The organism is Synechococcus sp. MIT S9509 (genome assembly GCF_047303035.1).
In the GTDB taxonomy this organism is placed as follows: Bacteria; Cyanobacteriota; Cyanobacteriia; order PCC-6307; family Cyanobiaceae; genus Synechococcus_C.
Genome location: NZ_CP138940.1, coordinates 1,166,303 through 1,269,502, shown reverse-complemented (window position 1 = coordinate 1,269,502; position 103,200 = coordinate 1,166,303). Strand labels below are relative to the sequence as shown.

143 protein-coding genes and 1 pseudogene (2 of these 144 only partly in view) are annotated in these 103,200 nt (G+C 57.7%); 76 read left to right on the top strand and 68 right to left on the bottom strand.

All coding sequences use genetic code 11. From position 1 onward, the window contains the following. From SIB73_RS07375 to SIB73_RS07340, 8 genes are all read left to right on the top strand, one after another. Nucleotides 1–1,045, top strand: partial view of a translocation/assembly module TamB domain-containing protein gene (locus SIB73_RS07375; protein ID WP_413401672.1) — the 3' end only. It extends 3,347 nt beyond the left edge of the window; the window shows 1,045 of its 4,392 coding nt (coding positions 3,348–4,392); its start codon lies off the left edge, out of view; its stop codon occupies nt 1,043–1,045. Between the two features lie 3 nt (nt 1,046–1,048). Beyond that, nucleotides 1,049–1,963 carry an ROK family protein gene (locus SIB73_RS07370; protein ID WP_413401675.1) on the top strand — a complete coding sequence of 305 codons (915 nt, stop codon included), beginning with the start codon at nt 1,049–1,051 and terminating at the stop codon, nt 1,961–1,963. Nucleotides 1,964–1,988: 25 nt separating this feature from the next. Beyond that, on the top strand, nt 1,989–3,296 hold the full coding sequence (locus SIB73_RS07365; RefSeq protein ID WP_413406357.1) for a glutamate-5-semialdehyde dehydrogenase: 1,308 nt from the start codon (nt 1,989–1,991) through the stop codon (nt 3,294–3,296). Then, nucleotides 3,293–3,676 carry a dihydroneopterin aldolase gene (locus tag SIB73_RS07360; RefSeq protein ID WP_413401677.1) on the top strand — a complete coding sequence of 128 codons (384 nt, stop codon included), beginning with the start codon at nt 3,293–3,295 and terminating at the stop codon, nt 3,674–3,676. Before SIB73_RS07365 ends, SIB73_RS07360 begins: the two co-directional genes overlap by 4 nt. Before the next feature lies 1 nt (nt 3,677). Next, on the top strand, nt 3,678–4,292 hold the full coding sequence (locus SIB73_RS07355; RefSeq protein WP_413401679.1) for an esterase/lipase family protein: 615 nt from the start codon (nt 3,678–3,680) through the stop codon (nt 4,290–4,292). A gap of 70 nt (nt 4,293–4,362) precedes the next feature. Further along, nucleotides 4,363–5,058: a DUF6629 family protein gene (locus SIB73_RS07350; protein WP_413406359.1), complete on the top strand. Its 696-nt coding sequence runs from the start codon at nt 4,363–4,365 to the stop codon at nt 5,056–5,058. A 5-nt stretch (nt 5,059–5,063) separates the two neighbouring features. After that, nucleotides 5,064–5,615: a hypothetical protein gene (locus SIB73_RS07345; RefSeq protein WP_413401681.1), complete on the top strand. Its 552-nt coding sequence runs from the start codon at nt 5,064–5,066 to the stop codon at nt 5,613–5,615. Next, nucleotides 5,612–6,739, top strand: a complete 1,128-nt coding sequence (locus tag SIB73_RS07340; RefSeq protein ID WP_413401682.1) for an alpha/beta hydrolase — start codon at nt 5,612–5,614, stop codon at nt 6,737–6,739. The genes SIB73_RS07345 and SIB73_RS07340 overlap by 4 nt, the downstream gene beginning before the upstream one ends. On the opposite strand, the gene SIB73_RS07335 is transcribed toward SIB73_RS07340, so the two are convergent. The 7 genes from SIB73_RS07335 to thrS form a co-directional block, all read right to left on the bottom strand. Beyond that, the gene (locus SIB73_RS07335; RefSeq protein WP_413401684.1) at nt 6,711–8,180 is read right to left on the bottom strand and encodes an ArgR family transcriptional regulator; all 1,470 of its coding nucleotides are present in this window, start codon (nt 8,178–8,180) and stop codon (nt 6,711–6,713) included. The two genes, SIB73_RS07340 and SIB73_RS07335, sit on opposite strands and share 29 nt — an antisense overlap. 19 nt (nt 8,181–8,199) lie before the next feature. After that, nucleotides 8,200–10,317, bottom strand: coding sequence for a M3 family metallopeptidase (locus SIB73_RS07330; RefSeq protein WP_413401686.1), 2,118 nt, complete (start codon nt 10,315–10,317; stop codon nt 8,200–8,202). Between the two features lie 6 nt (nt 10,318–10,323). After that, nucleotides 10,324–11,895, bottom strand: a complete 1,572-nt coding sequence (locus SIB73_RS07325; RefSeq protein ID WP_413401687.1) for an NAD(P)H-quinone oxidoreductase subunit 4 — start codon at nt 11,893–11,895, stop codon at nt 10,324–10,326. A gap of 72 nt (nt 11,896–11,967) precedes the next feature. Further along, entirely contained in the window at nt 11,968–12,915 is a 948-nt protein-coding gene (thrB, locus tag SIB73_RS07320; RefSeq protein WP_413401688.1) for a homoserine kinase, read from the bottom strand. Nucleotides 12,916–12,929: 14 nt separating this feature from the next. After that, complete coding sequence (locus SIB73_RS07315; RefSeq protein WP_413401689.1) at nt 12,930–14,006, bottom strand: glucokinase; 1,077 nt, start codon at nt 14,004–14,006, stop codon at nt 12,930–12,932. Between the two features lie 91 nt (nt 14,007–14,097). Beyond that, the gene (locus SIB73_RS07310) at nt 14,098–14,484 is read right to left on the bottom strand and encodes a DUF1824 family protein (RefSeq protein ID WP_413401691.1); all 387 of its coding nucleotides are present in this window, start codon (nt 14,482–14,484) and stop codon (nt 14,098–14,100) included. After that, nucleotides 14,481–16,418: a threonine--tRNA ligase gene (gene thrS / locus SIB73_RS07305; protein ID WP_413401693.1), complete on the bottom strand. Its 1,938-nt coding sequence runs from the start codon at nt 16,416–16,418 to the stop codon at nt 14,481–14,483. Before thrS ends, SIB73_RS07310 begins: the two co-directional genes overlap by 4 nt. A gap of 107 nt (nt 16,419–16,525) precedes the next feature. Here thrS and SIB73_RS07300 point away from each other — a divergent pair, with 107 nt between their 5' ends. Continuing rightward, the gene (locus SIB73_RS07300; protein WP_413401694.1) at nt 16,526–16,837 is read left to right on the top strand and encodes a DUF2605 domain-containing protein; all 312 of its coding nucleotides are present in this window, start codon (nt 16,526–16,528) and stop codon (nt 16,835–16,837) included. Between the two features lie 68 nt (nt 16,838–16,905). On the opposite strand, the gene SIB73_RS07295 is transcribed toward SIB73_RS07300, so the two are convergent. The 3 genes from SIB73_RS07295 to SIB73_RS07285 all read right to left on the bottom strand — a co-directional run bounded on the left by SIB73_RS07295 (nt 16,906) and on the right by SIB73_RS07285 (nt 19,413). Beyond that, complete coding sequence (locus SIB73_RS07295) at nt 16,906–17,541, bottom strand: endolysin (RefSeq protein WP_413401696.1); 636 nt, start codon at nt 17,539–17,541, stop codon at nt 16,906–16,908. A gap of 327 nt (nt 17,542–17,868) precedes the next feature. Continuing rightward, entirely contained in the window at nt 17,869–18,882 is a 1,014-nt protein-coding gene (gene trpS, locus SIB73_RS07290) for a tryptophan--tRNA ligase (protein WP_413401697.1), read from the bottom strand. A gap of 3 nt (nt 18,883–18,885) precedes the next feature. After that, nucleotides 18,886–19,413 carry a hypothetical protein gene (locus SIB73_RS07285; RefSeq protein ID WP_413401698.1) on the bottom strand — a complete coding sequence of 176 codons (528 nt, stop codon included), beginning with the start codon at nt 19,411–19,413 and terminating at the stop codon, nt 18,886–18,888. Between SIB73_RS07285 and SIB73_RS07280 the strand changes: the two genes are divergently transcribed. The 3 genes from SIB73_RS07280 to psbA all read left to right on the top strand — a co-directional run bounded on the left by SIB73_RS07280 (nt 19,412) and on the right by psbA (nt 22,285). Then, complete coding sequence (locus SIB73_RS07280) at nt 19,412–19,567, top strand: hypothetical protein (RefSeq protein ID WP_413401700.1); 156 nt, start codon at nt 19,412–19,414, stop codon at nt 19,565–19,567. The genes SIB73_RS07285 and SIB73_RS07280 overlap by 2 nt on opposite strands. 82 nt (nt 19,568–19,649) lie before the next feature. After that, on the top strand, nt 19,650–21,011 hold the full coding sequence (locus SIB73_RS07275) for a YcjF family protein (RefSeq protein WP_413439776.1): 1,362 nt from the start codon (nt 19,650–19,652) through the stop codon (nt 21,009–21,011). Between the two features lie 197 nt (nt 21,012–21,208). Next, nucleotides 21,209–22,285: a photosystem II q(b) protein gene (psbA, locus tag SIB73_RS07270; RefSeq protein WP_413401704.1), complete on the top strand. Its 1,077-nt coding sequence runs from the start codon at nt 21,209–21,211 to the stop codon at nt 22,283–22,285. A 529-nt stretch (nt 22,286–22,814) separates the two neighbouring features. Here the strand turns inward: psbA and SIB73_RS07265 are convergent. Beyond that, the gene (locus tag SIB73_RS07265) at nt 22,815–23,225 is read right to left on the bottom strand and encodes a Nif11-like leader peptide family natural product precursor (protein ID WP_413401706.1); all 411 of its coding nucleotides are present in this window, start codon (nt 23,223–23,225) and stop codon (nt 22,815–22,817) included. 530 nt (nt 23,226–23,755) lie between these two features. On the opposite strand from SIB73_RS07265, the gene SIB73_RS07260 reads away from it, so the two are divergent. Further along, entirely contained in the window at nt 23,756–24,985 is a 1,230-nt protein-coding gene (locus SIB73_RS07260; protein WP_413401708.1) for a HEAT repeat domain-containing protein, read from the top strand. Between the two features lie 50 nt (nt 24,986–25,035). On the opposite strand, the gene gap is transcribed toward SIB73_RS07260, so the two are convergent. Next, on the bottom strand, nt 25,036–26,043 hold the full coding sequence (gene gap / locus SIB73_RS07255) for a type I glyceraldehyde-3-phosphate dehydrogenase (protein WP_413401710.1): 1,008 nt from the start codon (nt 26,041–26,043) through the stop codon (nt 25,036–25,038). 107 nt (nt 26,044–26,150) lie between these two features. On the opposite strand from gap, the gene SIB73_RS07250 reads away from it, so the two are divergent. Next, a complete protein-coding gene (locus SIB73_RS07250; protein WP_413401712.1) occupies nt 26,151–26,624 on the top strand; it encodes an HIT family protein in 474 nt (157 codons plus the stop codon). A gap of 24 nt (nt 26,625–26,648) precedes the next feature. Here the strand turns inward: SIB73_RS07250 and SIB73_RS07245 are convergent, their stop codons facing one another. After that, on the bottom strand, nt 26,649–26,927 hold the full coding sequence (locus SIB73_RS07245) for a hypothetical protein (protein ID WP_413401714.1): 279 nt from the start codon (nt 26,925–26,927) through the stop codon (nt 26,649–26,651). 5 nt (nt 26,928–26,932) lie between these two features. Here SIB73_RS07245 and SIB73_RS07240 point away from each other — a divergent pair, with 5 nt between their 5' ends. Next, nucleotides 26,933–27,172 (top strand): hypothetical protein, encoded by a 240-nt coding sequence (locus tag SIB73_RS07240; RefSeq protein ID WP_413401716.1) that lies wholly within the window; start codon nt 26,933–26,935, stop codon nt 27,170–27,172. A 110-nt stretch (nt 27,173–27,282) separates the two neighbouring features. On the opposite strand, the gene SIB73_RS07235 is transcribed toward SIB73_RS07240, so the two are convergent. From SIB73_RS07235 to nth, 6 genes are all read right to left on the bottom strand, one after another. Further along, complete coding sequence (locus tag SIB73_RS07235) at nt 27,283–28,122, bottom strand: PfkB family carbohydrate kinase (protein ID WP_413401718.1); 840 nt, start codon at nt 28,120–28,122, stop codon at nt 27,283–27,285. Between the two features lie 4 nt (nt 28,123–28,126). Beyond that, nucleotides 28,127–28,627, bottom strand: coding sequence for a hypothetical protein (locus SIB73_RS07230; RefSeq protein WP_413439775.1), 501 nt, complete (start codon nt 28,625–28,627; stop codon nt 28,127–28,129). Between the two features lie 141 nt (nt 28,628–28,768). After that, nucleotides 28,769–29,038 carry a hypothetical protein gene (locus tag SIB73_RS07225; RefSeq protein WP_413401721.1) on the bottom strand — a complete coding sequence of 90 codons (270 nt, stop codon included), beginning with the start codon at nt 29,036–29,038 and terminating at the stop codon, nt 28,769–28,771. A 74-nt stretch (nt 29,039–29,112) separates the two neighbouring features. After that, nucleotides 29,113–29,349 carry a high light inducible protein gene (locus SIB73_RS07220; RefSeq protein ID WP_413401723.1) on the bottom strand — a complete coding sequence of 79 codons (237 nt, stop codon included), beginning with the start codon at nt 29,347–29,349 and terminating at the stop codon, nt 29,113–29,115. A 49-nt stretch (nt 29,350–29,398) separates the two neighbouring features. Next, nucleotides 29,399–30,217 (bottom strand): bifunctional hydroxymethylpyrimidine kinase/phosphomethylpyrimidine kinase, encoded by an 819-nt coding sequence (gene thiD / locus SIB73_RS07215; protein WP_413401725.1) that lies wholly within the window; start codon nt 30,215–30,217, stop codon nt 29,399–29,401. Further along, nucleotides 30,217–30,870 (bottom strand): endonuclease III, encoded by a 654-nt coding sequence (gene nth, locus SIB73_RS07210; protein ID WP_413401726.1) that lies wholly within the window; start codon nt 30,868–30,870, stop codon nt 30,217–30,219. The genes thiD and nth overlap by 1 nt, the downstream gene beginning before the upstream one ends. A 78-nt stretch (nt 30,871–30,948) precedes the next feature. Here nth and SIB73_RS07205 point away from each other — a divergent pair, with 78 nt between their 5' ends. Then, nucleotides 30,949–31,164: a hypothetical protein gene (locus tag SIB73_RS07205; protein WP_413401728.1), complete on the top strand. Its 216-nt coding sequence runs from the start codon at nt 30,949–30,951 to the stop codon at nt 31,162–31,164. A 1,357-nt stretch (nt 31,165–32,521) separates the two neighbouring features. On the opposite strand, the gene SIB73_RS07200 is transcribed toward SIB73_RS07205, so the two are convergent. Next, entirely contained in the window at nt 32,522–32,650 is a 129-nt protein-coding gene (locus SIB73_RS07200) for a hypothetical protein (protein WP_413401730.1), read from the bottom strand. 319 nt (nt 32,651–32,969) lie between these two features. Between SIB73_RS07200 and SIB73_RS07195 the strand changes: the two genes are divergently transcribed. Beyond that, nucleotides 32,970–33,305, top strand: a complete 336-nt coding sequence (locus tag SIB73_RS07195; protein WP_413401733.1) for a hypothetical protein — start codon at nt 32,970–32,972, stop codon at nt 33,303–33,305. Nucleotides 33,306–33,370: 65 nt separating this feature from the next. Here SIB73_RS07195 and SIB73_RS07190 read toward each other — a convergent pair whose 3' ends face one another. After that, nucleotides 33,371–33,985, bottom strand: coding sequence for a hypothetical protein (locus SIB73_RS07190; RefSeq protein ID WP_413401734.1), 615 nt, complete (start codon nt 33,983–33,985; stop codon nt 33,371–33,373). Between the two features lie 108 nt (nt 33,986–34,093). Then, on the bottom strand, nt 34,094–34,303 hold the full coding sequence (locus SIB73_RS07185) for a hypothetical protein (RefSeq protein ID WP_413401736.1): 210 nt from the start codon (nt 34,301–34,303) through the stop codon (nt 34,094–34,096). Nucleotides 34,304–34,443: 140 nt separating this feature from the next. Here SIB73_RS07185 and SIB73_RS07180 point away from each other — a divergent pair, with 140 nt between their 5' ends. Both SIB73_RS07180 and SIB73_RS07175 read left to right on the top strand, forming a co-directional pair. Further along, nucleotides 34,444–34,749 (top strand): hypothetical protein, encoded by a 306-nt coding sequence (locus tag SIB73_RS07180; protein ID WP_413401737.1) that lies wholly within the window; start codon nt 34,444–34,446, stop codon nt 34,747–34,749. A 38-nt stretch (nt 34,750–34,787) separates the two neighbouring features. Further along, nucleotides 34,788–35,036: a hypothetical protein gene (locus SIB73_RS07175; protein ID WP_413401739.1), complete on the top strand. Its 249-nt coding sequence runs from the start codon at nt 34,788–34,790 to the stop codon at nt 35,034–35,036. Here SIB73_RS07175 and SIB73_RS07170 read toward each other — a convergent pair. After that, nucleotides 35,021–35,557, bottom strand: coding sequence for a rhomboid family intramembrane serine protease (locus SIB73_RS07170; RefSeq protein ID WP_413401741.1), 537 nt, complete (start codon nt 35,555–35,557; stop codon nt 35,021–35,023). The two genes, SIB73_RS07175 and SIB73_RS07170, sit on opposite strands and share 16 nt — an antisense overlap. A gap of 138 nt (nt 35,558–35,695) precedes the next feature. On the opposite strand from SIB73_RS07170, the gene SIB73_RS07165 reads away from it, so the two are divergent. After that, nucleotides 35,696–37,231, top strand: coding sequence for a phytoene desaturase family protein (locus SIB73_RS07165; protein ID WP_413401743.1), 1,536 nt, complete (start codon nt 35,696–35,698; stop codon nt 37,229–37,231). A gap of 42 nt (nt 37,232–37,273) precedes the next feature. Here SIB73_RS07165 and SIB73_RS07160 read toward each other — a convergent pair whose 3' ends face one another. Beyond that, nucleotides 37,274–37,576, bottom strand: a complete 303-nt coding sequence (locus tag SIB73_RS07160) for a hypothetical protein (RefSeq protein WP_413439774.1) — start codon at nt 37,574–37,576, stop codon at nt 37,274–37,276. A 65-nt stretch (nt 37,577–37,641) separates the two neighbouring features. On the opposite strand from SIB73_RS07160, the gene SIB73_RS07155 reads away from it, so the two are divergent. Continuing rightward, nucleotides 37,642–38,352 carry a methyltransferase domain-containing protein gene (locus SIB73_RS07155; protein WP_413401746.1) on the top strand — a complete coding sequence of 237 codons (711 nt, stop codon included), beginning with the start codon at nt 37,642–37,644 and terminating at the stop codon, nt 38,350–38,352. Here SIB73_RS07155 and SIB73_RS07150 read toward each other — a convergent pair. Together SIB73_RS07150 and SIB73_RS07145 are read right to left on the bottom strand one after the other, a co-directional pair. Continuing rightward, entirely contained in the window at nt 38,338–38,565 is a 228-nt protein-coding gene (locus SIB73_RS07150) for a TIGR02450 family Trp-rich protein (protein ID WP_413401747.1), read from the bottom strand. The two genes, SIB73_RS07155 and SIB73_RS07150, sit on opposite strands and share 15 nt — an antisense overlap. Before the next feature lie 79 nt (nt 38,566–38,644). After that, entirely contained in the window at nt 38,645–39,313 is a 669-nt protein-coding gene (locus SIB73_RS07145) for an SDR family oxidoreductase (protein ID WP_413401749.1), read from the bottom strand. A 198-nt stretch (nt 39,314–39,511) separates the two neighbouring features. Here SIB73_RS07145 and SIB73_RS07140 point away from each other — a divergent pair, with 198 nt between their 5' ends. Then, nucleotides 39,512–39,712 carry a hypothetical protein gene (locus SIB73_RS07140; protein WP_413401750.1) on the top strand — a complete coding sequence of 67 codons (201 nt, stop codon included), beginning with the start codon at nt 39,512–39,514 and terminating at the stop codon, nt 39,710–39,712. A gap of 167 nt (nt 39,713–39,879) precedes the next feature. Here SIB73_RS07140 and SIB73_RS07135 read toward each other — a convergent pair whose 3' ends face one another. Beyond that, nucleotides 39,880–40,563 carry a response regulator transcription factor gene (locus tag SIB73_RS07135; RefSeq protein WP_413401751.1) on the bottom strand — a complete coding sequence of 228 codons (684 nt, stop codon included), beginning with the start codon at nt 40,561–40,563 and terminating at the stop codon, nt 39,880–39,882. Between the two features lie 240 nt (nt 40,564–40,803). Here SIB73_RS07135 and SIB73_RS07130 point away from each other — a divergent pair, with 240 nt between their 5' ends. Then, a complete protein-coding gene (locus SIB73_RS07130) occupies nt 40,804–41,928 on the top strand; it encodes an NAD(P)-binding protein (protein WP_413401753.1) in 1,125 nt (374 codons plus the stop codon). A gap of 122 nt (nt 41,929–42,050) precedes the next feature. After that, complete coding sequence (locus SIB73_RS07125) at nt 42,051–42,212, top strand: hypothetical protein (protein WP_413401755.1); 162 nt, start codon at nt 42,051–42,053, stop codon at nt 42,210–42,212. A gap of 158 nt (nt 42,213–42,370) precedes the next feature. On the opposite strand, the gene SIB73_RS07120 is transcribed toward SIB73_RS07125, so the two are convergent. Together SIB73_RS07120 and SIB73_RS07115 are read right to left on the bottom strand one after the other, a co-directional pair. Beyond that, entirely contained in the window at nt 42,371–42,601 is a 231-nt protein-coding gene (locus SIB73_RS07120) for a hypothetical protein (protein ID WP_413401756.1), read from the bottom strand. 111 nt (nt 42,602–42,712) lie between these two features. Then, nucleotides 42,713–42,856 carry a hypothetical protein gene (locus tag SIB73_RS07115; protein WP_413439773.1) on the bottom strand — a complete coding sequence of 48 codons (144 nt, stop codon included), beginning with the start codon at nt 42,854–42,856 and terminating at the stop codon, nt 42,713–42,715. Here SIB73_RS07115 and SIB73_RS07110 point away from each other — a divergent pair. After that, nucleotides 42,840–43,028: a hypothetical protein gene (locus SIB73_RS07110; RefSeq protein ID WP_413401758.1), complete on the top strand. Its 189-nt coding sequence runs from the start codon at nt 42,840–42,842 to the stop codon at nt 43,026–43,028. The two genes, SIB73_RS07115 and SIB73_RS07110, sit on opposite strands and share 17 nt — an antisense overlap. 177 nt (nt 43,029–43,205) lie before the next feature. On the opposite strand, the gene SIB73_RS07105 is transcribed toward SIB73_RS07110, so the two are convergent. After that, entirely contained in the window at nt 43,206–43,457 is a 252-nt protein-coding gene (locus SIB73_RS07105) for a hypothetical protein (RefSeq protein ID WP_413439772.1), read from the bottom strand. Between the two features lie 165 nt (nt 43,458–43,622). Further along, nucleotides 43,623–44,036 (bottom strand): DUF1499 domain-containing protein, encoded by a 414-nt coding sequence (locus SIB73_RS07100; RefSeq protein WP_413401762.1) that lies wholly within the window; start codon nt 44,034–44,036, stop codon nt 43,623–43,625. A gap of 209 nt (nt 44,037–44,245) precedes the next feature. Between SIB73_RS07100 and SIB73_RS07095 the strand changes: the two genes are divergently transcribed. Next, on the top strand, nt 44,246–44,500 hold the full coding sequence (locus SIB73_RS07095; protein WP_413401764.1) for a hypothetical protein: 255 nt from the start codon (nt 44,246–44,248) through the stop codon (nt 44,498–44,500). 29 nt (nt 44,501–44,529) lie between these two features. On the opposite strand, the gene SIB73_RS07090 is transcribed toward SIB73_RS07095, so the two are convergent. Then, the gene (locus SIB73_RS07090) at nt 44,530–45,501 is read right to left on the bottom strand and encodes a bestrophin family ion channel (RefSeq protein ID WP_413401765.1); all 972 of its coding nucleotides are present in this window, start codon (nt 45,499–45,501) and stop codon (nt 44,530–44,532) included. A gap of 92 nt (nt 45,502–45,593) precedes the next feature. On the opposite strand from SIB73_RS07090, the gene SIB73_RS07085 reads away from it, so the two are divergent. Next, nucleotides 45,594–45,863: a cupin domain-containing protein gene (locus SIB73_RS07085; RefSeq protein ID WP_413401767.1), complete on the top strand. Its 270-nt coding sequence runs from the start codon at nt 45,594–45,596 to the stop codon at nt 45,861–45,863. A 33-nt stretch (nt 45,864–45,896) separates the two neighbouring features. Here the strand turns inward: SIB73_RS07085 and SIB73_RS07080 are convergent, their stop codons facing one another. Continuing rightward, entirely contained in the window at nt 45,897–46,181 is a 285-nt protein-coding gene (locus SIB73_RS07080; RefSeq protein ID WP_413401769.1) for a DUF1651 domain-containing protein, read from the bottom strand. Nucleotides 46,182–46,386: 205 nt separating this feature from the next. Between SIB73_RS07080 and SIB73_RS07075 the strand changes: the two genes are divergently transcribed. Next, nucleotides 46,387–46,572 carry a hypothetical protein gene (locus SIB73_RS07075; RefSeq protein ID WP_413401772.1) on the top strand — a complete coding sequence of 62 codons (186 nt, stop codon included), beginning with the start codon at nt 46,387–46,389 and terminating at the stop codon, nt 46,570–46,572. 89 nt (nt 46,573–46,661) lie between these two features. On the opposite strand, the gene SIB73_RS07070 is transcribed toward SIB73_RS07075, so the two are convergent. Continuing rightward, nucleotides 46,662–46,823: a hypothetical protein gene (locus SIB73_RS07070; RefSeq protein WP_413439771.1), complete on the bottom strand. Its 162-nt coding sequence runs from the start codon at nt 46,821–46,823 to the stop codon at nt 46,662–46,664. 184 nt (nt 46,824–47,007) lie between these two features. Between SIB73_RS07070 and SIB73_RS07065 the strand changes: the two genes are divergently transcribed. Both SIB73_RS07065 and SIB73_RS07060 read left to right on the top strand, forming a co-directional pair. Then, nucleotides 47,008–47,151, top strand: coding sequence for a hypothetical protein (locus SIB73_RS07065; protein WP_413439770.1), 144 nt, complete (start codon nt 47,008–47,010; stop codon nt 47,149–47,151). Next, nucleotides 47,151–47,381 carry a hypothetical protein gene (locus SIB73_RS07060; protein WP_413439769.1) on the top strand — a complete coding sequence of 77 codons (231 nt, stop codon included), beginning with the start codon at nt 47,151–47,153 and terminating at the stop codon, nt 47,379–47,381. The genes SIB73_RS07065 and SIB73_RS07060 overlap by 1 nt, the downstream gene beginning before the upstream one ends. A 106-nt stretch (nt 47,382–47,487) precedes the next feature. Here SIB73_RS07060 and SIB73_RS07055 read toward each other — a convergent pair whose 3' ends face one another. Further along, nucleotides 47,488–47,769, bottom strand: coding sequence for a hypothetical protein (locus SIB73_RS07055; RefSeq protein ID WP_413401777.1), 282 nt, complete (start codon nt 47,767–47,769; stop codon nt 47,488–47,490). Nucleotides 47,770–47,929: 160 nt separating this feature from the next. Here SIB73_RS07055 and SIB73_RS07050 point away from each other — a divergent pair, with 160 nt between their 5' ends. Next, nucleotides 47,930–48,664, top strand: coding sequence for a peroxiredoxin-like family protein (locus SIB73_RS07050; RefSeq protein WP_413401778.1), 735 nt, complete (start codon nt 47,930–47,932; stop codon nt 48,662–48,664). Continuing rightward, a complete protein-coding gene (locus SIB73_RS07045) occupies nt 48,654–49,238 on the top strand; it encodes a pyridoxamine 5'-phosphate oxidase family protein (protein ID WP_413406361.1) in 585 nt (194 codons plus the stop codon). The genes SIB73_RS07050 and SIB73_RS07045 overlap by 11 nt, the downstream gene beginning before the upstream one ends. Here the strand turns inward: SIB73_RS07045 and SIB73_RS07040 are convergent. Continuing rightward, on the bottom strand, nt 49,228–49,692 hold the full coding sequence (locus SIB73_RS07040; protein WP_413406363.1) for a hypothetical protein: 465 nt from the start codon (nt 49,690–49,692) through the stop codon (nt 49,228–49,230). The two genes, SIB73_RS07045 and SIB73_RS07040, sit on opposite strands and share 11 nt — an antisense overlap. 30 nt (nt 49,693–49,722) lie before the next feature. On the opposite strand from SIB73_RS07040, the gene SIB73_RS07035 reads away from it, so the two are divergent. Together SIB73_RS07035 and SIB73_RS07030 are read left to right on the top strand one after the other, a co-directional pair. Further along, nucleotides 49,723–51,006, top strand: a complete 1,284-nt coding sequence (locus SIB73_RS07035) for a glutathione S-transferase (RefSeq protein ID WP_413439768.1) — start codon at nt 49,723–49,725, stop codon at nt 51,004–51,006. Between the two features lie 464 nt (nt 51,007–51,470). Then, nucleotides 51,471–51,770, top strand: a complete 300-nt coding sequence (locus SIB73_RS07030) for a DUF2811 domain-containing protein (RefSeq protein WP_413401781.1) — start codon at nt 51,471–51,473, stop codon at nt 51,768–51,770. Between the two features lie 66 nt (nt 51,771–51,836). Here the strand turns inward: SIB73_RS07030 and SIB73_RS07025 are convergent, their stop codons facing one another. Together SIB73_RS07025 and SIB73_RS07020 are read right to left on the bottom strand one after the other, a co-directional pair. Next, nucleotides 51,837–52,031, bottom strand: a complete 195-nt coding sequence (locus SIB73_RS07025) for a hypothetical protein (RefSeq protein WP_413401783.1) — start codon at nt 52,029–52,031, stop codon at nt 51,837–51,839. 91 nt (nt 52,032–52,122) lie between these two features. After that, nucleotides 52,123–52,365, bottom strand: coding sequence for a hypothetical protein (locus tag SIB73_RS07020; protein WP_413439767.1), 243 nt, complete (start codon nt 52,363–52,365; stop codon nt 52,123–52,125). 86 nt (nt 52,366–52,451) lie between these two features. Here SIB73_RS07020 and SIB73_RS07015 point away from each other — a divergent pair, with 86 nt between their 5' ends. Beyond that, a complete protein-coding gene (locus tag SIB73_RS07015; RefSeq protein ID WP_413401788.1) occupies nt 52,452–53,303 on the top strand; it encodes an NAD(P)-dependent oxidoreductase in 852 nt (283 codons plus the stop codon). 23 nt (nt 53,304–53,326) lie between these two features. Here the strand turns inward: SIB73_RS07015 and SIB73_RS07010 are convergent, their stop codons facing one another. Beyond that, nucleotides 53,327–53,542 (bottom strand): chlorophyll a/b-binding protein, encoded by a 216-nt coding sequence (locus tag SIB73_RS07010; RefSeq protein ID WP_413401789.1) that lies wholly within the window; start codon nt 53,540–53,542, stop codon nt 53,327–53,329. A gap of 83 nt (nt 53,543–53,625) precedes the next feature. Here SIB73_RS07010 and SIB73_RS07005 point away from each other — a divergent pair, with 83 nt between their 5' ends. Both SIB73_RS07005 and SIB73_RS07000 read left to right on the top strand, forming a co-directional pair. After that, nucleotides 53,626–54,045 carry a nuclear transport factor 2 family protein gene (locus tag SIB73_RS07005; protein WP_413401790.1) on the top strand — a complete coding sequence of 140 codons (420 nt, stop codon included), beginning with the start codon at nt 53,626–53,628 and terminating at the stop codon, nt 54,043–54,045. A 205-nt stretch (nt 54,046–54,250) separates the two neighbouring features. Beyond that, nucleotides 54,251–54,772, top strand: coding sequence for a DoxX family protein (locus tag SIB73_RS07000; protein WP_413401791.1), 522 nt, complete (start codon nt 54,251–54,253; stop codon nt 54,770–54,772). An 18-nt stretch (nt 54,773–54,790) separates the two neighbouring features. On the opposite strand, the gene SIB73_RS06995 is transcribed toward SIB73_RS07000, so the two are convergent. Further along, nucleotides 54,791–54,946, bottom strand: coding sequence for a hypothetical protein (locus tag SIB73_RS06995; RefSeq protein WP_413401793.1), 156 nt, complete (start codon nt 54,944–54,946; stop codon nt 54,791–54,793). A 47-nt stretch (nt 54,947–54,993) separates the two neighbouring features. Between SIB73_RS06995 and SIB73_RS06990 the strand changes: the two genes are divergently transcribed. The 4 genes from SIB73_RS06990 (at nt 54,994) to SIB73_RS06975 (ending at nt 58,242) form a co-directional block, all read left to right on the top strand. Beyond that, nucleotides 54,994–55,176, top strand: a complete 183-nt coding sequence (locus tag SIB73_RS06990; RefSeq protein ID WP_413401794.1) for a hypothetical protein — start codon at nt 54,994–54,996, stop codon at nt 55,174–55,176. Between the two features lie 15 nt (nt 55,177–55,191). Continuing rightward, the gene (locus SIB73_RS06985) at nt 55,192–55,818 is read left to right on the top strand and encodes an SOS response-associated peptidase (RefSeq protein WP_413401796.1); all 627 of its coding nucleotides are present in this window, start codon (nt 55,192–55,194) and stop codon (nt 55,816–55,818) included. 424 nt (nt 55,819–56,242) lie between these two features. Next, nucleotides 56,243–56,503 carry a hypothetical protein gene (locus SIB73_RS06980; protein WP_413401797.1) on the top strand — a complete coding sequence of 87 codons (261 nt, stop codon included), beginning with the start codon at nt 56,243–56,245 and terminating at the stop codon, nt 56,501–56,503. 707 nt (nt 56,504–57,210) lie between these two features. Then, nucleotides 57,211–58,242 (top strand): SagB family peptide dehydrogenase, encoded by a 1,032-nt coding sequence (locus SIB73_RS06975; RefSeq protein WP_413401799.1) that lies wholly within the window; start codon nt 57,211–57,213, stop codon nt 58,240–58,242. 32 nt (nt 58,243–58,274) lie between these two features. On the opposite strand, the gene SIB73_RS06970 is transcribed toward SIB73_RS06975, so the two are convergent. Both SIB73_RS06970 and SIB73_RS06965 read right to left on the bottom strand, forming a co-directional pair. Further along, a complete protein-coding gene (locus SIB73_RS06970) occupies nt 58,275–58,445 on the bottom strand; it encodes a hypothetical protein (protein WP_413401801.1) in 171 nt (56 codons plus the stop codon). Beyond that, nucleotides 58,445–58,954 carry a hypothetical protein gene (locus SIB73_RS06965; protein WP_413401803.1) on the bottom strand — a complete coding sequence of 170 codons (510 nt, stop codon included), beginning with the start codon at nt 58,952–58,954 and terminating at the stop codon, nt 58,445–58,447. Before SIB73_RS06965 ends, SIB73_RS06970 begins: the two co-directional genes overlap by 1 nt. A gap of 111 nt (nt 58,955–59,065) precedes the next feature. Here SIB73_RS06965 and SIB73_RS06960 point away from each other — a divergent pair, with 111 nt between their 5' ends. Next, nucleotides 59,066–59,872, top strand: coding sequence for a prohibitin family protein (locus SIB73_RS06960; RefSeq protein ID WP_413401805.1), 807 nt, complete (start codon nt 59,066–59,068; stop codon nt 59,870–59,872). Between the two features lie 88 nt (nt 59,873–59,960). Then, on the top strand, nt 59,961–60,137 hold the full coding sequence (locus tag SIB73_RS06955) for a hypothetical protein (RefSeq protein WP_413401806.1): 177 nt from the start codon (nt 59,961–59,963) through the stop codon (nt 60,135–60,137). Between the two features lie 58 nt (nt 60,138–60,195). On the opposite strand, the gene SIB73_RS06950 is transcribed toward SIB73_RS06955, so the two are convergent. Beyond that, entirely contained in the window at nt 60,196–60,528 is a 333-nt protein-coding gene (locus SIB73_RS06950; RefSeq protein WP_413401807.1) for a hypothetical protein, read from the bottom strand. On the opposite strand from SIB73_RS06950, the gene SIB73_RS06945 reads away from it, so the two are divergent. Continuing rightward, nucleotides 60,527–60,685 (top strand): hypothetical protein, encoded by a 159-nt coding sequence (locus SIB73_RS06945; protein ID WP_413401809.1) that lies wholly within the window; start codon nt 60,527–60,529, stop codon nt 60,683–60,685. The genes SIB73_RS06950 and SIB73_RS06945 overlap by 2 nt on opposite strands. Here the strand turns inward: SIB73_RS06945 and SIB73_RS06940 are convergent. Beyond that, nucleotides 60,676–61,053 (bottom strand): hypothetical protein, encoded by a 378-nt coding sequence (locus tag SIB73_RS06940; protein ID WP_413401811.1) that lies wholly within the window; start codon nt 61,051–61,053, stop codon nt 60,676–60,678. The genes SIB73_RS06945 and SIB73_RS06940 overlap by 10 nt on opposite strands. Nucleotides 61,054–61,192: 139 nt before the next feature. Here SIB73_RS06940 and SIB73_RS06935 point away from each other — a divergent pair, with 139 nt between their 5' ends. Together SIB73_RS06935 and SIB73_RS06930 are read left to right on the top strand one after the other, a co-directional pair. Next, nucleotides 61,193–61,495 (top strand): TIGR03894 family protein, encoded by a 303-nt coding sequence (locus SIB73_RS06935; protein ID WP_413401813.1) that lies wholly within the window; start codon nt 61,193–61,195, stop codon nt 61,493–61,495. Between the two features lie 80 nt (nt 61,496–61,575). Then, on the top strand, nt 61,576–61,938 hold the full coding sequence (locus SIB73_RS06930; RefSeq protein ID WP_413401814.1) for a hypothetical protein: 363 nt from the start codon (nt 61,576–61,578) through the stop codon (nt 61,936–61,938). A gap of 64 nt (nt 61,939–62,002) precedes the next feature. On the opposite strand, the gene SIB73_RS06925 is transcribed toward SIB73_RS06930, so the two are convergent. Beyond that, complete coding sequence (locus SIB73_RS06925; RefSeq protein ID WP_413401815.1) at nt 62,003–62,644, bottom strand: hypothetical protein; 642 nt, start codon at nt 62,642–62,644, stop codon at nt 62,003–62,005. Between the two features lie 959 nt (nt 62,645–63,603). Here SIB73_RS06925 and SIB73_RS06920 point away from each other — a divergent pair. Further along, the gene (locus tag SIB73_RS06920) at nt 63,604–64,056 is read left to right on the top strand and encodes a hypothetical protein (protein ID WP_413401817.1); all 453 of its coding nucleotides are present in this window, start codon (nt 63,604–63,606) and stop codon (nt 64,054–64,056) included. A 98-nt stretch (nt 64,057–64,154) separates the two neighbouring features. Here the strand turns inward: SIB73_RS06920 and SIB73_RS06915 are convergent. Next, nucleotides 64,155–64,346 (bottom strand): annotated as a pseudogene (locus SIB73_RS06915) (DUF1651 domain-containing protein); the annotation flags it as partial. Between the two features lie 394 nt (nt 64,347–64,740). Beyond that, entirely contained in the window at nt 64,741–66,192 is a 1,452-nt protein-coding gene (locus SIB73_RS06910; protein WP_413401819.1) for a glycosyl hydrolase family 57, read from the bottom strand. Between the two features lie 50 nt (nt 66,193–66,242). Here SIB73_RS06910 and SIB73_RS06905 point away from each other — a divergent pair, with 50 nt between their 5' ends. Further along, entirely contained in the window at nt 66,243–66,386 is a 144-nt protein-coding gene (locus SIB73_RS06905; protein ID WP_413401821.1) for a hypothetical protein, read from the top strand. 615 nt (nt 66,387–67,001) lie between these two features. Then, the gene (locus SIB73_RS06900) at nt 67,002–67,151 is read left to right on the top strand and encodes a hypothetical protein (protein WP_413401823.1); all 150 of its coding nucleotides are present in this window, start codon (nt 67,002–67,004) and stop codon (nt 67,149–67,151) included. On the opposite strand, the gene SIB73_RS06895 is transcribed toward SIB73_RS06900, so the two are convergent. Next, nucleotides 67,152–67,310, bottom strand: coding sequence for a hypothetical protein (locus tag SIB73_RS06895; RefSeq protein ID WP_413401825.1), 159 nt, complete (start codon nt 67,308–67,310; stop codon nt 67,152–67,154). A gap of 136 nt (nt 67,311–67,446) precedes the next feature. Here SIB73_RS06895 and SIB73_RS06890 point away from each other — a divergent pair, with 136 nt between their 5' ends. From SIB73_RS06890 to SIB73_RS06850, 9 genes are all read left to right on the top strand, one after another. After that, entirely contained in the window at nt 67,447–67,704 is a 258-nt protein-coding gene (locus tag SIB73_RS06890; RefSeq protein ID WP_413401827.1) for a hypothetical protein, read from the top strand. A 120-nt stretch (nt 67,705–67,824) separates the two neighbouring features. After that, nucleotides 67,825–67,971 (top strand): hypothetical protein, encoded by a 147-nt coding sequence (locus SIB73_RS06885; RefSeq protein WP_413439766.1) that lies wholly within the window; start codon nt 67,825–67,827, stop codon nt 67,969–67,971. Between the two features lie 26 nt (nt 67,972–67,997). Further along, nucleotides 67,998–68,687 carry an N-acetylmuramoyl-L-alanine amidase-like domain-containing protein gene (locus tag SIB73_RS06880; RefSeq protein ID WP_413401828.1) on the top strand — a complete coding sequence of 230 codons (690 nt, stop codon included), beginning with the start codon at nt 67,998–68,000 and terminating at the stop codon, nt 68,685–68,687. A gap of 178 nt (nt 68,688–68,865) precedes the next feature. Then, nucleotides 68,866–69,726, top strand: a complete 861-nt coding sequence (locus tag SIB73_RS06875; protein ID WP_413401830.1) for an N-acetylmuramoyl-L-alanine amidase — start codon at nt 68,866–68,868, stop codon at nt 69,724–69,726. 70 nt (nt 69,727–69,796) lie between these two features. Next, nucleotides 69,797–69,973 carry a hypothetical protein gene (locus SIB73_RS06870; RefSeq protein ID WP_413401832.1) on the top strand — a complete coding sequence of 59 codons (177 nt, stop codon included), beginning with the start codon at nt 69,797–69,799 and terminating at the stop codon, nt 69,971–69,973. A 61-nt stretch (nt 69,974–70,034) separates the two neighbouring features. After that, nucleotides 70,035–70,514 carry a nucleoside deaminase gene (locus SIB73_RS06865; RefSeq protein ID WP_413401834.1) on the top strand — a complete coding sequence of 160 codons (480 nt, stop codon included), beginning with the start codon at nt 70,035–70,037 and terminating at the stop codon, nt 70,512–70,514. Between the two features lie 5 nt (nt 70,515–70,519). Continuing rightward, a complete protein-coding gene (locus SIB73_RS06860; RefSeq protein WP_413401836.1) occupies nt 70,520–71,233 on the top strand; it encodes a hypothetical protein in 714 nt (237 codons plus the stop codon). Then, complete coding sequence (locus tag SIB73_RS06855; protein WP_413439765.1) at nt 71,230–71,385, top strand: hypothetical protein; 156 nt, start codon at nt 71,230–71,232, stop codon at nt 71,383–71,385. Before SIB73_RS06860 ends, SIB73_RS06855 begins: the two co-directional genes overlap by 4 nt. A 9-nt stretch (nt 71,386–71,394) precedes the next feature. Beyond that, a complete protein-coding gene (locus SIB73_RS06850; protein WP_413401839.1) occupies nt 71,395–72,726 on the top strand; it encodes an FAD-binding oxidoreductase in 1,332 nt (443 codons plus the stop codon). Here the strand turns inward: SIB73_RS06850 and SIB73_RS06845 are convergent. From SIB73_RS06845 to SIB73_RS06835, 3 genes are all read right to left on the bottom strand, one after another. After that, nucleotides 72,712–73,431, bottom strand: a complete 720-nt coding sequence (locus SIB73_RS06845) for an alpha/beta fold hydrolase (RefSeq protein ID WP_413401841.1) — start codon at nt 73,429–73,431, stop codon at nt 72,712–72,714. The two genes, SIB73_RS06850 and SIB73_RS06845, sit on opposite strands and share 15 nt — an antisense overlap. Before the next feature lie 88 nt (nt 73,432–73,519). Then, on the bottom strand, nt 73,520–74,335 hold the full coding sequence (locus SIB73_RS06840; protein WP_413401843.1) for a PhzF family phenazine biosynthesis protein: 816 nt from the start codon (nt 74,333–74,335) through the stop codon (nt 73,520–73,522). A gap of 7 nt (nt 74,336–74,342) precedes the next feature. After that, on the bottom strand, nt 74,343–74,549 hold the full coding sequence (locus SIB73_RS06835; RefSeq protein ID WP_413401845.1) for a hypothetical protein: 207 nt from the start codon (nt 74,547–74,549) through the stop codon (nt 74,343–74,345). A 179-nt stretch (nt 74,550–74,728) separates the two neighbouring features. Here SIB73_RS06835 and SIB73_RS06830 point away from each other — a divergent pair, with 179 nt between their 5' ends. Together SIB73_RS06830 and SIB73_RS06825 are read left to right on the top strand one after the other, a co-directional pair. After that, a complete protein-coding gene (locus SIB73_RS06830; RefSeq protein ID WP_066908436.1) occupies nt 74,729–74,866 on the top strand; it encodes a high light inducible protein in 138 nt (45 codons plus the stop codon). Beyond that, a complete protein-coding gene (locus tag SIB73_RS06825; RefSeq protein ID WP_413401846.1) occupies nt 74,863–75,024 on the top strand; it encodes a hypothetical protein in 162 nt (53 codons plus the stop codon). The genes SIB73_RS06830 and SIB73_RS06825 overlap by 4 nt, the downstream gene beginning before the upstream one ends. Nucleotides 75,025–75,104: 80 nt before the next feature. Here the strand turns inward: SIB73_RS06825 and SIB73_RS06820 are convergent, their stop codons facing one another. Beyond that, a complete protein-coding gene (locus SIB73_RS06820; protein WP_413401848.1) occupies nt 75,105–75,770 on the bottom strand; it encodes an SDR family oxidoreductase in 666 nt (221 codons plus the stop codon). 153 nt (nt 75,771–75,923) lie between these two features. On the opposite strand from SIB73_RS06820, the gene SIB73_RS06815 reads away from it, so the two are divergent. Further along, a complete protein-coding gene (locus tag SIB73_RS06815; protein WP_413401849.1) occupies nt 75,924–76,751 on the top strand; it encodes a DnaJ domain-containing protein in 828 nt (275 codons plus the stop codon). Between the two features lie 41 nt (nt 76,752–76,792). On the opposite strand, the gene SIB73_RS06810 is transcribed toward SIB73_RS06815, so the two are convergent. Beyond that, nucleotides 76,793–77,116 (bottom strand): hypothetical protein, encoded by a 324-nt coding sequence (locus SIB73_RS06810; protein WP_413401852.1) that lies wholly within the window; start codon nt 77,114–77,116, stop codon nt 76,793–76,795. Nucleotides 77,117–77,164: 48 nt separating this feature from the next. Continuing rightward, a complete protein-coding gene (locus SIB73_RS06805; RefSeq protein ID WP_413401854.1) occupies nt 77,165–77,269 on the bottom strand; it encodes a DUF4278 domain-containing protein in 105 nt (34 codons plus the stop codon). Between the two features lie 347 nt (nt 77,270–77,616). Here SIB73_RS06805 and SIB73_RS06800 point away from each other — a divergent pair, with 347 nt between their 5' ends. Continuing rightward, entirely contained in the window at nt 77,617–77,820 is a 204-nt protein-coding gene (locus SIB73_RS06800; RefSeq protein ID WP_413401856.1) for a hypothetical protein, read from the top strand. 88 nt (nt 77,821–77,908) lie between these two features. Here SIB73_RS06800 and SIB73_RS06795 read toward each other — a convergent pair whose 3' ends face one another. Further along, nucleotides 77,909–78,109 (bottom strand): chlorophyll a/b-binding protein, encoded by a 201-nt coding sequence (locus tag SIB73_RS06795; protein WP_413401858.1) that lies wholly within the window; start codon nt 78,107–78,109, stop codon nt 77,909–77,911. 205 nt (nt 78,110–78,314) lie between these two features. On the opposite strand from SIB73_RS06795, the gene SIB73_RS06790 reads away from it, so the two are divergent. Next, nucleotides 78,315–78,527 carry a hypothetical protein gene (locus SIB73_RS06790; RefSeq protein WP_413401860.1) on the top strand — a complete coding sequence of 71 codons (213 nt, stop codon included), beginning with the start codon at nt 78,315–78,317 and terminating at the stop codon, nt 78,525–78,527. A gap of 98 nt (nt 78,528–78,625) precedes the next feature. Beyond that, entirely contained in the window at nt 78,626–78,829 is a 204-nt protein-coding gene (locus tag SIB73_RS06785; RefSeq protein ID WP_413401861.1) for a hypothetical protein, read from the top strand. Between the two features lie 11 nt (nt 78,830–78,840). Here SIB73_RS06785 and SIB73_RS06780 read toward each other — a convergent pair whose 3' ends face one another. Continuing rightward, complete coding sequence (locus SIB73_RS06780; protein WP_413439764.1) at nt 78,841–79,506, bottom strand: DUF3598 family protein; 666 nt, start codon at nt 79,504–79,506, stop codon at nt 78,841–78,843. An 18-nt stretch (nt 79,507–79,524) separates the two neighbouring features. Beyond that, the gene (locus SIB73_RS06775) at nt 79,525–80,778 is read right to left on the bottom strand and encodes an alpha-hydroxy acid oxidase (protein ID WP_413439763.1); all 1,254 of its coding nucleotides are present in this window, start codon (nt 80,776–80,778) and stop codon (nt 79,525–79,527) included. Between the two features lie 612 nt (nt 80,779–81,390). On the opposite strand from SIB73_RS06775, the gene SIB73_RS06770 reads away from it, so the two are divergent. Then, a complete protein-coding gene (locus tag SIB73_RS06770) occupies nt 81,391–81,615 on the top strand; it encodes a hypothetical protein (RefSeq protein WP_413406365.1) in 225 nt (74 codons plus the stop codon). A gap of 228 nt (nt 81,616–81,843) precedes the next feature. On the opposite strand, the gene SIB73_RS06765 is transcribed toward SIB73_RS06770, so the two are convergent. Genes SIB73_RS06765 through SIB73_RS06750 form a run of 4 tightly spaced genes read right to left on the bottom strand, consistent with a single transcriptional unit; the run spans nt 81,844 to nt 85,849 of the window. Further along, nucleotides 81,844–83,109, bottom strand: coding sequence for a cytochrome P450 (locus SIB73_RS06765; RefSeq protein WP_413401865.1), 1,266 nt, complete (start codon nt 83,107–83,109; stop codon nt 81,844–81,846). Nucleotides 83,110–83,148: 39 nt separating this feature from the next. Further along, a complete protein-coding gene (locus SIB73_RS06760; RefSeq protein ID WP_413401866.1) occupies nt 83,149–84,006 on the bottom strand; it encodes a metal ABC transporter permease in 858 nt (285 codons plus the stop codon). Further along, nucleotides 83,999–84,769 carry a metal ABC transporter ATP-binding protein gene (locus tag SIB73_RS06755; RefSeq protein WP_413401867.1) on the bottom strand — a complete coding sequence of 257 codons (771 nt, stop codon included), beginning with the start codon at nt 84,767–84,769 and terminating at the stop codon, nt 83,999–84,001. The genes SIB73_RS06760 and SIB73_RS06755 overlap by 8 nt, the downstream gene beginning before the upstream one ends. A gap of 6 nt (nt 84,770–84,775) precedes the next feature. Then, nucleotides 84,776–85,849, bottom strand: a complete 1,074-nt coding sequence (locus tag SIB73_RS06750) for a metal ABC transporter solute-binding protein, Zn/Mn family (RefSeq protein WP_413401869.1) — start codon at nt 85,847–85,849, stop codon at nt 84,776–84,778. 127 nt (nt 85,850–85,976) lie between these two features. Here SIB73_RS06750 and SIB73_RS06745 point away from each other — a divergent pair, with 127 nt between their 5' ends. The 5 genes from SIB73_RS06745 (at nt 85,977) to SIB73_RS06725 (ending at nt 91,689) form a co-directional block, all read left to right on the top strand. Beyond that, nucleotides 85,977–87,314: a CobW family GTP-binding protein gene (locus SIB73_RS06745; RefSeq protein WP_413401871.1), complete on the top strand. Its 1,338-nt coding sequence runs from the start codon at nt 85,977–85,979 to the stop codon at nt 87,312–87,314. Further along, nucleotides 87,302–88,351: a WD40 repeat domain-containing protein gene (locus SIB73_RS06740; protein WP_413401873.1), complete on the top strand. Its 1,050-nt coding sequence runs from the start codon at nt 87,302–87,304 to the stop codon at nt 88,349–88,351. The genes SIB73_RS06745 and SIB73_RS06740 overlap by 13 nt, the downstream gene beginning before the upstream one ends. 405 nt (nt 88,352–88,756) lie before the next feature. Beyond that, nucleotides 88,757–89,551: an SDR family NAD(P)-dependent oxidoreductase gene (locus SIB73_RS06735; protein WP_413401875.1), complete on the top strand. Its 795-nt coding sequence runs from the start codon at nt 88,757–88,759 to the stop codon at nt 89,549–89,551. Between the two features lie 107 nt (nt 89,552–89,658). Then, nucleotides 89,659–90,372: an SDR family oxidoreductase gene (locus SIB73_RS06730; protein ID WP_413401877.1), complete on the top strand. Its 714-nt coding sequence runs from the start codon at nt 89,659–89,661 to the stop codon at nt 90,370–90,372. A 90-nt stretch (nt 90,373–90,462) separates the two neighbouring features. After that, on the top strand, nt 90,463–91,689 hold the full coding sequence (locus tag SIB73_RS06725; RefSeq protein ID WP_413439762.1) for a glycosyltransferase: 1,227 nt from the start codon (nt 90,463–90,465) through the stop codon (nt 91,687–91,689). Here SIB73_RS06725 and SIB73_RS06720 read toward each other — a convergent pair whose 3' ends face one another. Further along, nucleotides 91,690–92,454, bottom strand: coding sequence for a GAF domain-containing protein (locus tag SIB73_RS06720; protein ID WP_413401881.1), 765 nt, complete (start codon nt 92,452–92,454; stop codon nt 91,690–91,692). 182 nt (nt 92,455–92,636) lie between these two features. Then, nucleotides 92,637–93,026 (bottom strand): putative quinol monooxygenase, encoded by a 390-nt coding sequence (locus SIB73_RS06715; protein ID WP_413406367.1) that lies wholly within the window; start codon nt 93,024–93,026, stop codon nt 92,637–92,639. A gap of 95 nt (nt 93,027–93,121) precedes the next feature. On the opposite strand from SIB73_RS06715, the gene SIB73_RS06710 reads away from it, so the two are divergent. Next, nucleotides 93,122–93,613, top strand: coding sequence for a cupin domain-containing protein (locus tag SIB73_RS06710; protein ID WP_413401883.1), 492 nt, complete (start codon nt 93,122–93,124; stop codon nt 93,611–93,613). A 21-nt stretch (nt 93,614–93,634) separates the two neighbouring features. On the opposite strand, the gene SIB73_RS06705 is transcribed toward SIB73_RS06710, so the two are convergent. Beyond that, on the bottom strand, nt 93,635–94,375 hold the full coding sequence (locus SIB73_RS06705) for a class I SAM-dependent methyltransferase (RefSeq protein WP_413401885.1): 741 nt from the start codon (nt 94,373–94,375) through the stop codon (nt 93,635–93,637). 62 nt (nt 94,376–94,437) lie between these two features. Then, a complete protein-coding gene (locus SIB73_RS06700) occupies nt 94,438–94,935 on the bottom strand; it encodes a cupin domain-containing protein (RefSeq protein ID WP_413439761.1) in 498 nt (165 codons plus the stop codon). 48 nt (nt 94,936–94,983) lie between these two features. Here SIB73_RS06700 and SIB73_RS06695 point away from each other — a divergent pair, with 48 nt between their 5' ends. Further along, complete coding sequence (locus SIB73_RS06695) at nt 94,984–95,406, top strand: DoxX family protein (RefSeq protein WP_413401889.1); 423 nt, start codon at nt 94,984–94,986, stop codon at nt 95,404–95,406. 84 nt (nt 95,407–95,490) lie between these two features. Here SIB73_RS06695 and SIB73_RS06690 read toward each other — a convergent pair whose 3' ends face one another. After that, a complete protein-coding gene (locus tag SIB73_RS06690; protein WP_413401891.1) occupies nt 95,491–95,685 on the bottom strand; it encodes a hypothetical protein in 195 nt (64 codons plus the stop codon). Nucleotides 95,686–95,779: 94 nt separating this feature from the next. After that, nucleotides 95,780–95,926 (bottom strand): hypothetical protein, encoded by a 147-nt coding sequence (locus SIB73_RS06685; RefSeq protein ID WP_413401893.1) that lies wholly within the window; start codon nt 95,924–95,926, stop codon nt 95,780–95,782. Nucleotides 95,927–96,088: 162 nt separating this feature from the next. Here SIB73_RS06685 and SIB73_RS06680 point away from each other — a divergent pair, with 162 nt between their 5' ends. From SIB73_RS06680 to SIB73_RS06670, 3 genes are read left to right on the top strand one after another with little or no spacing between them, the layout of a single operon-like run. Further along, the gene (locus SIB73_RS06680; RefSeq protein ID WP_413401895.1) at nt 96,089–96,889 is read left to right on the top strand and encodes an SdiA-regulated domain-containing protein; all 801 of its coding nucleotides are present in this window, start codon (nt 96,089–96,091) and stop codon (nt 96,887–96,889) included. Then, complete coding sequence (locus tag SIB73_RS06675) at nt 96,882–97,847, top strand: SDR family NAD(P)-dependent oxidoreductase (RefSeq protein ID WP_413401897.1); 966 nt, start codon at nt 96,882–96,884, stop codon at nt 97,845–97,847. Before SIB73_RS06680 ends, SIB73_RS06675 begins: the two co-directional genes overlap by 8 nt. A gap of 57 nt (nt 97,848–97,904) precedes the next feature. After that, complete coding sequence (locus SIB73_RS06670; protein ID WP_413401898.1) at nt 97,905–99,542, top strand: FAD-dependent oxidoreductase; 1,638 nt, start codon at nt 97,905–97,907, stop codon at nt 99,540–99,542. A gap of 15 nt (nt 99,543–99,557) precedes the next feature. On the opposite strand, the gene SIB73_RS06665 is transcribed toward SIB73_RS06670, so the two are convergent. Beyond that, the gene (locus SIB73_RS06665) at nt 99,558–101,324 is read right to left on the bottom strand and encodes a gamma-glutamyltransferase family protein (RefSeq protein ID WP_413401899.1); all 1,767 of its coding nucleotides are present in this window, start codon (nt 101,322–101,324) and stop codon (nt 99,558–99,560) included. Between the two features lie 300 nt (nt 101,325–101,624). Between SIB73_RS06665 and SIB73_RS06660 the strand changes: the two genes are divergently transcribed. Next, nucleotides 101,625–103,200: the 5' portion of a mechanosensitive ion channel family protein gene (locus tag SIB73_RS06660; protein ID WP_413401901.1), read on the top strand. The gene runs 605 nt beyond the window's last position; the window shows 1,576 of its 2,181 coding nt (coding positions 1–1,576); its start codon is at nt 101,625–101,627; the stop codon falls past the right edge of the window.

Sequence of the window (103,200 nt, the reverse complement as noted above, 5' to 3'; positions counted from 1 at the left end):
GAGAAACAGGAAATCAAATAAGGATGTCTCCAAGAAGGACGTATCCGTTGATGAATTGCTTGAAGAGCAGTGGGATTTCAGGGAGCCACTGCTTCTTCGGGGTGCGGAGGTGGAAGCGGCAACCAGCCGTTCGATCAAGTCATCACTGCCAAAGCTGCCGTTCATCGGATTTCGCGACCTGCGTCTCACACTCGGCCCCAATCTGAAAGTTGAGAGGCTGCCGTTCTACAACTTCACCACGGCGGGCCTGCTCACCGTCAATGGAGCTCTTGATCCCAGTCTCGAACTGAGGGGAGTTGTGCAGTTGCTGTCAGGTCGGGTGTCTATGCCCTTCTTCACCACAACCTTCAACCTGGATCGCAACGCCGCGAATGTGGCGGTCTTCACTCCTTCCCTTGGGCTGATTCCCTACGTGGACGTTGCCATGGTCACCAGGGTCTCCGACAACGTGACTATCAATAGTGACAACGAGACTTTCAGAAGCTCTGTTTTTGATTCCAATGGTCTCGGCAATCTCGGTGCAGGAGGTCAGCTGCGGCTCATCAAAGTGATGCTTTCCGCCACTGGGCCTGCCGATCGCCTGGCCCAGAGCATCAAGTTGCGCAGCACTCCCGCCCTCCCCGAGCCACAGTTGCTTGCGCTGATTGGTGGAAACTCCCTGGCCGGTCTTTCCGGAGCAGGAGCAGGTGCTGCACTGGCAGCTGTTCTGGGGCAGTCGTTGCTGTCGCCGGTTCTGGGCACGCTGACCGATGTCTTCAATCAGAGGCTGCAGTTCGCTCTTTATCCCACCTATGTCACACCGGTTGTTCAGAATGATGAAGAGCGTGTTTCCGGCCAGGTGCCGCCTCAGCTCGCTCTGGTGACCGACATGGGCGTTTCCATCACTGATCGCTTCGATTTTTCCGTTCTGGCGGCTCCGAATCGCAACGACATTCCTTCGCAGGGAACCCTCACCTATCAGATCAATCCGAATTTCAGTCTGTCCGGTTCGGTCGATACGCAGGGCACCTGGCAGAGCCAGCTGCAGCTGTTCATGCGCTTCTGATTGATGCCTGATTCATGCGTTCTGGGGGTGGATCTCGGGGGAACCGCCATCAAGCTCGGTCTGTTCAGCCGCGACGGGGAACTGCTGGCGGACCATCAGCGCCCTACGCCTCAACCGGCCACACCGGGTTCGGTCTGCGTTGAAATCGTCGAGGCGATCGGGAGTCTCGATCCTGACGGTCTGGCATCCATGGTTGGGATTGGTTTGCCAGGCCCCATGGATGCGGATGCGCGTGTCGCGCGTGTCTGTATCAACCTGCCCGGCTGGGAAGAGGTTCCCCTGGCCGCATGGTTGGAACCACGTCTCAAGCGCAGGGTCACCCTCGCCAATGACGGCAACTGTGCCCTGGTCGGCGAAGCCTGGAAAGGTGCGGCCGTTGGCTGCAGCGATGTGGTGCTGCTCACGCTGGGAACCGGAGTTGGAGGCGGGGTGATGCTCGGAGGCACACTGTTCACAGGGCATAACGGTGCTGCCGCGGAACCGGGGCTGATCACGTTGTTCCCTGAAGGACCCGACTGCAACAGCGGCAACAGAGGCTCTCTCGAGCAATACGCCAGCATCACTGGCCTGGGTCGGCTCAGTGATGCTGAGCCCTCTTCGCTGGCGATGGCCGCATCCAGGGGAGATGAGCAGGCCAAGGCGCAGTGGGAGCGCTACGGCCAGCTTCTGGGGACGGGTATCAGTTCGCTCGTTTACATGTTCACGCCTCAGCTGGTGCTGTTGGGCGGGGGGCTTGCCGGTGCCAGTGAGCATTTCCTTCCAGCCGTGCGTCGTGAAGTCAACACCCGTGTTCAGGCGGTGAGTCGGGAGGGTCTCCAGATCAAGCCCTGTGCTCTCGGCAACGGTGCAGGTCGACTGGGTGCAGCTCGCCTGGCGATTGATCGTCTGCGCTCCAGGCCGTCGCTCCAGGCGGGATGATGGAGGCCGTTTTGTCGTGTTGCCCGTGCAGGTCGTTCCCGACCCCTCTCCGGAGCTTCTGTCTTTGGCGGCGGGCCTGCGCCGGGCTGCCACCGACCTTGGCCTGACCAGCGACAGTCAGCGCCGTGAAGCTCTGCTGGCGATGGCTGATTCGCTGCGGGCTCACTCCAGCGCAATCGTCGCCGCAAACCGGACCGATTGTGAGCAAGCCGAACGGAGCGGCCTGGCTCCCGCCCTCATGGCCCGTCTCAAGCTTGATGTGACAAAGCTTGAGGGAGCTGTCAGCGGTCTGCTTCAGCTGGCGGAGCTCCCGGATCCCCTCGGCCAGCGTCAGTTGCATCGCGAGCTCGATGACGGCCTTGTGCTCGAACGCGTCAGCGTTCCGCTCGGGGTCGTGGGTGTGATCTTCGAGGCCCGTCCGGATGCCGTGATTCAGATCGCCTCGCTCGCGATCCGATCCGGCAACGGGGCGATCCTCAAGGGAGGGCGTGAAGCTGAGTGCACCAACAAAGCGGTCATGGCAGCTCTGCAGGAGGGGCTTGTCGGCACGTCGGTCTCTCACAAGGCCCTCGCCCTGCTCACCACCCGTGAGGACAGCCTTGCACTGCTGAAACTCGAGGGTCTGGTGGATCTCATCATTCCCAGGGGCAGCAACGAACTGGTGCGCTTCATTCAGGACAACACCCGCATTCCGGTGCTCGGCCATGCCGACGGTGTCTGTCACCTGTATGTGGATGCCGAGGCGGACCCGGATCAGGCTGTGACCATTGCCCTTGACAGCAAGGTGCAGTACCCGGCTGCATGCAACGCAATGGAGACCCTGCTGGTTCATGCCGATATCGCCGGGATCTTCCTGGAGAAGGCGATCCCCGCCTTCCATGCCGAAGGTGTACGGCTGCTCGGCGATCCGTCCGCCTGTGCTCTCGGGATCAGCGAGGCCGCGGCGGCGGAGGACTGGGACACGGAATATCTGGCACTGACCCTGTCCGTTCGTGTTGTGGACGATCTCGATTCGGCTCTGGAACACATCCGCTGCCACGGCTCACGCCACACCGAGGCGATCGCAACCCGCAATGTCAGCACCGCGGAGCGATTCCTGCGTTCAGTCGACAGTGCCGGTGTTTATCACAACTGTTCCACGCGCTTTGCTGATGGTTTCCGCTACGGGTTCGGAGCGGAAGTGGGCATCAGCACCCAGACCCTTCCCCCGCGCGGGCCCGTTGGTCTGGAGGGGCTGGTGACCTATCGCTACCGGTTGCGTGGTGATGGCCACACCGCTGCCGACTATGCCTCCGGTGCGCGTCGCTTCAGCCATGTGGACCTGCTGCGATGACCAATGTCACCCATCCACTCGACATCATCAGGGTCGATAATCTTCGCCTCTGGTCCCACGTGGGAGTGCTCGATCACGAGCGTGAACACGGACAGTGGTTCCGAGTCGATCTTGAGCTGCATCTTGATCTGAGCGCATCGGCCTCTGCCGACTCATTAGCGGCAACCGCTGACTACAGCCTGGGGGTACGGGCTCTCCAGCGTCTTGCTGCAGAGATCCGCTGCCACACGCTCGAACATTTCAGTGAACGCATGTTCGAGGAGCTGGAGGCGATCTACGGGGCTTTGCCGATGCAGCTTCGGCTGAGTAAATGTCATGCTCCGATTCCAGGTTTCGCAGGTACGGTGAGCCTTGAGCGCTGGCGCCGCAAGCCGTTCTGATATGACCGCCACGGGGCCTTCTCGATCCCAGAGACCGCTGGTGCTTGTTCACGGTCTCTGGGATACGCCTCATCTTTTTCGGCGACTGGTGCGCCGTCTGGAGCAGCATGGTGTTCCGCTGCTCGTTCCCCATCTGCCGCACCGTCTCGGAGCCGTTCCTCTGAGCACCCTTGCGCAACAACTCGACGCTCACATCCGCGACGGCTGGGGCGATGCCACCGAAGTCGATCTGCTTGGGTTTTCGATGGGGGGGATCATTGGTCGTGTCTGGCTGCAGCAGCTGGGTGGAGCACGACGCACCCGCCGCTTCGTGAGTGTGGGCAGTCCGCAGCGGGGAACGTTCACCGCTCAGTGGATACCGCCGTGGTTGTTTGCAGGGCTCGCCGACATGAAACGAGGCAGCCCTCTGCTGCACTCTCTGAATAATGATGTTCAGGTCCTCAGGGAACTGGATTGCATCAGCTATTACTGCCGATGTGATCTGATGGTTGTTCCTGGCTGGCAGGCCCATCTGCCTGTGGGTCGTGTCAGCAGTCTTCCCGTGCTCACCCACCAGCAGTTGATGTCACATCCCCTTGCTCTTGATGCTCTGCTGACGGCGCTTCTGGCCGACTGATCGGTTCTCGAACACTGACATCCTTTGTACTAATGGGCACACTTTGGATGTCTTCCAAGTGGTGCCGCGCATGTGCTTTTCGGCCTCTGCAAGTTTCACGGCGTCGGCCGTGCTGGTCCCCCTCGGGCTTTATTCACATCATCTGGCGACCCGTCACGAGCGTCCTGATTACAAACCTCTGGCTCTGGTTCCCTTCTTCTTCGGGGTGCAGCAGTTCATCGAGGGACTTGAGTGGACAGCCATTGACGGTGGCAACATCGAACCTCTTGCCACCCTGGCCGGACTCGGTTTCCTGTTCTTCGCCTACTGCTTCTGGATGATCTGGATCCCATGGAGTGCCTGGTCGATCAGTCGAAGCACGGAGTCCACCGGCCTGCAACGACGGCTCAAATGGGTTGCGATCGTGGCCACGGTGCTTGGCGTTGCCTTCTACGTACCCATGCTCTTCAATCCGCCGGCGATTCAGCCAGCGGTACAAAGCAATGGACGACTGCTCTACGACATCTCCAATCTGCACAGCATCCTGCACAACTTCGTGAACACCGAGCCCGTCGGTGAACTGGTGTACTGGGGCTTCATCGTGCTTCCGCTGGTTGCACTCAGCGACAAGGCCGTGAAACTGTTCGGCGTGCTCATCTTCGTTTCGATCTTCCTCACCTGGTTGACCTACAGCGCAACCTTCAACTCGGTCTGGTGCTTCTACTGCGCTGTGCTGTCGATCATGGTGATCTGGATCGTCAATCGCCCCCATCTGCGTCAGGCCTGAAGCTGATGGCTGATCAGCTCTTGGCATCACTGGAGTCCATGGGTCAGCTGCTGCTGGCCATGGATACCGGTGTCGGTCTGATGTTCGGCGTGGGTGTATCGATGTCCGCGTCTCATCTGTTCGCCTTGCTTGCCAACCGGCTGACGCCAAGACAGATCTTTCTGCACATGATCGTGGATGCCCTCGTGCTGAGTCTGGCCTTCATGGTTGGAATCCTCTGCCACAGCCTGATGCTGATGCTGCTTGAGGGTGTCCCTCTGCAACCGATCACGTTCGCCAATCGCATGGGCGCAGCCATGTGGCCCGGTTTGTTCTACGTGCTTGTGGCAGCTCCTTATGTCAGTGATCTGATTGCGGTGACCTTGCTGTCGTGGATCCATCTCAACGTGATGCTGCTGTTGCAGGCCGTTTATGACATCCCTCTGCACACGAGCCTTGTGGTGGCGCTTCCCGGCTTTGTGCTTGCACTGTTGCTGGTGGGTCTGCTGTTCGCACAGCGCTGGCGAACCAGTTACGAGATGCTTGCCCGAGAGGTGTCAGCACTGACGTCTCCATGAACACGTCTTCCTCGTCTGAAACCTCTGCAGCAGTGCAGCATCACCGTCGGCGACTCAGGAAAGTCCGACGTTGGCTGGTTGTGGTGCTGGTCTGTGTCGCCATGCTCGGCCTTCTTGGTCTGACAGCTGTTCGCCGCGATGCGGCCTCACTTCTGCAGCCTGAGTCACTGCTGGAGTTGCTGATCTGGTTCGGGTCGGTGCTTGTGGTGTTGGTGGCTCTCGCCGGGGTGTATTCAGTGATGGTGGATTTCGTCTTCTGGGAAGGCTGGATGAACGGCCTGCCGGACCCCAGCAGACTGTTCACCGCCGATGAAGAGGCTTCCGGTCGACATCAACACTATGTCGTCTATCTCGACGGAATTCATCAGAGCGAGGAAAGCCACCCACCGCGTGTCAGCGACTTCCTCGGATGTCTGGAGGAGTCGATTGCTGAAGACACCATGCTGGTGAAAGGCATCGAGGCCTACACGATCACCAATGCCGGGCTGCGTTCAACCACGTTTGCCGGTTGGCTCTGGCAGCGACTGTTCGCTCTTCAGGAGCATCACCCCAACGGTCTTGTGCGTTTCATCTGCGCCTTCTGCGTTCAGGCGAACAACGTCATCAAGGTCGGCATCTCCTCAGATCGCCGTTACGGGCCGGTGATGAACTACGAGCTGGCCTTGAAGATCGCTCGTCGTCTTGATGCGATCGGCTTCAGGCCCCATCAGGCGTCCCGCATCATTCTTGTTGGGTACAGCGGCGGTGGTGAGATGGCGATCGGAACGGCTGAGATCCTGCAGCAGCTCTGCCGTGTGAGAGTGCAGGTGATCACGATCTGTGGTGTTTTCAGCGGCAACGGCGAACTGGAGTCCGTCAATGATGTGGCGATGGTGGTGGGCAGCCAGGATCCCGTTGCGGCTCTCGGAAGGATTGCCTACCCAGGCCGCCTGTCTTTCCTGCCGTTGTCAAACTGGAACTGCTGGCAGCGCCATCATTCCCTGCAGCGCTACATGATCGAGGGAATGAGTCATAACGGTTCGTCCGGGCCCTTCTCCACAGCGTTTCGGGGCGCCGTGGTGGAAGCCATCTGCAGAGAGCTGGAGCGTTCGTTGCTCAGCCCCCCGCAGAGAATTCCCCATTGAGTGCTCTCACCAGTGTGAAAGGGCTGTGCCGTGGCTGGCTTGTTGTCAGCCTTCGCAGAGCGCCATGACGTGACTGGCTGTTGTGGCAGAGGTCCTGGGGCAGCTGGTCCAGGGAGAGGCGGTAGCGGCTCACGCTGTCATCCGTCGCCTGCAGACCCGATTCCAGTTGTTGATGAAGCTGACGCTGCAGTCGCTGCCGCCACAGGTCTCCGAGCGTCAGGGGAAAGAGATTGGTTCGTCCGGTGATGGCCTGCTCCAGCAGGGCCGTGGAATCAATGCAGAAACCCAGTGCTCCGTATCCACCCATATGCAGGTGACTGAACCTGGCTTCACTGTTGTGAACAGCTCCCATCAGCTCGCAGAGATCGAGGGTTTCAGCCAGTTGTTCCCCTCTGAGTTCGCTGGATTGATAGGCAACCGTGCCGTTGCTTCGGTCGTTCTGCCAGGGACGATGCAGTTCGTTGAGGGCGGCCCAGCCGTTCAATCCCTCAACGCCCTGGTAGTACTGCAACAGAAGCGGGGAACTCAGGGGAGGCTGCAGTTCCAGTTCCAGGGAGGCATGGGGCATCAGCGCCTGGATCTCTTCACCTGTTTCATTGATCAGCCCGGTTCTGTAGGGCACTGCCAGCGGGATCTGCACCCACTGTTCTCCGATGCGCGTGCAGGCACCGAGGCCGAAACTGGCCACGCTCGTGCGGATGCGTGCGCAACACTGCCAACCCTGGTTGCCGAGGTGCTTCAGCAGTTCACGGCCGCTGCTGACCCCTTCGAATCGGAACGGTTCGGCTGCCGTCACTGAATGGTCCAGTCGGTTGCTCCCCAGCACGTTGAAGATCTGTGCCAGCAGACGGTTGCGCAGTCGCTCAGGTTCTGGCTGCACGTTGGGGAGTCCGCGGTTGCTCCAGGTCAGCACCCCTCCCATGGCACTGATCTTCGCCAGCGTTCCAGGCGGTTTCCGTTGAATAGCAGGCAGACTTTCGCCGGTATTCGCCGTCATTGCCCACAGTGCGTCGAGGGACTGCGGCAGTGTCAGTGTCTCTCCGGTGCTGCCGGGAATCTGTCGCTGACACCAGCGATCAAGCGCATTGAGTTCCGAGGCTTTGGAGACCGCAGGCAACATGTGCTGCAGATCATCGGCAAGGGTCGCCAACAGCAGCGGGCTGACCAGGTTGTTTTCCAGCAGGCTTCCCAGTCCGCGCAGATGCTTCGGGAGGTCTGCACTGCTCCCGCGCCATCGCCGCGGAAGCATCAACAGCAACGGCATCAGCCGTTGATGGTGCAGATCGCTCAGCAGCTCCCCGAGAAACGCTTCACGACTGATGCCTTGGCGCAAGCTGCTCTGCTCCAGAGCTTCACCAAGTTCAATCAGGGGGGCAAGTGCGGTGCCGTCTTCAGCTGACTGCCCCCATGTTGAACTGAGCCTGAGCTGATCGTCTGTCATCGCTCAGGTCTCGAGGGGGTCAGGACGTTGAGGCAGCCAGGCCGGTATGGCGGATGAGTGCCGCGCTGGTCGCATCCCTGCCGCGGAAGCGTCTGTAGATCTCTGCAGGCCGCAGACTCCCACCCAGGCTGAGGATGGTGTTGCGGAATCGTTCGCCGGTGGCAGCGACATCATCATCTTTCTCCAGGCCCACCTCTTCAAAGGCGGCGAATGCATCGGCGCTGAGCACTTCCGCCCATTTGTAGGAGTAATAGCCAGCGGCGTATCCGCCGGCAAAGATGTGGCCGAATGCGCAGAGGAAACGGTCTTCCTCCACGGGCTGGAGCACGCTTGTGGTTTCAGCGATGCGGCGACGGAACTGATCCGGGCTGATCTTCTGGTCAGGTGTCCACTGGCTGTGGAGGCGCAGGTCGGTCAGGGCGAAATGGACCTGCCGCAGCGTGCCATTGCCCTGCATGAAGGTGCGACTGCTGCACAACTTCTGATAATCGGCCTCCGGCAGAGGCTCTCCCGTCTGCCAGTGGCGGGCCATCCCCATCAGGGTGCTTCGATCCAGACACCAGTTCTCCATGAACTGACTGGGGAGTTCCACGGCGTCCCACTCCACGTTGTTGATGCCAGCGGCTTCCGGGTGCTCGACCGTGGTGAGCATGTGCTGGAGGCCATGACCGAATTCATGGAAGAGGGTCTCCACTTCCTCAAAGCTCATCAGGCTCGGCGTGTCGCCGGCGGGAGGCGTCTGATTGCAGATCAGATAAGCCACAGGCAGGGTGAGATCTCCATCGGCATTGCGCCGGCGGCTGAGGCATTCGTCCATCCAGGCACCGCCGCGCTTGCTGGCGGGACGGCTGAACGGATCCAGATAAAAGGCTGCCAGATCCTCGCCGCTGCAGTCCATCACACGGAAAAAGCGCACATCCTCATGCCAGATGGGCGCTTCGCCGTCTGCCGCCCTGATGTGAATGCTGAACAGGCGTTCGCAGAGACTGAAGAGCCCCTCGAGCACCTGGGGCAGAGGGAACCAGGGACGCAGGGCTTCCTGATCGAGGTCAAAACGTTCCCGTCTCAGCTGCTCCGCCCAGTGGCTCACATCCCAGGGAGCGAGTGAATCGGCTTCGGAAGCCCCATGGCTCAGGGCGCATTCACGCAGTTCCTGGAGTTCCTTCTGAGCCACAGGCATCGCTGAAGCCCTCAGTTCTTCCAGCAGCGATTCAACGGCTGCAACATCATCGGCCATCTTTGAGGCGAGGCTGAGTTCTGCCCAGCTGGAGTAGCCGAGCCGCGATGCCTGCTCACGCCGCAGTTGCAGGATCTCCTCGATCAGGGGTGCATTGTCGAGATCGCCGCTGCTGGCGCGGCTCACGTGCGCTTTGTAGAGCCTCTCCCGCAGTTTTCGGTCCTTGGCGTGAGTGATGACCGGGATGTAGCGCGGCATGTCCAGACCCAGACGCCAGGGGCCTTCGGCTGCGCTTGGTTCGGAACCGTCAGCTGCCTGATCACCGGCTTCCCTGGCCGCGGCAGCGAGGATCTCAAGGGCTCGCTCGGGAACGCCCCTGAGCTGAGCACGTTCATGGATCACCAGGCTCCACGTTTGCGTGGCGTCGAGCACATGGTTGCTGAAACTGGTGGAGAGGGCGGCTAATCGCTCGCTTGTTTTGTTGAAATCTGCCTGCGCATCGCCTCTCAGTCCGACGCCACGATGCTGCATCGAGAGAAGTTCAGCATCGAGGATGCGTGACTGTGTGCCGTCGAGAGTTTGCGCAGGAGCTGTTTTCAGCCTGCTCAGAGCTTCGTGCAGGACCTGGCTCTGACCGAGGCGATTGCTGAAGCGCACCACCTCTGGTTGCTGCTTCGCATGAGCTTCACGCAACTCGGGGGTGTTGCGAACTCCGCTGAGATGACTGACGACGCCCCAGCTCCAGCGGAGACGTTCCCCGAGCTGATGCAGGCTCGGCATCAGTTCGTCCCAGCTCAGGGGTGAAGGCGTGGCCAGCCGCTGCTGCAGCGATGTTTCCAGAGATTCCAGCTGTTCGTTCAGCGAGCTCAGGAGTGCGGGGATGTCCTTGTTGACCTGCTCGGGGTCAATGGCCTCGAAGCGAGGCAGGCCCTCGCCGCGAAGCAGTTCTGGAGTGCTCATGGATGATCAGCCGGTGGTGAGGAGGGCACGGGCAGCAACAACTGTGTGGCTTGCAAGATCGGAGGCCAGGGCATCGGTTGATGCCTCATAGAGATCCATGGCAATGCGTGGCCAGATCCCGATCACCAGTGTCGGAACAAGCAGCAGCAGTCCGATCACCACTTCCCTGGGTCGCATGTCCTTCACGAAGGCAAGGGCAGGAATTCGTGGTCCGAAAAACACTCTCCTGCACATGGACAGTAGATAGATGGGGGTGAGAACCAGCCCGATGGCTGCCAGAACGATGGTGGTGACCCTGAAGAAGGTGGTGAAGCTTTCCTGACTGGTGATGCCGAGGAAAACAGTGATTTCGCTGATGAAGCCGCTCATGCCCGGGAGGGCCAGTGAGGCTAGTGAGCTGGCAAGGAAAAAAGCGAATGTGATCGGCAGGGCTTTGGCCAGACCTCCCATATTCGGAATCGAGAGTGTTTTGGTGCGTTCGTAGAAACAGCCCGTGACGAAGAACATTGCTGCCGCGATCAGGCCGTGGCTGACCATCTGCAGCATGGCTCCACTCAGACCGAGAGCATCAACAGCGCCGATTCCGACCAGCACGAAGCCCATATGACTCACTGAGCTGCAGGCGATCCTGCGCTTCACGTTGTCCTGGGCGAAGGCATTCAGAGCGCCGTAAACGATGTTGACGATGCCCAGGATGATCAGGGCAGGTGCCAGCAGCAGATGGGCTTCGGGCAGCATCTGCACGTTGAAGCGCAGCAGTGCGTAACCGCCCATCTTGAGCAGCACTCCTGCCAGCAGCATCGAGACCGGAGCATTGGCTTCCCCATGGGCATCGGGCAGCCAGGTGTGCAGAGGGAAAATCGGCAGTTTCACACCGAAACCCACCAGGAAGCCCAGATAGCAGAGCAGCCCGAAGCTTCCACCCGGGGAGCGCCGGGCCATCTCCGTCATGTTGAGGCTGAAGCTGTCGCCAGAGTTGGCGATGGCCAGACCGCTGATCAGGATCAGCAGGGATGCCAGAGCTGTGTAGAGAATGAATTTGGTGGCCGCGTACTGACGGTTCTGACCACCCCAGATCGCAATCAGCAGATACACCGGAACCAGTTCCAGCTCCCAGGCCAGGAAGAACAGCAGGAAGTCCTGGGACAGGAAGACCAGGCCCTGCGCTGATGCCTGAACAAGCAGCAGCGCGAAATACAACCTGGATTTGTGGGTGATATTCCAGCTGGCGGCAACGGTCAGCAGCGTGACCAGACCACTGAGCACAACAAGCGGGGCCGACAGTCCATCCGCTCCAAGCGACCACTCCAGGCCGATTGCAGGCACCCAGCTGACGCGTTCAACCAGTTGAAGCTGACTGTCAAGCGGGTCGTAATGACGGCTGAACGCAATGATCATCAGACCCAGATCCGCAATCAGAACCGCAAGGGTGAGATTGCGTGGGATCGGTGAGGTTTTCTGATCCTCTCCGGGGAGAAGAGGCATCAAAAGCGCCGCAGCTGCGGGAAGCAGCACGATCAGCGAGAGCCAGGGGAACCCTGCGTCGGACCCAGCCGACAGCGGCAGGTTGGCGTCCATGGAACTCCCAGAATTGTGATTGAACTTATCAGCTCCAGGGCCTCTCCTGAGTACTTCTACCCAGATCAGCGCTCAGCCCGTCTCCCTTGGCTGCCAGTGACTGCCAGCGGTCTGAAGGCTCAGCAGCGGTGCACGACTGGCCACGCCCACGGACTCCCATGCCTTCACCATGGCCTGGCTCACGGCTGCACCGTGCTCCTCGCAGCAAAGGGCCAGGATGCTGGGGCCGGCACCGCTGATGGCGCATCCCCAGGCTCCGGCAGCCAGGGCGGCTTCCTTGACCTCCTGTCCACCCTTGATCAGTCGCCAGCGGTAGGGCTCATGCAATCTGTCGTGCATCCCGTCGGAGATCAGGTCTCCGTTGCCGGTGCGCAATCCCTGGAGCAACAGGGTGAGCGCGCCGAGGTTCACCACCGCATCGCCCACCGGAACGGCCTTGGGCATGGCACGCCGGGCTTCGCTCGTGCTCAGCCTGATTGCTGGAATCGCCACCACAGCCTTGACACTGTTCATCCATTCGCAGCGCACGACCCGCCAGCGCTGTGAGGCGGCCTTGGCAGTCATGCATAGTCCGCCCAGAAGCGATGGCACGACGTTGTCAGGATGACCTTCGATATCGATTGCCAGCTCCAGCAGTTTCTCCCGACTCAGAGGTTCTCCAACCAGGGCATTGGCTCCCACAAGCCCTGCCACGATGGCGGTGGCACTGCTGCCTAGCCCCCTTGCCGGAGGGACGGCCAGACGCACCCTTGCCTCCAGAGCCACGGGCTCTTCGCCGGCGGCTTTCCACACACGCTGAGCAGCTCTGTAAACGAGATTTTCAGCACCACCGCGCAGATGTGAGCCCTCCTGCCCTTCGATGATCAGCTCAAAACGCTCACCGTGGCCCTCGATGCGCCGCATCGTGAAGCGATTGTTGAGATCCAGGGCGGCGCCGAGGCAGTCAAAGCCCGGCCCGATGTTGGCGGTTGTGGCCGGTACATCCACCACAACGGTTTGACCTATGCGCGGCTGCGCCATCCCTTTTGCTCTACTCAGGCCAGTGTCCCACCCGACTCCTCGAGATCACGTGCCCGGCAGGCAGCACTAAACAATCCCGCTTCGGGATCAATGACCGCACGGATCGTCAATCCTTCGATCAGGGAACGAAACCGCCCTTTGGAACGCAACGGCTCCAGAAACTGCTCGGAGCTGAGGCCATCCAGGTTCTTGGGGGCGGTTCCCCCTCCGATCCACAGCCCTCCGATACAGAGTTCCTGCAGTGCCAGATCGCCGGCGACCGATCCATAGGCTCCGAGCCAGAGATTGAGTGCTTCACTTGCCAGAGGGTCACCGTCCGCGGCAGCTTTGCCGGTGAAGGACGGGAGATCCACGTAACCGGGTTGATCGGCTGGGATGGTGCGCCATGCATGGGCGTGATCACGCAGACCATGCGCAAGTCCCGTCTGACGGTTGAGCAACCAGTTCATGACATGTCCGAGTCCTGTGCCGCTGACAATGCGCTCGATGGACAACCGTTGCAGTCCGAGATCCTGTTTCAGCCATTGCGTCAGTTCCCATTCCGCATCGGTTCGCGGTGCGAATTCCCTGTGACCGCCTTCGCTCGGAATGGCAAGCCATCCACTGGCCACGGGCAGTCCGCGCGCCATGCCAAGGCCGGTTCCTGCACCGAGAATGGCCACCGGACCGTCCTCCACTCCAGCAGGTGCCGGTCTGGATCGGTCACGCCCTGTCTGCAGAACCACCTGCTGCTCGTCGCTGAAATGGGGAAGACCATGGATCAACACAGCGAAGTCATTGACCAGCTCAAGGTGTTGCAATCCCGTTGCTGCTGATAACGATGACTGACTCGTCCGCCAGGGCAGGTTTGTGAGCCTTGCGCTGCCCTGATGTACAGGACCTGCCACGGCGATGCAGCTGCCGGCCGGTTTCGCCAGCTCCGCAGGCGTTTGCTCAAGAAAATGGCTGAGCATCGACTCGAGGTTTGGCCAGTCCGCTGATCTGTAGCGGTGGTTGTGCTGTTTCCTCAGCTGCCCGTCGATCTCTGCGTAAACGCACAGAAGTGTTTTTGTGCCTCCAAGATCGCCTGCCAGGAAGGTCTTGGCTGCCATGGATGCTGCTCAGGGCTGCTGCTTTCAGGCTGGAGCTGGCTGCGTCACCCGGCAACCAATTGGATCTGCCGCGCGAAAGGATGACGGAAGGTCAGGCAGTGGGTTCAAACAGATCCAGTGGGAGAGGCCCCCAGGTGGCACTCGGCTCAGTGTTGTCATTGCCGTGACCACTGATCAGGATTCCTTCCCCCAAGCCGTGTTCAATGCGCAATCTGGCGCTCAAAGTCTGTTGATTGGCTTTGAGATAAACCGGACCGGAAATCTCGGTATCCGTCATCAATTGATGAGTCGGCCAGGCCAGGTGCTGCTCCAGCTGGCGCAGCGACTGAACAGCCTGATCTGCGCTGCAAGCCATGATCCCCGCGGTGAACCATCGATACAGGGTCATCTGCGCCTGAAGTTCAGAGATGATCAGATTTTTTTCGCTTGCACTGAGACATGGTGCAGTTCTCAATCGGTTCAGGTCACTCAGTCTCATGAATGCGCTGTTGCGGCGAGAGTCTCCTCAGATTTGCTGGTGTTGGCTTGATTGCAATAATCGATCAGCTCGTTGACAGGTAGTTCTCCAAGATCCCCATTCTTTCTGCTTCTGAGACTGACGGTGTTGTTTTCAACCTCTTTGGCTCCAATCACTGCCAGTACTGGGATTTTGGCTTTTTCGCCATTGCGGATCAATTTGCCGAGGCGCTCGCCTGATTCATCAACAGTGGCTGATATGCCTTGATTCAGTAGCTTTGTCTGAATGCTTTCAGAGAAGTTTCTTGCTTCATCACTCACCGGAAGGATTCTGACCTGTTCTGGAGCAAGCCAGAAGGGAAACTCACCGGCGTAATTTTCAATCAGGATCCCAATGAAGCGCTCAAAACTACCTAGAACCGCTCTGTGGAGCATCACCGGTGTATGTCTTGACCCGTCTTCCCCGATGAAACTGGCGTCGAGTCGATCTGGCATCGAAAAATCAACCTGAATGGTTCCGCACTGCCACACTCTTCCCAGGCAGTCCTCCAGAGAGAATTCAATTTTGGGACCATAGAATGCTCCTTCCCCAGGGTAGAGCTCCCACTCAAGATTTTTGTTCTCTAGAGCATCCTGAAGTGCCTTTTCAGATTTATCCCAGACTCCATCGCTGCCAACTCTTTTATCGGGACGTGTTGACAGCTTGATGGAAATTGTGTCAAAACCAAGTGTTTTGTAGACATCAAAAACAAGGTCGATGAATTTCGATACTTCTGACTGAACTTGATCTTCTGAACAGAAGATATGTCCGTCATCCTGAACAAAGTTTCTGACTCGCATCAAGCCATGAAGTGTTCCAGATGGCTCATTTCTGTGACATGAGCCAAACTCGGACAGTCTGACTGGCAAATCTTTGTAACTGCGTAGGCCCTGATTGAAGATCTGTACATGGCACGGGCAATTCATAGGCTTCACCGCGTAATCTCTGTTCTCCGATGAAGTCGTAAACATGTCCTCCTTGAATTTGTCCCAATGTCCTGATTTTTCCCAAAGTGTTCTATCAACGATCTGAGGGGTGCTGATCTCCTGGTAGCCCGATTCTCGCAGTCTTCTTCGAATATACTGTTGTAGTTTTTGATAGATAGCCCATCCCGGGGGATGCCAGAACACCATGCCAGGTGCGTTGTCCTGGATGTGAAACAGTGAGAGTTGTTTGCCGAGGCGACGGTGATCTCTTTTCTCAGCTTCTTCGAGTTGCTTCAGGTGGGATTTGAGCTCTTTCTCCGTTCCCCAGGCAGTTCCGTAGATCCTTTGAAGCATCTGGTTGTTGGAGTCGCCTCTCCAGTAGGCGCCAGACACTTTCATTAACTTGAAATGTCGTAAGTGTCTTGTGTTGGGAACGTGTGGTCCGCGACACATGTCTGTGTATTCCTCATGGTGATAAAGCTTTATGGTTTCTCCATCAGGAATCTCTTCAACGATTTCCAGCTTGTAAGGCTCTTCTCTGGATGCAAATGCTTGTTTTGCCTGATTGCGGTTTACCACCTCCACATTGACTTCATAGTCTTTGGCAATCAGCTCTTTCATTCGCTGTTCTATTGCTTCTAAGTCTTCAGGAGTGAAAGGTTTTTCATAGGCAATATCGTAATAAAACCCGTCCTTGATGACAGGACCGATTGCCATCTGGGCGTCAGGATAAAGCTGTTTCACTGCATGCCCAACCAGGTGAGCAAAAGAATGCCTGATAATGTCAATTCCTTCAGCATCTTTTGCTGTTAAAAGGCGCAGGTCAGCGTCTTTTTCGATCGGCATTGCCATGTCCAGTGATTCACCATCAACCACTCCTGCAACAGCTGCCTTGGCCAGTCCCGGGCCGATTGATGCCGCAACGTCTGCGATGGTGACAGGCCCCTCGAAACTTTTGGTGGTTCCGTTTGGAAGGGTGACGACTGGCATGGATGCGTGAGTCCTGAGATCTGATCTGATGGCCGCTGCACTAGCCGGCAAGCCTCAGTCATCTTATTAGTGGAGGTACGCTTTCAAAAGAACCAAATCCGTTCAACTTGACCTCTGATGCTGAAGCTGGTGACCTGCTGGGGTCACTCCTTGCTTCGCTGCTGACAGATTTCGACCACTGGTTCACCAGAGGACAGGTAATACTCGAGCAATGTCCTGACGATGTTCTTTCGTCGGACGATCGCGTCGCTCTGGCTGAACGTCTTGCTGATGGAAAGCGTTCGATCGCTGCAACCCGTTCTCTGTTGCAGGCATCATCCGAACCGGTTGCCATATCGATGAAGGCGATGGCTCCCTGGCATCAGCTGGTCATGGAGGTCTGGGCTCTTTCCGCCAGGGTTTCGCGCTCCACCGGATGAGCCCGCTGTTGATGGGGACTGATTGCTGTTGATGAGTCGGTTCTCAAGCCTGATCACCAGGAACGCCCTCAGGCGCCCTGGCGAAGCTCACTCAGGTTGGTGGTGTAGAAGGCCACAAGTTCGTCGTGGCTTTTCACAGGTTGTCCATAGGCGCTCCGGCCGGCATGGGTTGGGAAGGAGGCCCATTCCGGTGCAAGCCGGTTCATGGCGGCTCTGGTCAGGCCATTGCGATCAATCTCCTGCAAGGCTCCACGCTTCTTGACCAGATGCAGCGCTGCCTGGTCCTGATGCTCAGGATCGAAGCTGGGCAGCTGGAGCCTGTGGGCGACTTCCTGCCAGGTGGTTGGCAGGAACTGATAAGCCCCTGCTGCAGCGCTCGTGTAGCGCTTCACGACCACACGTTCGGGATGGCGGGAGAGGTCCTGAAACTGGCCTCCTCCATAAAGAACGCGGTAGCCGAGATCCTTGCCGTCTTTCCAGGTGCCTTCGGCGTAGCGAATGGTATTCAGAAGGGCGCGGCGTTCAGGAGTGATCGCATAATGCGCTGTTCGCTGGCCGGAGGCAGCAGCTGAGCTGATGCTTTCAGCCGTGGTGTTAGTGGAACGGTGTGGCTTCAGAGCCCGGGCAACCATCCGGTTCTGATGATTGCGTTCGCTGGAGCGTTCCGCCTGCAGGCTCTGACCCAGGGACAGCGTCAGTCCCATGCCGAGGGCGCCGAGACCAATGAGTTTTGGCGCGGCCTTCGCAATGGGGTGAATCTGTTGGGTGAATCGATGCAGCAAGCGAAAAAACTCCAAACAAAGGAGTCGCCACCCTCGTCAATGGCATGGCTTGATGGCGAGGGCCTCCGGCTCTCCCTTGACGCCTTGCAGTCGATATGCCTAAGCAGAAAAGCTCAGGCAGATCTCGGCGCTGGACTCGCGAGACCGGCCTGATGGCGCGCAACCCCTGGCCTCGGTGCTCTTTGATGCGCTGGAGGCCCTCATCGGGCTTGAAGCATTAGCGAATCTTTTCGCTTGGCCCAGGATTAATCAGCTGGCGCCGAGAAACCCCATCGCTTCCCGTGTCCGTCTCACTGTGGAATCCGCGACAGAGCTCGCGCGCTCGCGTCCCTGCTGGAGGACCATCTCCAGCTGAGCACGGTCATCCATCAGCAGGCGGTAACGCTCCTGAATCGGTTCGAGAGCGGCAATGGCGGCTTCCGCCAGCAGGGGTTTGAACTGGCCCCAGCCCATTTCGGAGCATTCGCGGGCCACAGCATCGCGACCCTTGCCGCTGAGAATGGCGTAGAGCCCGAGCAGGTTGTCGGTTTCAGGACGATCGGCATTGTCAAATTCAAGGCCGCGCTCAGGGTCTGTCTTGGCCCGTTTGATCTTCTTGGCAATCAGCTCCGGTGGATCCAGCAGGGTGATGCGGCTTCCTTCATTGGGATCGCTCTTGCTCATCTTGCTGCGGCCATCCGTGAGGCTCATCACCCTTGCACCCTCTTTGAGGATCAATGGTTTTGGAACCTTGAGCACGGAGGTTTCAGCGTTGCCGAAGCGTGCATTGATGCGCTGCTGAGCGATGTCGCGGGCCAGTTCCAGGTGTTGCTTCTGGTCTTCACCCACAGGAACCAGGTCAGCGTCATATAAAAGGATGTCGGCCGCCATCAGCACGGGGTAGTCGAGCAGGCCGACGGAAACGTTGTCTCCTTGCTTCACCGCCTTCTCCTTGAACTGGATCATGCGCTCCAGCCAGTTCAGAGGGGTGACGCAGTTCAACAGCCAGCAGAGCTCGCTGTGGGCAGCCACCTGGCTCTGAACGAAAACTGTTGAACGCTCAGGATCCAGTCCGCAGGCCAGGTACAGCGCTGCGGTGCTGAGGGTGTCCCGGGCCAGTCGATCGGGATCATGGGGAACCGTGATGGCATGCAGGTCCACGACACAGAAAAAGGTGTCGTGATCCTTCTGCAGATCAACCCAGTTCCGGATCGCTCCCAGCCAGTTGCCCAGATGAAGGGCGCCCGTTGGCTGGACACCCGAAAGAACACGAGGCAGCCCCATCAATCAGGCCTCTGCAGAGCTGTCCTGGTTTGCACTGTCGTCTCCTGCCGGTTGTTCAGGAGTTGCTTCCGCTTCCGCGGCTGCTGCTGTTTCGGCGGTCTCTTCAGGCTCGGGTTCCGGAGCGGGAGGCTGGGGCTTCGCAGGGCGAGCGAAGGGGTCCGGCCTTGATCCGCGACCAACCTCGCCACGGCCGTCTCGGCGCCCTCCACGGCCATCATCGCGCCGACCACCTCCACGGTTGTTCTGATTGCCCTGGGCGCGTTGCGCAGCCACCAGTTCCTCCAGCTTCCCCTCTTCAAGCATCTGGCCGAGCGTGCGCACGGCGAAGCCGAGCACGGCCACGGTTGAGCGGAGATTCAGGGCCTCCTGAAGAGCTCGTGCAGAGCGCATCTCGTTGTCGCTGAGTCTGATTCTGAAGCCACCGCCCTCACGGTTGCCCTGGCCGCGTCCTCCGCGGCCTCCACGACCGCCGTCGCGGCCGTTGTCACCCTGTCCGCCCTGATGGCGGGAATCGCTGTAGGAATCAGTCATGGCCTGGGGCCTGGAGTCAGGCGCAAGTGTGACGCATCACCGCCCTTCTGACAGTGACCTGAACGGTTGCAAACAGCTTTGCTCCGATCGCCTGCGTTCGATATCGGCTGCTCACTGCACCCACCTGCCTGTTGAGGCGGCCAGACAGAACTGACTTGTTGATCGATTGCAGGCTGAGGATTCTCCGGGCTGTATCAATGGAGGTGAGCTAAGAAGGCCAGATCTGAAGTTTCCCAGTGCAGTTCCCGGTCCAGTTGATCCCCTCCCTGTCGAAGGGTGATGGAACCATGACGTCGGGTTTGATCAGGCGAGCACTGCTGTCTGTCGGTGTGATCGGAACCGGTCAGTGGCTGTTGTCGGATGTGATGCATATCCCGGGAGGAGGACTGGGTGTTGCCGCAGCAGCAGGCCTTTGGTGGTTGGCCAGGCCTGTGAAGCAACCCAGCTTTCGCGAACCGGCATCCCTGAAAGGCTGGATCCAGCGCTGTGAGGAGGTGCTGAGTCAGTTCGAGCAGCTTGAGGCGGAGCTGGGACTGCAGGGTTTGCACACTCCGCGGGAAAAGGAGCTGCGGCGAATCGAAGACTTTGATGCGCCGCTCAGTCTTGGTGTTGTGGCGACCGAGGGATCAGGTTTGCCCTCCACTGTTCATCTGCAGCAAGCGTTGGCGGGGGTGAGCTCGCTTGATCTCTGTCTCGCCAACCCGCTGCCGGTGACCTCCAGGTCCTGGAGCTGGCCTGATGATCTGCAGGAGCTTGATGTGTTGATGCACGTGCTGAGCCTGCCTCTGCGTGCTGCAGATCTGCTCTGGTTGGATCAGCTGCCTGCGGATCGTCCGGTCTGGCTGCTGCTGCGGTCCTCATCAGACCTTTCGGCCGAGGACCATCTCGAGGCTTTGTGCTGTCAATTGCCGGAGCGCTGGCATCAGTTCCTGCTTCCCTGGTCCGGTGAAGCTCTGGAGCTGCGTGGTGTGCTCCAGCCGGTCCGGCAACAGCTGATGCGTTCGCAGCGGGTGCGACAGGGCACGCGTCAACGTCTGCTCAGCAGCCTTCACCGGCGTTGGCAAGCCGAGCTTGAAACGCTGCGAAGGGAGAGATTCCGCCTGTTGCTGCAGCGCAGTCAGTGGATAGTGGCTGGGGTTGTGATGGCATCACCGGTTCCCTCTGTTGATCTGTTGGCGGTTGCAGTGGGCAATGGTCTGATGGTGAAGGAGATGGCCACGATCTGGGGATGTTCCTGGAGTGCCGAGGTGCTGCAGGTGGTGGCCAGGCAACTGGGCAGTGCCGCCCTGGCTCAGGGTGTTGTGGAGTTGAGCGGCCAGGCCCTGCTTGGACTGGCCAAGCTTGATGGGGCCAGCTGGATCGCCGCAGGTGCCATGCAGGGGTTGAGTGCTGCCTATCTCACCCGCGTGGTGGGCGTTTCCATGGCCGACTGGATGGCTCTGAATGCCGGCGTCGCTGAGCCCGATCTGGAGGAGCTCAAGCGACAGGCTCCATTGCTGGTGGCGCGTGCTGCGGAGCAGGAGCGACTTAACCTCCCCGGGTTTGCTCAGCAGGCCCGTGAATGGATTCAGGACCGCAACAGTTGCACACCCGCATGATTGGGCTGAGATCAGCTGACGCACGCCCTTCCGCTTCATCTTTCTTCATGAAGTGTTCATGAAGTCGTCATGAATCAATGCTGCGAGTTGACTCGAATGATGTGAATAAGAGGTCAAAAGTCGACATTTCCATAGCCTTGAAACGAATCTTTGCCGACCGATTGGAAGGCTGATTCATCTCCGTTCTCTTTCCTTTCATGGCTACTGCAATCCGCAGCGGACGCCGCGGCAGCTGGGAAAATTTCTGTCAGTGGGTCACCGACACCAACAACCGCATTTATGTGGGTTGGTTCGGTGTGCTGATGATTCCCTGCCTGCTTGCAGCCACCGTCTGCTTCATCATCGCCTTCATCGCCGCTCCCGCGGTTGACATTGACGGCATCCGTGAGCCCGTCGCCGGCTCCCTGATCTACGGCAACAACATCATCTCCGGTGCTGTTGTGCCTTCTTCGAACGCCATCGGCCTTCACTTCTATCCCATCTGGGAAGCTGCCTCTCTCGACGAGTGGCTGTACAACGGCGGTCCCTATCAGCTGGTGGTCTTCCACTTCCTGATCGGCATCTCCGCCTACATGGGGCGTCAGTGGGAACTGTCCTACCGCCTTGGCATGCGCCCCTGGATCTGCGTTGCCTACAGCGCTCCACTGTCTGCAGCCTTCGCTGTCTTCCTGGTGTACCCCTTCGGTCAGGGTTCCTTCTCTGACGGTATGCCCCTGGGCATCTCCGGCACCTTCAACTTCATGCTGGTGTTCCAGGCCGAGCACAACATCCTGATGCACCCCTTCCACATGCTTGGTGTGGCAGGCGTCTTCGGTGGCGCACTGTTCTCCGCCATGCACGGTTCACTGGTGACCTCCTCCCTGGTTCGCGAGACCACCGAGAATGATTCACTCAACTACGGCTACAAGTTCGGTCAGGAGGAAGAGACCTACAACATCGTGGCCGCCCACGGTTACTTCGGTCGCCTGATCTTCCAATACGCATCGTTCAACAACAGCCGCAGCCTGCACTTCTTCCTGGCTGCCTGGCCCGTTGTCGGCATCTGGTTCACTTCCATGGGCATCAGCACCATGGCGTTCAACCTGAACGGTTTCAACTTCAACCAGTCCATCCTTGACAGTCAGGGCCGTGTCCTGAACACCTGGGCTGATGTGCTGAACCGCGCCAACCTCGGCATGGAAGTCATGCACGAGCGCAACGCTCACAACTTCCCCCTCGACCTGGCTGCTGTCGAGTCCACTCCTGTGGCTCTGCAGGCTCCCGCCATCGGTTGATCCGAGACAGCCTGAGGCTGAAGTCTCCAAGAGATTCAGCTTTAGCTGAATCGGAAAGCCCCCTCTCACGAGGGGGCTTTTTGATGGCTGGCTGGTTGATGACCGAGCTGTTTGATCAGGCAGCTGTTTGATCAAAGAATTGTTTGACCATTGGTCGCTCAGAAGTTGGCCATTGCTGCCACGAGAAGTCAACAACAGATGATTTTGACCTGATGAAAAGATCAGGGATTAATCCTCAGAATGGTTGCTGCTCGAAGATACATGTGTGCTGGTTGTTGTGTTGACGAATATTTAAATTAGAAAAATATTTTGATTCAACTGGATTGAAATTCGAAGTCTTTTGGATTCGGCGACGCCGACTCTGGTTTATTTAGTTGCAAGCAAATTGAGTAGTAAGCAAGCGTATTAAGCTCGAGACAGTTGCAATTTGATTGTTGTCTGGCAGCGCTCAAGCCTGCGTTTAAAGTAACTTTGGTTATCAAAATAAAGCCAAAAAAGTATCTGATCTGTTTGAATCTTTTGAATTGCTTTAGTACTTTTGCCCTGACCTGAAATCGTGCTCTTCTTCTTTGAGCTCAGAAGAGCTGCAGGTTGATTGAGCGTAATGAATCAGATTCTTGTAGCCTTCTGGAACCAGTTTGGGGCAAAGAGTTCCAACCTCAATCGCCTGGGGGCAGAAATAAACACCAGCCCATCGATTGATGAATCGGCCTTTGATCTCGTCGGAGAACATGAAACCGTTACGAGCAGCATAATCAATGATTTGTTGGGGTCCAAGATCGGCCAACTGCTCCCGAAATGCCTGATCCTCTCTAGCTCTGTCAATAAAAGCATGCAGCGCAGCCTTAGACATTGGGCTCCTGAATGTTTTATTCAATTTACTGCTTTGAGATTCTCTCAATGCCATCACGCTTGTGATTGCAATATTTGCTTGCAACATGCGTAGTCGCTATTGAGCTTTGTGAACTGTGCTGTCTTTTGTATCCATTTTTTATTAAAAGATCTAGGATGTATGTGATGAGAATCTTCTTTTTTCATACGCTTGCCAGGCAAATCGTTTCAGATGAAAAGAGTCACATTTGAGCTCAGCGATGATCTCCATAAGAAACTAAAGCTTCTTTGCTATACCGAAGGCGTTTCTATCGGGCACATTTTGCGTGAGTGTGTTTCAGACTTCTGCAACAAGCATGATGCTCATCTCATTGAATTAATTGATCACCGCTCCAAGTAGGTTTGAATGACTTGTTCGAGTATCGCTTTGATGTGTCCCGATAGATAGAAGCTTTCAGAAGTTCATGTTTCCTGCTCGGGTGAGTTTTTATTGAAAGCGCGATGGCTTTCATTGTCATTGTTTTAGGTTGCTTGATTGCCAGGAAAATGTAATTAAAAACTGTAACGCATTTCCTTGATGGCCTGGATTCCCCTTAGTTTGACGATAGTTTGATATTCTTTGTTGAAGTAAGCAGGGGTATGGCAGAGCGTTTTGATGTTTTAGTTCAGGGAATATCAAAGTCTGATGCGCTTCAATTATTGTTTGCTAGAACCGATTCTGTCGAAAGGCCTTCTGACCGCTACTTTGCAGCCACCCGATTAGGCCTTTGTGATTGTGATGAAACTCTGGATGCCTTGATCAGGGCGACGAGCGATCTCAAAATCGAAGAATTATTTGACAGAATCACGCGTCGCAAGGCTGTCGAGGCGCTGGGAAGAAGAAAAGACATTAGGGCTATTCCTGCGTTAGTTGATGTCCTGAAGTGCTCAGATACCGAGGCAGTGATTAATGCCTTGTCGGCATTGATCAGAATTGGCTGGTCGCCAAGTGAAGTAGAAGAAAGCCATCTTCTGAATCTGCTCGATGGAGAGGTCACGCAGGCACGTGCAGTTATTCAGTTGTTCACAAGGCTTCGCATAAAAAGTATTCGCTCTAAGGAACGAATTGGCAGCTTATGTGATCACGAAAGTCTCTTGATCTCCGGTGCTGCCAGGGCATGTATGGCATCGCTATACGGCGAATTCAATCAGATGAAGCCGTTGGTGGCATGTCTCACTGATCTTGTTGCTGGCAAGCGGCGCTCTGCCGTCATTGACATCGGAGACTCAGGAGATGAGGACCTTCTCCCGGATCTGATTCGAGCTCCAGTCTCGATGTCATTGAGGGCTAAAAGTTTCTTCCAGATTGTTGAAGTCAATCATTCAGCATCTGATCCGCAGAATCAGATTTTGTTGAAACAACTTTTGCGAGACAACCCTCTGTTGTTGGACATCAAAAGTGAGTGGCAATGTGGTGATGAACCGGATGAGATCGAACAAAATCTCAGTCATCGTGACGAGGCTAGGCAGTATGGTGCTGCAGCAAGCTTGATGAGAATTGAGCGTGATGAGTGTTTGAAGCTGATTGACAGCATGCAGGAAAGACTGTGGTCAGATTATGTAACGCACTATTATCTGACTTGTATTGTTGGTTTGCGCAAACTACAGGAAAAAGAAGATTTGATTAGGTCGGCTCTCGCGGAGACAACCCCGCAATACACAAAATCGCGAATTGCAGCTGCCTGGGCTTGTGCTGACTTGCAGCTTTTCGATCAGGTGGAATTACTGGAAGAACTCTCCACTACTGCTGCTTGGGCTCCACTTCGTTGGACTTGTCAACAATCCTTGGCTCATCTGTTGAATTGTCAAAAGCAATCTGCCACTGCTTAATACCCGCTCGTTATTTGACGAGTAGCTTTGTCCAAATGATTCGATGTGATTCACCTGGCTGAATGCTTGGCCATGTGCTGCATCAGGTCAATGCATTTGCAGCTGTAAGCCCATTCATTGTCGTACCAGGCCACCAGTTTCATGAATTGATCATTGAGTGCCATGCCGGCTCCGGCATCAAACACTGAGGTACAGCTTTCACCCAGAAGATCATTGGAGACGATCGGATCTTCGGTATAACCGAGGATTCCGGAAAGACCATTTTGAGAGGCTTCCTTCATGGTTGTCTTGATGTCTTCGTAACTGGCTGGTCTGGCCAGATTCACGGTCAGGTCGACGACGGAGACATCGGGAGTCGGTACACGGAAGGCCATTCCTGTGAGTTTTCCATTCAGCTCCGGAATCACACGCCCAACCGCTCTTGCTGCACCCGTTGAGCTGGGAATGATGCTCTGGCCAGCTCCCCGTCCACCCCGCCAGTCCTTCAGTGAAGGGCTGTCCACCGGCTTCTGGGTTGCCGTGGTGGCATGCACTGTGGTCATCAAGCCGCTGACGATTCCGTAGTGGTCGTTGACCACCTTGGCGAGTGGCGCCAGACAGTTGGTGGTGCAGCTGGCATTGGAAACGATGTCTTCTCCTGCATAGGAGTTGTGATTCACTCCCATGACGAACATCGGGGTGTCGTCCTTGGAGGGAGCGCTCATCACCACACGTTTGGCGCCGGCTTCAAGATGTTGGCAGGCGGTGTCGTTGGTCAGAAAGAAGCCAGTGCTTTCAAGCACGTAGTCAGCTCCAACCTCCCCCCAGCGCAGCTGACGGGGGTCACGTTCGGCCGTGACGCGGATGTGACTGTCATTCACCATCAGGTGCCCATCCACGACCTTGATTTCACCTGGAAAACGGCGATGTGTTGAGTCGTAACGCAGCAGGTAGGCCAGGTAGTCGAGGTCGATCAGGTCGTTGATGGCAACCACCTCCACATCGGGACAGGCCATGGCCTGTCGGAAGGCGAGACGACCGATGCGTCCGAAGCCATTGATGCCGATACGGATGGACATGAAGGCGAGCCCTTCTGCTTTCCTGATTTATAGAGCGCATTGCACTTGAAAACCCCCTCCTTTTCTGGGACGCAGACAGAGTGGGCTCAGGTCGTTCCCAAGAAGTCATGGTTTCACCGTCAGAGGAAGCCTCCTGCCCGATCTGTGCTCTGCATGGCGATCGGGATGAGTTGAAGGCCCATGAGGTCTGGCGCAGTGATTTCTGGTTGTTGCGACACCATCCCAGTCCTGCTCCACTGCCCGGTTGGTGTCTGCTCGACTCCCTGCGACACATCGGAGGACCGATCAGCTTTTTACCTGAGGAAGCGCAGGACTGGGGCGTGGTTGTGCAACGCGCCTCCCAGCTGGTCCTTGCGGTGACAGGCTGCGAACGGGTCTATGTCATTGCCTTTGGTGAGGGAGCCCGGCATCTGCATCTGCATCTGATCCCACGCTCGGCTGATGATCCACGCACCAGCGCATGGAAGATTGCCGATCTCTATCGCGACGTCGAAGCCGGAAAGGCCACTTCAGCTTCTTCCGTATGTGTGAAGGACTGGTTGTTGCGCGCCAGAGCTCTGGCCCCATCACTGCTCAGTTGATTCAGACCATCGCAGTTGCCGGATTCAGCCAGGCCATTCATCACCAGTGACGGTCTTGTAGCGATCAATCAACATTTTTTCAGTCTGTTTGAAGCGCTCGATGTTTTCTCTCAGCTCTTGTTCATTGTGCCTGGTGTATGCATGATGACCCACTTTCCACAATGTTCTGGCTTTCTTCCAGCGAATTCCTGCTTCTTTGGCTGCGGCAATCAATTCGCCGAATTCTTTTTTTGTGAATTCAAATTTCATCTGTTGTTGTTGCTCGACCTGATGCTTAAAACCAGGGGCATGGGGTTTGATCATTGATCATGTCTGACATTGTTCTGAAGACCCTCTTCATCAACCTTCTAATGGGGATTCTCCCCCTGGTTCCCATGGTTCTGGCAGAGCCCAGAACCCTGACCAGGCTGGGGCACACCAGTGAGGAGGTCACATTGAACAATCTCCTGTCGAAAGTGCCGCGGGGCGCAACGATCAAGGAGTCATCCTGCGTCAGAGTTGGAACAGGCAGGAGCTATCGCTACCGCTGCCGGATCACATTTGAATGATTTCTGGTCTCTGCTCAATGTGATCATGACGTTGCAATAGGGGCAGCTGACCAAGCGCCTAAGAGCGGGGTCGGCATGGCCCTTTTTGATGCTTTCTGACAGTGATCTGATCAGCCATCGCCGTATGGCCCGAAGCGTGTCGCACAGGCTGCACCGCAGCGCGCTCCCAGCCTGACGGCCTCACCGATGGTCCAACCTGCGCTCAGTCCTGCGGTGACACCAGCGGCAAAGCTGTCGCCACAGCCATAGGACTCCACCATCGCTCCCGGCAAGGGCACAGCCTCAAAGCGTCCGCCTGGAATCAGCACACCTCCGGCCGCTCCCTCCGTGGCGATGCGAATGACAGGTGCCGGATCAAGGCAGTTTTCTGGAACCTGCTCGCCTGGGTCCAGGCCGCTGCCGATCAGAGCGTCCAGCGTCACCGATGCCTGTTGCAACACCGCCAGCCCCAGCCTTGGAGTCGCTCCAAGAACCCGTGCCCGGCGCGCCTGCCGCAGGCCCTCGCGATCGGTGGCTGTCACAAAGACGCCATCGCATTCTGCAAGTCTGTCCCAGCCGAGCTTGTCTTCGGCTGTCGGCATCAACCGTTCCCCGATCACAGTGATCGCACGGTCACCGCTGGGGTCCATCAGGCTGATTCCGCGGCGACTGGCCTGGTCGCGCCAGGCCACCACAGGTTCAACCCCCAGTTCCCTGAGGCGACGTTCGCTCCGCTGGCCGATCGCATCGCGTCCCAGCGCAGTGAAAAACAGGACTTTCCGGCCTGTCAGGCGTGCCAGTTGAACTGCGATCACAGCGCCTGCCCCGGCAGGTTCCTCCAGCTCGCGGAATGCTCTGCCGATCCGGCCGGGCCTGGGCAGGGCGTCGACCTCAAGAAAGGTGACCCATTCCTGATGTCCCACCACCGCCAGATTGAGAGATTTCAGCGCATGGTCCAAAGGCTTGGTCATGGCGTCAGGGGAGCGGCAGAACGGATTTGGCGGCATTGCGCAGCTGCACGTTGATCCTGCCTCCAACGGAATCCACTTTCACTTCCCCTGCCACATTCAGCAGTTCTCCGTCGGAAGTGCCCACCATCACCGGGTCTCCGTCGGAACCATTCACGCTGACAGGAGCGGTGACTTCTCCCACCGTGACAGGCCCATCAACGGCCACACCACCCTTGACGGCGACATCACCCTCAACCTTGACCGGTTGGGTCACGGCCACACCTTTGGGAACACCCACGTCACCACTGACGGGCAATGCTTGGTCAGCTTCGATCCGAAGCGGTTCATCGCCCTTCACGCTCACAGGGGCTGAGAGTCGGTCAACGGTGATGCCTCCCACGAGCCGGACGGGGAATGGCTGATTGAGTGGCAAGCCAATCGGAATCGGTTGGCGAAGAATCTGAATGGCCGCTACAGCGACGGCCCATGCCGCGATGACCACAGCCAGCGGCCAGCGGCTGGCCATGATCAGGATGAACCAGCGGGGATCCGAGCTTTCTGGGGTGGTTTTGCCCTGATCGGCCATGGCGTGAAGGAACTCGATGCACCGGTTGTACCGGCTTCCTGCGGCTCGGCCATGGGCGCCACGAGATCCCTGAGGTTGGAATCAGAGCTCGTATTCCTCCTCAAACCGAGTCAGGAGGCCTTTGTAAAGCGCCAGCGTCCCCTCGCTCTCTTCGGTCACGCCATCGGTGACGTAAAGCGCAGCCAGATGGGTGCACGCGGCATGGACCTGTGCAAAGGCTTCTGCGTACTCGTTCTGAACGTCTTCCTCACGGATGTCTCTGATCATCGCCGAGACAAATTCAACCTTTTTCTCGGCCGCCTTGATCTCAGCCTCCATCTCCTTGCTCAGTTTGCGCCGCTTGCGAGCCATTCCTCTGGTTCGACTGACTTCAACCTAGGAGTGAGCCCTGCAGACGTACTGAGGTCCGCAGGGCTTCGATGAGGTCAGAAGCAGAAAGGAAGATATTTGGCGCTGCAGGCGACATACCCATCCACGAGCGGGCCGAGTCCGATCTGATGCACGATTCCCTGACCGGTGATGGCTTCCGTCAGCACACCGATCACGATTCCCAGCATGGCTGCACGTCCGTTGAAGCGTTCCACCTGCTCAAGCTGTTGCTCATGGATGGCACGGGCTGCGGAATCCTGGAACCACTTGTCACTGGCTTGCTGCTGATTCATGGCGCCGTTGCGAATGTTGAGCAATGTAACAGCACATTGACTTTTGTTTTCAGTGGCCTTCAAAAGTTTTTTCGTCTGATATCCAGTGGCAGATGGGCCCCTGCCCCTGTCCGATGGCCAGAGCCTGCCTCAGGCCTCGATTGACATAAGTGCGCGCTGCGGCGATCGCCGGGTCCAGCTGCTGACCGAGAGCCAGCCCTGCGGTGATGGCTGCTGAAAGAGTGCAGCCTGTGCCGTGTGTGTGAGGAGTGTTCACCCACGTTCCCTCAAGCCAGTGGGGCTGTCCGTTGAAGAGAAGATCCCTGCCGCCCAGCGATCGATCACTACCGCTTTTGATCAAAACCGCTTCAGGGCCCTGGGCATGAATCAAGGCAGCGGCTTTTTCGGTCTCATGGTCGTTGCTCAGTTCGATGCCGCTGAGCAGACGGGCTTCATGGCGATTCGGGGTCAGCAGGGTCGCAAGCGGCAGCAGGTCATCCCGCAGCGCCTCGATCGCATCATCCTCAAGCAGCACAGCACCTGTGCGGCTCACCATGACCGGGTCGATCACCTTGGGAATGGACCAGTTCCTCAGCAGTTCAGCGGTTGTCTGGATAAGCCCCCTGTTCAGAAGCATTCCGGTTTTGAGTGCATCGACAGCAAGGTCATTGCGGACGGCCCGAAGCTGAGCTTCCAGGCCTTCGGGCGGTATGGGGTCAACACGAAGGACTCCACATGTGTTCTGTGCGGTGACACAGGAGAGAGCGCTGCAGCCATGAACCCTGAAGGCCATGAAGGCCCGCAGATCAGCCTGGATTCCGGCACCTCCTCCGGAATCGCTTCCGGCGATGGTGAGTGCAATCGGTGGAGTGATGTGTTGAGGCTGCATCAGGGTTTACGCCAGATCACCGGCTTGCGGCGTTTTGGATAGAGCTCTCGGCACAGCTTGCAGATCGTGCCATCGCATCCGCGTGCGGTGCAGTGCTCGCGTCCGTAGAAAATGATCTGAAGATGCAGCCGGTTCCAGTGCTCCCTGGGGAAGAGAGCCTTGAGATCAGCCTCGGTCTGCACGACGTTGTCGCCCTTGCTCAGCCCCCAGCGCTGAGCTAACCGGTGAATGTGGGTGTCCACTGGGAAAGCGGGGACTCCGAAAGCCTGGGCCATCACAACGCTGGCGGTTTTGTGACCGACTCCCGGTAGCGCCTCAAGCTCTTCGAAACTCCTGGGCACCTCTCCGCTGTGGACATTCACAAGGATGTGGGCGAGTTTGTGCACATTGCGCGCTTTGGTTTTCGCCAGTCCCAGCTGACGGATGTGGCTGTGGATCTCTGTTTCATCGAGCGCTGCCATGGCAGCAGGTGTGGGTCCAGCGGAGAACAATGCTGGAGTCACCTCATTCACTTTTTTGTCAGTGCACTGGGCACTGAGCAGCACGGCAATCAGAAGTGTGAACGCATCACTGTGATCCAGGGGAACCGGTGTTTCGGGATAGTGCTCGTTCAGCCGGTCGAGGACCACTCTCGCCCTTTCGCTCTTCTTCATCACTGCTCATGATCGAAAGTCATGATTGCAGCGCCGTTGATGGGATGAGAGATTGGCGGGCGGTAGAACTGAGGTTTCATGGGCTCCGAAAAGCGCCGGATCAGCTCTGATTCAGGTGATGCCTATGCACGGGTGGTGCGCAGGGAAGAGCTGCAGCAGGAGCTTGAGCAGAAGGGGTGTCAGGACGACATCACTCAGCCCGATGCTGAAGACAAAGCTGAGGGTGGTGATAGTGATGAGGCCAGTGATCTTTTCCGCCAGCACAGTCATCAACAATCGATGGAGGGAGGTTGAGTCACTCTCCAGATCAAACTTCACCTCAATTACACACTTCAGGTGAGCAATACACGGCTTGATCGTCGTCGGAATCGAACGGCTGTTTGAGCCAATTGCTTCACTTGCTGGCCCTGTCGGTGTCTTTCTGAAGATGTTTTCATCTGTTTTTTCCGGGCAGGACTGTTGATCTGTTTTGCTCTTTGCCTGCTGGCCTGCTTTTTGTCACCTAATGTTGGAGTCAGAACTCGCTGCTCATGAAGTCAATCAGGCCTTTGCTCGTTGTGCCTTTCATGATGCTGATGATCTCCTGTGGGTGGGAAGATCGACAAAACAGGCGGACGTGTGTTCGGTACAGTTCAGGGGAGTTGGGTCACAGAGAAGCGATGGATCGGCTGGGAATTGCAGATACCGGCCCAGGTATGAAAGTTGAAGAGTCTGCCGAACAGATTGAGGACTTTTGTGCGAGGTATAAGAACTGAACAAAGATCATTGAGGTCTTTGTATTGCGGTTGAGGATGTTTCAGCGGCTCTCTTGTGTTGTGGTCCTGGAAGGTTGGCAATTGCTTTGCAGGAGTCATTGTGAAAAGTTGCCCCAGTATGGGAGGGAGCTCTTTCTATGAAGACGGATTGATTTGAGCTGGTTTTTATCGCCGAAGAAAAGCAATCAGTATTGAAACAGTGCTCAAGCCAATCACTCCATAAAGCCAGAATTTTCGACTGTATCTGCTGTTGATGGCGTAAACCCAGTTTGGAACGCCATCAGCGATGAAAACAACCGTCAGCCCGAGGAATAGTAAAAGTGGCACTCCCAGAGCGATAACAAGATCCATGCAACAAAAAACACGCCTTGGAAGAGTAGCCGAAGCGTTAATTCAAGGCATCGAATCAGGTGAGATGATCGATTGACGTGCTTGCGGATGATTTGCGAAATGTCTTGCCAGGTGTCTGTTTCTTTGCATTCAACCAATGTCTTGATTGTTTCTGTCGACGGCTGAGATCAAGCATTCATTCATTCATTCATCTCTCAGTCTTAGCTCAGGTTGGCTGGTGTTATCGGCGTTATTCAGGTGTCAGGTTTATGGGGGAGTTCACGTGTCACCTGCTTTCGACTTTCAAGTGCGGCATGAGTTGAGTGATTCACTGGTGCTTTCATTGCTGTCCACAGGCTTATCCTCGGTTGCGGTCGGCTTTGTCTTGATTATGTGGTTTGACCTGGTTCCTTAAGCTGAGGGCTGATTCCGCTGGTTGCATGTCAAGTCGACGTATCGCTTTACTGATTGGCACCGCTGTCGGTTTGATTGCGATTGTCGCCTGGGTTGCTGAAATCGATATCGTCTTTCAGGAGTCAGCGGAAGAGCAAAAGCCGGATCAAAAGTCACTGGTGCTTGAGGGTGATTCTTCTGAATAGAACAACCTGGATCAACGCTCTCATCTGTGCAGCTGTATCTTCTGGAAAACCTGCTTCATGGATCTCAGGATTTGCATGCTTGATGATCTCAGGCATGTCTGCCTTCAGGTTGTGACCTGCAGTTCAATGATGGTTCTGACGTTGTCTTGATTCTCTGTGGGGGTTTCTGTTTGGCTGTTCAGATACGCTCCCAGAATTGCGATGACAAACAGAAGGACTAGCAGTATTAAATACTTCATGCTTCGTTGCTGATCAGAAGTGATAATACTTTAATTATGAATGTTTGATAATGCAATATCTTCATTCAGTTTGTGCTGATGTTTTCATGATATTGCCTTGCTGTCACCGCTGAATCAATTGTCTTTTTGACGCTCTGTTCCTGTCTGATTAGTCTTGTTTCAGTGGCCTTTAGAGCATGTTGCAGACCATCGCTTTGGTATGTCTCGGTCTCGCGTGGGCGTTTTATGCAAGACGAACAAAAGCTGTGATCAAAAACTTAAGGCATCAGGTCCTGGAGCATCAGCTGCAGGAGCATGCCGCAGTCAATTGGTGCTGCTGTGCAGTTCAGCGAGCCGATAACAAGGATGAGCTGCTCACGGCATTTCGCCAGTTTGTTGAAACCGGGCGTGAAATCATCGACTTTCCGGATCGACTTGCCGAGTTCATGAGAGTGAACGGGCTCACTGAAGTTCAACATATGAGAAACATCATCGTTCTCGACAAAGTACTTAAGTCTTTTGAGTGCCGTTGACCGAGACCAGCTTCTCTTTGATCTGTTCTGAATTGATCATATTTTTGATCTTCAACTTTGATCGATTACGACTTAATTGGATTGATCTGCACAGAGAACATATCATCCCTGCATTGCCCGGTCACTTCGGAAGCTTCGCCTGCTGGGATCAGAACAACGCCGCCGCTGTTTCCATACTCTGGACCGCGAAAGTTGTCGATTTCTGAATAACCGGCTTTACGCGCAGTGCAATCCACGGTCGCAGCCACAAGTTTTTCGCTGTTCACTTCAAATGCACTGCCAAGTTCATTGTTGAGATCGGCTGAACCGGCAGTCTCAGTACTCAGAGAAGTCTGGATGCTCGCGGGGCTGCAGACACTGGTGACATGCGTTGGTTTGCTGTAGTCCGCTGCATAGTTGAAAGGCAGCTCTTGAGGGAAGACCGTCACAGAGACCTGAAGCGGATGATCTTTCCCCTCCAAGGGCTTGTACTGCATCGGGTAGGTCTCAGCGACATCGTCATAAACAGCCATTTGCAGGAGAGTTGGGCTGCACCATGTCACAACCGTCTGAAGTTTTGATCTGTCTATCCCGATCGTTCCTTGTTGGTAGGGGCCATTGCTGGTGAATGTTTTCTCTTCGAAACGATCCGAGGCAGAGCAGCCAGCGACCAGCGTTGTGATTGACAGAACGATGGCCACGAAGCTTTTCATGTGTTTTTTGATGGTTTTCAGTGAGTTTTTTTCAATGAGTTTTTTCAGTGGAGTGGTGCAGTCACGTCCAATCCTGAAGTGTTGGTCCCGCGAAGTTCAAGACCCGGGTTTGATCGCTTCCTTGACTGATTCAACGCCTTTCTGGATCGCTTCTGCGGGAACCTTCAGCTTCTGCTCCTGGGTGTTGGACCAGATATTCACGGCATAGACGATGGCTCCCCCCACGATCAACGCAGCAAGAACCAGGCCAATGCCGTTTCCCCCCTGCTGGATCACAACAGGCCTTTGCTGTTCCTGTTCACTCATTGAAGATCCTCTTTCCTGTCATCACTGACATGGTTGTAGCCATTGACGGTTGTCTTGTCTGTTGGTGCCCAGCGGTTTGATCGTCGGGATTGTTGTCGCTATGACAGGCGACAACGTCATCAGCGCGGAGTGATCGAAACATGCTCACCACCAGCACCCGTCTGAAACTGCAGTCCATCCTCAGGCGAGTGGCTGAAGGTGCAAGCGTCAGCCTGTCAGACCGCGTTTATCTCCAGAAATTCGCCGATCGCGATCGCACCGTCTACTCATGGCTGCGTCGCGCCCGCAGACAACAGCTTGCAGGGCGCCATCCCGGTGCACTTGACAGCCTTCTCAGTGATCTTGATCTGGGCAGCGTCGAGCCGGATCAGCAACATCACAGGCCTGAGACTGATGACCTGGGTGACTGGTTCGCGGGAGCTGATCCCTGGCTGAGACGCGATTGAAGTTCGCTTAGCGTTACGTGATTGCTCGTTCTCAAGTCTTGAACAACACCTCCAGGGGAGTGATCTACGTTTCTGTCTGGGTTGTGATCTGGGGCACCGCCTCTTCGATCGTGGATTGGCTGCTCCTCCATGCCGATCTCTATCAGGAAGGAAGTTTCGGTCAGGCCGCCACATTCGCCGGCTACGGAGCTGCTGCCTCCGTTCTCGCGGTGCGGTTGTCCAGTCGCTTCCTGTTCAACTCCCAGGTCGACGACGAGGGCTCCGACAGCAATCAGTTTCCCGACTGAGTGGGTGCCTGATGAATCGCCAGCGCGGTCAGCAGTCCCGCCACAAAACCGGAGGCATGTCCGATCCAGCTCACGCCTGCGGGTGAGGCCCAGGGCAGCAGGCCGGGCAGGGCACTCCCGTAGAGGACCAGGGCAACGATGCTGAGCAGAACCGGAAGCGGTCGGCGTTCCAGAAAGCCGATCAGCACCAGATAGCCCAGCAGGCCATACACCACACCTGACAATCCGTGGGCACCGATCGGCCAGAGCAGCCAGACCGGAATCTCCATCAGGATCACGGTGATCCAGACGCCCAGATAGGCCTCTCTGCTTCGGGCCAGCACGAGGTAGCTCAGGGGCAGGAAGGCCAGGCTGTTCGCCAGCAGATGTCCGAATCCCGCGTGACTGAATGGTGCTGTCAGCAATGTCCACCAGGGACTTCCGGGCCCCATTGCAAGGTTCCAGCGACCAGCGAAAACCAGTTGATCGAGCAGTTCCTGCAGCCAGGCCAGGCCCAGCAGAATCAGTGGAAAAGCGATCACTGCCGGAGACGATCTCTTGATTCACTGAAGCAGTTTGCTGCTGATCCCGTCGGCACGCGTTGATGACAGCCGATGTTCATGTGACGGAATGCAGCTCTGACCCGCTATGAACTGACCAGTCGCCAGGCAGATCACACCATGACCACCAAGTGTGAGGTGATCGTGATCGGCAGCGGCATCGGCGGGCTCTGCTGCGCGGCTCTGTGTGCGAGGGCGGGTCATGAAGTCATGGTTCTTGAGGCCCACGGCCAGGCCGGCGGAGCTGCCCATGGATTCGAGCGACAGGGCTACCAGTTCGAGTCCGGCCCCTCCCTCTGGAGCGGTCTTGGACGCTGGCCCAGCAGTAATCCGCTGGCACAGATCCTCAAGGCGCTTGACGAGCCTGTGGAGGTGATCCCCTACCGGGACTGGGATGTGCTGTTCCCTGAAGGCCATCTGCGCATCGGTGTCGGTGCCGATGGCTTTGAAAAGGTTGTTACTGAGCTGCGTGGGCCAGCGGTGGTGGAGGAGTGGCGCAGCTTTGCGGAGGTCCTGCAGCCGATCGCTGCAGCCGCAGATGCCCTGCCGCTGCTCGCGCTGCCGCCGGGGGGACTTGATGGTCTTGGACCCCTGTTACGCCGCAGTGGTCGCCTGCTGCCCCACCTGCCGGCGTTGCGCCACCTGAGCGGGGCCTTCGGGCCGATCGTTGACCGTCACCTTCAGGATCCCTTCCTTCGCCACTGGGTTGATCTGCTTTGCTTTCTGATCAGTGGAATGCCCATGGCCGATACCAATGCCGCCGCCATGGCGACGTTGTTCGGCGAATGGTTTGAACCTGATGCCTGCCTTGATTTCCCCAAGGGCGGGAGTGCCGCCGTTGTTCAGGCTCTGGTGCGCGGACTGGAGAAACACGGCGGCAGCCTGCGCCTTGGAGCACGCGTGACGCGGATCCTGCTGGATGGTGATCGGGCTGTCGGTGTCGAGCTTGCCAACGGCGAGCAGCTTGCTGCAGAGCATGTTGTGAGCAATGCCGATACCTGGAGCACCGCGAAGCTGTTGCCGGAATCGACATCTCCCTCCTGGCGCCGACAACGTCTGGATACACCGGCCTGCGGCTCCTTTCTGCATCTGCATCTGGGATTCGACGCCCGTGGCCTCGAGGATCTGCCCATTCACACGGTCTGGGTCGGAGACTGGGAACGGGGAATCGATGCGGAACGCAATGCCGTGGTGGTTTCGATTCCGTCGGTACTTGATGCTTCGATGGCTCCTGCAGGCCAGCACGTTCTGCATGCCTACACGCCGGCCAACGAACCCTGGGCCCAATGGAGTGACCTGGAACGATCAACTGAGGCCTATGAGCAGCAGCGTGAGCGACGCTGCCAGGTGTTCTGGAACGTTCTCGAGCAGCGCATCCCTGACATTCGCAGCCGCTGCCGGATCGTGATGGAGGGCACACCCCTCACCCATCGTCATTTTCTGTCGGTGCACCAGGGCAGTTACGGCCCTGCGCTGTCGGCTGCCAAGGGATTGTTTCCCGGTGTGCAGACACCCCTGAAGGGATTGCTTCAGTGCGGTGCCAGCACCTTCCCAGGCATCGGCATTCCTCCTGTTGCTGCAAGCGGTGCGATGGCCGCTCACGCGATCACCGGGCAGAGGGCTCAGAAGCAGCTGCTTGAGTGCCTGTCTCTCTGAACATCGGAGAGCTTCGTGCTGCAGTGATCGCGGAGCTCCGGATCAATCGGTGTGTGTGCGGCCACCGGCCAGGAGTGCCAGCACCGTGAGTCCCCCGAGCAGAACTCCTCCGGCGGCGGCGGCGGCCACAGCAATCAATGGCTTGTCCTTGACTGGTTGCTGAAGGCGCGGCCTGAGGGTTTCATCAAGCTCATGCAGTGTGGCGTCCAGTTGTTTCTGCAGAGGATCAATGGCCTCCACGAACTGCTTCCGGACGGTGCGCAGATTCGAATCGGTGATCTGTTCCGGTTCCGCCACGGCGGATTGACCGTTACTGGAGACCTTGTGTTCATGGTGTGGAGCCATTGCATCTGTTGGTGAACTCTTCCCTGGACTAGCCACGGCCCCCCGGTGAAGGACGCGCTTCGTTGATGGTTTCTTTAGGTTCCGGTGTCGTTGGACATCAGGTATTCGCCGTGGTCGTGAAGGTCTTGAACGACAACGAGCGCTTCAAGCTCGATGACAGTGATGATGCGCTGTTCTACAGCGATCCCCGCTTTGTTCAGCATCTTGACGCCGCGTTCCGCCGGAGGCTGACTCAGCTCTACCGCGAACGCATTCCCAGCTGTGCCGTGGTGTTGGATCTGATGAGCAGCTGGGTGAGTCACCTGCCGGACGATCAGCGCTACGAGCAGGTGATCGGTCACGGGCTCAACGAACAGGAGCTGCAGGCCAATCCGCGTCTTGACCGTCACTGGGTGCAGAATCTGAACCGTGATCAGCGGTTACCGCTGGATGATGCCAGTGTCGACTGCACGTTGATTGTTGCGGGATGGCAGTATCTGCAGCAACCGGAGGCTGTGGCCGCCGACCTGCTGCGCATCACCCGACCCAAAGGCCAGGTCATCTGTGCTTTCAGTAATCGCATGTTCTTCACCAAGGCACCTCAGATCTGGACTGATGGCGCTGATGGCGATCACCTTCGCTATGTGGCGGAGGTGATGATGGCTCAGGGGTGGCCCAAGCCTGAACTGATTGCTGAGCAGACGCAGCAATCCGGTCCGCTCGGTTGGGTCGGTGCGAAGGGGGATCCGTTTTTTGCAGTGATCGCCACCAGACCCCTTGGGTCAGATTCCGTCTGAGTCTTCAGCAGGGATCGGTTGCCAGCCGCTCTGCCACTGACTTTTGTCCTGAAGCTGCTTCCAGCTCTGCCTGAGTCGCATCTGGGGTTCCAGCAACGAAGCCAGCTCCACCCAGCGCCCATCGCCACGGCCGCCTTGCAGAACCAGGCGGAAATGACGACGTCCCGAGCGGGGAGTGCTGCTGGTCCAGGCTTCAGTCGGTTTCCAGGCCACTCATCTGTTCAAGACATTGACCGTGATCATGCTTGGCGGTCTGACATCTGCGCATCGAAAGAGGTCTCGATCGGTGACTTCAGCAGCTGGCGAGCGCTTCCTGCAGGCTCACCACGGGCTGCTGCTGTGAGCTGGTGACTTCCAGAATTCTGCCGATGGAATCAGGGGTGTTCAGTGCTTCGAGGCAGCAGCGCGCGACCAGACGGCGAGGGATGGAATCGCTCTCCTGCTTGTCAGCGCCGGTCCAGAGCACCCCTTCCCCTTCCAGGTCATCTTCTCGCTCGTTCAGGCCGCCAGGTCTGATCACTGTCCAGTCGAGCCCGCTGTTTTCCAGATTCCGTTCACCAACACGCTTCCACACCAGGATCAGGCCAAAAAGGTTGAGAGGGTGTTTCCAACGCCCTGCACAGAGGGAACTCACAAGCACCACTCGCCTCACGCCAACACGTTGGCAACTTTCGATCTGGCGCTCAACTCCCCATGCGTCGACTTTCATCGGCCCCGTCAGATCAACTGATGGCCGGGCTCCTGTCGCGATCACCAGAGCATCCACACCGCGCAAGCAATCATCCAGGGCATTCGCATCCATCAAGCTCAGTCGATGTTGTTCACAGCTTTCCAGCGATGCTGGAATCCGGGACTCAGGGCGAAGCAGCAGCCTGGCCTGATCTCCTGCAGCCAGAACTTCCTCAGCAACGCGGAAGCCCGTCTTTCCTGAGGCACCGCTAACGGCAACTGTGCGCGTCATATCTGTCTAAAGCTGAAGTGGAACCTAGCCATGGAGCCATGCCGCAGCCCTCACCTCTGATACTTCAGCTGCAAGTGGACGAGCCCAGCCCACCAACCCACTGAACGTCACGGACGAGTTATGGTTGTTTACAAAAGTTTGTGTTTGTTGCTCAGCCAGCTGACCTGACTTCCGTCCAAACAGGAGAGAGGTTGACTGATGTCGATTGATTCACGTTGCAAAGAGCAGCAATCTGTCGCCGATCAGATGTTCATGGATTTCAAATACACCAGACCAGGTTCTCAGGAACAGGTTCGTGCCTTGTCAACACTCAGTTTTCTGGTTGGCATGTGGTGTGATTTTCTGGCCAGTGAAGAGCGAAGAATGACCTCGGCTCTCTCGCTGGAAGCCGGTTCCTGACTTTCGGGAGAGTTGGTGTGCGGCATGAATCCACACTGAGTGTTTCAGAGGTGAAGTCTTCGCATTGAGCTTTTAATGTTCAGATCACTGGGTGTTCAGAGTTCTTGAAATAATTATTTTCCGTCATTGACTTTGCTGTGATGCAAATCCTTGAGATCTGATTTTGTCTATTCGACTAACTCTTCCCTGATGGCCTTGACGGCGCTGTCGGTTCTGTTTTTTGCGTGGAGCTTTCGGATGACAGCCTGCACGTGTTGTCGAGCCGTGACGTCAGCAATGTGTAATTTGTGCCCGATTTCGTGATTGGTCATGCCGTCGCAAACCAATTCGAGAACATCAAGCTCTCTCTCTGATAAAAGATCGCTCTTTTTAAAGTGGCTTGGATCAAGAATGTGGCGGATCAAGGGATCTACATAATTGATTCTTTGATTCACAGCGTGGAGAACATGATGAATCGTGGAATTTTCAAATCCGCGATGGGTCAGAATGATGTTTGCGTTCGAATTCAGTGCATCTCTGAGTGGCAAAGGGTTGACCGTGTTGAGTGTCAGTACGGTGATGTGATCTTCAACTGATGCAGTCAGGCTTTGATCATGAATGGCATTCACCAGGCTGATGCCGGATCCGTCGTCCAGACGCCCACTGATGAAAATCAGTAATGAATCAGTGGAATTTTCGATTAATTCGAGACACTTGCTCTCTGACGTGCACACTCCGAGAAGGTTGTTGGTGTTCGATTCCGGGTCAATGGCAAGAAACGTTGCCATTGAAATGGCGGTTGGTTTATGCCCGCAGCAAATCAGAATTCTGTGTTCCCATTCTGAGTGCTTGATGAGATGATCTTCCGCCATTCGTTAAAGCTCTCGTTGAGAAGGATTTTCACTGAGATCTGGGAAGACCTTTTAAAGTTATCAATCATTCCCTGATCAGGTGATTTTGAGTATCGCTTCCTAAGGCGCAAAGGCCCTGCCTGCGCGATAACAAGCGAGTTCGGGGCTCAGCTCCGGACAGTGCTTGAGGAGAGTCGAGACGGGCCGCCACCCGTCTTTTTTGTCGGCTCATTCAGAATCACAACCTCTTCATCAATCTCGATGCCTGGCAAGGATGTTGATCTTGTTTTGATCGGTGCCGGTCTTTCCGGTTGCGCGTTGGTGGCGGCTCTGAACAACAGGGGCTGGAGCGGAACCATTCAGCTTCTGGAAGCCGGCCGAGGACCCGGCGGACGATGTGCGACTCGGCGGCGGCGCGATGATTTGCTCTGGCGTCTGGATCACGGCTCTCCAGTCCTGAGCTTTCATGCCGAGCCGTGCGGGGAGCTTCGCAGGTTGATGACTTCGCTCGAACAACGCGGCGTTGTTCGAGTTGACCTCGATCCCGTTGTGGGTCTTGATCACCATGGTGAAGTCGTTGCCCCTCCTGACCACCCTCTGCTGCGGGGGCCGCGCTGGCGCGGAATCCCCACCATGGCGTCGGTGGCTGAGACGTTGCTTCGCAATGGTGGGGATGCTGTGGATACCTGTTTCGGAGAGAGGATTCAGGGGCTCTCAAGAGTGGATGAGAGCTGGGTGTTTCCAGGTGGACTTCGTTCCGCTCGACTGGTGTTGAGCGGAACGCTCCTCGCTCACCCGCGTTCACTGGCGATGCTCGGCTGGAGTGATGTGCCTTTGCGTGAGGCCGTCCCCGCGGGACATGATTCTGTTCTCGATGAAGCGCTCGACTGGATTGCCGGTCTCAATGCCAGCATCCGCTGGAATCTGATGCTGGAGTTCCCGGCGGTGGATCCTGGTCCACTGCCTCGGCAGATCTGGCTGACGCCTCGCGCTCAAGAGCAATCCGGAGTGGAGCGCCTTGTGCTTCAGCGGCAGCAGCAGGGACATCTCGGCCTGGTGATGCACGGTCTTGATGATGGTGCGTTGATCACACCTGAATCACAACCGCATCTGCTGAACGTTCAGGAGCAGCGATTGCTGACTGTGTTGCCGGATCTGCTGAAGCCCTGGCCAACCCTGCAGAGGCAGTTGTCCAGTGTTCATTCGCTTGGAGTGATGCGCTGGGGTGCCGCTCAACCACTGGAGGCGGGACTGCCGAATGCACTGCAATGGTGCAGACAGACCCAGGTGGGTTTCTGCGGAGACTGGATCGAAGGGCCTGGCTTCGGCATGGCGGAAGGTGCTCTGCAGAGTGGTCTCGATCTGGCCGAGTTGATCGCTGCCTGAACGGTGACTTCCATTGCGTGAAACGGTGTGCGCCGTTTGTTCATGCAAAACAGTCACAGGATTGTGATAACTGCTGGCCGGAATCCGCAGAGCGCGTCACAACAGAGGAAAGGTCGTTTCCCATGAACAGCAGATTCAAGCCTGTCCGGGTTCATGCCAGTGTTCACGATGACGAGCCCTGCCAGTGCGACGACTGCGTGGCCCTGCGTCGACGTCTGACCCAGATCGTCTCGCAGACCAGACCACTGGCTGTGGCTCATCGATCCGTTTACGTCTGCCAATGAGCTGAAGACGCCTGCCTGGATGGAGTTCAAGGCTGACCAAGGTCGCTCAGGAGGGGGGGTGTTGTCGTATCACCTGCGGTTGGCCATCGCGTAGACGCCATTCCACCTGCAGGCGCTGAGTCTCCAGGAGTCGGAGCATGGTGATCCACCAGTGATGGTCAGCCGAACTCCGGACACCATCCGGCCTGGTCCTGCCAGGTGGGACACCAGTGCCGGCATCGCTTGGTCAGGTGGTCCCCCTGCTGGAGCAGCTGCTGTCTGAGCTTGCAGGCCACCATCGTTCGGCAGTGAGCGTCCACTCCGTAGGTGAAGTGCTGGCACGTGAGGCAGATCCGTGCTCCTTTCCAGTTCTGAAGCTCTTCTTCGTCGACGTACTCCCATTCGTCCATACCCTGAAGCGCCAGTACGTTTGTACTAATGCATCCGGTGGTTGGTGGTCAAGTGGCTTCAGAAAAGCTTCTGATCATCTCCGGGCAAGATCCCCTGTTCGGGGGAGGGGATCAGCCCTCGGAGGCGAGACCGGGGGCTTTTTCAGAACGCTGTCGGGGTGATGCGACCAGCAGCGTCATGCGCTGAACGATCAGGGAGTGTTCAGAATTCGGCTCTTTGATTCCTTGATCCCTGCTGATGCGACTGCTGATCACGGTTCTGTTTTTTCTGGCGGCCTTTGTCGCTGTCACGGCAAGCGGCGTCAGAGCCGATTACACCATTCACGTGGGTTCGAGAATTCCACCCGCCGCTGCTCACTGTCATCGGGTTGGAACCCGCAGTACCGATGAGGGGAAAACTCTGACTGTTTATGTCTGCCGCCCATGAAAAAGAGGCGGAGTGCCAGCTCTGCCTCTCGGTTTCTCGTCGTGCCACCCATGGCAGGGGAACATGCGAACTTTCTCGTCAACGCAGAAATGCGGTCGTGTGCGTGGACACCAAATCGGCTGCTGCGTTGATTACTCGGGCGCCGCTGCTCAGTGTTTCTCTCTGAGCTCTGGCTGTTCATCGGCCAAAGCCCTTGTTTGCTGCCTGCTTCTTAACTTTCTTGGCTCCGGGTTCAGCTGTTGCATCCACAGCAACATCCTTGAAAAAAAGTCCATCCATCCAGACAGTGATGATATAAACCACAATCAGAACTGGAATCAGTACAAGCCACTGATTCTCAAACTCATAGGGCAGTTTCTGAACTCCGAAAATCGCCAGATACCCGGTGATCAGAGTGAAAATGAATCTGCGAATGCTGGATGGATTCAAGGCGGTAATTGGTTCTGTCAATGAGCGCACCGCCGCCGTCGCCTCGAAAGAAGTGACAGCGCATCTGAATCGGCACTGCTGGCAATTTTTCAGTCAACACCTCTGCGACTCGCCCGACACACAGCTGTAATCACTGTTGTTGTTTGGACAGGCATGTCCATCCGTTCAGGTGTCCAGTGTTTCGATCGTTTTGGCGAGGCTCTCCAGCCGAAGGGCATTCACCCCTAGGTCCGACTCTCCGAGGCGCGAGATTGATCGTGCCTCAAGAGTGACTTCGTCGCGTGCGTGGAGTTCAACGTCATCAACGAAACCAAAGATTCTGCTGCTGTAGGTGGCGTGAAGATAGTCGCTGCTCTGGTCGACAATCTCGGTGCGGGGAGTGGTCTCGATCACCTCGGCAAGCTGTTTCAGTGCTGAGGATGAATCTGCAACCTGCCACAGGTTGCTGGCGCAGTGCTCGGGTCCCGGGCAGGGACTCAGGTTTCCTCCATCAGCACCCAGGTCGGATGGCACAGGTCCAACGAAATGGAACAGAGCAAGGACAAAAGGGATGGTGATCTGAACCAGAATGGAGGACATGTTGATCAACAATCCGGGCATCCATCCATCCTATGAGGTCTTCCTGGTGATGATTCGCTGAGCCTAGTCATGCGAACCCAGGAAGACAAAGCCGCCAACGTTGAATCCGCCGGTTGGCATCATCGGAATTCAAAGCAGATCCTTATGTGTCATGCATTTGGCCACTGATTGATGTCGTGGCTAGTGCTTGAGAAGCGGTTCGGTCGGCAATGAAAATCCTGAGTGCATTTCTGCTGAGCTTGTTGCTGTTCGGGCTTGGGGCTGGTGCTTTTGCCACTGACTTATCTATTTCAGGCAGCGGTCGTAACAGAGAGGTGACCCTGAACAAGCTTCTTGCGAAAGTGCCGGAAGGAGCGGCAATCACGGATGCATCCTGCAAAAGGATTGGCATCGCCGGTCTGAATTACCAGTATCGCTGTTCTGTGGCCTGGGAGTTCAGTAATCAATACCTGGGTAACGCTTAACCGTTGCCTGCATGACTGGTCGGTGTTGATCAGGTCCAGCGCACAGGATCGTCCGATTTCAGATGTTGCACGTGATCTGTCGCCTGATGAAGCAGGTCTCGACTGATTGTGAGGCAGATGCTGTCCAGAGGAATGGAAAAGCTGCTGCAATCTGCGTCGAAAGGACCTTCCACATAGGCACCGATCCGTTCAGCCATCAGGAAAAGCAGCACGATCACAAGACTGCCAAAACGACTCTGTGATTCAGGCCCCAGGTCGTGGAAATACATCAGCAGCAGCAGCACGAAAAACCAGTTCAGAAGTCTGACGAACACCTCGTAAGACGCTGGAAGTGGTGTGTTGCGAATTCGCTCCAGTCCGCCGATGGCATCCGTGCAGGCGTTTCCCACCTGCATCAGCTGCAGACGTCCGAATCCATCGGTCAATCCCTGGCGGTGTAGATCTCCGATCCAGACCCCCCGCAGCTGTCCAAGCTGGCGGAGGTTGGTGGAGCTGGGCAGCCTCAGATCCTGGAGAAGCTGATCCTGCAACCGTCTCAGATCTCTTTGCCAGAAGTTGCGCAGTTGAAAGTTGAGCTGCCAGACGATCGCCACCTGAAGACGCAGCAATTTGCGTTCCTCACGTCCGGGCGGCCTGCTGCTGTCGAGATGGGCGCGAAGCGTGTCGGCCCAGGTTCGGCTCACGTTCACCACGATCCCCCAGAGTTTTCGTGCTTCCCACCAGCGTCCGATCGCGTGGGTGTTGCGAAAGGCGAGGAAAATCGATGCCGCGATTCCCAGGATCCTCACCACGCTCTCGTCGGCGGTCCAGCTGCGGGGGATCCAGTCGTTGTGAACGAACACTGTGACCAACAGCAGCAACAGCAGGTCGAAGCGCATGCGCCAGAGCAGCTGCAGCAGAACGACCACATAGTCCTGCCTCCTGGTGCTTGGTGGATAGCCGTAGTCGCCGGAGTCGATCATGGACCGCTTTCGCACAGACTCGATCACAGTTGTGATCATCGCTGGCCGATCAGGTGGTCAGTCTCCGGGCCTTGATGCGCGGGGGCGGTGCCGCGTAATCATGGTTTGCTGATGCCGCGATCGACCCCGCGATGATCTGTGTGACCGCCAACTGCCCGGAAAGTGTGATCCTGGCCCTGGGTGTTCGCGACTGGCCGGTGTGGGCCTGTGAAATCAGCTCCTTCCCCTGGCATTACGACCAGCGGGAAACCTGCCTGCTGCTGGAGGGGGATGTCACCGTGACTCCAGAAGACGGTGAGGCGGTTCGATTCGGTGCCGGCGACCTTGTTGAATTCCCGGCTGGAATGTCATGCACCTGGCAGGTTCATCAACCCGTTCGCAAGCATTACCAGTTCGGCTGAACACGACGCTGGCGTCCGGAATCGACTCCCTGTTCAGAATTCAGCATCAGCTGACCACTGGGGCCTGCAGGGACGCCAGCCAACCCGCAGGAGTTCACCCCAGAGACGTTCAGCCGTTCCCTGACTCAGATATACGCGTGTGCTCAGCAGAGGTGCCTGGTCTGGAAAAGGTCGCCCTGTATCCACGAACACCCTCGGGTCGCGGTTCCGACTTTTTTCGTCGGTATGGAACCGTTTCGTTTCCTGGGTGCTGGGGTCCTGGATCCAGCCATGGCTTGGCATCGCTTCCTGGGGGTGATCAGGGACGCACGCATCCACTCCTCAGCCTTGAACGGTGCATAGGGAGAGCTCGGAGCCATGGATCCTCTGCTGATACATCTGTTCTAGTGGTGTAGTACAAGTGTGTCAATGCTTCTCCCCGCTTCGCTCGTCGTGGGCGTTGTGGTCGTGTTCCGGTTCGCGCCTACATTGATGGCTCGGTGGATGGGCTCCAGTTCATCGGGCCTGTGCTGTTGTGACGACGATGACCTGTTTCGCTTTCCGTTACGGCAATCTTGAGATGAGCAATCTCAGCGTCGTCGTGATAACCGCCGCTGGGTTGCTGTCACTGGTGTTTTTTGTCGTGGCGTCCCTCAACACCGACACCCAGGGGTTGATTGATTCTGCGGTCCAGAAATTCGATGACGATGACGCCGGTCGCTCCGGCTGATCCTTGCAGTTCTGGGATCGGTCTTTCGAAGCTGACTTTCATCTCCGCTGTTTTGAAGCCACTCTCGGGGTGGTGCGTCTCCTGCGCTCTCACACGGGAATTTCAGCTTCGATGTCCCAGCCCTGATCCTTGAGTTCCTTGATGCGTTGCAAGGCATCGCGGCTTGAAACCTCAACAAGCAGGAACTCCTTGTTCTGATGGCAGTAAATCCTGATTTGTCCGATCACGGCGGGGGCTCCCGGGTGAGACATCGTTATCAAACATGGTTTTGTGCCTTCAGACAAGACAGATCATTCAGCTTTCAGCCTTTGCTCACTTGGCTGGATGATGCCTGCCGGCCACGTTTCAGAGGTGTGCGTGGAGAGTTGTTTGCTAGCAGCTGTTAGTGATGAGTGATCAATGCGTTGATCTTGCAGCCTGAATCGGTTGGTCAACTTGATTGTTTTCGCAGGTAGTCGAACCCTGTTCAGGCGAGCCGAATGGCCACAGGAGTTGCCTGTTGGACTCAGCTTTCGGCGACTGGTGATGAGGCTCTCGCTTGACGCGATGCTGTCTTCGTTGCTACCGCGCAGTCAGTGATGGTTCCATCGATGTCTCAGGCGCGTGAACTGATCAACGCACATCTCTATCCAGTGCTGTTGATCTTTGCCGTGATCTATGGAGCGATCCAGATTTCTCCACTGGCGAACCAGGCGCGTTATTTCAATCACTGCGTTGATGAGGTGATCAAGGAAAGCAATGTGAAAAAAATGTCGTTTGCTGAGAAACGTGCTCTCGGAGTGAGGCTCTGCAATGGAACTTCTGTTTGAAAGATTGTTCCTGATGGCTGATCTGATCTCTTCTCCTCAATAGTAAAGAGGGTTTTGATTGCAGGTTGAGTTGAAAGCTTCCAGAAGAGTTCAGATCAAAACCATTTCATGAATCAAAGTCTCGTTTGAAATAGTTGGTGGCAATCTCCTCAGGCTTGAATCCCTCCAGCACCAGCTCAGCCAGTTCGATCAGCCATGATCGCCGCATCATTTTCTGATGTGGCTGACCGTCAATCGTGCAGGGAAAGATCACGTCATAGCCACGATGCCCGGCAGCGTTCTTCGCTTCTCTGCGTGTGATCCCATAACCGGCTTCCTGGAGAATGTTGCGCGACAGCTCGTAGGGCGTGACCTGCCGCTGAGCTGCCAACCTCTGGACCCTTCCCATGGTCAGCCTTGTCTGTGCTGCCCCCAAGCTGCACCGACCAAGGCTCGTCGGCAAGCATTCTTTGTGAGGAAGTGGCGGTGGTCTCTCACCGTTCGTTGTCGAAAAAGACCATGCTGAGGTTCAGGTCAGATCCCTTATCGGCACTGTCATCAACCCAGTCATGAAAGCACCGGAAGCCCTGCTGGAACGCATTGGAGACAATCAGGCCCGCGATCAGGGTCTCAAGCGACTGATTCTGCTGCTTACACAGCTTGGTGATTTTGATTCGATGGAATATGCCCAGGCTCTTGTGCCTGTGCTGCCCAGACTTGATCAGGCAGGGATTCGTCCACTGGCCATTGCAATCGGCGATTCCGCTGGGGCTGAGCGCTTCTGCGCGTTCACCGGAATGCCACGGGAGCTCCTCCAGGTGGAGTCGGATGCCAGGTTGCATCAGGCCCTTGAGCTCTCACCAGGCCTGCAGGCACCGGGAGGGCCCTGGCCATCGCTTCTGTTGATGTGTGCCGGGATCGGCTCACCTGGAACGCTGGCGGAGGTGTTGCGGGGTTACACCGGTGACCGTTCAGCTGCTCAACGCTTTGCCGGTGATGAAATCGTGTCGACCGGTGTGCTGCCTCCGATTCCAGCTGGCTTGTTCCGCTGGGCGGGTGGTGAGGGTTTTCAACGTCCTTTCGAGCTGGCCACTCTGCGCCTGCGCAACATGAACGAGGTTCTGCGCCACTGGAGCACCTATGTACCCGATGATCGTTTCATCACTCAACGTGGAGGCACTTTTCTGCTGGACAGCGACGATTCCCTGCTTTACGTCTACCGCGACCGTGGCATCCTCGGATTCTCGGCGACGATGGAGCGCCCGCTCGCGTTTCTTGATCCCTGGCTGAATGATGTCGGCTGATCCCGAAACGGCGATGAGTCTTCCCCCCTGGCGGCCACTTCTGCGCGGTGCTCGTCAACGGGAGGGACGCTCTCCAGGCACCACCTGGCTTCAGTTGGCGACAACTGCACACGACGGAACCCCACGAGTGCGAACCCTGGTTTTTCGAGGTTGGAGTTCCGCCGGTGAACTGGATCTGCTGACCGACACCCGCAGTGACAAGCCTTCGGAGCTGCTCGGTCAGCCGAGGGTTGAATTGTGCTGGTTATTCCGCAAGGCGCGAGAACAGTTCCGGCTGCGCGGATCGTCAGTGTTGGTCAGCGCTGAGCAGGAACCTGAGGCGTTACGCGATCATTGGCAACGCCTGTCACCATCCGGTCGCATGGTCTGGGCCTGGCCCACACCTGGCGATTGTTTCTGCCCGGAAGGACCCTGGCCGCAGGAGGTGGCTGATGAGGAACCGATCCCCTCCCATCTGCTGATCCTGCGCATCGCCCTGGATCGTGTGGAGCAGCTTGATCTCAAGCCCCATCCGCATCTGCGCCGTAGCTGGGAGCTCCGAGACGGCTGGCTTGAACAGCGTCTCAATCCCTGAGGGTCCAAAGCGCAAGTCCACCGCCTTTGCCTCGTGCGGCCAGCCAACCTTCAGTGTTACGGCTGATCAGAGCAAAGAACGGCTCACCACCCGATTGAGGTGCCGGCAGGTCGCGCTTAAACAGCATCAATCCGCCCAGTGTCAGCTCCACCCTTTCAAATCGGAACTTCAGCAGGGGCTGGCGGCCATTCAGGTGTCCCGGTCCAGTGAACTGGAGGGTGAGACCCGCAAGGGAGACGGCGTTGCGCAGTTGAAGCCCATCGGATACACCCTCGCTGATTTCGAGGCAGGCGCCGATGCGCCGCAACAGCCAGCCGTTGAATGCGTCGGCTTGATTGCGTCCCTTCGGCCAGACAGCGTTCAGCTGCCAGTAACCCACCAGGTCGCCTGCAGTCAGACCGGAACCTTGGCGTCGAGCCTGCTTCTCGAGATCCAGGAGGTGGCTGTGATCCATGTCCACGGGTGATCCGCTGCGGCGAAGATCATGCAGCGGTGCTCCGAGGATGTCATGACAGAAGTCCGACCTGGCGCAGATGCGCTCAGCTGGTCTGCCCTGGATGCTCTCGCTCCACCGGCAGCCGAGCGCATTGAAGGGCCTGCCAACGCTCAGGCCACTCTGCGTCTGTTCGGTCAGCCGGAGGCATCGGTGCGGGTCACACTGTTCCGTGATCACCATGCCTGGTGCCCTTACTGTCAGAAAGTGTGGCTCTGGCTTGAGTTTCGCCGGATTCCATACCGGATCCGCAAAGTGACGATGCGCTGCTATGGCCCGAAGGAGCCCTGGTTCACTGCACTCGTACCCTCCGGGATGTTGCCGGCTCTTGATCTCGATGGGCGGCTGATCACTGAAAGCGATCGCATCCTGGAGTCTCTGGAACGAAGCTTCGGTCCTGTCGGAGCCCCGATGGCTGACCGACGAGTGCGACGGCTCCGAGATCTGGAGCGCCTGCTGTTCAGAGCCTGGTGTATCTGGTTGTGCACTCCCGGGCTGGGAGAGCGTCAGGAGGTTCAGGCCCGCGATCAGTTTCAGCGTGTGGCCCGGCAGATGGAGCAGGCGCTCGCCAGCGGTGGAGGCAGCTGGCTGGATCCGGATGCACCTGATGGGCCGCATCCCGGCACGGCCGATCTGGTGTTCATTCCCTACGTGGAACGCATGAATGCCTCACTCGCCTATTTCAAGGGTTTCGCGTTACGCCGGGAGCATCCAGGAATCGATCGCTGGCTCGCGGCACTTGAGCGGCTGGCAACTTATCGAGGCACCCAGAGCGATGTGCACACCCATGCCCATGATCTGCCACCGCAGATGGGTGGCTGCTGGTCTGACGGCAGCGATGCTCAGCTGCGGATGGCTCGGGCGGTGGACAGCGGCGCAGGACTCGATGAGCTTGAAAGTCGCTGGAGCTGTTCAGGCTCAACGGTGTCGGCCAGGGAGCGAGCTCTTGAAAGGGTGTTGAGGCATCGGTGCACTCTTGTGAACCGGAACCCACTGGGGGATCGCTTCGACCAACCGTTGAGAGCCGCGCTGACCGCGATGGTTCTGGAACAGCCAGTGACACCGGAGAGAGGCTCAGCCTCGGCGCTGCGCTATCTGCGTGACCGTATCTCCGTACCCCGCGACATGCCGCTGGAAAGCGCCCGCGTGTTGCGCAAGGTTCTGGAGTCGACGGCTGCACTGGATGGTGATCAGCAGTCGGACGCTCTGCCGTTTGAGCATCGTTTTGATCAGGACCCCAGGCCGTTCCTTGGCCCCCAGCAGCAGCCGGCCTGAGCTGCGTTCCTCCCTGATCCGATTTCGATCGCTGTCTACAAAGCACTCAGTAGCAAGCATCACTTCAATCCCTGACAGTTCCAAGCTCTTCTGGCTTCTCAGGCGTCTTTGCTCGCGCTGGGTCCTGTGAGACTTCAAGGGATCAGCCTTGCTAATGGCTTCAATCCCTGTGGGAAAAAGCGTCGCTTTTCCACAGGGATTGAAAATGTTTTCCACAGGTTTTTTCCGAAACGGCAATGCTGGAAAGCAGGCTTGTGGTTTTCGGCTCCCGTGCCATTCGCTGCTTGACAGAAAGCTCCGTGCTTTGTGAATGGGTGTGCCGGGACGCAGCACCAAGCTCAAAAGCCAGGTGGGTTGGCGAGTCTCATTTCAGATCAGGAATCGCTGGCAATTCCGAGAGGACTTTGACGCCCTTCCCCATTCATGGCTTTGTGGTGGCCGGAAGCAGGACCATCAAGGACTGAATGGATCGCAATCAACTGGAAAGCTGTATCAATCCGGAGCTGGTCGGTGTCTCTGAGGATCAGACGCCGTTTGTGAGCCTGGAATCTGAAATCCCTGAAGTGCTTTTCGCTGCAATGAAGGGTTTCATCGGTGCCAATCCCAACTGGGATCAATACCAGCTGATGAGTTCCGCTCTGGCACGATTCCTCTACCAGAACGGATGCAGTGAAAGGGCCGTGACGGAGCGCTACCTCGATGATCTGTTCATCCGAACCGTCTCTGCGCCACAAAAGAACCAGGAAGGTTCCAGGTCTGCCTGAACTGCAGGCTTTCCCTGTGCACTCGATGTGCTGAATCCCTGCAAACGAACGACTTCTGGGTGCAGTTCAAAATTTGCGCAGCTCACGCCGGCGACCGGTTCTCGAAGGGCGGGGCTGCTCAGCCTGCCGAGCAGCTGGTGTCTCTGAGGACGGCAGGTCGTTGTCACACTCGCATCGTGGTTCCTTGATGGCCAGAACAATCACGGCCACCGCCAGCAGCGCAACAGCCAGCGAGTGAATGGGAGCAGAGCTGGTGTTCATGAGGCCCTGATGCAATGTCGTGCTGACGACCGATCCATTTCACGACTGCCGGGTTTGGCCCATCAGGCGACAAGTGTTCAGGCTGCTGTGCTCAAAGGCTGGGAGACGCATTGACCAATCCCCAGAGAGCCCAGGCTGCGACGTAGGCGAAGGTCAGGGTGGCCCACGCAGCAGTACCGGAGCTGGGACGCTTGGACAGTGGGAGCTGGATTTTTCTCGCCATCACCTGAGGCCGGACATCTCCTATTGGTTGCTGGATCAAGCCTGATCGACCACCGATGTCTGCGATCTCTGACTCAGCGATCCCTCTGGCTGATCTCGCGTAGGCATTCACCTTTCAGTGCAGGTGCATCGAGGTGATCGGTCAGTTCGATCTGGTCTGCAGCCTGTTGCATGGTGGAAGGAATTCCAGGTTGTCTGATGACCACCATCACCTTGCTCGGCACCGGTCTCCTGGGCGCTGCGATCGGTCAGCGGCTGCTCGAAGTGGGTGTCACGCTCAACGTGTGGAACCGAAATCCCTCCCGCTGCGCGGGGCTGGTGCAGGCAGGAGCCCGTCAGCTGAGCCAGCCCGGCGAGGGTGTTGAGACTGCCTCGGTGCTGATCACGGTGTTGCGTGATGGTCCGGTCACGACGGAGGTGGCAGGCAGTCTCGGGTCCCTGAAGGGACGATGCCTGATGCCGATGGGAACCATGGGCATCAGTGAAAGTGTCGCGCTCGCTGAGCAGGTTCGCCTTCAGGGTGGCACCTATCTGGAAGCACCCGTGCTTGGCAGCCGTCCTGAAGCATTGAAGGGCAGGTTGCTGGTGATGGCCGGTGGCGAGCAGGATGTGTTTGACGCTCAGTTGCCCCTGCTTCGGCAGCTGGCGTCCGAGCCTCGTCTGATGGGTGCCGTGGGTACGGGCGCAGCCTCGAAGCTGGCTCTCAATCAGCTGATCGCCAGCCTCACTCATGGATATTCACTGGCTCTTCGCCTGGTTCAGGCCTCGGGTCTGGACGTTGATCGCTTCATGGACGTGCTGCGCCCCTCAGCGCTTTATGCCCCCACCGTCGACAAAAAGCTGGAGCGGATGATGTCGCATCATTACTCCGACCCCAATTTCAGCACCAGCCTGTTGCGCAAAGATCTTTTTCTGTTTCTGCGGGAGGCGCGGCTGGCGGGGGTGAACGCCTCCGCTCTTGACGGACTTGCAAGTTTGCTGGATCGCGCTGAGGGCACGGAACTCGACTGCGGCGACTACTCAGCCCTGCATGAACTGACGGCTGGATGATGGCCAGGCGGATGTCCTGAAATTCAGCTGAGGTACCAGCGGATCAGGGCCATCACCTGGCCTGCGGGCCCCTGTCCGGTGAGCCATTCGCCGATGACTGCGGCGGCAAAACCCACCATGGCGGTGCGTCCATTGATCCGCTCCACGATCTCGAGTGCCGAGGTGTTCCAGGGACGATTGGTGGTGAGGCTTTCTCCGAAGGCTTCCACGGGTTCGTACTGATATTGCTTTTCGGGCATGAGCGGAGGGATTGTGCGGCCCAGAAGCTTATGCAACCTCAGCTGAGATCTGAATAGTGTGTGGCCTCATCCGCTTGTCTTCTGTGAACGTTGATCGTCTGCGTGAACTGTTCACAAAGCCCTACGGAACGCCTGCTCCGAGCGAAGAGCAGTGGCGGGAGCTTTATGACGAAAACGTGCATTTCAAGGACCCGACGCAGGAACGTCAGGGCATCAAGGCGTATGTCGAGGCGCAGGACGGATTGATGAGGCGCTGTGATGACGTTTACCTCACTCCGGCGGCCATCGCCGTTGAGGGAGACACAGCCTTTGTGGAATGGGAAATGGGACTCAAAATCAAAGGAATCGAATTCATCTATCCCGGAGCAACCCGTCTGCGCTTCAACGCCGAAGGCAAGGTGGAGGATCACCGGGATTATTTCGATTTCGTGGGTCCGACCTTTGAGCCGGTACCCGTCGTCGGTGGATTCGTGCGCTGGCTTTACAAGCGATTCGTCGATTGATGGCGGCTCAGCCGAGTAACAAAGAGATGAGGGTTCCGTCTGCCATGTCAAGGACTCGTAATGTTGCTTCGTTTCGTAGCCTTTGACCGAGTGCAGCGTTTTGCGCTTTGTTGAGTATTTCTGCTTAATTTTCGCTTGATTCGCTCTTTGGGCACACGCAGTGAGGGGGTCTTCCCTTACGTTTCGTAAACTATCTTTTATTTCTGTGATCAGGGCAATCCTTACGCGTCCATTCCTTGCCGATGCAGGTCTTCTGGTTCTTCGGGTCTTCACCGGAGTTCTCCTGATTCATCACGGTTACGAAAAGCTCGCCAATATCGACAATTTCGCTGACGCGTTTGTTCGGCCTCTCGGGCTTCCATTCCCGATCACTCTGTCTTACATCGCTGCTTTCTCAGAGGTGGGTGGCAGCTGGTTGCTGATCACAGGTCTGCTGACTCGTTTCGGTGCCCTGGCCATCCTCGGAACCATGACTGTGGCTATCTACCACGCCATCAGCACTGCAGGATTCAACATCTATCTGCTCGAATTGCTCGGTCTCTACTTTGCTGCCGTTGCAGCAATCCTGGCGGTTGGTCCGGGTCAGCTCTCGGTCGATGAATTGATTGTTCGTCGATTCGCTCCTGACACACGTTCACAGGCCGATCGGCTTGAAGCTGCATTCAGCGCAGAAACTGAAGCAGCCAGCGATGTCAAGGCTGATGTTGTTGCCGACGGCGTGGGCTGAGTCTGCCCCTCACCTGCCTTAGTAAACCGACTGAGGCAGGGTGAATCCACTGTTCATATGCTCGAAGTCGAGTAACACCCAGGTGAGCCAAATCACCAAGGCAATCACCCCGGATACCGCAGCGAAACGAGCAAAGTTGCGGGCTATCAGCTCGAAAATGCTGATCTCCTTCATGGATCCAAGGCGGGATATCTCATTTTGCTTGATCTGACGCTTCGCGGATGCCCTTCCAGCCCGACGCCTCCACATTCAGCCTGCTTGTGGTCGGATCCGTTTTTGCTGGTCTGCAGGTCTGGTGGATCAGTGCACTGATGATTCGGAACAATCGCCGCAAGGGAGAGCGTCCACTCAGTTCCCAGCAGTTTCGTCGAGACCTGGAACGTATTTTTCGTCAGGAATCCTGATCAGATCCGTTCGAGATGTGTGGTCGTTACGCCCTTTCGTTGCCCCTGAATCAGCTGCCTGATGCACTGCTCAACAGAATGGAAGCGGAGCATCGAAGCCGTTATGCCCCCAGAGACCTGATTGTTCCCGGAGAGCCCCTGCTGGGGTTTCGGATGGATCAGTCGGGACCGGAGGCGTCGTTGATGCTCTGGGGTCTCATTCCCGGCTGGCAGAAGGATCCATCCCAGGGCCCCAGATCTTTCAATGCCCGCGCGGAAACGGTGGCGGATAAACCCAGTTTCCGCGGTGCCTGGCGTCATCGCCGCTGTCTGATTCCTGCCAGTTGCTTTTTTGAAAAGGGGCGTGCCATCAGGCGCACCAATCAACGCCCCTTCTGGCTTGCTGGCCTCTGGGAACGCTGGCTGGGAAGTGATGGCAGTGAAGTGGATACCTGCACGATTCTCACCACGGTTGCGAATGCGCTCATCAGGCCCCTGCATCACCGCATGCCTGTTCTGATTCCGGATGGACTGGAGGACGCCTGGATGAAATCGCTTGATGGCCAGCAGCTGAAAGCTCTTGAGCCACTCCTTGGTTCATGGGACCCGGACGGCTGGGAAGTGGTCTCAGGCAGTTCTGATGGTCAGCTTTCGTTGTTTTGAGCCCGTTGGCAGTTCGCTGCTCGAGTCATCATTCAGTTTTGGCTTCAAAGAAGCCATCAATATCGGCTGATGCCTGAAACACAGCAGTCGAAAAATCAGGACTCGCTCTGCATGCGAGTCTTGGCATCAATTGATTCCTGGTACCGGCCGAGGAGACCTTGCGCTCTGGAGCAATTGATACGCCACCAGTGCGCGTGAGTATCAAAATCTAATTGTCGATGATGATTATGGCTAACACGCAAGCCACAACTTTTCAGCGGCGAGTTGGAGAAGTGCTGATTGCTCAGTTCTCTTCAAAGCTGCTTCTCAATCTTGTATTTCTCTTGACATGGTTCTGGGGACTCTTCTGGATTGTGAGTGCTTCGGAATCTGATTCCAGTGTCTTCTTTGCGGGCTTGCCGGCCATGCTTCTGGTGGCTGGGGCATGGTTCACTTTTCTGAACAGGGGTTTCAACCGGAAATGAACAGTTCCAAACAAGAGGCCAATGAATTGCCGAAGAATTTCAGGGCCTATGGCTTTGCGTTCTTCATGGCCGGCGCATTTTTTCATTGCATGGATTTTCTTGGAGTTGAAAATACTTTGATGTGGGGAATGGGACTTGGTTTCCTCGGGGCATTTCTGATGTCTTTGTATTTCTGGATGCGCATTGCGGTTAATAAAAAATTCTGGAGATATCTAGCTTGAGCCGTTGTTGATGGATCGGGTTTGTTGCTGATGGTAGTTTGCGATTCACTATCGTTTTTAAAATTCGAAGGATTTGCCTGAGATTGCTTAATTGTAAATTTAGTTTTAAGCGCACAAATTTCGCTCGGAATGACTTTGTGTCATTGATTGATCCACTGATGCTCTCAGGTTGATCAGATCTGTTTTGGATTCCAGAAAGATTTTTGGCCTGTTTGCAGCCATGGTTTGCGATGTTGCTGATTTCGCTGTGAACGCCCGAGGCTAGGGTTGCGACAATGCTCAGTTATCGATTCCGAGATGGTGTTCACGTCGGTTCTGAGGAGAGCGATTGTGTCATCACAACTCCGTATGCCACACGCTTGAATTCAATCCGGCACAGCCTTCGCTTTGAAGATCCGAGTGACTCGTTCAAGGCCCTTTTGAGAGATCTGTCGACGGATGGAGTTGAGCGGGAACAGCTTTCAATCAAAAACAATCCGCTTGTCAACGATCCATGTCGGTCTGAGCTTTTGGCTGATCTGGACAATTTTTATGCGAAAGGTTTGCTTTTAATTGAAATCAGTGGCGTAAACGGTGCTGCAATTTGTCTCAAGCCTGTCAGGTCGATGCTTCATCGAAGGACAGTGCCAGAGGGCGGTTTCCGCATCAGGTTTTCAAGATATGTCAATGTTCAGCCCTTTAATGATGGGCTCCGGATCAGTTCTCCGTTGTCTGCCGGAGCTGTTCTTGTCCTGGATCAAAGATTGTTCCCGATCCTCGTGCAACTCGTTTCAGAGTGCGATGAAGAGATCATCAGAAAGGTACTTCCTGATGATCTTCAGGAGCACTGTGCCGATGTTGTCTCAATGCTGTTGAGCTCAGGTACCGCTGGGATTTGTGATGTTCAGGGAGTTCCTGATGTCGACAAGGAGGCAGTTGATGCTGGCTGGACTGCTGAAGATCTTGAGTTTCACTGTCATACGCGTGAGCAGATGATTGATCTTTGCAGCGGGCAATCAGTTCCCAGGCCAGTCGATCAGGAACGGTATCCGGCGAAGCATCAACGCATCATCCTCTGCTCGCAATCTCTGCCAAGGCCATCTCGCATCAATAACAACCTGAGTTTTTTTCAGGTCATTCACAGTCGCAAAACAATTCGTTCCTATCAGGACATGCCTGTGAATGTCTCTGTTCTGGCTGATTTCCTCTGGCATTCGATGCATATCCGCGAGGAAATCCGTTGCGACCCTGGTCTTCCGCGCGCCTATGAAGGCTTGTTGAGACCTGTCGCCAGTGCTGGTGCGCTGCATTCAATCGAGTTGTATCTGTGCATCAACAGGTGCATCGGTCTTCAGTCGGGGTTCTATCACTACGACTCGGCCAATCACTCTCTGGGAAAGCTGAACGATCTCGCCGATCCGTGTCTGCAGATGCTTGACCTCGCCGCCGCCTCGACGTGTCGAGCGCCTCAGTCGACTTCCGTTTCGCCGGGGCAGGGCCAGCGACCTGATGTTCTTGTTGTGATGGCTGCCCGTTACGGCCGAAATGCAGGTCTTCATCAGCAAACCGGTTTGTCCTACGCGCTGATCCTCAAAGATGTGGGATCGATCTACCAGCAGCTCTATCTGGTGGCGACCGCTCTGGGCCTCGCCCCTTGTGGGCTGAGTTTCGGCAGCAGTGAGTTGTTTGAGCAGGTGTCTGGACTTTCAGGCTGTCTGGAATGCTCCGTCGGCGAATTCATGATCGGTAATCCCCGTTGAAGGAATCTCCCGCTCAATGCGGGGATGACCGGCTAGAGCCTGTCCTGCCGCAGACGTCTCATCGTGTTTCTGGGCATCATCCGGTTGTCCTGCAGTGAGCGCATTCTTTGCTCCGATTGCCTGGCGCGGGGGTGGTAGCTGATCAGCACCATGCCAATCAGCAGCAGGACGATCACCGCTCCGGCCCGCAGCATCTGCAGCATCAGCTGATCCCGTAGTCCTGTCCAGGTTGCACCACACCCTGTTCAAGCGGCAGCAATTCCTCGTCATCACCGGCCCTGCTGCGCACGGGTGCACTGAAACCCCGGGCACGGGGGTTTTTCACATCGAAGGGTCCCGGTGTTCCAGCCGGCACCGCCAGACGCAAGGCAAAGGGGTGCTCCCCGGGAAGGACATCACCGATTGATCCCACCCGCGTCCGGTTCTGAAGCACCGGTTCTCCGCTGCGATCAAGAATCCGCGCGTACACATCCGTGTCGATCACAGAGTTGCGTCCGGGGTTGCTCACGTTTCCGCTCAGCACATAGCAGCTCGCTCCTTCCGGGCTGGTGATGTTGCTGCGTTGCATGGTGCTGCTGCCTGGCTGGGAACCGGGATCGGAGGCGTCGCAGGGAGCCAGGGTCACGGAGGTGAGCTTCAGGTCTGCAGCCCATGCCGGTTGCGCCATCAACAGGATGCCGACAAACAGCAGTGAGAGCAGGCTTCTCAGCATGGGACCCAGACAGGAGGAGCGGACGCTATCAGGGCTCGATCGGCCGCGTGAGCGAAGAGCGTCCGCTGTCGCTAGAAGAGAGCGAACTCGAGCGTTATTCGCAATCACTTCATGCAGAGTCCTTCGTCGATGCGATCGGCCAATCCAGGAGGACCCGAAGGCGGTCTTGTCGCGATCGTTGCCCTGGTCCTTGCCGGTCTGCTGCTCCTCGGTCAGGCCCTGTTCGTGGTCCCCGCCGGCGAGGTTGCGGTGATCACCACCCTCGGCAAGGTGAGCGGTGATCCGCGCCAGCCTGGTCTGAATATCAAGGCACCGCTGGTTCAGCAGGTCTGGCCATTCAGCATTCGAACTCAGGTGAGGCCGGAGAACTTCGCCACGCTCACCAAGGATCTTCAGGTGATCCAGGCCACTGCCACGATCAAATACGCTCTGCGCCCGGATGAAGCCGGCCGTGTTTACAGCACCATCGCCAGCAGCGATCGCGATGTGTATCCGCGCATCATCCAGCCCTCGCTGCTGAAGGCACTCAAGTCGGTGTTCTCCCAGTACGAACTGGTCACCATCGCTTCCGAGTGGAATGACATTTCCGCCCTGGTGGCATCCACCGTCGCCGAGGAACTGGACCAGTTCGACTACGTGAAGGTTGTGGGTCTGGATCTCACCGGTCTGGAGATCGCAGAGGAATACAGGGCTGCCATTGAGCAGAAACAGATCGCTGAGCAGCAGCTGCTGCGTGCTCAGACAGAGGTCAAAATCGCTGAGCAGGAAGCGCTGCGCTACGACACGCTCAACAAGAGCCTTGATGACCAGGTTCTCTACAAGCTCTTCCTTGACAAGTGGGATGGCCAGACCCAGGTCGTTCCCGGGCTTCCTGGTGGGGCCGGTGGCACTCCCCCTGTGATTGTCGGCCGCAAGTGATGTTGTTTCAGCTTCCTGCGGGTTGGAGGCTGTCGCCATCCAGGAGGGTTGTCCTCCTGGATGACCTTTCATTCAGGCGGGTCTGCGCATGAGTCAACGCGCAACCACAGGCATGCTGCTGGTGCTGCTTCTCGGGCTGATCACCCACTGCGCGGCCAATACCCGCGTACGGGTTCAGTACAGGGTTCTGCCTCAGCAGGGGCCTTTGCCTCAGCTCCCCGGTCCTTCAGAGCAGAGAAATCCGCTTCCCGGCGTGCTGATGTGATTTGGCTGTCAGGGAGTGGTCGCTGGGGAAGAAAAACCGATGGATTGTGATGCTCTCTTCAGGATTGGTTAGCGGTGAAGAATCCCTTTCGAGGTTCACCATGTCCATGAAACAGCTGGAGACTTTTATGGCCAGGGCCAACGGCAACGACAACATCCGACGTGAAGTTGAGCAGTGCGCCGGGGATACAACCTGTGTCGCCAAGGTTGGAATGCGCCATGGCCACAAGTTCTCCGCTGCCAACTTCAGCCGCTGGCAACGCGAACACAAGTGATGTTCGGGGCCGTTCGCTGATCAGCGGGCGGCCCTTATGTAACGGCACATTGACGACATCCACGCCTTTTCCTCCGCAGCTTTTAGAACCGCCCGGTCGACTTCCTGGATGTTCCATGCAGATCAGCTTCAGCAGCGAACTGGCCCATGCAATGGCTGTGATGCTGCTCGAACTGCATTCTGAACTTGAAGAGTTCGCCTATCAGCACGATCAGGCTGCTGACTCTGCTGAACAACTTGCCGCCAATCTGCTGGGAAGCTCCGTTCAAGCCTGATCAGGATCAACAGGAAGACCTTGCAGGCCCAGTGCGATCTGTCTGGCCAGGAGAAGCCCCGGATAGAGACGATTGGCACGGCCGGAATCGCTGAACAGTGTGTTCAGCAGACGCATCAACGGATCGCTGGGGGACAGCTGCTGACAGAGCATTGAGATGGCTTCACTGCCATGCCAGATGTGCTCTTCGTCCATCAGCACTGCGCCGTTGCTGAGATTGAATCCTTTGTCGCGGAGTTCCGTCCTCAGCGCTTGGTCACTGCGCCCATCCCTGATCACAAGGTCGGGCAAACCACCCACCAGTTCACTGCGCTGGGCGAAATGCCTGCAGAAAGGGCAGCCGCCGTCATAGACGAGAGTCAAAGCCATGGCGCCATCCTGACGCGTTCAGATGGCATTCAGAGGGTTTCTGGCAACGGTCTGCAGCCAATTCTCCGATCAGCTGAGAGATGCTGCACTCTGAACGGTAGGTTGATGCGATCGATTAGACGGATTGCTTCGGGCTCGAATGGCAGACAAGGAACTCCTCAGAGAGGTGGCGCTTGAGCTCTGGGGCTCAGTCAAGAAACTGCGCCCGGGCCTTCCGAGAGAGTCTCGGCTTGAACTCACTCTCAAAGCCCTGATGGTGATTGGCGATCTGCATGACCAGGTTCAGGCCGCTGTGGTGGTTGGTGTGATCGCTGAACAGGAACCTCCTGAGAACGAGCCTGAAGGCCAGGACGTGACCAAGTCGACAGACTCCGCTCCAGATGTGGAACAGACGCCTGATGGTCGCCGGGTTGTACGTCGTCGCTCCCGCTCCGCCGGCTGAACGGAGCTGTTGCGCTGATTCTCCGGTCCGTCTCAGTTGCTGAGACGATCGTCATTGGGGCTCTGATCCACAAATGATGCTTGCCGTTTTCGATCAGAGCGTGTCTGATTGGCAGCCCTGATGCAGGCGCGTCGATGTGGAGTGGTCTCTCGCGTGAATCGCTCAAAGAGCGCCAGAGGTATGCGGATTGGTATGAGCAGAAGCCTGCTGATGAACAACTCCTGATCGACGAGATTGCCGACCACACTGCTTACATTCTTGGTGAAGATCAGAACAACTCGTTTATCAGCGTGCTGAGGACAATCGGTATTGAAACTTCAGATCAGTTTGTCGACTCCTTCTGTGTTGAGTATGAGGGTGTTGTTGATTCTGATGAGTTTGTTGTTGTGATATTTAACGGTAATTCCTACTTTTTCAGAAGGTTATGCAGTCGCTCTCAATAAAAATATTTTTTGAAATTCTTGAGGTTTGATGATCATGGCGATGGCAGATGGTCTACTGCTCGCTTCAGGTGCATGTTGCCCAAAAAGTTTCAATAACAATCTTGTAGGCATTTCCCATCTTGGATAATTTCCTTATAGCGGTGCGAACATCTTCTTGGTTCGCAGCTGATTCATCAGAGATTGAGTGTCTAGAGCGGTGATCCGCAGTCAAAACAAAGTGCTTCTTGGCTTTGTAACCACTATTATCAAGTTCTTCTTGGTAGTCTTTGAGTAGTTTTGTATAACTCTTGTCTAGCTCCATATACGTTTCAATAGTTTTTTCGCCGGACGCTAAACTGTTCAAATTTTCGATTTGTAGTTTTTTGACCTTAATAACTAATTCAGCATTTATAACGGCCACTCCAAAAGCTGTATCGTTCTTCACATCATCAATACTCTGAATCAACTTATAATAAATAGAAGTCGATGTTACAGCTTCGCTTCCAAAAGTGTCTTCGTCTTTGATATTTGCTGATTTTGCATACAAGAATGAATAATTACCTGGAGACAAACGGTACATAGAGAATGTCATGCTTGCTGCCGATTTCGATGAAGGCTTAGCTGCTTCGGAAACCGAATCAACAAGACCCGTGTAAGCCTCTACCGCTTCTTTGCTCAAATTAACACCTGGAACTTCGGAATTCTTTACCTCCGCTGCTGTTTTCAATGCATCTTTTACTATAGCGGCTATTTTTTCTAGGTTGAACTCGCTAGTGTAATCTGCTTTTATATTGTGACTGTAAGCGGGCTGTCTGGCATCATGAATATTCGCATATGCTAAATCGACTCAATTTTTTCATTGAATTGCTGTTGAATATCCTCATGTTGATACGTGAGCATCTTATCTAATATTTTAATATGTTCAGCGGCTTTCGCAGTCTTGTCAGCTACTTTCTGGACTGAGCCTGAAGTGCAAGCCATAGGATTCCTGCAAAATTTTTTTAACGTGGTTTTTGAATGGAAACTTGTTTTTAGTGCTTATTTACTTGCGCTACAGAACATCTGTTATCAATGCATGAATTTATTGATGAAGTTAACTATAAAGTTTAAAACCTATCCGTATGAGACATCCTTGTATTCACCTGAGATTTGGCTTGAAGTTTGCTTAAAACGTGGGTCACGGTTCCGATAACCATTTCAATTTGACTGTGCCGATTTCGCTGAGGCTCATTGCTTTGCGTTTTGTATCTATGCCGTTTGATGGAGTGATATGCGAACCGAATTAATTTGGCTTTGCTAGTATGTTTGTGAGAATATTATCAATCTTTGGATTTCAGGAATTCATTAGGGACTTAAATGTATTTGATAATTTGTCTTATCATTCAATTGGTATTTATCGAATTGAATGCATCGATGATCAATAATTCCACGCAGCATTTTTGAATTCCGCTAGTCAAGGTCAGCGTTGCTGATGCGGTTGATTCGCTGAAGCTGTTCGCTCAGAAGTGACTTTGGCTCGTTTGGAGGATGCGCATTCACCACCCTTTCAGTGACGGTGCTTGGGTTTGCATTCATGTATTGGGAAAGGGATCTGTTGTTGGTTCTGCTGCTGTTGTGTCGTTGTTACACATGTGTCCGCCAATGCACGCACTTTTTTGTAGCTTTTATCGGTTAAGCTCGTATCAAATGAAACTCAGTCGGGTGTTCGTCAGTTCTGCCGTTGGCGGTCTTCTGGGTGCAGCGGCGTTTTTCCCTGCAGCGGTCGAGGCCAAAAGCTTTTGGGGTGGCTCAGAGACCAAGAGCTACGGCGAACGGTTCGAGCTTCAGTGCCTAGACATCCCAGCGCCTGCACGGACCGTAACGGGTGCTGGTAATGACTTCCTGAGCAAGGCAAACGGCTCTTGCAATGTCGGTGCTGAGGAGTACCAGAAGCAGCAGGACGGAAAGGGCTGGGTCGGCCTCGTTTCCGGCGGCCCTCTGGGAGCGTTCGTCGCTCCAATGGCGTTCGAATGGTTCAGGCGCAACGTGTGGGCCTGGACAATCGTCGGTGTGTTCGTCGGGCCGTTTCTTTGGCTGCTCCAGATCATCGGGTTTGATGTTCTGGTCGCGCGCCCTCAGGAGAGCAAAACCCAGACGTGACCTCCCATACGTATGCGATATGAGTGGCTACGTCCAAAATCACACTCAAGCGATGAGTGGTTATGTACATGACGCAGGGGTGTTGGGCTTGCTGAGCGTCACCACCTGAGTTGACACCGCTTCCATCCGCCTGACTTCTGCATCGTTTCCCATGCCTCGATGGCGTTATTCCTGAGCATGCGTCTGATAACTGGCTTACCGCTGCCTGTCAGTGACGAGGTTTCGACTTCGACCCATTGAACGTGCTGCGTTGGCATGTCGTTCTTGAAGCGGCAGACCATCCGTTCTTGGGTATTTTTTAGCTAGCAGTGTTCAGTGCAGAGATCAGCGACCTGCTTTCCTCCGCAATAGACCAAGAGCAGCGTCTTGGTGCCGATATGGCTCTGACCATCTAAATCCCAGCAGAAATTTCCGAGGCCCTTCTATGGGAAGGCATGGACCTTGAAGCCCCCCAAGCCCCACCTCCTTCTGTTCCTACAGAACCAGGTTTGTACTATTCGCCATCTCTTCTACTTATTCCTGCGGGCAGTTTGTCATCGATAGTTCTTCGAGACGCGTGCCTTTGAATCTCGTCGACTGAAGTCACGCCATCCAGTGGTCTATGTCGAGCCGTGCTTTGAGAAAGGAAGTCGACTGTTGCCCGTCGCGAGTGATGGAGCCTTTTGATCGATCCAAGAGGTCACACTATCGATCCAGATGCTTCATGCCCTGATCGTAGATGTCAGTTGCCCACTGGGTCCATTGACCTTGACCCCAATACCTAAAGCAGCTGGTTTCCAGCAGCAGAAGATGCATCAGTGCATCTCGATACGGCAATGACTTCGACAGGGACGGCTGCGCTGAAAGCTGCTGATCGAACTGCTGATGAAAGCGGGCGCTGAAGCACTGGATCGGTTGGAGCACATTGTCGTATCCATCGACCCAGCTGAGGTTGTTGGTCCATGAGGCTCCCTCCATGGAGAAGCCGTCATTTGCGGAACTGAGTTCACCAATGCTGGCGGCGATGCGTTCCGCGCCAGCTGATCTGCCGGTCTTCTGCCAGAGGCGATGCTGGTGCACGGCCTGGATGCAGGGAAGCTCGCTTGTCTTCAGTCCAAGGTCATCGAGTTGCTCGAGGTATTCCGAACCGTTGAGCGCCGTCGTCTGAACGTTGCTGTCTCGAATGCGGCGATTCGCCTGGCGAAAGGCCTCAGGGAATTCATTCATCATCACTCCGCCGTTTTCTCCGTCGGCGATCTGGCTCACGAGCGAGGGAATCACAGTGTTCCCCAGTCGCTGACGTCCGAGGCCAAGCGCCTCCTCGCACGGTTGCATCTGTCCGACGAGTTTGGTGTCGGATCCCTGGGTTTTGATCAGTGCCGTGATGCTCACCTCGTCGCCTGATGAGCAACGGGCCACCAGCCTGTTGGGAACAAAGCGTTGTACGCCGCTGAGCGGTGAACCATCCAGCTGTTCCACGCTGTGCTCCTGCACCAGCAGCCATCGATACCCGGCTTCAAGCAGGCCATCCACCAGGGCAAACAGTGTGTCCGGGTGGTTGGGCAGGTGCATTTCAGGCAGGGAGAAACCGCGCACACGTTTCAGAGCGGAGTCTCCGAACAGATCGGCGAACTGGTGTTGCCAACCGCTGATCTGCAGAGTCAGATCAGGAATGGGTGTGGAGGGTGCAACGGCATGACTCCAGAACGTGCCGAGCCATTCCACGTGTCGGTGCATCTCTGGGTCGCAGGCCAGGTAATGCAGCGCTTCGGTGATGTCCCTCCGTTCCATCTGCGTGACACCCCAGAGCAGATTTCCCGAATAATCGAGCATGATCCGCGGATCACAGCCCTCTCTGATCAACTCCGGAATCAGATCAGTCATGCGCCTGTAGCAATGGGCGAATGGCTCAGCGTTGTGGTTGTCGCCCTCGTCTGGATGTTCCAGCATGTACTGCAGGTGTGAGATCAGCTCACCATTCGGACCTGCGGGCACCGTCGGCTGATGCATGTGCAGTGCGCAGGCGAAGCCGGAGTTCAGATCTCGCAGTCCACGTTCGTTTGACGCTGGCCAGTTGCGGCCCGACTCCTGCATCAGAGAGCGCAGCTCCTGCTCTCTGCCGCAAATCGCAGGGTGGTGTCTTGACTGAACAACCATGAACGCTCCTCTTAGAGCCGGGTGTAGTTGATGCTGGCCGTGGTCAGGAGATGTCTCGCTCCGTATCCGTGCTGTTTGTTTCGCTGTGCATGAATGAACCCCCGGAATTCAGAGTTGGTTCTGAATCCCGGGGGTTTTTGCCAGCGATCCGCTGGTTTGGTGACCGCACCATTCCGATGAATGGAACGGCCTAAATCGCTCGTTTGTTCATTGGCTTCCTGTCTGAATCTGAACGTGAATCCTGGTTGATTGCGTTGCGGAGGACAGTGGTTGAAGCAAAGGAAAGCAGAAGCGAACAATCTGCTGTGAGTCCTGGGCTCGGGTTCCCGTGAAGCCTGGCTGATCGGCTCGGCCTTCATGACCCGGTCAGTTGCACTTCATCTTGTTGGAAAGAAACCCTGTTGCAGGAGAAACAGCCGAATGGCTTCTCAGATCTGCTCAGGTGGAGTGTCGGCCGTCATCCGGTGCCTCCGTTTGTATGACTCCAGTGTTGAGGTGCGCAGGACTGTTCGGCAATCAGTGCAATCACGCATTGCTGTTGGTTGCGTGCTGGGCGATGCTGAATACGGCATGTTTTAGCGATGGGGATGGATCGGACAACGATTCCCTCCGCTTTGGATGACGCTCTTGGATGACGCTGTATTCAGCAAGACATCACTGACTCGTTGTCGTTGCGTTGACACCTGAATCGCTCCGGAATTCAGGGCTGGGCGATGTGATCAGGAGGTCAAGAAATGGCAAGCATTGGTGTCGGCTGCGGCAATCGATCCCAGTCTTGATTGATGGGATTACTTCACTGTCCGCTGTGCATGGGCCTCGCTGTTCTGTCAGCGCTGCGTTTCTCGGCTCATGCTCTGATGGTTTTTCAGCTCGAGAGAATGGAACGCGACGGTTCACCTCCGGAGGGTCAACTCATGGTGATGAGACTGTGTGATGCAACTGTGAGTCAGTCGCTCTGATCACTGCTCCGACACCACCCATGCGGTTGCAGCGCGTTGTCGAAAATAGAGGTCGGTGAGTTCACGAGCCAGTGTCTGCAACTCATGCACGTCTGTGGTGGCGTCAATCATCCGCTTGAACGACTCGGCTTCAAACTGCTGGGAGAGGTTGACCTGCATGAAACAACCAGATGTTGGGAAGAGCTTAAAAAAATGTCATGTAGGGCGCGAGCCTGCTCTCCCTCCCGATTCGTGCCTGCGCTCGCGATGGTCAGGAGCGAGCGTCATGATGTAACAACTTCGTTACATAGTTCAGATGACCCTTGGTGAACTGTTCCTTGAAAGCCTCTCCACGGGCGTGATCACGGAAGATGAGGTTGACTGGCTTGCTTCTCATCAACACGTTTTTTCCCGAGCTGAGGAGGCAGCGGCGCTTCGCCTAGGCCGCCTGATGGACGACGGAGTGGTGAACCTCGGTTGCCGTGTTCCTCCCCAATGGCTCCAGCATCGGGAAGTGGTGGAGCACTGGATCGAGCCGCTCGGCAGGCGCCGCCATGCGACCACGCAGGTCTGAGCAGATCACGGTGTTCGATGGATGTTCATCAGCTCCCATGAGAGCGTGAGATCTGTCTGCAACTCAGTGTGAAGCTCGCTGTGCTCCTGTTTTTCGGATTGATCTCGGGATGTTTAGTCCTTGTTCAGCAGGAACTACGACCCTCGTTTTCGCTGGCGCTGGGACGATCTGTTGCTGAGGCTGCTCCTTCCGGTTCGTCAGCCACCATTGCTGAACTCCAGGTTATTGCTGGAACAAGAAAACGCTTTGAACAGGCCCAATCACTGATTCAGTCGTGGCCTGTCAACGAGGCGATGCCACGTCTTGCTGAATTCTTTCTAGGCAGTCCCTATCTGGCGATGTCGCTTGATCAGCCAGGTCTCGAACAGCTGCGACTCGACCTCGTGAGCTTCGACTGCATGCTGTTCGTTGAACAGCTGCTTGCCATGGTGTCCGCCGATTCGTTTGAAGATTTTGCTGAACGGACCAGGCAGCTTCGCTACCGAAACGGCGAGGTCGGTTACTGCACGCGTCAGCACTATTTTCACGACTGGGTCAGCTCGGCGCAGGCACAGGGATTGCTGGAACAGGCCCCGGTCTGGTCCGGGGCGGCAACGCGGGATCTGCCGTTGAATTTCATGTCGAGCCACCGTGCTCAGTACCCCGCCCTGCAATCCCAGGATCTGTTCGATTGCATTCGTGCGCGGGAGCAGGGAAGACGGATCAAGCAGCACTACGTACCGCTCAGGGATCTCGAAGCTGCACTCCCCAGTGTTCAGTCCGGCGATATTTTTGCTGTCGCAACGCGTGTCGACGGTCTTGACGTGAGCCACACAGGCTTGCTGGTGAAAGAGGGCTCCAGGGTGGATGCCATTCATGCCGCCCCCGGGAGAGGCGTGATGCGTTCCCGCTCGTTCGCTCGTTACATCCGATCAGTGCCTGATGCGATTGGTGCTGTGATCGTGAGACCTCGAAAAATCAAACAATTTCCCTTTCAGAATTAACTGAGGATCCGAATGCAGCGTTGGGAAATGATCTTTTTCCCTGAGGTTGCTGCGCAAAAGCTGTCAATGCTGTTGAAATTCACCACTGAGTCTGTCGATTGACTGGGGGACTAACTGTTTTTTGTGGAAAAGCATTGTTGTTGTTCTCTCTGGTGTTGAGAGCTTCGGAGAGCATGGGATGGTTGTTCCCGGACTGACCCTGCCAGCTGCTGTGATGAAACCAGTGTTGGATCAGCTGGCGGTTTCAGTGCTGATTGGCCTTACGGGCTGTTCACTTCTGAGTGGAGATTCCGGTGTGCCCGGGTGGTCAGATACCGCTGGTGAACAGTCGTTGCAGTCCGACAGGCCCCCTCTCATGCGTCTGGGCGACAGCCGCGTTGCCGCATCGCCGCCGGAGGTGGTTCAGGCCTGTGCACAGGCACTGGGGCTCGCGCAGGAAGACTTTCAGCTGGCGCATCCAACCAATTTCGGCGAACGCAAGACCAGGGACTCCTGGGGACGTGAGCTGCAGGTCAAGCCGATGGTGATCGTGTTGCATGAAACGGTGATCAGCGAGCCCCAGGCGCTTGCCCTGTTCAAGACCAATCACCCTGAGGATGATCAGCAGGTGAGTTATCACATGCTGATCGGCCGGGATGGTCGTCGAATCAGGATTGTTCCCGATCAGAAGCGCGCCTACGGCAGCGGCATGTCGGCCTTCGGTGACATCACCATGCGGGACCGTCCAGGCAGCGTGGGGTCGATCAACAACATCGCACTTCATATCAGCCTGGTTTCGCCACCGGATGGCCGTGGAAATGACCATGGCCATTCCGGTTACACGGATGCGCAATACAGGTCGCTCGCAGAGCAGGTGCTGCTCTGGCAGGCAACATTCGGAATCCCAATCACGCGCCTGACCACCCATGCGGCTGTTGACCGCAGCCGCAGTCGCTACGACCCGCGCAGTTTCCGCTGGGATCGTTTTGAACCCCATTACAGCCAGGCCATGAAGCTCTGCGGGCTCGAGCAGTACAACAACGAGCAGGCCGGGCCATGAACGATGGAAGCCTGCACGGAATGTTCTTGCAGACATCTTCTAAGTTCATCGCTGTTTCTGAGTTGATGCCTTGGCGCTGATTCCCCGCTGGCGTTACATGACTGACGAAAGCAAAGCGCTGGTCAAACGCGGCGCAGTGAGTCTGCTGGTTGTGTTCGTGGCTGTGGTCGTGCTGCGATCATTTCTGCCCTGGGTGTTGCTCGGGCTGATCGCCTGGTTGTTCTGGAGCTGGGTGCGTCGTCGCTGAAAGGGATTGCTTGCCGCCTTTTGCCGTGACAGCCAATCTGTGGTCAGCGGACTTTGCATCCATGGCATCTGATCGGGATCAGGCTCTGATGAGAGAAGCGATTCGTCTGATGAGAGATGCCGGAGTGGTGAACAAAACGGGTGGCCCTTTCGGTGCGGTTGTCGCCAAAGATGGAGAAATCGTGGCCTCAGCCGGTAACAGTGTGGTCAGGGACTTTGATCCCAGCGCGCATGCTGAGGTGAATGCGATTCGCGCTGCCTGCAAGAAACTGGGCACCTGGGATCTGTCTGGTTGTGTGATGTACACCAGCTGTGAATGCTGTCCGATGTGTTATGCCACGGCCTACTGGGCTGGCATTCGCGATGTGTTTTATGCAGCTTCCTGGTCGGACTACAGCGATCTGTTTTCAGATGAAGCCATTAATAATGATATGCAGAAATCGAGGGAGCAGCGAGAGATCAAACTCACGCAGATTCTCAAGTGCGAAGCCTGCAAAGTCTGGGACGAATTCCGCGAGATGCCTGATGGGGCACGTTACTGAGGATCATGGCTTCCTCGAATGATTCTGAAGTGCTTGAGCCGGGTCATTTTGTGTACACCATTCACAGTGTGATTCCAATAGAGCGAAAGCAATCCTTTGAGAGTCTCCAGCGCCGAATGAATGAGAAAGCTCTCAACTTTGATGGATATTGCGGCCAGTCCACCTCTTTTCAGGACATGGATGATGGTCAGTTGCTGTCGGCCACGACCCGAATTGTTTTCGAAGCCCTGGATCAGTGTCTGTTATGGCTGGACAGCCCGGAACGGCGAAGCCTTCTGTATCAGGCTGAAACATTGATGGATTATCGATATAGAGCGAGCCTCGAAGCTGATTCCTTTGACCAGTGGATCCAGAAAAAACGGGATCGAAAGGTTCCGGTTTGGAAGGTCAATCTGCTGGTCTGGCTGGCGCTTTATCCATCAGTTATGGCGTTGACTCTGGTCGGTAATTCCACACTTGGAACTCTGCCGTTGCCCCTCAATATGTTGATCAGCAACTACATAACGGTCCTGCTCACGGGGCATGTCCTGGTGCCCTGGTTGAGCGGTTTGTATAAAAACTGGCTGCAGACTCAATCGATCCGTTTCACTGTGCTGGGGATTGCTTCAGTCGTTCTTCTACAGCTGTTTCTGTTCAGTCTGTTTTCGCGTTTGCCTGGGATGCCCTGGGAGGCTTCAGGTCTGAGACCGTACGCAACAGTTCTGAATCTTGTCTCATGAGTGATTTGACCGAATCTCCGCGGGTCACCAGCTGCTGTGACCGTGAAGATGGTTCATTGCTCTGGGTTCCTGCGAAATTGCCGCTGGCGGGGGTTTGCTCAGCTGATGCCGAAACCGTCAACGGCACGCTTCAACCCACGCTTTCGTTCTGAATCACCGTCATGACTCTGGATCCAGGACAGCGCGGCTACGAGCAGGCCCTGTCTGCGCTGTTCAACGGTGACGCTGCGGCGTCCGACCCAGTGGGCATTCTCCAGCCTCGTCATGAGCAGGATGTGGTGGAGGCGGTGATGCGTGCTCGCCGTGACGGTCTGCCCCTGATGGTGAGAAGTGGCGGCCACAGTCGTTTCTGTGCAGCTGATGGAGCACTGGTGCTCGATCTTTCCGCCCATTTCACGTCCATCGAGCTCGATGCCGATTGTGTGCGTGTGCAGGGAGGCGTTGGCATGGGGGCTTTGCTTCAGGCACTCGCACCGCATGGGCGCATGCTGCCGGTGGGCACCCACGCCACGCCCGGTTTCGGGCTGCTGCTGATGGGTGGCATCGGCCATCTCAGCCGCAGTCTTGGTCTCACTCTCGACAGCATCACGGCGTTGCGGGGCGTGCGAGCCGACGGCACGCCGTTTGTGATGCAGGGCGACGGGCAGGATCCCAACGCCTGGAGGATGCTGCGTGGAGCAGCACCGTTTCTTGCTGTGATCACTCAGGCCACATTGCGCACGCATGAACGGCGTCCCCTGGATGTGAGGCGTTCCCTGAATGCTCTTGAGGAGTTTCAGGACCGTCTTGAAAGTGCTGAAGCCCTGCCTCATTCGCGCTCCTGTTCGTTTGTGCTGGGTGTACCGCCCGACAGCACACAGGCTGCTGTGCTCAGTTATGTCGTCAACGTTGTGGAGGACAGCGGCGATTCCACGACCGAATCCGATTGCTCCGATGTCTGGCGGCAGCGGGTGATGGGCCTGGAGGCGCTGCCGGATTTCAACATGCCGGGTCATGACGGATCTCTGCCGGCGGAGCCGATGGCCGACACCGATCGGCGGCGTCGGCTTCGCTCCTGGATTCACGCCATCAGCGTGGAGTCCGGGCAGACGCAACCCCTTGCCACCATCCTCACCACGGCCATTCAGCGGGCTCCGAATCCTCTCTGTCGAATTGATCTGCAGCACATCGGTGGTGCGGTGCGCGATCAACCCATGCAGAGCTCCGCCTACAGGGGGCGAAACGCCGAATGGTCCATTGTGATTTCCGGTCTCTGGCACCCTGACGAGAGCTCTGCAGCGGATGAGGTGAAGCAGTGGTCCGATGACCTGTTCGATGCTCTGGCTTCACTCTCATGCCACGTCTACCTGGTCGAAAGACATCCCGGAACAATCTGCTACGCACGTCAGCTGCAGCTGGCCTACGGGCCGGACCTGGAGCTGCTGCAAACTCTGAAGTGTCAGTGGGATCCGGACCGGATTCTGCCGACACTCAACACGTCAACGCATGCCTAGACGTTCCATCAGGCTTTCAGCGAGCAGGTCAGGCTCTGAAAGCATCACATCATGTCCTGCATCCAGGGTGGTGATACTGCCTCCCAACCGCTGCGCATAGATCAGATTGTTCTCCAGCCCGAGTGCCTGGTCCTGTCGGCAGGCGAAAAAGTGCTTTGGGCAGGAGATCTCAGACAGATCGAACCGGGTTGTTTCCAGGTAGACACCCAGGGGTTGGGGCGTGAGTTTGGCGTGATAACCGGAGGCCTGGGTGTCGTTCAGATCGTTGAAAAACACCCTGCGGGTGACCTCTGCACTCAATGCGAAACTCTGGTCGGATGAGGCCGCCGCGAGTTCGAAGTAGCTAGGTCGGCGGCTTTCAGGAATTCTGTCGATGGCGCGCTCGCCGGGTTTCAGCACGAGTGCTGCAATCATCACCAGCTGGCCAATGACGAGCGGCTCACGCGCCATGGCCTCAGCGATGCCGATTCCTGCGAGTGAATGACCCACCAGAACAGGCGATTCGCTGCCGCATTGCTTCAGCTGACCGCGGATCACCTCGCCGTAAGCCTTCAAGGTCACCTGGTCCCGAGGCGTTGGATCCTGGCCATGTCCGGGCAGATCAAAACTCACCACCCGGTGACCTGCACTTCGCAGCGCGCCGGCGCAAGCGTCCCAGCACCAGCTTCCGTGAGATCCACCATGCACAAGCACGAACACAGCCATGGATTCCAAGCGATGTTCCGAGTCTGATGCGATCTTTCCGCACCACACGGTTCGCTTTCGCTTCTCGTTTCGCCTTTCGTTTCGCTCTTCAGTGCTGCTTTGCGGTGCGCGGTGTCAGGTCAGCCAGATGAATGACGCCAGACAGAAAAGGCATCACCCGTCCAGTGATCAGCACCCGTTCACCCTGCAGCTGGCAGTGCAGGGTTCCGCTCCGTTGCGACAGCTGCCGTGCGTCAAGGCTGCTTCGTCCCAGCTGTTCGGCCCAGTAGGGAGTGAGGCTGCAATGGGCTGATCCGGTCACGGGATCTTCGTCGATGCCGAGTCCCGGCGCGAAAAAACGGCTGACAAAGTCAGCGTTGATGCCGGGTGCGGTCACGATCAGTCCGCGACCGGGCAGTGCCGCCACCATGGCGAGATCGGGTTGTAGGCGCCGAACCGTTTCTTCGTCGGCGACCACGGCCATCAGGTCAACCCCCTGAAGACAGGCCGTTGTCCTCAGGTTGAGAGCCCTGTTCAGTTCCGGAGGGGCTTCGCAGGGCCTGGCCTCCTGCACGGGAAAATCAAGGGTGAATCGTTCCCCCCGGCGCCGCACCAGCAGATCACCGCTCCTGGATTCGAACCTGATCTGCTCCAGATCCCGGTCCTGCTGAAACACCACATGGGCGGCGGCGAGGGTGGCATGTCCGCAGAGATCCACTTCGCAGCTTGGTGTGAACCAGCGCAGGCCGTAGCAACCATCGGCTCCAACCACGAAGGCTGTCTCCGAGAGGTTGTTTTCCGCTGCGATTGATTGCAACAGGGCATCGGGCAGCCATGCATCCAGGCTGCAGACGGCGGCGGGGTTGCCCTCAAAGGGGCCCTCGGCGAAAGCAGCGACCTGCTGGATCGGGATCGTTCCCCTCATGCCACATTCAGCGGGCGTCGTTGCCTGTTTCCGCATCACCGGAGCTGCGCAGTCTTTCGACCTGCAGGAACACAAGCCAGGCCAGAGCTGCCAGAACGCCGCCGCTCCAGTCGCTGCGAAGCAGTTCCACGATCGCAACGGTGCTTGCGGTGATCCGCAGAGCTCGCAGCAGGATGTCCTGAAGCGATGGTTTTGCAGCTGTTTGCTTGTCCATCGTCGATCTGACTGCGAAAAGATCCTGCCTGAAGCGAATCCATGCTGGATCAGGCCTGGTCGTCCCTTGTCATGGGATGACTCAAGTCAGTCCTGACCTCTGCCGGCTATTCATTTGCACGTTGATCCACACGAGGACGACACAATCTGTTACAAAGGGTGGAGACGCGATTCTTTCCGATGGACAACGCAAAATTTGGCTTCTCCGCATTCGCTGAGCAGTGGAACGGCCGTCTGGCCATGATGGGCTTTGTGATCGGTCTCGGAACCGAGCTTTTGACCGGTCAGGGAATCCTTTCCCAGGTTGGTCTCGGTTGAAATCCCTTCAGGAGCCTGATGTTTGGGCACCGGAAGATCGAATCGGCTACGTCCAGCTGATTCTGTTCGGTGCGTTCATTGCGACTCTTGGAGTCGGTGCAAACATCGTCGTCAAGTACCTCTGGTCATCGCTGGACGCTCTCAGCAATTATTTCTGATCTGATACAGCGGGCTGTCAGACCGCTGTTGGTTTGCTGAACCCCTGCCGCCGGCAGGGGTTTTTTTGCTGATGCATGGTTCACCAGGGCAGAACGGATCCGTTGGCGTGCAGGAAGCTGCCACTGTTGTTCACCGTCAGTTCGTCAATCCGTGCAATCAGACCTCTGACGGAGTCCTCAGGGCTGATGCCGTTGGGATTGAATTGGACCATCCGGGTCTTGACCAGACCGGGGTGAAGAATCGCCACGGCGATGCCTCTGCTCCGCAGATCCACCGCAAGCGATTTTCCGGCAATGTTCAGCGCCACTTTCGACATCCTGTATCCATAGGAGCCACCGGAGCTGTTGTCTTCGATCGATCCCATGCGGCTGGTCATCAGCACCAGTTTTGATCCCTCAGGCATCAACGGTGTGAGAGCCCTGGCCAGCAGCAGCGGAGCCAGAGCATTCACCTCAAACTGCCGGCGAATGGCCTCCGGATCCAGATCACTGAGCCCCATCGATTCAAGGATCCCGGCATTGAGAATCACCGTGTCCAGCTTCTGACCGGCCAGCCCATTGACCAGGGCCGCCAGCGAGTCCGGGCTGGTGAGTTCGATCCCGGACTCAACCTGCACGCCGAGATCATCCAGTTCATCGCTGGATTGACGGCAGACCGCGATCACCCGGTCACCACGCAGATGGAGCTGCTGGCAGTAGGCGAGACCGATTCCCCTGTTGGCACCGGTCACGAGAGAAGTCGCCAATGTTCGAATCGCCGCAGAGCACCATCCTGCCTTCGCCGACAGCTGATCCGCCCATCATTTAAGGACGATCATTCAGGGCCCATCACTCAACGCAGATCGCCTTGGCTCGTAGTCTCTTGGCATTCGCAGATCCGGCTCTGTCGCACGGTTTTCATGGGCTTTGATCCGCGCCGGTGGCCGTCTTCATCGTCTGCCCGTGACAATCGCGTTCGGCAGAACCAGGCTGAACGTGTCACCAGCAATGTGGAGGCTTTGCTGCGGGACAACGAAGCCCTGCGCAGGGAAGTTCGGCGTTTGCAACAGCAACTCGACCATCTGCGACGACAACAGTGGCAGCGACCTCAGCACGATGCTTCCGCTGGGTGGAGCAGACGACAGCCCTCTCCACTTGTGAGTTCAGAACAGGTTCAGCGCTGGGGTGAGTCTCTGGCGATGCAGCCGGGCTGGAGCGCGCTGCGCCGGCACGGCCTTGAACGCCTGATTGAACAGCTCAATCGCAGCAGCTTTCATGCTCAGCTCAGCCTGAGCGAGAGGCTCGATCGGGTGATCAGCGGTCTGGGTACGGACCTGATGGCTGCAGTGGGTCCAACCCCCACCAAGAAAACGGCTGCGGTGCTGGCGGCTTTCGCGCTGTATGGAGTGCGGGCCAGTGAATGGCTTGATGAGGACCCCCGACGGGTGGTGGCGGAACTGCACCAGCGTTTGCGTCAAAGTCAGGGTCATCGGCAGGGAGACGGCAGTGGGCGGCGGACGCGAAGTGATCAACGTTCCACGGATCGTGAGTCATCGGGACAGGGGCAGAGCGGCTCAACTGATGCGCGTTCCGAAGCGTTTTCGGTGCTGGGTCTGACGACGGACGCTTCCCAGGAGGCGATCAAGCAGGCCTTCAGGACGCTCGTCAAGCAGCACCATCCCGATCTGGGTGGATCAGCCGAGGCGTTCCGGCGGGTCAATGACGCCTATCAGTTGCTGATGGCCTGAAGGCGAGCCGCGACGTCATCGACGTGATTCCAGCCATTGACTCATCGCCAGAGCACCTCAAGACTTGATCCGCCTGACATGTCAAAGCGGATTCCTGCAGTGCTGTTGCTGCGCTGGTAAAGCAATCCAGACTCGCTGACAGGGAAGTCGAAGGCGCGATCGCCGAAAATGATGGTCACATTCCCCTGGCGCTGGCTGAATCGACACGGACCTGATTCGACCTGAACGGCAGGGCTTGAATCGCTCAGCAGGCAATGGGCGATCGTGCTGTCGGCATGAACTCTGCCGGTGGGGTCAGCGAACGCGAGCAGGGTGCTGAGCAGCAGAAGCCGGGATGTCAGTTTCAGAGGTTGGTGCAGAGCCATGAAAAAAACCCTGACGGGGCAGGGCGTTGTGCCGGATTGCGGCGGAACTCATCGGGCCACTTTCTGGCCCCGGTACACGAGTTCAGAACGAACACTGTTTTTGGAAACAGCGTTGTTCCGCGCGTACTTCTGGCCGCGGTAGGTCAGTGTCATGGTGGTTCCTCGTTGCAGGCTCAGGTCCCCGTTCCATGGCCTGAGTCGAACTGCGCCTCGTCATTGACAAGGTGAACGATGCCGAAATTTTCAGCAAGCTTTCTATAGCAGGACGGTCAACAGCGATGACGTTCGTGCCGTCACACGCCTGCTCAGCAGTTCATCGGCACCGGGCAGGGCATCAACGGCAGGGCATGAACAGCAGGCCGTCACCGGAAGGGTTCAGCCAGCTTCGGATTCACCGCGAACCGCTTCGGCCGCGCTGCGACGCTCACTGCTGCGCGACACCCTGCAGCACCCTCAAGCACTGCTGGTTTTTTTAGAGTGGAGTGAACACAGGTCGAGTCATGAATCCCAAGCAGGTGGGTGCTCTTCGAAGGGCTGGGATCTATTTCCTGGTGGGATATGGCGGACTGACCGTGATCAACAACAGCGGTATTGCTCCTGAACGGATGTGGCTGGCTTACACGCCTCTGTTCGTCGGTGTTTATTTCTTCGCCCGCTGGGCGGACGCCAGAATCGCCGCCTCCAGCCAGACGAAGGATGAGTGAACGCTGAGGGCTGGGTTCCCTGAACAACAAGATCCTCGAAGCGAATGCTCCGAGGATCCTGATGAATGATCGGTTGGCGGTTCAGCAATCAGCTGAGACCCAGCACCCCGAAGGTGATCTGACTGACGATGCCGTGACCTGTGAGGGCTTCCGTGAGCACGCCGACAACGAAGCCGAGCATGGCCACCCGTCCGTTCAGCAGCTCTGCACGCACCATGCGCTCACCTTTGATCTGGCTGGCGGCTGCATCCTGGTACCACTGGTCCTGGGTGGAGGTTGAGGAACTCATGAACTCTCTGCTTGTAAAGCAATATTACGACTCTTTGCAAAGGAGTGCAGCGCGGGGCTCTCCATCCGCCGATCAGAATTCTGCTGACTGAACAGTGTTGTCTGAGCTGCCTTGTCTGATCCTGGGATGAACTGCGACTTGAGATGAACCAATCCCGACATCTTTCCGTTGCTTCTCTGCATGACTGCTTCAGCTGCACATCTTGATGACAGATTCCGGTGATGCCGTGTTTCAGATTGAAGAACTGACCGACAGCGGCTGGCATCAGACCGACCTGCATAACTCGAAGGACCATGCGCTCTGGCATGCCAGAGCCAAAAGTCATGCAGATGGTCACACCTACCGGGTGATCAGCAGGGAATCCGCTCTGGTTTGTCTGATGACCCGGAACGGCAGTGAATGCTGGGAACTGGATTGAGTTCGCAGAGGATGCCTTCACTGTTGACGGCCCTGGCTTTACCCGTGCTTGCCCTCGGCTCTGCGTAGCCTGTCAGGTCTGATCAGTGGTCGAGCTGTTTGTTCAACAACCGGCCTGTTGACTGCAGGCGAACCTTTCTCTGCCCGGGTGTTCCCTGCGATGTGTTCCGGTTGGATTGGATGCTGCGCGGGTTTGCAGGGGCATTCGGCCTGCGCAATCCAGCCAATGGAAACGCAATCGTTTACGGCATGACTCTTCCCGAGTGCGAACACTCGATGCTTGATGATTTCTGCAGCAGGTAGCCCCTGACTCGTCACCCCCAGATGTCTGCTTCCGGGAGGCTCTCGAGGTAACCGTTGGCGTCATAGCGCCGAACGATCTGATTGATCTGACCTTGCGGATTGACCCAGCGCAGGCCGCAGACCGTGTTGTCGCCCATGTGCCGATCTCTTGCATCGAGCAACAGCTCCACATTCGGCTCCGGCTGCCAGATCACCCAGTCGCCGTTCGTTCGGATCGTGCACTGCAACGGCTGTGATGGTGCGCAGGGTTCGCCGCCAGCTTTGGTTTCCACTATGTAAACCACCTGGTCAAGGCCGTGGAACCCATGCCGTGCCACGACCCGACGTCGTTCATCGCCATGGACGACACTCAGTTCTCCCGCCCAGGCGAGGGGTGTGATCGCACTCGGGCCGAGTGACCAACCGCCGCTTTCATTCACCTGCATGGTGAAGGGGACAGACTCGAAATTCATCGATTTCTGCTCTCCGGTGGCCAGGTACGTGAGGCAGTTCTCAATCACGCCATCGCGTTCCTGCACCTGCAGAGAGGTCGGGAAACGGTCCTGCTCCACCCCGCTGCCGTCGAGGCGGATGAAGCATCCCTGCCAGTGTCCGCGGTTGTGCTGCAGCAGAGTGGCGCGGGGGTCGTGCATGGGGCCTCGGAAAGCTGGATCGACCGACAATCGTGGCGGCCTCACGCATCGGATGTGACCAGCTCAGTACACGAAGGGAGGCAGATGGCTGTCTCCCTGCAGCAGGCATTCACAGCGAAGGTCGGCGCCCATTGCGCGAATCTCAGCGACTGAGCCCACCCCGGTCAGACGCATCCCTCTCTCAAGTCCTTCGCGCAGGATCTCGAAGCTGCGTGTGAGGCCTGCCTCTCCGCCGGCTCCGAGACCGGCGACCATGGCCCGTCCGATGCCCACAGCCTGAATTCCATGGCTCAGAGCAATGAGGATGTCGGTGCCGCAACGGATCCCTCCATCCATCAGAAACGTGAGCCCGGAGCCGCTGAGCTTGGGCATTTCGCTCTGAACCATGTGCAGGGTTGGAGGGACCCGGTCCATCTGTCGTCCACCGTGGTTGGACCACACCACGGCATCGGCCCCCACGTCCTCGGCACGCTTGGCATCGTCGGCGCAGTGAACGCCTTTGATGATGATCGGACGATCCCTTCCCCTGGCTTCACGGATCCACTCAAAGTCGGCCCAGGTCACGGCGGATGACGCCAGCTGGGAGCCAATGTCCGTGAACGGCATCGGTTCGCCGTTCTCATCGATGATGTTCAGGAACCGCATCACCCCCTCATCGCCGAGCAGGTCGGTGAGCCAGGGCAGCCGTGTGGACATCTGAGGTGCCAGCTGCAGCCGCCGCAGGATCCATTGCAGTCGCTCATTGGCGCTGAGTCCTTCCCACGGATGCAGGGCCTGCAGTGGTTTCATCCGTTCATGCACCCGCCGCTGGCCGGAGACACCCGTATCGATGGTGAGGAACAGCGCGGTGAAACCAGCCTCTTTGGCGCGGTTGATCGCACGCAGGGCCGTGTCCCGTCCTCCGCAGAGATAAAGCTGAAACCAGCACTGTTTGGAGGATGCTGCGGCCACCTCCTCCATGCGTGTCCCGGAGAGGGTTGAAAGACCCATCACGGTGCCGAAATTGCCGGCGACGCGCGCCGCCACAGCATCACCTTTGGGATAGATGGTTCGCAGGCTGCCAACGGGAGAGATGTACCAGGGAACCGCCAGCTCATGGCCCAGAACGGTCGTGCTGGTGTCGAGGGTCTCGAAACGTGTGGCGCCGCGCACGTTGAGAACCGTCTGTTGAAAGGCCTTCACATTGCCTTTGAGCGTGATCTCCTCATCGGCGCCACCCACGAAATATTCAGAAACGATCGGTGGCACCCGTTTGCGCATCCGCCTCCAGAGATCCTCCGTGCACAGCGCGTCCTGAAATTCAGAGCTGACCGTCATGGCGTTGAAGCTTGTCCCCGGCTTTTGTTTCGTTCAGCGAAGAGTACAAGTGTTGTTGCATATGGATCGCAGCATCCGGCAAGTCGTTTGGAATCCTTATCGACAGGCTGCTGCAGCGATTTCGCTCCAGGCAGATTTCAGAGGGGCCTCCGCATGCGGAAGGCCGCCTCTTCCGGATGGAAGAGACGGCCTATCTCGCTCGTTCGCGCATGGTTTCACTCCATCACGTCGGGATGAAAGGAGGTGTGCGAAGCAACTGGCTGCGGCGTCCCTGGGGCCATGACGTCCAGAGGTGGAGCTGATGCAACTCCTGGGCACCTGTGACGATGCAATGGAGTGTCGATCGACGTGGCGCACCTGATGTCTGCCTGTCGAAGGACCAGCTTCACGGATGGGTGGAAACTGTTGGAGCAGGGGGCCGGAAAGTCAGGAGGCTCCTGCGATCTGGTTGGGTGGAGTGTCGGCTGTCATCAGCGCCTCCGATCTCGATGACCACAGTTTTGGCGTTGGCGAACGCAAAGGCAATGAGCATGAAGGCGCATTGCCTCAGCTGTGGTTGCGACCGAAAGTCAGAACGGCGTGCAAACGCACAGTCCTCAGGGGGTTGACGCCATGGGCCTGCAACTGCAATCCGCCGACTTCGTGCATGACGATGGACTCACCTACTGCATCAGGCGTGAGTCGCTGGATCAGGACTTCACGATCTATGAGAAGCGCAATGGAGACTGGGTTGATGCCGGCCTTGATCAGGCTGTGAAAGACCTCGATTTCGCCGAGTTCAAGCGCCTTGGTCTGCTGATCAAAACGATCATGGATGCCGATCGTTGGGTGGCCTAGTGCGTGGAACACCGGTGCTGTTTGCGGTTGGTGCTGTCTGGACACCCGACCCTGCTTCTACGGTTTTCCCCCTGTGAAGATGCAGAGTGCTGTACGAGTCTTGGCGCGGTTGAGAACGGCATGAGTGCATCGGTTCCCGGGGTGTCAACCTCGGGAACTTTTTCATGAGGCTTTGCTGAGTGCAGGGGCAGGTGGATGCAGGACGCTATCTCTCGAAGCCCTTGCTCTTCAACGGCGCGACGCCACTTGCACCAGCAACCCGTCACGTGGTGTCGGACTGGGAATCTGCTTCAACGACAGGTCCTGATCGGGCATCAGAGTCAGCCGCAGGTTCTGGAGCAGACCCACGGTCATCAGCCTGATCTCGAGTTCGGCCAATGCCTTGCCGAGGCAGACCCGTTCACCGCCTCCGAAGGGAAGCAGAGTCTGGGTGAAGGATCCATCGAGATGGCGCTGCGGCCTGAATGCGGAGATGTCGTCGTCGTGCTGAGCACCCGATGAACCAAGCACCACCTGGATGACCCGGTCTCTGGGAACCTCCACATCGGCCAGGCGGATCGGTTGCAGATTGCGTCGGAAGAAACCTCCCACCGGAGGCGTGAGCCGCATGACCTCCAGAACCGTGGCATCCAGGCGAGGTGATCGATGGGAGGTCTGGAAAGGCCAGGGTGATGCCAGCAGTTCCGGAAGCAGCCAGCGTTCCACCTCCGGGTTGAGCAGCAGGGCACGGAACAGGCAGCTCAGTGATGATGCAGTTGTCTCATACCCTGCGAACAACAGCAGCAACAACTGCTCCACCAGGTCGTCGTCATCCAGTGGCATGTCGACTTCATCGAGCCCACCGCTGAGCAGATCCAGTCCTCCCTGGCTGGAATCACTGTTCTGCAGCACCCTTTTCAGGCGTTCAAGCAGCCGCTTCCTTGCCGCCACCGCCCGGGCAAAGGGGGTTCCCGGCACAGCCAGTGGAATGGAAAAAAGAGCCTGAGTCCAGATCTCGAAATCAGCGAACAGGGCGTCGCGGTCAGCGGCATCCAGTCCCAGCACGGTGGTGGCGATCACGGCGAACGCGAATCGACGCATCTTTGCGGCCAGGGGCTGCGGACCATCGCTCTGCTGCAGCTCAGTGATCAGCTCCTCGATCAGAGCCTGGATCGATGGGGTGTAGCGACTGAGTGCGCCGCTGGAAAACAGCTGCCCCACCACGCGACGGCGGGCTTTGTGAGCGGGGCCGCTGCGGTTGGCCAGAGATCGACTGCCGAGCAGTTGCCGCACACTGTCCGGCCACCAGCCCTCGAGATCCGCGCCCTGCTTCAGCAGATCGGAGATCGCCCGTTCACCCTGGATGAACACGATCCGCTGGGCGAGCAGGCGGGTTTCAAAGACATCGCCATGGGCGGCAAAGCGTTTGCTGGCGAAGCCGGGGTCACTGAAGAATTCAAGCGTTTCCCTGAGACCCGTGACAGCACCGGTGCTGGGACATGTCGAGGCGGGCATGGAGACTGATCTGATGCACTGAGAACCTATCGGCCAGGGTCAGGCCTGGGGTTCAGGTTCCGGCGTGGATAGCCGCCTGAAGAGGCGTGAACTGAGCAGCAGGGCGATCAGGAATCCAAGGAACTGCACCATCACCACCGAGGGTCCCGATGGCAGATTCGTGAGTCCCGAGGCCAGCAAGCCGAGCAGGGCACAGGTGCCTCCCAGGATCGAGGAGACGAAGACGTAGACCGGAAAACGGCGACAGAGCAGACGGCCTGCGCAGGAGGGAATCACCACAAAGGCGCTGATCAGCAGCACGCCCACCGCCTTGATCGACACCGCCACCACCACGGCAAGCAGCACGATGAATGCGAGCCGGTGCCAGCGGGTCTGCACACCCACGGCACCGGCAAGATCCTGATTCAGGGTGAGCAGCACCTGCGCACGCATGCTCAGGCTCAGATAGATCAGTGCCGCTGCCAGCAACATGCCGATCACAATCAGGTCCAGACTGCTGACCCCGAGAATGTCTCCGAACAGAAGCTGGCGAATTCCGCCCCGGTAGCTCTCGACCAGGCTGAGGAAGAGAATCGCTGCCGCCAGAGAGGTTGAATAGACAATGTTCAGCAGTGCATCCGTGGGGAGGGAGCTTTTCTCCACCAGTTGATTCACCAGAAGGGCGAACAGCACTGCAAAAGGGATCAGAACCAGTGTGGGATTCACGCCGATCAGGATTCCCACCGTGATGCCCAGCAGGGCTGAATGCCCGAGGGCATCGCTGAAAAAGGACAGCTCCCTGAGCACGGCAACACTGCCCAGCAATCCTCCAAGCGCTCCGGTGAGCAGACCGCCGATCAGCGCTCGCTGCATGAAAGGCTCGGCAAGAACGAGCGTCAGCGTCTGGGTGTCAACCATGACACTGATGCCTGTAGGGAACCATGTGGGGCCCGTACAGATCGATGAGACGTTCAGGGGTGAGGGTGTGATCCGGTGAACCGCTGCAGCAGAGGCGTCGATTCAGGCCGAGAACCTGGTCGCTGCTGCGGCGAACCATGTCGAGATCATGGGAGACGTGCAGAACGGTCCATCCCTCCTGACGTCGTAACTCAAGCAGCAGCTGTTGGAAGCGCTCATTGGAGGGCACATCGAGGCCTGCCTGTGCTTCATCGAGCACCAGAAGCTGTCGGGGGCGCACAACACAGAAGGAGAGCATCACCCGTTTGAGCTGACCTCCGGACAGCTCGCTGAGAAGACGGTTTCTCAGATCAAGGCAACCGGTGCGATCCAGTGCCTTCTCAACGGCAGCCTTGCGTTTCTGGTGTTGCTGCCAGGGCCAGCGTGGGCCGGGCGGGTCAAACCCGAAGCCGACAAACTCGGCCACGCTCAGGGGAAAGCGTCCCTGCAGGGCAAGACTCTGAGGCACATAGGCGATCTGGGATCTGATGGCACCTGGGAGGTCGCCGTTGGGCGAGAGTTGTTTGCCGAGAATCCGCACCTCCCCGTGTTTTCTCGGCAGCAAACCGAGCAGGGCGGCCACCAGAGTGCTTTTACCGGCGCCGTTGGGCCCAACCACGGCGGTCTCGCTCTCACCCTGGAGTTCGAACGAGACCTGTTCCACAGCGAGGCGACCTGAACGTTCAACCGACAGGTCCCTCACCACCACCACCGGGTCGGGCATCAAACGTCAGTCCCCAATGGCTTTGACCAGATTGTTGACGTTGGAGCGCATCACCTCAAAGTAGGTTCCCGGCACTTTGGCGGATTCGGCTGAGCCGGTCTCAAGCGGGTTGAATTCAACGATATTCACCCCGAGATCTTTCGCCAAGGCATTGAAGGAACGTTTGCCTTCCTGAGGTTCGCTGAGCAGGGCTTTAAGGCCTGACTCTTTGACCTGAGCGGCGACCCGTTGCAGATCGGCCGGGCTTGGATTCATCTCGGGCAGGTCAACCAGGAATTCCGCTTTCAGGGAATAACGGTTGGCGAAGTAGGTCGCGAAGTCGTGGAAGGCGACGAATGTCTTGCCGCTGTAGGGCTTGAGCTTCTCGGTGAATTCAGTGTTCAGCTCCTTGAGCTTGGCGGTGTACTGGGCCGCGTTCTTCCTGTATCCATCGGCGCAGCCTGGGTCAGCTTTGACAAGCCCGTCTCTGATGTTCTCGACCTGCTGAGTGGCGCGAACCGGATCAAGCCAGATGTGGGGATCGTATTCACCATGGCTGTGTCCATGGCCGTGATCGTGGTCATCATCATCGTCATGGTGCTCACCCTCATGGTGGTCGCCATCGTGATGGTCATCGTCGTGATGGTCATCGTCGTGGTCGTGGTGCTCACCGTCGTGATGATCATCATCGTGATCGTCATGATCATCGTGACCGCCGCCACCGGCCGCTTTGATCGTTTCCACGCCCTTGCTGGAATCAATCACGACGAGATCCTTGTTGTCAGCGGAATCGATCAGGTCGTCGAGGAATTCCTCCATCTCCAGCCCGTTTTTGACCAGAACGTTCGCTCCGCTGAGATCGGTCAGGTCGGAGGGTGTGGCCTGAAAATCATGGGGCCCCAGATTGGGCGGAATCAACGACGTGACCTCCGCGCAGTCGCCGGCCACTGCTTCAGTGAACAGTGTGATCGGCAGGAAAGTGCTGACCACTTTCACTCCCTTTCCCTGGCTTGCATCCTTGTTGGAGGCATCGGGTGCCCCGCAGGCAACCAGGCCGACCAGGAGAGACAGTGCGCTCAGGCGCGAAAACACAGAAGCCATTCAGTTGTGAAAGCCAGGACGGGTTTGAGGTTCAGAGCTCAATGGAGCTCGCTACACGAGAATGGTAATCATTATCTCGTCAGTTGCTCAAGGTCATTAGCCTGAGGCAAACGAGTCTCCGCAGCTGATGTATCAAAAAGTACCCGTCACGATTCTGACCGGCTATCTGGGCTCGGGTAAGACAACTTTGTTGAATAAAATATTAAGTGAAGAACATGGCAAACGTATTGCTGTCATTGAGAATGAGTATGGAGAAGTTGGTATTGATCAGGGTCTTGTCATCAATGCTGATGAAGAAGTTTTTGAAATGTCCAACGGGTGTATTTGTTGCACTGTTCGTGGAGATTTGATCCGGGTTCTTGGGAACCTGATGAAGCGACGCGACAAATTCGATTACGTGCTGGTTGAAACCACCGGGCTTGCCGATCCAGGGCCGGTTGCCCAGACATTTTTCATGGATGATGAAATCCGTGATGAATTCACCCTGGATGGCATCGTCACGCTCATTGATGCCGCACACATTGACCAGCAGCTCGAGCGAAGCAATGAAAGTTCTGAACAGGTTGCTTTCGCTGATGTGCTGATCCTCAACAAGTCTGACCTTGTGCCTGAGGACTCATTGGTGAAGCTCGAATCACGCCTGCGCGACATGAACACCATGGCCCGTGTGGTGCGCAGCACCCAGGCGGACGTGCCTGTCGAGACAGTGCTCAATCTGAGTGCCTTCGATCTCGATCAGATTCTGGAGCGTCGACCCACATTCCTTGAGCCGGAATATCCATTCGAGTGGACAGGTGTCTATCAGCTTGAGCCGGGTCAGTACGCAATGACCCTTGAAGACGGCCCGGATCCGGAGATGTCGCTGGTGGCGATTCCCGGTCAGGCCACGGATGAGGATGCACTGAAGCAAAGCGCGGAGCAGTGCGTGCGGCTGTTCGCCCAGGGCGCTCAATCGCTCAGGCCCGGTGATTCAATCGCTGCCAATCAGCATCTCAGTCTTGAGCTCGATTCAAAAGGAACCAAATCCTTTCCGTTCGAAGTCAAGGATGAAAAAACGATCGGTTTCTACGCCCAGCACACGGCTGAGGAATTTGACCTGAAGATCATCCGGTCGGGGCAATCAGTCAGCCCGATCAAAGAGCGCGTCTGGGTCGCCGAGCATGAGCATGACGACGAGGTCGGCTCAATCGCCATTGAGCGTGAGGGAAATGTTGACCCTGAAAAACTCAACCAGTGGATCGGAACACTGCTGGCTGAAAAAGGCGTGGACATTTTCAGAACCAAGGGATTCATCAGCTACCAGAACGAATCCCGCAGAGTTGTGTTCCAGGGTGTCCACATGCTGTTCACCGCCCAGCCCGGGCAGGAGTGGGGAGACGAGCCGCGCTGCAATCAGCTTGTGTTCATCGGCCGTAATCTTGACGAGGCTCAGATGCGCAAGGATTTTGACCAATGCCTGATCTGAAGATGTTTGCCCCCCAGGGCATGCTTCATGAGGGTTGGACTGCCCAGGTTGATGACTACGCACTGGCCTGTGGATGGACCGGCGACGGCGAAGGGCTGCTGGTCGGCGATGTTGCCGGTGGGCTGTCTCTCTTCTCCGGCAAGACCGGTGAGCTGATCTGGACCAGAAACAACATTCATCAGGGCGGCTTGCTGGCACTGGCGATTCATCCGAAAGGGGCGCTGTTCGCCACTTCCGGTCAGGATGGATGCGTGCTGATCTGGGACAGCCGGCAGGGTGAAGTCCTGCATTCGATCAAGCCAGGGCGCGGCTGGGTTGAACATCTGGCCTGGTCAGCCAGTGGCGACATGCTCGCCGTTGCCGCATCCAAAAACGTGCACATCTTCAACTCCGATGGTGTTGAGAGATGGCGCACTGAGGAACACCCCAGCACGGTCAGTTCGATCTCCTGGTCAAAGCCTGATGAGCTCGCCACCGCCTGTTACGGAAAGGTCAGTTTCTTCGACATCACCAGGCAACAGGTTGCTCAGGAATTGAAATGGCAGGGATCGCTCGTTTCGATGGTGCTGAGTCCCGATGGAGACATCGTGGCCTGCGGCAGTCAGGACAATTCCGTGCATTTCTGGCGACGCTCCACCGGTCTGGATGCTGAGATGACCGGCTATCCCGGCAAGCCCAGCCAGCTGACGTTTGATCAGGGCGGTCAGTTCCTGGCGACCGGTGGCAGTGATCAGATCATCGTCTGGAATTTTCAGGGAGATGGACCTGAAGGGTCACTGCCCGGTCAGCTTGTGCTCCATCCCGAACCCATCTCCACGCTGGCGTTTGCCCATCAGGGACTGATCCTGGCTTCGGGTGCAAGGGATGGTTCGGTGTTTGTCTGGCTGCTTGATCAGAATGGTGACGGCAATCCACTGGGGGGCGCCTTCACGGCGGAGAGGATCAGTGCAGTGTGCTGGAAGCCGGATGACACCGCTCTGGCGGCGATTGATTCCAATGGACGAGTCTCAGTGTGGCCGTTCAAGATTCGCTGCTGAGATCTGCGGGCGATCTCCACTGAGTTGAATTCAGTGCACTGATGTTCACGCTTGAACCAGAAGCTCTGGTCAGACAGGATCAGGATGGATGAAATTCTGTTGATTGAATTCCGCTGATCTCAGAGACTGTTTTTTTGAATCGCGTTGCTCTGGGCGGTGACAATCTGGTCGAAATGACGCAATCGTTTTCGCGATTGTACGGAGAATTTCAAACCGAAATTGTGCACAGTGTTCATTGCACTCAGGTTGTTCGTCAAACCTATCTGTGGGTTGATCCCTCGTGCGATCGCAGTCAGTAGTTGATCCTGTTTTTCCACGCCGATGGATCACCGTTGTGGCCTGCGCAGATGACGAAGACTTCGACGCCCTTCACTCTTGGGACAGGTGTCCTGGATCCATCGCGGCATGACAAGCATCGATCTCAGCGGAGGCCTGGTGCTGGTGACCGGTGGAGCAGGCTCCATCGGCAGTGCCATCGCCATTCAGGCGGCTCAGGCCGGTGCCAGTGTCGCCGTCTGTGACATCAACAGCGATGCCGCTGAGCGCGTTGCCGCCGGGATTCGCTCAAACGGCGCAGTGGCGATGGGGTTCAGACTCGATGTCACCGATCCGGACGCAGTGAAACAACTCATGCCGAGGGCGGTGGAGCAGCTGGGGCCACTGCGCGGACTTGTCACCGCTGCCGGTCTTCTGCGCACAGGACCTCTGGCGAGCCAGTCCCACAAGGACTGGCAGTGCATGATGGCCGTGAATGTGGATGGAACCTTTCACGCGGTGCAGGCCGCCGTTCCACATCTGCAGGCGACAGGTGGCTCAATCGTGACCCTGGGCAGTGTGTCGGCTTTCATCGGCTCAGTCGATGGCGGGGGCTACACCACATCCAAGGGAGCCGTGCTCAGTCTCAGCTATGCCGCAGCCGGGGAGCTGGCGCCGCGAGGCATCCGCGTGAACAATGTCGCACCAGGCTGGGTTGATGGAGGGTTCACCCACCAGGCCCTTGAAGCCAGCGATGATCCCGACGCTCTCAGAAGGCGGGCACGTGAGCTGCATCCACTTGGACGCATGGCCACCCCCGGTGATGTCGCCAATGCAGTGGTGTGGCTTCTGTCGGATCAGGCAGCGTTCATCACCGGCTCCATGCTGTTGGTGGATGGTGGATTCATGATTCAGCACGAAGGCCAGTCCAGACGCGAAGCGTAAGTCGTCCTCCCGCTGAATCCCTGTGCTTGATCCACATCCGCGCCGGGGAGTTCTTGATGGAGGGAACCGTTGCCAAGGTGTGAACAGTCAGTCAGTCGCCTGAGGCCATGACCGCACAACTGGTGGTGATCACAGGAGCCGGAGCCGGGATCGGCAAGGCTCTGGCTCAACGCTTCTCCGGTGCCGGTCATCCCTGTCTGCTGATTTCAAGGCACCAGGATCCGGATCCCGCGCTGGACGGCGGATCCGTGATCTACCGACAGCTTGATGTCTCCGATGCAGGAGCACTGGGGGAGGCCATCGCCTCAGCGGAACGTGAGCATGGACCCACAGGCTGCCTGATCAACAATGCTGGGATGCTGCACATCGGTGGGCTGGACAGCCTCAGCCTTCAGCAGATCAATGAGGAGGTGGACACCATGATCAAAGGGGTGATGAATGGCATTCACCATGTTCTGCCCGGAATGCGGGAACGTCGCTGCGGAACGATCGTCAACATCAGTTCGATCGGCGATCGCAAGCCGGCTCCGGGAGCTCCCGTTTATCACGCCTGCAAACACGCCGTGCGCTCCCTGGGCGAAAGCCTGAACATGTCGGAGGCGGAGCACAACGTGCGTGTGATCAATCTCGCGCCCGGACTGATCCGAACAGCGATTCACCAGAAGATGGGGATCAGCTTCGAGGACTACTGCACCATGCTTGGCAATCCGACCTTCATCCAACCGATGGAGCTCGCGGACATCGTCTTCTTCTGCTGGCAGCAGCCCCAACACATCTGCATCCGCGACATAGCGGTGATGCCCACCGACTGCGGCTTCTGACGGTCGACATCAGCGGCTGAACTGAATCATTGGATCCGCCGGCCTGTGGACTCGCGTCGTCTGCACAGCCGCCCTGAATGATTTCCTGGAGTGAACGATCCGGATGTTTGCTTGGACCCTCTGCTGATCGCAGCCCTGCTGCTGGTGGCCACGGCCTTTGCTGCCTGCTCCGGTCTGCTGATTGCCCAGCTCGGGTTGCAGCGCGTGTTTTCGATCGCCCCCTGTCTCGAGGCCGCGCCGGCGACCGATCCACCGGACACCTCTCTATGTGTGGTGATCCCTGCTTACAACGAAGCCGCCAACATCGGCGCCTGCCTGAGCAGCGTGCTCGCCAGTGATCCGCCCTGCCGCGACTGGCGGGTGCTGGTCGTGGATGACGACTCCACGGACGCCACGGCCGAAAGGGCAAGGCTCACGGCGGCTGAATGCGAGGCGGCCGAGCCGTTGTTCGAACTGCTCGTTGCCGGTCCCCGGCCCTCCGGCGAGCGATGGGTGGGCAAGAACTGGGCCTGCACCAGGGCGATGGAGCAGGTGCGCAGCCACTGGGTGCTGTTCATCGATGCCGATGTGCGCCTGCAGCCTCAGGCTCTGCGCCGAGCTCTCGCCCAGGCGATGCGGGAGCAGGCGGATCTGTTCAGTCTGGCGCCGCGGCTCGGCTGCGGTTGCCTGGCGGAGTGGATGGTGCAGCCGATCATGGCCAGCCTGCTGGGGCTGGGGTTTCCGATCGAGGCCACCAATGACCCCGCTTCCGAGGTGGCCTTCGCGGCAGGGCCGTTCATGCTGTTCCGCCGCTGTGCCTACGAGGCCATCGGCGGGCATCGCGCTCTCGCGTCTGAAGTGGTGGAGGATCTGGCCCTGGCCAGGGGCATCAAGGCTGGTGGCTTCCGTCTGCGTTATCTGCTCGGACTTGATGCCGTGGATCTGCGCATGTACGCCGATCTGCCATCGCTCTGGGAGGGGTGGACCAAGAACTGGTTGATCGGGCTCGATCGCAATGTGGGCAAGGCTCTCGGTGCCGCCGCCGTGGTGGTGCTGATGTTCAGCAGCCCCTGGCTGTTGCTGCCCTCGGCCGTTGTGCTGCTGCGGGTGCTGCCACAGCTGTCGTTCTGGTGGCTGTTGTTGCTCGGGCTGTCGCTGCTGGGGATCGGGCAGCAGCTGGCCCTGCGGTTCTGGCAACAACGGCGCTTTGATGTGCCGCTCACCAACTGGTGGCTGATGGGCGCAGGCGGCCTGCTGCTCGGGGCGATCGGTCCGGTGTCGGTGTGGCGCACACTCACCGGCCGCGGCTGGACCTGGAAAGGCCGTCAGCTCGGCTGATCAGAGCCCATCGCTGATCACCTGCGCCGATGTGTGGCTGTTGTCGCCCGACTTCCTGCTCTCCGCCTGCCAGGCCTCCAGCACTTCCGGGAAGTGCTCTTCGATGCAGCTGTCGCAGATGCCGTGGGAGAAGTTCAGGGTGCTGCGTTTGGCCAGGTACTGATCGAGATGCACCCAGTCACCACGCTCATCCTTGGCTTTGCGGCAGTAGCTGCAGGTTGAGATGATTCCTGAAGGCTTGCTCTCGGAGCAGAACGACTCGAGCAGATTGATCGAGCGTTTTCTCAGATCCAGGAACGCCACCACCTGACGGGAGAGGGCCTGCATGATCTGAAGCTGGGTGTCAGCAAGCCGGTTGGGCTTGCGGTCGATCACACACAGGGTGCCGATCCGGTGTTCCGCTTCGTTGTTGAGCGGGAAGCCGGCATAGAACCTGATCTTGGGATCTCCGCAGACCAGGGGGTTGTCGACGAAACGCTCGTCCTCAAGCGCGTCGGTCACGATCAGGGGCTGGTCGGTGTGGATGGCATGGGCGCAGAACGACCAGTCTCTCGGGGTCTCCTCGGCCTCGATTCCCACCTTGGATTTGAACCACTGTCGGTCGCTGTCCACGAGGCTCAGCAGGGCGATCGGTGTCTCGCACACCAGTGAGGCCATGTGGGTGATGTCGTCGTAGGACTGCTCAGGCCGAGTGCCGAGAATCCTGTATTCACTCAGGGCCTTGAGGCGTTCCTGTTCGAATTCAGGGATGAGAGCGGTTTTCATCGCCTGATGCATTTCCTCAACAAGGTATGCGTGATGAAGAGATTGACAGCGTCCGGCAATGGAAATTCACGGCGGAGATGTTGCTCTGTGAAGTTTCAATAGGAATGAATGAGATCGCAGTTCTCCGCTGTGATTACCCCTTAAAAGAGCCGCATTTTCTGGTTGTCGCCAGGTTCAGCTGATCAGACGCGGCTGTAGCCCAGACGGCTTTCGTAGATCTTCAGCGGCAGCCCGAACGACTCCATCAGGGCGCGGCACTCGGCGCCGACGGTGCCGTAGACCTCCACACTGAAGCCATCACCCAGTTCGGCATGTTTCTGCAGGTACTCCTGCACCGGCGGGTTGCTCACATGGTCGGAGAAGGCCGCATCGTTGGCGTAGACCTCCGACCAGACGAAGGCCTGGGGGTCATCAGGGTCCTGGTCGAAGGTGTGATGCAGCATCCCGGGCTCGCTGGCCTGTACCGCCGCGTCGGTGGCTGCGGCGAGCTGGAGATAGGCGTCCACGCAGCCCGGCTTCACATGGATGCGGGCCAACAGCATGAACGGCGTTGAGCAATCGAATCCGGCCATTGCTTCACTGAAAGGGCTCTGATCCTCGCGGCAACGGGCTCTGTGGATCTGTTTCGGGACACACTGTCGAAGCTGTCTGATCCGAGTCTTGATCCATGCGCAAAACCGTTCTCCCTGCTCTGGCTGTGGCATCCGTTCTGATGGCAGCCGTCGCGGGGTGCACGAACCGCGGCAGTGAGTCTGCGGAGTCCGCAGCCGCCAGTGCGGACGCGGCGTCCACCGAGGTGACGGTGAAGGAGGTGTTCAGCGGTACGCAGACGCTCAACGGAACGCCCTTGCGTTATCCGGAGGGCAATCCGGAGCTGCGCCTGTATCGGGTGGAGATTCCCGTGGGCGGCAGGATCCCCCTGCACACCCATCCCGCTCCGATGCTGGTGCACGTGCAGGGTGTTGACTCCGGCGATCTGCTCAACACCCGTGTTCAGCCGGACGGCAGCGAGGTGAGCAGCGTGTTCAAGTCCGGTGAAAGTTTCATCGAGGGTTCCTCTGAACCCCATTTCGTGGAAAACAAGAGCGACAAACCCACCGTGGTGTGGGTGATGGTGGCTTCGGTGGAGGGGCTGCCCACCACCGAATGGATCAAATGATGCGCTGATGCGGAAGGGGCATCAGGTCCGGGTGGCTTCGATCAGGCAGAACGGCGGTGTGGCCATGATCGCCGTCCAGTAGTCGGCCCCCCTGGCCTCCACCCCTTCCTCAGCCAGCACCGGCTGGGGCCAGCGCACCTGTCGCAGACCGCAGTCTTCCATCAGGGTCTGCATCACCTCGCGGCTGATGTAGTAATCGGTGAGCTCGAACACGCCGCCGTCTTCGATCTCGAATCGGTAGTGGATTGCAGCACCCTCCACCAGAGGGCCATCGATGCTCTTGCTGTAGCCGTAGGGGCGGCCGGCCTCGAAGTTCGAGGGAGGGTCGTCGGGGTTGTTGTTGAGTGCCACCAGCCGGCCTCCAGGCCGCAGCAGGTCGCAGATGGTGCTGAACTGGGCCCGCAGCTCTTCGCGGTTGCGGGCATGGTTGAACAGGTAGCCGGCGAACACCAGGTCAAACGTGGTCTGCAGCTTCAGCTCAGCGGCGTCGCAGACCCGGTAGTCGATGCCGAGCGGATGGCTCTTCTCCTGGGCCCGGGCCAGCTCAACCATGTCGGAGGAGAGGTCGACCCCCAGCACCTGATCGGCGCCGAGCTGCCTGAGCAGGCGCGTGTAGTGCCCCTCGCCGCAGCCCAGATCCAGCACCGAGATGCCGCTGAGATCCCCAAGCAGCGCCAACGCTGAAGGCTGTTCGAGATAGGTGCGCCAGGGCTGGCGCTTGGCCATCTGATAGCAGGTGGCATGTCCCTGGTAGTCGCTCATGCGCACCGATCCGCCTGCGCTCAGCCTATGAATCCGGCCTGAGGCTGTCAGGACTGCAACCGTCAGGGCTGAGTCTGCGGCACCAGGTCGATCACCACCGCTGTGGCCGGTCGGCCGGAGTCGTTTCTCCAGCCATGGAGCACACCGGTGGATTCGAAGACCGCATCTCCGGCACTGCGCTGGATCGAGCGTGGTCCCGATCCGTCATCGCGGATCTCGATCAGGGATCCGCTGATCAGATAGGCCACACCTGGGCGTTGCTGATGCTGATGCCAGGCCACCGATCCCCCGGGGGCGATCGTGATGCGTCGGCTGCGCAACACCCGACCTTGCAGTGCCGTGAATTCCCTGGAGAGATCCAGGCTGCCCAGCGATTCCACGCTCACTCTGCTGGTGATCGACGGTGCGTCCGGCGGAGCTGTGCGCTGTTCGCGGGCGGGTGTCACGGTCTGCGCCGCGTGATTCCCGTGTGCCAGCGCCGCTGGGCCCGGCAGCAGCAGGCCGGCACAACTGATCAGCGACAGAACAGGAGCTCGCATGGCCGCACCGGAATTGGTCACTATTGTTCCAACCACTACCAAAACGGCGCCTGACACCGCTTGATCGTTATGAGTACCCCCATCACGCCCAACAGGATTGTTGACTTCCTGGGCCGTGTTTTTCTCGCTGCCGTGTTCGTGAATGCGGCCCCCGGCAAGATCACCGATTTCGCAGGCAACGCCGCGCGCATCGCCTCCAAGGGAATCCCTGAACCGTTGGCGAATCTGCTTCTGCTCGCAGCGATCCTGGTGCTGATCGTGGGCTCGGTTCTGCTGGTGTTCGGCGGTGACACGATTCTGGGGGCGTCGCTGCTGCTCGTCTTCCTGGTTCCCACCACCCTGATCTTCCACGCCTTCCCGTTTGAGACGATCCCCTTTCTGATGAATCTGGCGCTGATCGGCGCTCTGATGCTGGCGATCAGCCGCTCCACGGCCAATGCCGCTCCCAACTTCCGTCAGGTGCGTGCCAAGGCTTTCGATCGCGACAGCTGAGGACGGCCGCAGGAGTTCCGCGCATCAAAAAACCCCCACGCGCCGGTGGGGGTTGAGCAGCATGTTCAGTTGACGCTCAGGACTTCACTCGTCGAAGACCTTGCACATCGGTGAGCCGGGGTGGGTGTCGCAGATTTCGTCGAGCACCTTGTCGCGGTGGCGACTGTCGGGGTTGTTCACACCCGCATCCTTTTTCGGATCGAACTCATCGGATGCGTGCTTTTCGTTGGTGCCGTAAGGGAGCTCATACTCCTCGAACTTGTGCTTGCCATCAGACATCGCGCAATTCCTCCTGAAGAACGAATTCCTGATGATCAGACCTTAGAGAGGCTGGAGAAGGAATTGAGCAACTTCGGGAATTCTTCGGGTGCGCTCAGTTGTTGGAGGAGCGCTCCGGTCTGCGCTGGATCCGCAGGCGCTGGGGGATATCGCTAGTGCTCGGCAGCTGCAGCTGGGCCTCAGCCCAGTCCTGCATCAGCGCCTCAAGCAGGGATTGACGATCGCCGAACAGCCGAAGCATTGGCTTTGCATCTGAGATTCACTCTCAACAAAGCATGGGGCTTCTGCTTGGAGCAAGTGATTCTCATTAGCGTTCACATTGCTTTGCCAAAGCCGGCGGATGGCTGCATGACGCCGACGGGTTCTCCCTGCACAATCGGCTCTGTAGTGCAACCGGGTGCTGATGGAGCCACTCCGCCTCGAGCTGATCAGGAGGCACTGCATCGCTGATCCCGGCCTTGGCCTCAATGAACCCTCGGGACTCAGCCTCAATGCCGACGGCACGGCGCTTTACACGGTCAGCGACGACACCAAGGCGGTCTTCCGTCTGAGCCTGAAGGGAAAGGTGTCGATCGAGGAGTCGTTCTTCATGAGCGTCACGGACATGGAGGGACTGGCCCTAAGCGTTGACGGTCAGCGGCTGCTGGCGGTGCAGGAAGAGACCAACACGGTGATCAGCGTTGATCTCGCCAGTCGCCGGGAACTGTGGCATCGACCACTGGCCGGCATGGTCAACTACGCCAGCGTTGCGATGCACTTCCCGCCCAAGCCGGACAACAAGGGTCTGGAGGGGATCACGGTCAACAGCAGCAACCGGCATGTCTATGTGGTCAAGGAAGGTCGTCCGGGGCTGCTGATCGAACTCGATGCCGACTGCACAACGATCCTGTCGTCGCGATTGCTCACCTCGATCAACGGCTTTTCCCATCCGCAGGTTGGTCCGCGTCGGCTGGACTTTTCAGGGCTCAGTTACGACAGCCGCCGCAACACCCTCTGGATCGCCAGCGACAAGGGTCAGTGCCTGTTCCATTACGACTGGGAGCGTGATCAGGTGCTGCAGCGCATCGATCTGCTGCTCAACGACGGCGGCTCACCAAGGCGGGTGCGCAAGGCCGAGGGCATTGCCGTGGATCCGGAACGTGGCAGGGTCTATGTGGTGAGCGATCGTGACGCCGAGCTCTACGTGTTCAAGCTCCATGGCTGATCCTGCATCCAGTTGCGTGCTGCTCACCGGCGCCAGCTCCGGCGTTGGCTTTGAGGCGGCGAAGGTTCTCAGCGCCCAGGGCCATCAGCTCCTGCTTCTCTGTCGCAGTCATGCCGCGGCTGATCAGACCCTCAGCCAGCTCTCCGGAACCGCTCGCGCTCTGATCTGCGACCTGGCCGATCTCGCTGCGGTCGCCGAGGTGTGCAGCCAGCTGCTGGACAGCGGCACGGTTCTGGATGCGCTGGTGCTCAATGCCGGTCTGCAGTACGCCGGTGCATCAGCCGCTCAGTTCTCTGCGCAGGGCATCGAGCTCACCTTTGCGGTGAACCAGCTGGCCCACCAGCTGATGGCGTCCCTGCTGCTGCCGCAGCTACTGAAATCAGCCCGCCCGCGGCTGGTGATCACCGCCTCCGAGGTGCACAACCCCGTCAGCGGTGCCGGCAAGGTGGGCAAGCCCGCCGACTTGGGCGATCTCGCGGGTCTGCGGGCCGGAGCCGGTTTCGCGATGGTCAACGGCAGTGATCGTTTCGATGGCAACAAGGCTTACAAGGACAGCAAGCTCTGCAACGTGCTGATGGCGCGTGAGCTCGACCGGCAGCTGGCCGCGGCGATGCCTGTGATCGCCTGGAGCCCCGGCCTGGTGATCACCCGCAACAACGGCGGTTTCTTCCGGTACAACAAACGCAGCAATCCGCTGGGCATGGGAGCGTTCGCCTTTGTGGCCCGCGATCTGCTGCGGATCACCGAATCCCCCGCGAATGCCGGCCGGCTGCTGGCGCAGCTGGTGACTGATCCGCAGATACCACCGGGCTTCAGCTACTACACCAACAAGGTTGTGAGCTTCGGTGGACATCGGCTGGAGTCGACCGACACCAGTGCCGAGGGCGCCGATCTGACCAAGGCCGAGGAGCTGTGGCGGCTGTCGGAGCAGTTGATCGCCAGCAGCACCTGCCGCTGATGGCCTGCCTGAACACCCGGCCGATCTCCCTAGCTTGTGTTCACGCACAGCAGCGCCATGGTCGAGACGGGTTCTTCAGCGAAGCAGCAGCAATCGCATGTGGTGGTGGTGGGCGCCGGCTGGGGAGGCTGGGGTGCGGCCAAGGCCCTCTGCGAAGCCGGGGTGCGCGTCACCCTGATCGACGGGATGGCCGATCCCAGCGGCAGTGAGCCGATCACCACCGAGAGCGGCAAACCGTTTGAAGCCGGCACCCGAGGCTTCTGGAAGGACTACCCCAACATCAATGCGCTCACCGACGAGCTCGGTGTGGGTTCGATCTACACCGACTTCACCACCAGTGCCTTCTGGTCGCCGGATGGGCTGGAGGCCACAGCGCCGGTGTTCGGCGATGCGCCGCAGCTTCCCAGTCCGGTGGGTCAGGTGCTGGCCACGGTGAAGAACTTCAGGCGTCTGCCGGTGCCGGATCGGCTCAGCATCGCCGGTCTGCTCTACGCCATGCTCGATCTCAACCGCAGTGATGCGGTGTACCGGAACTACGACGCCATCAATGCGCTGACGCTGTTCAAACAGCTGCGGATCAGTGACCGCATGATCGACGACTTCCTGCGGCCCACCCTGCTGGTGGGACTGTTCAAGCCGCCGGAGGAGCTGTCGGCGGCGGTGACCATGGAGCTGCTCTACTACTACGCCCTGGCCCATCAGGATTCCTTCGATGTGCGCTGGATCCGCAGCAGGAGCATCGCTGAACAGCTGATCGCACCGCTCAGTGAGCGCCTGCGCGAGCGCCACCAGCTCACGGTGCTGGGCGGCACCCTGGCCACCAGGCTGAATGTGTCAGTCGACGGCAGCAGCATCCGCTCGCTGGAGACCCGCAACGTGATGACGGGCGGCAGTGCCGTGCTTGATGACGTGGATGCGGTGGTGCTTGCGGTGGGTGCAAAGGGCATGGCGGCTCTGATGGCGCAGTCGCGTGAGTGCGGCGTGCTGGCACCGGAGCTGGTGCAGGCCGGCACGCTTGGAACGATTGATGTGGTGTCGGTGCGGTTATGGCTTGATCGCTACGTGTCGGTTGCCGATCCCGCCAATGTGTTCTCGCGTTTCAGTGCCTTGCAGGGGTCCGGCGCCACCTTCTTCATGCTCGATCAGCTGCAGAAGGAGTCCGAATCGGAGCTCTGGGGTGGGCAGCCGGTGCAGGGTTCGGTGGTGGCCAGCGACTTCTATAACGCCACGGCGATCGCCGAGCTCAGTGATCAGGGCATCGTCAACTGCCTGATGCAGGATCTGCTGCCGATGGCTCAACCAGCCTTTGCTGAAGCTCGGGTGGTGGATCAGGAGGTGCGCCGTTATCCGGGATCGGTGTCGCTGTTCTCGCCGGGGAGCTTCAGCAAGCGCCCGCCGCTGGAAACCTCCCTGGCGCCGGTGGTCTGTGCCGGCGACTGGGTTCGGATGGGCGCGAGGGAACATGGCGCCAAGGGGTTGTGCCAGGAACGCGCCTACGTGTGCGGCCTGGAGGCGGGCAACTCGCTGCTGCGGCGAGGCATCGTGCGCGGCGATGGTGTGCCGCGCAGCCGTCAGCATCCCGTGCTTCCCATCCGGGCCGATGAACCGCAGGTGCTGCTGGGGCGTGCGCTCAACAGGCTGGTGATGAATCCGCTGGACACGCTTGGCATCGACTGGCCCTGGCTGATGAACTAGCCGTCTGCTCCGGGCTCAGGGAAGAGCCACAGCCGTTCCCTCCCGGCGCGGGTCGGCGGCGCCCCGCCAGCGGCCGTTGATCCTCTGCACCAGAGCGGTGCCGCTGCCGATGCGTTGCAGGCGCACACTCTCAGCTCCCTGCCTGAGCTGATCGAGTGGCAGCGGCCAGGCAAGCGGTGGGTCCTGCTCCAGCGCCAGCCTGCGGCCGCGGCTGGAGAGGTGGGGCAAGCCCACCGCCCGCTCCGGCGGTTCCCTCCAGATCAGTGAGGCGAGCAGCACCCGGCTGAGCAGATGAGGAATGCTGCGGCCGCCGGGGCTGCCGAGTGCCAGCACCGGCTGGCCGTTGCGGAACACCAGCGTGGGCGCCATCGACGACATCGGCCGGCGCCCTGGCAGACGGCGGTTGGCCACAGCCTTGCCTCCGGCTGATGGCGCAAAGGCGAAGTCGGTGAGCTGATTGTTCAGCACCATGCCGGCCACCAGGTGCCGACTGCCGAACACCGTCTCCACCGAGGAGGTGTAGCTGGCGAGGTTGCCGAATCCGTCCACGATCGTCACCTGGGTGGTGCCCTGTTCGCGTCCCTTCTCCGGCCGTCCGTGCGGGTAGCGATCGATTCCCGCAGGCAGCCCGGGCGTGGGTTCTTCTGCCGGCGCGGCCAGCATCTGTGCAGCACGGCCCCGGATGTAGGCCGGATCCAGCAGGGCCGCGGCGGGCACGGCCCCATCGAGCGGGTCATGCACCCAGTAGAGGCGATCGGCATCGGCCCAGGCCTGGGCAGCGGCCAGCCGCCGCCAGGTCTGCGGTTCCGCGGCGCCGCTGCCGGCGAGAGCGGTGCTCCGGTTGAGCAAGGCCAGGGTCTGCAGCAGGGCCAGTCCGCCGCTGCTCGGCGGCGGCATCGTGCAGATCAGGTGCTGCAGCTGTTCGCTGCAGAGCGGCCGGCGGCGCATCACCGCATAGGAGGAGAGGTCTGAGGCACTCCAGCCCCGGAAGTCAGGTTCACCGGCCTGAAGGGCGGACAGCTCGCTCAGGATCTGCCGCGACAGAGCACCTCGGTAAAAGTCGGGTCCGCCGTTGCTGGCGAGTGTGTTCAGCGTGCGGGCCAGGGCCGGATTGCGGAAGCGCTGATCGGCGGGGGGCGGCTGGCCGCCCGGCAGGTAGAGCTGCTGAAACGCACGGTTGTGACCGGCTCCGATCCGCTGGGCCAGGCTGATCGAGCGCAGCAGCCGCGGGCTGGGCAGGAAGCCCTGATCGGCCAGCCGGATTGCAGGTTGCAGTGTGTCGGCCCAGCTCAGGCGGCCGAACTGTTGATGGGCCTCCCAGAGCAAGGCCACGGTTCCGGGGATGCCGATCGCATCAAGCCGGGCGGTGGCCTCCCTCCAGGGCAGGGGCTCTCCGCTGGGGCTGATCAGATCGCCGGGCCTGCTGCTGCGGGGTGCGACCTCACGGCCATCCAGCACCTCCAGTGCCTGTCGCCGCGCATCCCAGTAGAGAAGGAAGCCGCCGCCGGCGAGCCCGGAACTCTGCGGTTCCACCACCGCCAGCACGGCCTGCGCGCTGACCAGGGCATCGGCTGCCGTGCCGCCTTCGGCGAGAACATCCAGGGCCGCGGCACTGGCCAGGGGATTGGCGGTGACGACCACGGCAGAGCCGGTGGCGGTGGAGATGCTTCTGCGGCCTGGGTCGGAGGATTCAGGGTCATCGCGGCTGACCGGCGCTGCAGCGGCAGCACCGGTTAAGGCCAGGCTGCACAGACCCAGCACCAGAAACAGGGATCGCTGCATCCGCTGGAGGCCACGGCGTTGCTCATTCTGATGCCCTCAGCACGGGGCCGTTGGCCAAAACAAGTGGATGACGGATTCTTGATTGACTCTCGAAGGTGTTGTTGAGTGAGGCAATCTGACTGATCTGAATCTCGACAATCAAGGATGATTTTGAGCTTTCAGGCTCATCGAGCTGATTGGATTGTCGATTGCCAGTGTTCTGATTTCAGAGCTTTGCCTGATGACTGATTCTGTTGCAGGGTGAACGTCACTGCCTGGAAGTCAGCTTAGGATCGGTAAAGTGTTTTGCGGGTTCACGGAGTGAGACAGGGCAGGCGGATTGTCGCTTTTCTGATCGGTCTTGTCTGCGTCTTTCTGGTCTCAGGTTTGCCCTTGATCGCCGGTCCGCAGCCTCAGGGATATCAACCGCTCGATACTCGTTACGCGAGTGCGCTTCCTGTGATTCCACTGGAGGATCAACCATTTTATCCGGACCTGGTGAAACGCGCTGATCTCTGGCGTCACACACCGCTGGGGCAGGTGGTTGGTGATTCACCGCGGGAGACCCTGCTGAATTTCTATGCGGTGATGGCCGATGTCGGCCAGTTGATCGAGGATGTGGAGGCCTCCCATCTGAACGACCGGGGTCTGTTCTGGAACCGCCAGGCCCTGGCCGAAATGGAGGAGGTGCAGGGTCTGTTCGATGCGGCGGTGGCATCGCTGGATGGATCCTCATTCCCTCTGGGCGTGCGCTCCTATCTCAAGGACGAAGCTGCGATTCAGCTGAAGCATGTTCTCGATTTCATCTTCAGCAGCAGCCGGCAGATCATCACCATTCCCGACGCCGGCGCCATGAAGTCGCTGAATGACGACCGCTCCAAGGACACCCAGTCATGGACGCTGCCCGGGTCTTCGATCGTGCTCAGCAGTCAGCAGAAGGATGATCCGGTCAACAGCGACTTCTATTTCTCCGCCGACACGGTGGCAGCCGTGTCGGGCATGTATGCCCAGATCAGCCCGCAGGTTGCCGACCTGGACGGCCAGACCTTCATCACCGGCGCGTTTTATCAGGATTTCGTCCACACGCCCGGGCGCCTGTTTCCGCCCAAGTGGTATCTGAATCTTCCGGCTGGCTTCCGCAGCGCGATTGAAGCCGAGGTGCTGTTCGGGCAGACGCTGTTCCGGCTGGTGCTGTCGATCATTGCGATCGGATTGCTGCTGTTGCTGTTTGCGTTGCTGATCCGCAAGCTGATCACTTCATTTCGCTCAAGCTCGCGCGATCCGGAGCGGATCTGGACGCTCGATTCACTGGCCTGGAAGCGGGTTGTGCTGGTGCTGCCGATGGTGATCGCCACCAAGCTGGTGGAGCTGTTCGTTGACGACTACCTCAACTTCACCGGCATGCCCCTGGTGGTGCTGACTGTGATGTTTGAGGTCGGTTTCTTCAGCCTTGTGGTTCTGCTGGTGTTTCTGTTTATGGAAGCGCTGGGTCGCTCCACCTCGGAACTGCTGGTGCGCATGGCAGGGGGCCATGACGTGTGGCGGTTGCAGAGAACGAGCAACCGGGTGATGCCCACCTGCCGCATTCTCTCGGGGGTGATCGCCATTGCCGTGATCTACAAGCTGCTGCTGCAGCTCGGTCTGTCTCCCTCGCTGGTGCTGGCGCTGTCCACCGTGCCCGGTCTGGCGATCGGTCTTGGCGCGTCCAAGTTGCTGAGCAATCTCTTCGCCGGCCTGTCCCTGCAGACCGACCGACCTCTGCGGGTGGGTGAATTCTGCGAGATCGGCGACAAGCAGGGTTTTCTCACCAAGATCGGTCTGCGTTCGGTTGAGATCGAAACGGTCACCGGCAAGGTCACGATCCCCAATGCCGTCGCTGAAGACTGCATCGTCAACA

What these genes read in the sequence shown, in the direction of transcription:
- SIB73_RS07265 (WP_413401706.1), bottom strand. Translation starts at nt 23,225, where the DNA reads ATGTTGCAAGCAAATATTGCAATCACAAGCGTGATGGCATTGAGAGAA.
- SIB73_RS07195 (WP_413401733.1), top strand. Translation starts at nt 32,970, where the DNA reads ATGTTGCAGACCATCGCTTTGGTATGTCTCGGTCTCGCGTGGGCGTTT.
- trpS (WP_413401697.1), bottom strand. Translation starts at nt 18,882, where the DNA reads ATGGGGCTGCCTCGTGTTCTTTCGGGTGTCCAGCCAACGGGCGCCCTT.
- SIB73_RS07250 (WP_413401712.1), top strand. Translation starts at nt 26,151, where the DNA reads ATGGTTTCACCGTCAGAGGAAGCCTCCTGCCCGATCTGTGCTCTGCAT.
- SIB73_RS06730 (WP_413401877.1), top strand. Translation starts at nt 89,659, where the DNA reads ATGACCGCACAACTGGTGGTGATCACAGGAGCCGGAGCCGGGATCGGC.
- SIB73_RS06850 (WP_413401839.1), top strand. Translation starts at nt 71,395, where the DNA reads ATGACTCTGGATCCAGGACAGCGCGGCTACGAGCAGGCCCTGTCTGCG.
- SIB73_RS06880 (WP_413401828.1), top strand. Translation starts at nt 67,998, where the DNA reads ATGCCACGTCTTGCTGAATTCTTTCTAGGCAGTCCCTATCTGGCGATG.
- SIB73_RS06805 (WP_413401854.1), bottom strand. Translation starts at nt 77,269, where the DNA reads ATGACACTGACCTACCGCGGCCAGAAGTACGCGCGGAACAACGCTGTT.
- SIB73_RS07040 (WP_413406363.1), bottom strand. Translation starts at nt 49,692, where the DNA reads ATGGATCACAGCCACCTCCTGGATCTCGAGAAGCAGGCTCGACGCCAA.
- SIB73_RS07200 (WP_413401730.1), bottom strand. Translation starts at nt 32,650, where the DNA reads ATGCCTGAGATCATCAAGCATGCAAATCCTGAGATCCATGAAGCAGGT.
- SIB73_RS06955 (WP_413401806.1), top strand. Translation starts at nt 59,961, where the DNA reads ATGAGTCAACGCGCAACCACAGGCATGCTGCTGGTGCTGCTTCTCGGG.
- SIB73_RS07035 (WP_413439768.1), top strand. Translation starts at nt 49,723, where the DNA reads ATGCAGCGGTGCTCCGAGGATGTCATGACAGAAGTCCGACCTGGCGCA.
- SIB73_RS07230 (WP_413439775.1), bottom strand. Translation starts at nt 28,627, where the DNA reads ATGGCCAGCCGCTGGCCGCTGGCTGTGGTCATCGCGGCATGGGCCGTC.
- SIB73_RS06875 (WP_413401830.1), top strand. Translation starts at nt 68,866, where the DNA reads ATGGTTGTTCCCGGACTGACCCTGCCAGCTGCTGTGATGAAACCAGTG.
- SIB73_RS06860 (WP_413401836.1), top strand. Translation starts at nt 70,520, where the DNA reads ATGGCTTCCTCGAATGATTCTGAAGTGCTTGAGCCGGGTCATTTTGTG.
- SIB73_RS06675 (WP_413401897.1), top strand. Translation starts at nt 96,882, where the DNA reads ATGGCTGATCCTGCATCCAGTTGCGTGCTGCTCACCGGCGCCAGCTCC.
- SIB73_RS07355 (WP_413401679.1), top strand. Translation starts at nt 3,678, where the DNA reads ATGACCGCCACGGGGCCTTCTCGATCCCAGAGACCGCTGGTGCTTGTT.
- SIB73_RS07310 (WP_413401691.1), bottom strand. Translation starts at nt 14,484, where the DNA reads ATGAGACTGAGTGACCTGAACCGATTGAGAACTGCACCATGTCTCAGT.
- SIB73_RS06865 (WP_413401834.1), top strand. Translation starts at nt 70,035, where the DNA reads ATGGCATCTGATCGGGATCAGGCTCTGATGAGAGAAGCGATTCGTCTG.
- SIB73_RS07245 (WP_413401714.1), bottom strand. Translation starts at nt 26,927, where the DNA reads ATGATCAAACCCCATGCCCCTGGTTTTAAGCATCAGGTCGAGCAACAA.
- SIB73_RS06940 (WP_413401811.1), bottom strand. Translation starts at nt 61,053, where the DNA reads ATGGCTTTGACTCTCGTCTATGACGGCGGCTGCCCTTTCTGCAGGCAT.
- SIB73_RS07325 (WP_413401687.1), bottom strand. Translation starts at nt 11,895, where the DNA reads ATGGACGCCAACCTGCCGCTGTCGGCTGGGTCCGACGCAGGGTTCCCC.
- SIB73_RS06770 (WP_413406365.1), top strand. Translation starts at nt 81,391, where the DNA reads ATGGGCCTGCAACTGCAATCCGCCGACTTCGTGCATGACGATGGACTC.
- SIB73_RS06905 (WP_413401821.1), top strand. Translation starts at nt 66,243, where the DNA reads ATGTCTCGCTCCGTATCCGTGCTGTTTGTTTCGCTGTGCATGAATGAA.
- SIB73_RS06835 (WP_413401845.1), bottom strand. Translation starts at nt 74,549, where the DNA reads ATGGACAAGCAAACAGCTGCAAAACCATCGCTTCAGGACATCCTGCTG.
- SIB73_RS07360 (WP_413401677.1), top strand. Translation starts at nt 3,293, where the DNA reads ATGACCAATGTCACCCATCCACTCGACATCATCAGGGTCGATAATCTT.
- SIB73_RS07160 (WP_413439774.1), bottom strand. Translation starts at nt 37,576, where the DNA reads ATGGCTCCACACCATGAACACAAGGTCTCCAGTAACGGTCAATCCGCC.
- SIB73_RS06855 (WP_413439765.1), top strand. Translation starts at nt 71,230, where the DNA reads ATGAGTGATTTGACCGAATCTCCGCGGGTCACCAGCTGCTGTGACCGT.
- nth (WP_413401726.1), bottom strand. Translation starts at nt 30,870, where the DNA reads ATGAAGAAGAGCGAAAGGGCGAGAGTGGTCCTCGACCGGCTGAACGAG.
- SIB73_RS07220 (WP_413401723.1), bottom strand. Translation starts at nt 29,349, where the DNA reads ATGAATCAGCAGCAAGCCAGTGACAAGTGGTTCCAGGATTCCGCAGCC.
- SIB73_RS06735 (WP_413401875.1), top strand. Translation starts at nt 88,757, where the DNA reads ATGACAAGCATCGATCTCAGCGGAGGCCTGGTGCTGGTGACCGGTGGA.
- SIB73_RS06755 (WP_413401867.1), bottom strand. Translation starts at nt 84,769, where the DNA reads ATGCCCGACCCGGTGGTGGTGGTGAGGGACCTGTCGGTTGAACGTTCA.
- SIB73_RS06845 (WP_413401841.1), bottom strand. Translation starts at nt 73,431, where the DNA reads ATGGCTGTGTTCGTGCTTGTGCATGGTGGATCTCACGGAAGCTGGTGC.
- SIB73_RS07205 (WP_413401728.1), top strand. Translation starts at nt 30,949, where the DNA reads ATGGGCTCCGAAAAGCGCCGGATCAGCTCTGATTCAGGTGATGCCTAT.
- SIB73_RS06980 (WP_413401797.1), top strand. Translation starts at nt 56,243, where the DNA reads ATGGTTCACTTTTCTGAACAGGGGTTTCAACCGGAAATGAACAGTTCC.
- SIB73_RS06705 (WP_413401885.1), bottom strand. Translation starts at nt 94,375, where the DNA reads ATGAGCGACTACCAGGGACATGCCACCTGCTATCAGATGGCCAAGCGC.
- SIB73_RS06800 (WP_413401856.1), top strand. Translation starts at nt 77,617, where the DNA reads ATGAATCCCAAGCAGGTGGGTGCTCTTCGAAGGGCTGGGATCTATTTC.
- SIB73_RS06695 (WP_413401889.1), top strand. Translation starts at nt 94,984, where the DNA reads ATGAGTACCCCCATCACGCCCAACAGGATTGTTGACTTCCTGGGCCGT.
- SIB73_RS07185 (WP_413401736.1), bottom strand. Translation starts at nt 34,303, where the DNA reads ATGAGTGAACAGGAACAGCAAAGGCCTGTTGTGATCCAGCAGGGGGGA.
- SIB73_RS06935 (WP_413401813.1), top strand. Translation starts at nt 61,193, where the DNA reads ATGGCAGACAAGGAACTCCTCAGAGAGGTGGCGCTTGAGCTCTGGGGC.
- SIB73_RS06775 (WP_413439763.1), bottom strand. Translation starts at nt 80,778, where the DNA reads ATGACGGTCAGCTCTGAATTTCAGGACGCGCTGTGCACGGAGGATCTC.
- SIB73_RS06690 (WP_413401891.1), bottom strand. Translation starts at nt 95,685, where the DNA reads ATGTCTGATGGCAAGCACAAGTTCGAGGAGTATGAGCTCCCTTACGGC.
- SIB73_RS06830 (WP_066908436.1), top strand. Translation starts at nt 74,729, where the DNA reads ATGGACAACGCAAAATTTGGCTTCTCCGCATTCGCTGAGCAGTGGAAC.
- SIB73_RS07060 (WP_413439769.1), top strand. Translation starts at nt 47,151, where the DNA reads ATGGTTCCATCGATGTCTCAGGCGCGTGAACTGATCAACGCACATCTC.
- SIB73_RS06970 (WP_413401801.1), bottom strand. Translation starts at nt 58,445, where the DNA reads ATGCTGCAGATGCTGCGGGCCGGAGCGGTGATCGTCCTGCTGCTGATT.
- SIB73_RS07130 (WP_413401753.1), top strand. Translation starts at nt 40,804, where the DNA reads ATGCCTGGCAAGGATGTTGATCTTGTTTTGATCGGTGCCGGTCTTTCC.
- SIB73_RS07055 (WP_413401777.1), bottom strand. Translation starts at nt 47,769, where the DNA reads ATGGGAAGGGTCCAGAGGTTGGCAGCTCAGCGGCAGGTCACGCCCTAC.
- SIB73_RS07315 (WP_413401689.1), bottom strand. Translation starts at nt 14,006, where the DNA reads ATGGCAGCCAAGACCTTCCTGGCAGGCGATCTTGGAGGCACAAAAACA.
- SIB73_RS07225 (WP_413401721.1), bottom strand. Translation starts at nt 29,038, where the DNA reads ATGGCTCGCAAGCGGCGCAAACTGAGCAAGGAGATGGAGGCTGAGATC.
- SIB73_RS07085 (WP_413401767.1), top strand. Translation starts at nt 45,594, where the DNA reads ATGATCTGTGTGACCGCCAACTGCCCGGAAAGTGTGATCCTGGCCCTG.
- SIB73_RS07135 (WP_413401751.1), bottom strand. Translation starts at nt 40,563, where the DNA reads ATGGCGGAAGATCATCTCATCAAGCACTCAGAATGGGAACACAGAATT.
- SIB73_RS06965 (WP_413401803.1), bottom strand. Translation starts at nt 58,954, where the DNA reads ATGCTGAGAAGCCTGCTCTCACTGCTGTTTGTCGGCATCCTGTTGATG.
- thrB (WP_413401688.1), bottom strand. Translation starts at nt 12,915, where the DNA reads ATGGCGCAGCCGCGCATAGGTCAAACCGTTGTGGTGGATGTACCGGCC.
- SIB73_RS07155 (WP_413401746.1), top strand. Translation starts at nt 37,642, where the DNA reads ATGGTTTCTTTAGGTTCCGGTGTCGTTGGACATCAGGTATTCGCCGTG.
- SIB73_RS07045 (WP_413406361.1), top strand. Translation starts at nt 48,654, where the DNA reads ATGTCGGCTGATCCCGAAACGGCGATGAGTCTTCCCCCCTGGCGGCCA.
- SIB73_RS07140 (WP_413401750.1), top strand. Translation starts at nt 39,512, where the DNA reads ATGTCGATTGATTCACGTTGCAAAGAGCAGCAATCTGTCGCCGATCAG.
- SIB73_RS06990 (WP_413401794.1), top strand. Translation starts at nt 54,994, where the DNA reads ATGCCCTTCCAGCCCGACGCCTCCACATTCAGCCTGCTTGTGGTCGGA.
- SIB73_RS06745 (WP_413401871.1), top strand. Translation starts at nt 85,977, where the DNA reads ATGTATCAAAAAGTACCCGTCACGATTCTGACCGGCTATCTGGGCTCG.
- SIB73_RS07145 (WP_413401749.1), bottom strand. Translation starts at nt 39,313, where the DNA reads ATGACGCGCACAGTTGCCGTTAGCGGTGCCTCAGGAAAGACGGGCTTC.
- SIB73_RS07090 (WP_413401765.1), bottom strand. Translation starts at nt 45,501, where the DNA reads ATGATCACAACTGTGATCGAGTCTGTGCGAAAGCGGTCCATGATCGAC.
- SIB73_RS06945 (WP_413401809.1), top strand. Translation starts at nt 60,527, where the DNA reads ATGCAGATCAGCTTCAGCAGCGAACTGGCCCATGCAATGGCTGTGATG.
- SIB73_RS06685 (WP_413401893.1), bottom strand. Translation starts at nt 95,926, where the DNA reads ATGCTTCGGCTGTTCGGCGATCGTCAATCCCTGCTTGAGGCGCTGATG.
- SIB73_RS07340 (WP_413401682.1), top strand. Translation starts at nt 5,612, where the DNA reads ATGAACACGTCTTCCTCGTCTGAAACCTCTGCAGCAGTGCAGCATCAC.
- SIB73_RS06840 (WP_413401843.1), bottom strand. Translation starts at nt 74,335, where the DNA reads ATGAGGGGAACGATCCCGATCCAGCAGGTCGCTGCTTTCGCCGAGGGC.
- SIB73_RS06765 (WP_413401865.1), bottom strand. Translation starts at nt 83,109, where the DNA reads ATGCCCGCCTCGACATGTCCCAGCACCGGTGCTGTCACGGGTCTCAGG.
- SIB73_RS07345 (WP_413401681.1), top strand. Translation starts at nt 5,064, where the DNA reads ATGGCTGATCAGCTCTTGGCATCACTGGAGTCCATGGGTCAGCTGCTG.
- SIB73_RS06810 (WP_413401852.1), bottom strand. Translation starts at nt 77,116, where the DNA reads ATGGCTCTGCACCAACCTCTGAAACTGACATCCCGGCTTCTGCTGCTC.
- SIB73_RS06995 (WP_413401793.1), bottom strand. Translation starts at nt 54,946, where the DNA reads ATGAAGGAGATCAGCATTTTCGAGCTGATAGCCCGCAACTTTGCTCGT.
- SIB73_RS07350 (WP_413406359.1), top strand. Translation starts at nt 4,363, where the DNA reads ATGTGCTTTTCGGCCTCTGCAAGTTTCACGGCGTCGGCCGTGCTGGTC.
- SIB73_RS07280 (WP_413401700.1), top strand. Translation starts at nt 19,412, where the DNA reads ATGGCCTGGGGCCTGGAGTCAGGCGCAAGTGTGACGCATCACCGCCCT.
- SIB73_RS07235 (WP_413401718.1), bottom strand. Translation starts at nt 28,122, where the DNA reads ATGACCAAGCCTTTGGACCATGCGCTGAAATCTCTCAATCTGGCGGTG.
- SIB73_RS06910 (WP_413401819.1), bottom strand. Translation starts at nt 66,192, where the DNA reads ATGGTTGTTCAGTCAAGACACCACCCTGCGATTTGCGGCAGAGAGCAG.
- SIB73_RS07295 (WP_413401696.1), bottom strand. Translation starts at nt 17,541, where the DNA reads ATGGGACTGACGCTGTCCCTGGGTCAGAGCCTGCAGGCGGAACGCTCC.
- thrS (WP_413401693.1), bottom strand. Translation starts at nt 16,418, where the DNA reads ATGCCAGTCGTCACCCTTCCAAACGGAACCACCAAAAGTTTCGAGGGG.
- psbA (WP_413401704.1), top strand. Translation starts at nt 21,209, where the DNA reads ATGGCTACTGCAATCCGCAGCGGACGCCGCGGCAGCTGGGAAAATTTC.
- SIB73_RS06790 (WP_413401860.1), top strand. Translation starts at nt 78,315, where the DNA reads ATGACAGATTCCGGTGATGCCGTGTTTCAGATTGAAGAACTGACCGAC.
- SIB73_RS07025 (WP_413401783.1), bottom strand. Translation starts at nt 52,031, where the DNA reads ATGAACACCAGCTCTGCTCCCATTCACTCGCTGGCTGTTGCGCTGCTG.
- SIB73_RS07075 (WP_413401772.1), top strand. Translation starts at nt 46,387, where the DNA reads ATGACCTGTTTCGCTTTCCGTTACGGCAATCTTGAGATGAGCAATCTC.
- SIB73_RS07260 (WP_413401708.1), top strand. Translation starts at nt 23,756, where the DNA reads ATGGCAGAGCGTTTTGATGTTTTAGTTCAGGGAATATCAAAGTCTGAT.
- SIB73_RS07240 (WP_413401716.1), top strand. Translation starts at nt 26,933, where the DNA reads ATGTCTGACATTGTTCTGAAGACCCTCTTCATCAACCTTCTAATGGGG.
- SIB73_RS07015 (WP_413401788.1), top strand. Translation starts at nt 52,452, where the DNA reads ATGACCACCATCACCTTGCTCGGCACCGGTCTCCTGGGCGCTGCGATC.
- SIB73_RS06900 (WP_413401823.1), top strand. Translation starts at nt 67,002, where the DNA reads ATGGGCCTCGCTGTTCTGTCAGCGCTGCGTTTCTCGGCTCATGCTCTG.
- SIB73_RS06985 (WP_413401796.1), top strand. Translation starts at nt 55,192, where the DNA reads ATGTGTGGTCGTTACGCCCTTTCGTTGCCCCTGAATCAGCTGCCTGAT.
- thiD (WP_413401725.1), bottom strand. Translation starts at nt 30,217, where the DNA reads ATGCAGCCTCAACACATCACTCCACCGATTGCACTCACCATCGCCGGA.
- SIB73_RS07370 (WP_413401675.1), top strand. Translation starts at nt 1,049, where the DNA reads ATGCCTGATTCATGCGTTCTGGGGGTGGATCTCGGGGGAACCGCCATC.
- SIB73_RS06950 (WP_413401807.1), bottom strand. Translation starts at nt 60,528, where the DNA reads ATGGAACATCCAGGAAGTCGACCGGGCGGTTCTAAAAGCTGCGGAGGA.
- SIB73_RS06710 (WP_413401883.1), top strand. Translation starts at nt 93,122, where the DNA reads ATGCGCAAAACCGTTCTCCCTGCTCTGGCTGTGGCATCCGTTCTGATG.
- SIB73_RS07010 (WP_413401789.1), bottom strand. Translation starts at nt 53,542, where the DNA reads ATGCCCGAAAAGCAATATCAGTACGAACCCGTGGAAGCCTTCGGAGAA.
- SIB73_RS06895 (WP_413401825.1), bottom strand. Translation starts at nt 67,310, where the DNA reads ATGCAGGTCAACCTCTCCCAGCAGTTTGAAGCCGAGTCGTTCAAGCGG.
- SIB73_RS06670 (WP_413401898.1), top strand. Translation starts at nt 97,905, where the DNA reads ATGGTCGAGACGGGTTCTTCAGCGAAGCAGCAGCAATCGCATGTGGTG.
- SIB73_RS07030 (WP_413401781.1), top strand. Translation starts at nt 51,471, where the DNA reads ATGGATCGCAATCAACTGGAAAGCTGTATCAATCCGGAGCTGGTCGGT.
- SIB73_RS07110 (WP_413401758.1), top strand. Translation starts at nt 42,840, where the DNA reads ATGCGACTGCTGATCACGGTTCTGTTTTTTCTGGCGGCCTTTGTCGCT.
- SIB73_RS07120 (WP_413401756.1), bottom strand. Translation starts at nt 42,601, where the DNA reads ATGGACGAATGGGAGTACGTCGACGAAGAAGAGCTTCAGAACTGGAAA.
- SIB73_RS06760 (WP_413401866.1), bottom strand. Translation starts at nt 84,006, where the DNA reads ATGGTTGACACCCAGACGCTGACGCTCGTTCTTGCCGAGCCTTTCATG.
- SIB73_RS06815 (WP_413401849.1), top strand. Translation starts at nt 75,924, where the DNA reads ATGGGCTTTGATCCGCGCCGGTGGCCGTCTTCATCGTCTGCCCGTGAC.
- SIB73_RS06715 (WP_413406367.1), bottom strand. Translation starts at nt 93,026, where the DNA reads ATGGCCGGATTCGATTGCTCAACGCCGTTCATGCTGTTGGCCCGCATC.
- SIB73_RS07095 (WP_413401764.1), top strand. Translation starts at nt 44,246, where the DNA reads ATGAAAATCCTGAGTGCATTTCTGCTGAGCTTGTTGCTGTTCGGGCTT.
- SIB73_RS07070 (WP_413439771.1), bottom strand. Translation starts at nt 46,823, where the DNA reads ATGTCTCACCCGGGAGCCCCCGCCGTGATCGGACAAATCAGGATTTAC.
- SIB73_RS07285 (WP_413401698.1), bottom strand. Translation starts at nt 19,413, where the DNA reads ATGACTGATTCCTACAGCGATTCCCGCCATCAGGGCGGACAGGGTGAC.
- SIB73_RS07100 (WP_413401762.1), bottom strand. Translation starts at nt 44,036, where the DNA reads ATGTCCTCCATTCTGGTTCAGATCACCATCCCTTTTGTCCTTGCTCTG.
- SIB73_RS06920 (WP_413401817.1), top strand. Translation starts at nt 63,604, where the DNA reads ATGAAACTCAGTCGGGTGTTCGTCAGTTCTGCCGTTGGCGGTCTTCTG.
- SIB73_RS06680 (WP_413401895.1), top strand. Translation starts at nt 96,089, where the DNA reads ATGGAGCCACTCCGCCTCGAGCTGATCAGGAGGCACTGCATCGCTGAT.
- SIB73_RS06720 (WP_413401881.1), bottom strand. Translation starts at nt 92,454, where the DNA reads ATGAAAACCGCTCTCATCCCTGAATTCGAACAGGAACGCCTCAAGGCC.
- SIB73_RS07180 (WP_413401737.1), top strand. Translation starts at nt 34,444, where the DNA reads ATGCTCACCACCAGCACCCGTCTGAAACTGCAGTCCATCCTCAGGCGA.
- SIB73_RS07125 (WP_413401755.1), top strand. Translation starts at nt 42,051, where the DNA reads ATGAACAGCAGATTCAAGCCTGTCCGGGTTCATGCCAGTGTTCACGAT.
- SIB73_RS07335 (WP_413401684.1), bottom strand. Translation starts at nt 8,180, where the DNA reads ATGACAGACGATCAGCTCAGGCTCAGTTCAACATGGGGGCAGTCAGCT.
- SIB73_RS06740 (WP_413401873.1), top strand. Translation starts at nt 87,302, where the DNA reads ATGCCTGATCTGAAGATGTTTGCCCCCCAGGGCATGCTTCATGAGGGT.
- SIB73_RS07050 (WP_413401778.1), top strand. Translation starts at nt 47,930, where the DNA reads ATGAAAGCACCGGAAGCCCTGCTGGAACGCATTGGAGACAATCAGGCC.
- gap (WP_413401710.1), bottom strand. Translation starts at nt 26,043, where the DNA reads ATGTCCATCCGTATCGGCATCAATGGCTTCGGACGCATCGGTCGTCTC.
- SIB73_RS07165 (WP_413401743.1), top strand. Translation starts at nt 35,696, where the DNA reads ATGACCACCAAGTGTGAGGTGATCGTGATCGGCAGCGGCATCGGCGGG.
- SIB73_RS06960 (WP_413401805.1), top strand. Translation starts at nt 59,066, where the DNA reads ATGCAGAGTCCTTCGTCGATGCGATCGGCCAATCCAGGAGGACCCGAA.
- SIB73_RS06750 (WP_413401869.1), bottom strand. Translation starts at nt 85,849, where the DNA reads ATGGCTTCTGTGTTTTCGCGCCTGAGCGCACTGTCTCTCCTGGTCGGC.
- SIB73_RS06665 (WP_413401899.1), bottom strand. Translation starts at nt 101,324, where the DNA reads ATGCAGCGATCCCTGTTTCTGGTGCTGGGTCTGTGCAGCCTGGCCTTA.
- SIB73_RS07330 (WP_413401686.1), bottom strand. Translation starts at nt 10,317, where the DNA reads ATGAGCACTCCAGAACTGCTTCGCGGCGAGGGCCTGCCTCGCTTCGAG.
- SIB73_RS06795 (WP_413401858.1), bottom strand. Translation starts at nt 78,109, where the DNA reads ATGAGTTCCTCAACCTCCACCCAGGACCAGTGGTACCAGGATGCAGCC.
- SIB73_RS06890 (WP_413401827.1), top strand. Translation starts at nt 67,447, where the DNA reads ATGACCCTTGGTGAACTGTTCCTTGAAAGCCTCTCCACGGGCGTGATC.